Here is a 115343-nt window from a genome sequence, read left to right as displayed (position 1 = left end):
GTTATTTCGGCTGCCGTCATCACGATGGTACGTTTAACTATGAAGCATTTGCGGAAAGGTCGAAAACTGAACAGGTGAAAATGATTGAGATTAAACTTTCACAAGGTGCTAAACCTGGGCATGGAGGTATTTTACCAGCATCAAAGGTAACACCAGAAATATCACGCATACGTTTAGTTAAACAAGGCTTTGATGTGATTTCTCCCCCAGGACACTCGGCTTTTACTACACCTTTGGAAATGGTGGCTTTTGTTAAGAAACTGAGAGAACTTTCGGGTGGAAAACCAGTGGGTATAAAACTGTGTATCGGTCGTAAAAGCGAGTTTTTTGCCATCTGTAAAGCCATGGTTGAAACCAATACCTATGTAGATTTCATTACCGTTGATGGTGGTGAAGGCGGTACAGGTGCATCACCTCAGGAGTTCTCTAATGCTGTGGGTACACCTTTACGTGAGGGGGTAGCTTTTGTTTACGATGTATTGTCGGGATTCGATCTTAAAAAACATATTAAAATTATAGCGTCAGGTAAAATTACATCAGGGTTCGACCTGGTAAAAAACATTGCGCTGGGTGCTGATGTATGTAATACCGCACGTGGGATGATGTTCGCATTGGGATGTATCCAGGCATTGGAATGCAACAGTAATACCTGCCCGACTGGGGTGGCGACGCAAGACGCAAGTTTAATGAAGGGCCTGGTGGTTGACGATAAAAAAGTAAGGGTATTTAACTTCCACCGTTTAACGGTAGCCAGTGCCGTAGAACTATTAGGTGCTGCGGGTTTACGTCATCCCTACCAGCTTACCCGTGCTTATATTAACCGCAGGATTTCGCCTAACATGACGCAGTCGTACATTGAGTCTTTCCCATACGCGCCAGAAGGTTGTTTATTGCAAACACCTTACCCGATGCGTTTTGAGTTGGGAATGACGCTAAGCACTTCGGCTAGTTTTGCGCCAACAGACTATAAAGTGTCTTCTGTTGATTATGCACATGCCAACCCTTATTTAGGACAAGTAGCTGTAGGGCATCAGGATAATTAAACCGCTTTAGTTCATGATCTGTTCCTTAAGTATAGCTTATAAATAAGCCATTCTCCTTCCCACCTGCCGTGGACCTCCGTCGCACCTTGTTTCACAAATTCGAAGCGAGGTGCATTTAAGGTGCAATGCAGGTAGGCTGGCCAAAGCCAAATACAATAAGGTCTGGTTAAGCTATACTTAAGACTTGATTTTGCTTTTTAAGGTTTAATGATCAGGTCAAACCTGCCTAACAATCCCGCCAGGTTATCGGCAGCAAACTTTGCTTTTTTAACCAGGTTTTGTGTAGGGTCTATGTTGAAGTTTACATTCGTGCTAAAGTCTACACCACTGATATTAGTGGAAGAAAAAATCGCATTTAGCAGGTCGCAATCTTCCATTTTAGCTTTAGATAAGTCGGTCTGTGAAAAATTTGCACCATGAAGCCTGCAATCCTGGAACACGCTTTTATTCATTTTTTTATGTTCAAAACTGGCGTAGTCTAATTGACATCGCTCAAAAGTGAGGTTGAAGCCAAAGTCGCTGGTCGTAAAAAAATTAATTCCTATTAGTTTGCAGTCCCTGAACAGCACATCCTGCATTTTAGAACCACGCAATTCAGCGTTGCTTAAGTTGCAGGAAGAAAATAGGCAGTCGGAAAAATGGTATCCGGAGAGGTTGTTAAAAGTACATCCCCGAAATTCTACCGATTCAAAATCAAACTGGGGCAGGGGGCTTGCTGTGAAATCTGTTTTTTCTATTACCTGATGGTAGTGCTTTTCCAGGGGTTTATATGTCTTTTTTGTTTGCAAGGTGTTTTATTTAGTAGGATTGAAAATATAAAAGCCTGTATCACTTTCATGACGACAGGCTTCTTTTTTTATAAGGTTAGCTTGAATTTAGAATTCAGCATTTTTAGGGAATCTTGGGAAGGCAATAACATCTCTGATATTGGTCATGCCAGTCACAAATAAAACCAGTCTTTCGAAGCCCAGACCGAAACCAGCATGTGGTGCTGATCCAAAACGGCGGGTATCTAAGTACCAGTAAAGCTCCTCTTGTGGTATATTCATGGCTTCCATGCGCGCGGTAAGCTTGTCTAAGCGCTCTTCTCGTTGTGAACCACCCACTATCTCGCCGATGCCAGGAAAAAGAATGTCCATGGCGGCAACGGTTTGGCGACCCTGGGCATCTGGCTCATTCTGGCGCATGTAAAACGACTTGATGTCGGCAGGGTAGTTGGTCAGGATCACTGGTTTCTTAAAGTGTTTTTCTACTAGAAAACGTTCATGTTCTGATTGTAAGTCAGCACCCCATTCATCAATAAGGTATTTAAATTGTTTTTTCTGGTTTGGCTTAGACGATTTAAGGATGGCGATGGCTTCTGTATAGGTCAGGCGCTCAAAATCATTCGTTAAACAAAAGTTCAGTTTATCTAGCAGGGAAAGTTCACTGCGTTCCTGTTGAGGTTTAGATTTTTCTTCATCCAGCAAACGCGTGTTTAGAAATTCCAATTCCTCTTTACAGTTTTTAAGGGCGTATTCAATCAGGTACTTCAGCATGTCCTCGGCCAGCTGCATGTTATCCTCCAGGTCTGCAAAAGCAATTTCTGGCTCTACCATCCAGAATTCTGCCAGGTGGCGGGTGGTATTAGAGTTCTCCGCCCTGAAGGTAGGTCCGAAGGTATAAATCTGGCCGAAAGCCATGGCGGCTAATTCGCCTTCTAATTGTCCGGAAACTGTTAAGTTCGTTGCGCGGCCAAAAAAATCTTCTGTAAAATCAACCTTTCCGTCGTCGGTTCTCGGGGTATTATCGTAGTCTAATGTGGTTACTTTAAACATCTCACCAGCACCTTCAGCGTCTGAAGCGGTAATGATTGGCGTGTGCATGTAAACAAAACCTCTTTCGTTATAAAACTGATGTATGGCAAAGGCCATGGCATGACGTACTTTAAATACGGCATTAAAGGTATTGGTTCTGAAACGCAGGTGTGCAATTTCGCGAAGGAATTCAAGACTGTGTTTTTTTGGCTGTAGGGGGAATTTTTCTGGATCGCTATCGCCTAATATCTCTATTGATGTTGCTTTGATGTCTATTTTCTGACCTTTTCCCAGAGATTCAACAACCATACCTTGCACAGCGATCGCAGCACCGGTGGTAATGCGTTTTAACAGTTCATCGGGTGTATTATTAAAATCTACTACAATCTGGATGTTGCCCATGCAGGAACCATCGTTTAATGCAATAAACTGGTTGTTACGAAAGGTACGTACCCAACCCATCACCGTTACTTCTCTGTTAAGTTCGCTGCTTTCCAGCAGGCTTTTAATTTTTTCTCTTTTAATCATGATTGTGCTTTGGTAGACGGTCAAAAATAAGAATTTACTTCTATATATAACAGGGGAGGCTGGTTTTTTGAATATGCATTAAACTGCTATTAAATGTATTAGTTTTTCTATTTATTTTGATGAATTGTTGTTTTTAATATGTAATTATTGATTTTTATCAATAATATTCAGGTGATTATATGTAGTGTGAGTATTTATTTTGATTAAATACATTAAATAACTATAGATAAATTGATTTTGATAAAAATATGTAATATTATAGGCTATAACATTGCTATTTATCAATGTTTTAACAAAATATTGTGTTTTGTATTGTAAATAATAGTGAATTCTGTAAAATAATCTAGGATTTATCAATATTGTTCCTATATTTGTATTGCTCGTTTAATTTATATTTGGTTTAAAAGCCGCTGGTACACACGCCAGCGGTTTTTTATTTTAAACGCATTTTGCAGTACAGCCTAGAATGGTTTCCTGAAATAAATGACATAAAAAAAGCCGGCCTTCATGTTAAATGAAGGCCGGCTTTCGTATAATGGTAAATAGATTTACGCTAAAACTTTAGTTACTAAATCAGCTGCATCTTTCAACGCAATTGCTGAATATACTTTAAGTCCAGACTCATCTATTAATTTTTTAGCTTCTACAGCGTTGGTACCTTGCAGACGGCAAATAATTGGTACTGGAATATCTCCAATTTCATTATATGCATCAATAACACCTTGCGCTACACGGTCACATCTTACGATACCACCGAAAATATTGATTAAAATCGCTTTTACATTTGGATCTTTTAAGATGATGTTAAAAGCAGCTTTAACCGTTTGTGCGTTAGCTGTTCCACCAACATCTAAGAAGTTTGCAGGCTCACCACCGGCAATTTTAATGATGTCCATGGTAGCCATAGCTAAACCAGCACCGTTAACCATGCAACCAACGTTACCGTCTAATTTTACATAGTTTAAGTTAGATTCACTTGCTTCTACTTCTGTCGGATCTTCTTCTAATTTATCACGCATAGCTGCATAAGCAGGATGACGGAATAAAGCGTTCTCATCTAAATCAACTTTCGCATCAACCGCAATGATTTTATCATCAGAAGTTTTTAATACCGGGTTAATTTCAAACATAGCTGAATCCGTGCTGTCATAGGCTTTGTAAAGCGCTGTAACAAACTTCACCATCTCTTTATGAGCTGGACCAGTTAAACCTAAATTGAAGGCAATTTTACGTGCCTGGAAACCTTGTAAGCCAACTTTAGGATCGATGTCTTCCTTGAAGATTAAATGTGGCGTTTTTTCAGCTACTTCTTCAATATCCATTCCACCTTCGGTAGAGTACATAATGATATTGCTGCCGTTAGTTCTGTTTAACAAAACACTCACATAGAATTCTTTTGTTTCAGAAGCACCAGGATAATAAACATCCTGAGCAACTAATATTTTATTTACTTTCTTGCCTTCTGGGCCAGTTTGTGGGGTAACCAATTGCATTCCGAGAATGGCAGTAGCTCTTTCTTTAACTTCATCCAGGTTTTTGGCTAGTTTTACACCTCCACCTTTACCTCTACCACCGGCATGGATTTGTGCTTTAATCACAACCCAGTCAGAGTTAAAGTCGGTTTGTATTTTTTTTGCAGCCTCTACAGCTTGCTCTACCGTATCGGCAACAATGCCTTCTTGTACGGCTACTCCAAAACTTTTAAGTATTTCTTTACCTTGATATTCGTGGATATTCATTTGCTGAAAAAATTTGCTCAAATCTACCATTTAGGATTGGTTTACAAAACTTATTCTAATCTTTATTGTAAGTTTGCGTCTATGCTGAAAGCCACAGGTATAAAAAAATCTTATGGAAGCTTACCTATTCTAAAGGGAGTAGATTTTGAAGTAAATAAAGGGGAGATTGTCAGTATCATTGGCGCCTCAGGGGCAGGGAAGAGTACTTTATTGCATATTTTGGGTACCCTGGATCAGCCAGATGCCGGGAGTATTGAACTTAAAGGCATCCAGGTAAACAAGCTTTCTGGCGCTTTACTGAGTGTTTTCCGTAACCAGAATATCGGATTTGTTTTTCAGTTTCATCATTTGTTGCCTGAATTTACTGCACTTGAAAATATTTGTATTCCCGCTTTTATTGCCAAAAAGAGTAAAAAAGTTGCAGAAGCGAAGGCACATGAGTTATTAGACTTATTGGGGTTATCAGATCGGGCACACCATAAACCTAACGAACTTTCGGGTGGCGAGCAACAACGCATTGCAGTGGCCAGGGCTTTGGTGAACGATCCGGCCATTATTTTGGCAGATGAACCTTCAGGTAACCTTGATTCGGCAAATGCCACTGCTTTACACCAGTTCTTTATTACCCTGAGAGATAATTTTAAACAAACTTTTGTCATTGTTACCCATAATACCGGACTGGCGGAAATCAGTGACCGGGTGGTAACCATGAAAGACGGATTAATTATATAACACATTGAAAGTACTCATCACCGGAGGTAAATCCTCTGCCGTATATAAAATTCTTAAAGCATTTGAAGGCGAACAGATCCTGCTTGCCGATTATGGAGAAACGCCTGCATTTTCTGCGGGTAACTACCAATTCGTATCTCTTGGTGAAAAAAATGAAGATATCACTGCCCATCATTTGTTAAATACCTGTTTGGATCATGGCGCCGATGTTTTTTTACCTATACATGAGTTTGAAGTGACGGCCGTTTCCAAAGCTTTTGTCTTGTTTGAAGAGTTTAATATTCAGGTGTTATTGCCTTCACAGGTTGACCTTCCTCTGTATTTTCATAGTCAGGAAGATGTTAGAAAAGGCCATAACTGGGCGTTGTTTGCAAAAGGTGAACTCCTTTATTCGCCACAGCCCAGTGTTGAACTCACAGAAGTCGGCTTTTCAAAAAAACTCAATGGCCTGTTTTATATCCCTCAGGACCCTGAAGGACTCACTGCTATACTATTTACTTTGCCTTAATGAGATTTGACACTTACACCAAAGGGCACGATGCCTTTGTATTTGAGTTGGATAATGTGCTGTACCCGGAAAAGGATTTTCTGTTGCAGGTTTACTACTTATTCAGTCAGTTTATGGAATACAGTGAACAACTGGATTCCGCCGAACTGTTGAAGTTTATGCAGGAAACTTATTCGGAGTCTGGGCCTGAACAGCTATTTGAAAACACAGCTATTCAATTTAGTATCGACGAAAAGTACAAACTTAACTTCGATCTGCTTCAAAGAAATGTACGCCTCCCACTAAAATTATTATTATTTGAACCTTGCAGCCAATTTATAAAAGAGATTGTTGCAGCAGGAAAACCAGTGTTTTTGCTGATCTCTGGCCATCCCGAAGCCCAGCTTAATAAAATTAAACAGGTAGACTGGCAAGGATTGGAACAATACTTGACTGTTTATTTTACAGAAGAATTAAATGATGAAAAAGGAGACCAGGCTTTAGCCTATTTGCTTGAAAAACACCAGTTAGTGGAAAGTAATATATTGATGATCTGTGAAACAGAATCTGGTCATCATACCCCTGAAGTAAAGGTGAAATATCTGGCAGTCGACAAACTATTTTTACACTAATTACGTATATTAACCTATAATACTTCACTACTTCTTGATTTAACGTCTTTATCGTAAATATTGTAATATGATCCTCTCTTTGTTTAAACATAAAAGCTACCTGCTTATGCTCGTTATGGGCATTAGTGTGGCGGTCGCCTCCTGCAAAAAAAGTGAGGTTGAAGATCCTGAAGTTGAACCGCCAGTAACGGAGGATACTCGGGCTAACCTGACCAAAGATTCGATTTTTCTGTATGCTAAAGAAGTTTACTTATGGAATGATGCTTTGCCAACTTATGCGCAGTTCAACCCAAGAAAATATTCCGGAGAAGCCACGGATCTTTTAAACTATGAACAAGAACTTTTTGACATCAGTAAATTTGGGCTAAATCCGGAAAATAACAGGCCCTACGAGTATGTATCTGCAGCGGCAGATTACCCTAAATACTCTTACATTGATGACATTACCACTAGAAATGCTGCTCAGGCTTATGTAGGTAATGCTAAAGCTGATGTGGAACTAAATGGTTCTGGTTATGACCTGGGCTTTTTAAACTTCCAGGGTTATGGAACAAACGATAGTTATGAATTATATGCCACAGCTGTATTTCCAGGTTCACCAGCCGACAAAGCGGGCATTACCCGAGGGACAAAAATTACCAAAATCAATGGTACAACATTAGGTTCAAATTTTAATGGTGAAGGAGATCTGATTTATTCACTAGCTGAATCTGAAACCACTAAAGCTACTGTCTCTGGCGTTAAAGCTGACGGTACTGCCTTTGACAATGTGGAGTTGACTAAAGTAAAGTATACTAGCAGTCCCGTGTATAAATCTAAAACCCTTACTGCCGGAACAAAGAAAATTGGTTACCTGGCTTTTGCACGTTTTTCAGAATTAAATTCAAATGCTAAAAAAGACCTGGATGCTGCTTTCGCCAAGTTTACTACAGACGGAGTAACAGAACTGATCATTGACCTGCGTTATAACGGTGGTGGTTATGTAAGCACTGCTGAATACCTGGTCAACCTGATTGCGCCAGCCTCAGCCACAGGTGTCATGTTTAAAGAGCATTATAACAAAACTATGCAGGCTGGCAATGCGACCATTTTAGAAAATCAACCTTTATTGGATGAAAATGAAAAGGTACAATTTCATGCCAATGGAGACATGATCACTTATGCTGATGTGGACTACTCTTTAGCGGAAAACACCGTTAATTTTGCTAAAAAGGGCAGTCTGAACGGGATCACCAATGTGGTTTTTCTAGTTACGGGCAACACTGCATCTGCTAGTGAACTTGTAATTAACAGTTTGAAGCCAGTCATGACTGTGAAATTAGTAGGGCGTACTACATATGGTAAACCTGTTGGTTTTTTCCCAGTGCGGGTGGAGAATAAATACGATGTTTATTTATCCATGTTTGAAACCAGAAATAAGCTTGATCAAGGTGGTTATTATGCCGGCATGATAACAGATGTTGTTGATCAGGGTGGTACCAATGCAAGAGCGGTATTTGATGATGCAAGACATGACTTTGGAGATCCCGAAGAAAATTACACCAAGAATGCCATTAAGCTTCTTGCACCAGGTGCTGTAGTCACCACCGCCAAAGCGGTGATGAGTATCCGCGGAAAAACCGTAGCGGTATCTTCAGCTTTAGGTCTTCTAGACAAAGCCAGACCCATAAATCAATTCATAGGGATGGTAGAAACCCGTCACAAATTGAAGAAATAGATTACTGTTTCTTCATTTGTAATTTTTCCCTAAAAATAGCCTGAATATCTTTTTGCCGGTCAATGTTGTCCACTATTTCCAGGATGGCTTTGGCCGCGCTGATAAAAAAATCTGCGTTAATGTTCTCATAGGTATCGGTTGCTTTATGATAATCTTTGTGATCTTCAACGCCGAAATAAATCCATGGAATATTTACAGCTTCAAATGCGCCCTGATCACTTTGGTAGGTCCAGTCGTCAACCTTTTGTTTAGGATTATCATGTCCGAATAGAATTCGTAAAGCAGGATTACTTTGAACAAGGTACTTTCTTAATTCAGGATGTTTGTAGGTGCCACTGGCATAAATTTCACCCTTGTCGCTATGGCTAATCATATCCAGGTTTATGTTAAGCCTGATTTTATCAAGCTTTACTGGCGGCTGAGCAACAAAAGCAGCAGATCCTTTCCATCCTTGCTCTCCCGCATCAAACGCAACAAAAACTAGGGTGTGGTTAGGCCTGACATGACTATAATGTTGGGCGATTTTGAATAGCGCCGCAACCCCCGATGCATTGTCGTCAGCACCATTAAAAATCTCGCCATTAATCACGCCCAAGTGATCATAATGTGCGGAAATGACCACCATATCTTCACTTTTACCAGGGATAAAGCCCACAACGTTTTTTCCGGTTAATAATTTACCTTGTTCATCTTTAAAATCAAATGACTGCTCATATCCCGGCAAGGATGCATAAGCTTGAAGGCCAAGATCAGAAAATCTTTTACTGATGTACTTCCGGGCCATTTCTGCCCCTGCAGTACCAGTTTTCCGGCCCTGGTAAGCGTTAGACGACAACTCTTTCACGTCGCTGAGCATTTGGGCAGTATGTTGTGCCTGGTTATTAGAATTTCTAACAGATTTGCAACTGAATAATAATGCCAGAGGCAACAATAAGTAAATTCTCATGATGGTCTAAAAGTTAGTTTATGACATTAGTGTGATCTAATATATCATTTATTTGCGACTACTTCACGTGCTATGTGAAAATTGAACACATTAGGAAAATGATGGTGAGCTGGGGCAGGCGGCAACACTGGTGTGAATAGGTCTGTATCAGGCTGATCTTAAAAGGGATGAGCCCGGTTTGCATTCGGGCTCATCTGTTAATTATTATATAAAGGCTTATATCAGGGACTGCAGATAGCATTGCCTGGAATTAATAATAGGTCAGTCGCACTACCCCCGCAAATTTTTTCGCTAGTCTGATCACCTGCCTCGTGTAACCGTACTCGTTATCATACCAGGTATAGAGTACCACCGACTTACAATCTTTTGATATAATGGTTGCCGGACCGTCAATAATTGCCGCATGGCTATTGCCGATTAAATCAGAACTCACCAGTTCATTGCTGATGGAATATTCGATCTGTTCAGAGAGGTCGCCAAATAACGATGCTTGTTTGAGGACATCCTTTACTTCATCTAAGGAGGTCACCTTATTTAAGGAAAGGTTTAAAATGGCTAAGGAAACATTTGGTGTTGGAACACGAACAGAATTTCCGGTTAGTTTGCCGCCCAGGTGAGGAATCACTTTCGCTACTGCTTTATCGGCACCAGTTTCAGTAATCACCAGATTTAATGCGGCAGAACGTCCGCGTCTGTATTTTTTGTGATAGTTATCTAATAAGTTCTGGTCGTTCGTATAGGAGTGGATCGTTTCAATATGCCCTTTTTCAATACCAAATGTATCGTCCATAATTTTTAATACCGGTACAATTGCATTGGTCGTGCAGGAAGCATTAGAAAGGATATCTTCGTTCAGGAAGTCAATATGTTGGTCGTTAATTCCGGCCACCACATTAGGCACATCGCCTTTAGCCGGTGCTGTTAGCATCACCTTAGTAATTCCCTTAGCCACTAAGTGACGACTTAAACCCTCACGGTCGCGAAAAACTCCTGTGTTATCAATCAGTAAGGCATCCTCAATACCATAAGCTGTGTAATCAAGTTCTTCTGGTTCATCGGCCATCAGGAAATGCACCGTTTGCCCGTTTATGATTAATGACTTATTTTCAAAATCTTCAATAATGGTACCAGCAAAAGGGCCGTGAATAGAATCTGTGCGCAGCAACTCAGCCCGTTTAATCAGCTCCTCGTCACTGTAACTTCGGGTTACAATTGCGCGTAATCGAAGTTGCTCGCCTTTGCCAGCCTGCACAATAAGCTCCCGTGCCGCTAAACGACCAATACGGCCAAAGCCATATAAAACTACATCCTTCGGTTTAAGTATAATTTTGTCCCTTCCAATATGTTTACTTAGCTTGGTGATAATAAAGTCGTGCAGAGAAGGGTGATTGTGGTTATCATCAAGCCATTCACTGGTTAACCTGCCCAGGTCGATCCGGGAAGGAGCAAGGCTGCATTTAGACAATGCAGTAGCCAGTTCCAGGGTGTCGTAAATACCAATGTTTTTGCCGCTTACCTCTTTAGCATATTGGTGATGAGCTAGAATTTCACTACTTCCTACATCAAATAAGGGTTTCCGGAATAATACGAGTTCAATGGATTTGTCGAACCATAGGTGTCCAACGACGCTGATTAGTTCAATTGCCTTTTTTTCTTTTTCAATCCAGTTTTGAAACTCTGATTGGTATTTTTTAAGCATTACAAGAAGATTTGGTTAGAATGCCTCAAAAATAGAAAAGATTGGGCGAGTACCCAATCTTTTCCATTTTATATTTTGCGCCTTACGAAAAGCGTATATGTAGCATTATTACCCCAGGTAAGATTTAAGGATCTTACTTCTGGAAGTATGACGTAAACGTTGTAAAGCTTTATCTTTAATCTGACGTACACGTTCGCGGGTTAAATTAAACTTTTCGCCAATTTCCTCTAGAGATAGGGGATGGTTGGTACTTAAACCGAAAAACAAAACAATGATTTCACGTTCTCTTTCAGTCAATGTAGACAGGGAGCGTTTAATTTCCTCAGAAAGCGACTCGTTGATTAGGCTGCTGTCTGTATTTGGTTCGTGGTTTTCTAAAACATCAAGTAAAGTGTTTTCTTCACCCTGTACAAACGGAGCATCCATAGATACATGGCGACCAGAATTACTTAAGGTATCAGAGATCTTGTCAACCGTAGTTTCCAACATGTCTGCCAACTCTTCTGGTGAAGGTTCGCGTTCATATTCCTGCTCCAGTTTAGAAAAGGCTTTACTGATTTTACTTAACGAGCCCACCTGGTTTAAAGGCAAACGTACAATACGACTTTGTTCGGCAATAGCCTGTAAAATCGACTGACGAATCCACCATACGGCATAAGAGATGAACTTGAAACCTTTAGTTTCATCAAAACGCTTGGCGGCTTTAATCAAACCAAGGTTACCCTCGTTAATTAAATCACCCAAGGTTAAGCCTTGATTCTGGTATTGTTTAGCTACAGAAACTACGAAACGTAAGTTTGTTTTAGTCAAACGTTCCAACGCCGCCTGGTCACCCTCGCGTATCTTTCTGGCTAATATTACTTCTTCTTCAGCGGTTATTAAATCCACCTTACCGATCTCGTGCAGGTACTTGTCTAAGGACTGACTTTCCCGATTGGTAATGGATTGTGTGATTTTGAGTTGTCTCATTTATGTGCTTTGGTACTCGTTATGTGTTATGACGTGCAAAAGTAAGAATTTAAAAGGTATTTTAATACATAAAATCCTGAAAACGTTACACTTTACACGGCTTATTTGTGTTTAAAACTATAACAAAAATTATTCCAAGAATGTTTTGACTTTTCCACCTTTTTCCTATAATTATTAGGCATTCTTCCTTGATAATCAGGGTAATTAACCGCCAATAATCAGTTATAATGCGCTACATTCTTAATAGAAATTTATTTGTCTTTAGTATGTCATTTGCAAAAAAGATGAGACAAAGCTTCTTTATTCGCTTTAAAGATCGCTAAGTTTAAAAGTCTCTTTTAACCGCACTCCTTTTTCTGTTTGCTCAACAGTACAACATTCATTTTCTGGATCATGCTCCAGGTACAAAATGTAATTCTTATCCGCCGCTTCCTGCAGAAATGACTTTTTCTCAGTTAGGGTTTTAAGTGGAAACATGTCATATGCCATCACATAAGGAATAGGCAGGTGGCCTACAGAAGGCAATAAGTCAGCCACATACACAATGGTCTTTCCTTTATATTGGATTTGCGGAAGCATCATTGCATCGGTATGTCCATAGGCATATCGAATATGAACACCTTCATGAAAAGCAACGCCATCCTGGTCGGCAACAAATTTTAATTGTCCGCTTTCCTGGATTGGCAGGATGTTTTCTTTCAGAAAAGAAGCTTTTTCCCGGTCGTTAGGATTTACCGCCCAGTCCCAATGTTGTTCATTACTCCAGTAAGTAGCATTTTTAAAAGCAGGCACCAGTTTGTCAGCTTCCCTGACAATTGAGCCGCCACAATGGTCAAAATGCAAATGTGTCAGAAAAACATCGGTAATATCTGCCCGGTTAAAGCCTTTTGCCGCTAATGATTTATCCAGCGTATCGTCACCATGGAGGTGATAATGACTTAGAAACTTGGCATCCTGTTTATCACCAATGCCATTATCTATTAATATTAACCGGTCGCCATCTTCAATCAGCAAACAACGCATGGCCCAGGTGCAAAGGTTGAGGTTGTCAGCAGGATTAGTTTTCTGCCAGATTTGTTTAGGCACTACGCCAAACATGGCGCCGCCATCTAATTTAAATAACCCGGTTTCTATGGTATGTAAGTTCATGGAGCTGCTGAATTAATAAGGTCTACGTAAATGTAAAACAAAAAACCCGCTGAACAAGTCAGCAGGTTTTAATATAAGGTTAGAAAAAAGCTTACAAGTGGATCACTTCGCCATAGGCATCAGCCGTAGCTTCCATAATCGCCTCACTCATGGTAGGGTGAGGGTGTACTGCTTTTAACATTTCATGACCAGTAGTTTCCAGCTTACGGGCAACCACAATCTCTGCAATCATTTCCGTAACGTTAGCACCAATCATGTGTGCGCCTAACAATTCGCCATATTTAGCGTCGTATATCATTTTAATGAAACCGTCTTTAGCACCTGCCGCACTTGCTTTACCTGAAGCGGAGAAAGGAAACTTGCCTATTTTCAATTCATAACCTGCAGCTTTAGCCGCTTTTTCAGTATAACCAACCGAGGCAATTTCTGGTGTGCAATAAGTACAGCCTGGTATATTATTATAGTCTAGTGCTTCAGGAGAATGGCCTGCAATTTTCTCTACACATATAATACCTTCTGCAGAAGCTACGTGTGCAAGGGCTTGTCCTGAAACAATATCACCAATTGCATAATAACCTTTAACATTCGTATTGTAAAAAGCATCAACCACTACTTTACCTTTTTCTGTTTTAATACCAGTTTCTTCCAGACCGATATTTTCGATGTTAGCAACTACACCTGCCGCAGATAATACAATATCGCATTCTAGTGTCTGCATGCCTGAAGCAGTTTTAACCTGCACTTTACAACCTATTCCGCTGGTATCTACAGACTCAACGCTCGATGAAGTCATCACGTCGATACCTGCTTTTTTGAAACTGCGTAACAATTGTTTAGAAATGTCTTCGTCTTCTACTGGAACAATGTTTTCCATAAATTCCACCACGGTCACTTTAGTGCCCATCGTCGCATAGAAATAAGCAAACTCAACACCAATGGCACCTGAACCCACAATGACCATTGATTTAGGTTGTTCTGGTAACACCATCGCCTGGCGGTAGCCAATTACTTTTTTACCATCCTGTTTTAGGCTTGGCAATTCTTTCGAACGCCCACCAGTTGCCAGGATTATATTTTTAGCAGAAAGTTCTTTTTGAGAACCATCGGCTGCACTCACTGAAACTTTATTTCCTGGTTTTACCTTAGCGGTACCCATGATCACGTCAATTTTGTTCTTTTTCATCAAGAACTGAACACCTTTGCTCATGCCTTCGGCCACACCTCGGCTGCGTTTTACCACAGCAGCAAAGTCAGCTTCTGCACTAGCGGTTTTAATCCCGTAGTCGGCAGCATGGTTAATGTATTCAAATACCTGGGCGCTTTTTAATAAAGCTTTAGTAGGTATACAACCCCAGTTAAGGCAGATTCCGCCTAAAGATTCGCGTTCTACTATCGCGGTTTTTAAACCCAGTTGAGAAGCTCTTATCGCAGCTACATATCCACCGGGACCGCTGCCTATTACTATTAAATCGTAGTTCATATCTTTAAAAGGAATAACTTAATACGCATCAAAATTAAAAAAATTGTTGGTTATCTAAGCCTCATTCGTTTTATTCTCTTGTACAGCTTTTGTAATAATGTTAAACACCGTAAAATAATACACGAGTTAACAATTATTTAACTTTGAAAAATAAGAGTGTGATCTATAAATAATTATCTTTGCCCCAATTATTATTCACCATCATAAAAATTCACAAAAAGTTCATCAAAAAAGTATGAAAAAAAATCTACTATTAAAAGTTTTGGTTGTCTTTATCGCCTTTCTGGGGTCGTTTTCTGTTGCTCAGGCACAGGTGACCACTTCGTCGATGACGGGAACAATCAAAGACGCTCAAGCTGCGCTTCCTGGTGCAAGTGTGAAAGCTATTCACACACCAACCGGAACAGTTTACGGCATCACCACCAATAACGATGGTCGTTTTACCATCGGTAACATGCGTGTTGGTGGTCCTTATTCTGTGGAAGTTAGCTTTGTTGGTTTTAAACCTCAAAAATTTGATAATGTTTACCTTAAATTAGGTGAGCCTTATGTAATCAATGTTACCCTTGATGATAATGCATCTAATTTATCTGAAGTAACTATTGTGGGCTCACAACCGAATTCTATTTTGAATTCAAATAAAAGTGGTTCTTCTACCGTGGTTACACGTGCGCAGATCCAAAACCAGCCAACGATTACCCGCAGTGTTAACGACCTTACCCGTTTAACACCTCAGGCTAATGGAACTTCTATTGGTGGTGGTAACTACCGGTCTAACAACTTTAGTGTTGATGGTGCTAACTTTAACAACCAGTTTGGTATTGGACAAAACGTCCCTGCTGGTGGTTCTCCAATCTCTATCGACGCTTTAGAGCAGATTTCGGTAAATGTAACTCCTTATGATGTTCGTCAAACAGGTTTTACTGGTGGTTCTGTTAACGCAGTAACCCGTTCAGGTACCAACAAATTTTTCGGTAATGCTTTTTACACCATGCGTGGCGATGATCACCAGGGTAAGCGTATTGAAGGATACCGCATTCCAAGTTTGCAAAGATTAGATGAGAAAAACTACGGATTTAGTTTCGGTGGTCCGATTATCAAAGACAAATTGTTTTTCTTTGTAAACGCTGAATTCAAAAAAACCACAGAACCAGGTACCACTAAAATTGCTGCAACAGATGCATTGCCATTTGGTAGTGTAAGTACTGTTGCCCGCCCAACAGCAGAATTCTTAGATGGTGTTTCTGCATATTTGAAAAACACTTATGGATATGATCCAGGTGTTTACCAAGGTTATGATTTGAAAAGCAATAATGATAAATTATTTGCTCGTTTAGACTGGAATATCAATAAAAATCACCGTTTTAGTGTACGTTACAACCAAGTGGAAAGCCAAACGCCAAGTAGTGTAAGTTCTTCTACTTCTGGATCTAACTTTAGTCTTGGTAGTGCTGACAATAGGGTGTCTAATAACGCTTTACATTTCTCCAATTCAAATTATTATCAGGCAGCTAACTTATATTCAGGTGTTGCCGAGTTAAACTCAAATTTTGGTAGTAAAGTAACCAACACCCTTCGTGCTACTTATTCTAACCAGAATGACCCAAGAACTAGTGATGGAAGCATTTTCCCATTGGTAGACATTATGGATGGTACATCTGTATTAACTACTTTCGGTTATGAGCCTTTCACTTACGGTAACTTAAGAGACGTAGAAACGTATACTTACAGCAATGACCTTGGTTTAGCTTTAGGTAAACACAACCTTACTTTAGGTGTACAAGCGGAATTCAGTACAACTAAAAATGGTTTCCAAAGATTTGGTACAGGTTACTATGTTTATAATTCATGGGATGATTTCGTGAATAATGCAAAACCACGTAACTATGCCATTACTTATTCTTTAAACGAAGATGGTTCACAAGCTTTCCCTAGCTTTAAGTTCGCACAATACTCTGCTTATATCCAGGATGAGTTTTCGGTATCAGATCGTTTTAAATTGACTGCTGGTTTAAGGGTAGAGCAACCAAGTTATCCTGATGTTACAGAAATGAGAACTCATGATTTGGTATTAGCGCAGACTTTTGCTAACGGTGAAAAGATTAATACAGGTGCATTGCCTGAAACCAGATTAGCTTTCTCTCCGCGTTTCGGTTTCAACTGGGATGTGAAAGGCGACCGTTCTTTACAGCTACGTGGTGGTAGCGGTATTTTTACCGGCCGTATTCCTTTTGTATGGTTAGTTGCACAATCTGGCGATGCTGGTTTATTACAATACACCCAAGCTTACAGTGGTCAGGCAAACACACCTGGTGTGTTTAATCCAGACATTAATGCTTACGTTCCAAATCCAAAAGCACCAGCTGGAACTACTATTCCAAGTACGATCAGTGCTTTATCTAGCGACCTAAGATTCCCTCAAACCTGGAAATCTAACATTGGTATCGATGTTAAATTACCATGGGGTATGGTGGGTACTTTAGAAGGTATCTATGGTAGAGATTTATATGCTGCAGTTGCTAAAAACGTTAATTTGTTAGATCCAACAGCATTAAACATTGCTGGTTACCCAGATAACAGACCATTCTTTGCAAGTACAGTGAATGCTCGTCAGGCGGTTAATACCAATTCAAATGGTTCTCTTAATCCAAACGGTACTCAACAAGTAAACGTTGCTAAAATGTTTAACGCTAAAGGTGGTTACAACTGGAGTGCAACTGCACAATTGACAAAACAGTTTAACCAAGGTGTAAGTGTTATGGTGGCCTATACAAGATCAGACCAACGTAACTACGGTGATGGTTCTGGTGACCAGTTGTTGAATTTGTGGTCTATTCCACAAACTTCATCTAACCCGAACGATCCTACTTTAAGTTATTCAAGTAATTTAAACCCTGATCGCGTAATTGCAAACATTGCTTACCGTAAAGAATACTTGAAAAACTTAGCTACTTCCTTCTCTTTATTCTATGAAGGTTCACAACAAGGTCGTTTCTCTTATACTTACAGCAACGATTTCAACAGAGATGGTTATGCAAATGACTTAATCTATGTTCCAGCTAACCCATCAGAAATTGCATTCAGTGGTAACCTGGCAACTGGTACTAAAGATAATCCAAAGGTTTATACGCCAGAACAACAAAGTGAAATCTTCTTCGACTACATTGAGCAAGATAAATACTTAAGTTCACGTAAAGGTCAATATGCAGAACGTAATGGTGGAACTTCTCCATGGAGAAACCAATTTGATTTCCGTTTAACGCAAGAGATCTTTAAAAACTACGGTAATTCTAAAAACTCAATGCAGTTTACGGTGGATATCTTTAACGTTGGAAACTTGTTAAACAGAGATTGGGGAGTTAGAAATTTCGTTAATAATGCTTCAATTTTGGTTCCTCAAAATGTTAATGCTATCAACGCATCTACAAAACCAACATTTAAATTGAATACTTTCCAAAACGATGTGGTAACAGAAACTTTTGGTGTAAACCAAACGATACTTTCTACTTACTACATGCAGTTCGGTATCCGTTATAATTTTAACTAGTTATAACGATAAACAATTCCTGATTAAAGCGGTTGTTCCTTCTGGAGCAGCCGCTTTTTTGTTAGTTGCACTTCAGAGACCATAGTTATATGAATTGGAGATGTCTTTTTATACAAAGGGGACTATATCCATGTGGATGTAAAGCCACAAAAAAACCGCTACATGTTCTGTAGCGGTTTTTCACTGTTTAGCTTCAAGCCAATCAATAATTAGTTATATATAAATGTCCCTTTATCACTGGTAATGGTTACCTGCTTTTGAGCAGCACTTTCTACACGTCCAATGATCTGAGCATCGATATTAAAGCTCTTCGAAATCGCAATAATGTCTGCAGCAATTTCTGCAGGAACATACAGTTCCATGCGATGGCCCATGTTAAACACTTTATACATTTCTTTCCAGTCAGTACCCGATTGTTCCTGGATTAACTGAAACAAAGGTGGTACAGGGAACATATTATCTTTAATCACGTGTACGTTGTCGTTAACAAAATGTAACACTTTAGTTTGCGCACCACCACTGCAATGTACCAGTCCGTGGATCTGCTTGCGGTATGCAGCTAATACTTTTTTAATCACAGGGGCATAAGTACGCGTTGGCGATAAAACCAGCTTACCGGCTGTAACCTGTGTATCTGCATCAATTTGAACAGTATCTGTTAAGCCTTTTCCACCTGAAAATACAAGGTCAAAAGGCACAGCCGGATCATAACTTTCAGGGTATTGATGCGCCACCGCTTTATTAAATACATCGTGACGGGCAGAAGTTAATCCATTGGATCCCATACCGCCGTTGTATTCCTTTTCGTATGTTGCTTGTCCGGAAGATGATAAACCAACAATCACATCACCCGGCTGGATGTTATGGTTGCTGATTACGTCTTCACGTTTTAGTCTACAAGTAACAGTAGAGTCTACAATGATGGTCCTCACCAAGTCACCTACATCAGCCGTTTCGCCACCGGTAGAATAAATGGAGATGCCTTGTTCGCGCAGTTCCGCCAGAATTTCTTCAGTACCATTGATCACGGCTGCAATCACTTCGCCGGGAATCAGGTTTTTATTCCTGCCAATGGTGGAAGAAAGTAAGATGTTTTCTGTTGCACCTACGCATATTAAGTCGTCGATGTTCATGATGATTGCATCTTGTGCAATGCCTTTCCAAACGGAGATATCACCGGTTTCTTTCCAGTAGATATAAGCTAGGGAGGATTTTGTACCCGCGCCATCGGCATGCATGATGTTGCAATAGGCTTCATCATTTCCTAATATATCTGGAATGATTTTACAAAATGCTTGTGGGAAAATTCCTTTGTCAATGTTTTTGATGGCCTGGTGCACATCTTCTTTCGAAGCAGAGACGCCACGTTGGTTATACCTGTTATCACTCATGTTGTTGCAAAGATAGGAAAACAAAAAAAAACCTCTGCTTTTTAGGGCAGAAGTTTCTTAGTATAACCATATAATATATTATTTTAAGAACAATAGTTCTCTGAATTTCGGTAAAGGCCATACACTGTCGTCAACAATTTGCTCTAACTTATCAGTGTGATAACGGATGGTATCGAAATAGCTTTTCACATTCTCGTCGTAAGCTATGGCTTTCTCACGTGAATCTTCAATGGCATTGGTAATTTTACGTTCTTCCAACATGGCATCAATACTTGTTTTTACAATTCTCAAGTGTTCTGATACTTTGTTGATGATCGCCAATGGAGTTTCTAAAGCTTCTTTGCTTAAACCTAATTCTTTAAGTCCTTTTGCATTTTCTAACAAAGAGTTTTGGTAAGCTATAGTTGCCGGTATCACCATGCTATTGGCCACTTCGCCCATTACCCTGGCTTCGATTTGCAGTTTTTTGAAATAGCTTTCTAACAAGATCTCATGACGCGCATGTAGTTCACGTGCATTAAAGATATTGGTTTTAGCAAATAATTCGATAGACTTTTCGCTAACGTAAGCATCAAGCGCTTTAGGTGTGGTTTTGATGTTCGATAAACCGCGTTTAGCTGCTTCATCTTCCCATTCCTGGCTGTATCCATTTCCTTCGAAACGAATGTCTTTTGATTCTTTAAGGTATCTTTTGATAACTGTTAATAAAGCCACATCTTTTTTGTCGCCTTTTTTGATCAATTTATCAACTTCAATTTTAAATTTAGTTAATTGATCTGCAACGATGGCATTTAATACTGTCATTGGCGATGCCGAGTTCTCAGAAGAACCTACCGCTCTTAATTCAAACTTGTTGCCGGTAAAAGCAAAAGGAGAGGTACGGTTACGGTCAGTAGTATCAAAATTGATTTGTGGTATTTTAGGGATACCTAACCATAATGAATCTTCACTTTTCACTTTTTTGATGATGCTGCGCGAAGTTTCGATTTCGTCTAATACATCATTTAATTGTGAACCTAAAAAGATGGAAATGATTGCTGGTGGCGCTTCGTTAGCACCCAAACGGTGATCATTGCTTACTGAAGCAATACTTGCTCTTAACAGGTCTGCATGTTCGTGTACCGCTTTGATCGTGTTTACAAAAAACGCTAAGAACATCAGGTTGTTTTTTGGCGTTTTTCCTGGCGATAACAAGTTTTTACCGGTATCAGTAATTAACGACCAGTTGTTGTGTTTACCAGAACCATTAATGCCTGCATAAGGTTTCTCATGCAAAAGCACTTTAAAATTATGTCTTTTGGCCACTTTTTCCATCAAATCCATTAACAATTGGTTATGATCGATGGCCAGGTTGATTTCTTCGTAAATAGGAGCACATTCAAATTGTAATGGTGCAACCTCATTGTGACGGGTTTTCAAAGGAATACCCAATTTTAAAGCTTCGTTTTCGAAGTCGACCATGTAAGTAAATACACGCTCAGGAATCGATCCGAAATAATGATCTTCTAATTGTTGTCCTTTTGCAGACATGTGGCCAAATAAAGTACGGCCAGTTAATGCTAAATCCGGACGGGCATTATATAAAGCAAGATCTACTAAAAAGTACTCTTGTTCGATACCCAAAGAGGCATTTACCTTAGTGATGCTTTTGTCAAAAAATTGACAAACATCAACAGCAGCTTTATCTAAAGCATTTAATGCTTTTAATAAAGGAGCTTTATAATCTAAGGCTTCGCCAGTATAAGAAACAAATACAGTAGGAATACACAATGTTTTACCCGCTCTGCTTTCCATAATGAAGGCAGGAGAAGATGGATCCCACGCAGTATAACCACGCGCTTCGAAAGTATTACGGATACCACCATTAGGGAAACTTGAAGCATCTGGCTCTTGTTGAACCAAGGCGCTGCCTGCGAATTTTTCAATCGCACCATCACCGCTTGGCTCAAAAAATGAATCATGTTTCTCAGCAGTTGTTCCAGTTAATGGCTGAAACCAGTGCGTATAGTGAGTAACGCCTTTTGCCATTGCCCAGGTTTTCATTGCTGTTGCAATGTGGTTGGCATCATCTTGATTAATTAATTCGCCTTGGTTAATGGCTGAACCTAATTTTTCAAAAACTTCTGGCGATAAGAAATCTTTCATTTTTTTCTTATCAAACACATTACAGCCGAAAAACTCCGAAATTTTGGTAGATGGTGCGGAAACCTCGGGAGAAATTCTGGATTGTGCCTCTTTTAATGCAATTGTTCTTAAAGTTCTCATTTATTCGTTTAAAATTTGATCAAAAATAAAGTATATTATTAAGAAATCGTAATTTTTAAAGATAAAATCCGAAACTCAACGCTTGTTTTGTGTCTTTTTGCGGTTGTTAGTTTAAAATAGGCGGTTTATGTAGCTATTTTTTGTAAGAAGCATGTTTTCTTTTTTTCTAGTCGTCAAAGCAATATCCAGTGCTTAAGCAGGAATTTTTTACCTTAGTATATGTTTAGTAAAATACACCATATCGCTATCATTTGCAGTGATTATGCGCGAAGTAAAGAGTTTTATGTTAAGGTGCTGGAACTGAAGATTCTGCGGGAGGTTTACCGGGAGGAACGTCAATCTTTCAAATTAGACCTGGCCATTAACGATCATTATCAAATTGAATTATTCTCTTTTGACCAGGTACCCGCTCGTCCTTCGCAGCCCGAAGCCGCAGGTTTACGGCACTTGGCTTTTGAGGTAGAAGACTTGGATGTAGTAATTAACAACCTGGCTTCAAAAGGAGTGGTTACAGAGCCTGTTCGCATAGATGAATTTACTGGCAAACGATTTACCTTTTTTGCAGATCCCGATGGCTTACCCCTTGAATTATACGAACGATAGGGGATGGGAAGTTTATTCAGGTTTAAACAGTTCGAAGTGGAGCAGGCAGATTGTGCCATGCGCATCAATACTGACGGCGTGTTATTAGGTGCAATCGTAGCACAGCTGCAGCCTCATCATATATTAGATATTGGCACAGGTACTGGTGTTATTGCCATGATGCTTGCCCAGCGCTTTACACAGGCCATGGTTACCGCAGTAGAAATTGACGGTCCTGCAGCGTTGCGCGCAGCAAGTAATTTTGAACAGAGTCCTTTTGCAGCTCGACTACAAGTGCGTCATAGTGATATAACGACTTACCAAAGCGATGACCATTATGATTTGATTGTATCTAACCCGCCTTATTTCGTTAATGACCTTAAAAATCCGGAGCATAGAAAAGGCCTGGCCAGACATGCTGGCGATCATTTTTTTGATGCATTGCTTCGAAAAGTAGCTAATATATTATCCGAAAATGGCAAATTCTGGGTAATCCTTCCAGCTAAACAGGCCCAGGAGCTGGTTACCAATGCCGTGCTGTTTAAACTCTTTCCGCATAAAGTTATTCATGTGCATTCCGATGCATCCAAACCAATGTTTAGGCAGATCATTTGTTTTGGCTTTTCCACTGTGCCGTTGCTTCAAGAAAACTTTTACATCTATTCAGCAGAAGGTATTTACACCGATGCCTATAAAAACCTGTTGAAAAACTTCTTTCTGGCCTTTTAATTTAACGATTTTGAAAAAAATAGGATTACTTTCTGACACCCATAGTTTTTTAGACGAAGCTGTATTTAAACATTTTGATGCTTGTGATGAGATATGGCATGCCGGGGATTTTGGTGCTGATGTTGCCGAAAAACTGGTTGCATTTAAGCCTTTAAGAGGGGTATATGGGAATATTGATGATAAAGACATCAGGGTGGCCTACCCGGAACACCTCCGTTTCCAATGTGAGCAGGTAGATGTATGGATGACACATATTGGTGGTTATCCTGGTCGTTATGCACCACAGGTAAAACCAGAAATATACACTAAGCCGCCTCAGCTGTTCATCACGGGTCACTCACATATCTTAAAGGTAATGTTTGACGAAAAAATTAAATGTTTACATATAAATCCCGGTGCGGCAGGTAAATCAGGCTGGCATAAAGTGAGAACTTTAATTCGATTTAGTATTTCAGACGAAAAAATACATACCTTAGAAGCCATAGAGATAGGTAAAAGATAACGTAAAATATACACTAAGGTATGGCAGGAATAAAAACATTAGGACAGTTTATTATTGAAAAACAAGCAGACTTCCCTTACGCAAAAGGTGAGCTTTCCAGGTTGCTCAGAGACATTGGTATTGCCTCTAAAATTGTTAACCGGGAGGTGAACAAAGCTGGCTTAGTAGATATTCTAGGCGATGCCGGGACCATTAATATACAGGGGGAAGGACAGAAGAAATTAGATGTATTTGCAAACCTGCAATTTATCTCCGCATTGACCAGCGGTGGTGAGTGTTGTATTGTGGCTACTGAAGAAGAAGATGAGTTTGTGCCAATAGACTCGCCGGTATCTAAAAACGCGAAATATATTGTGTGTATTGATCCGCTCGATGGCTCATCAAATATTGATTGTAATGTTGCCGTAGGTACTATTTTTTCTATTTACAGACGGAAATCTGTCGACGGCATGGCAACGCTTGAAGATGTGCTGCAAAAAGGCACCCAGCAGGTGGCTGCAGGCTACGTGATTTATGGTTCCTCAACCATGTTGGTTTATACCACAGGCAAAGGAGTTAACGGATTTACACTGGACCCTTCCATCGGGGAGTTTTGTTTATCGCATCCTAATATGCGCATACCTGCCGAAGGCACTATTTACTCCATTAACGAAGGTAATTATGGTCACTTCCCCTTGGGGGTGAAAAAATACATCAAATATGCGCAGGTTGAAGATGCGGCAACCAACAGGCCTTATACTTCTCGGTATATTGGTTCTATGGTGGGCGATATCCACCGGAACCTGATTAAAGGTGGAATTTATTTATATCCAACAACGGCAAGCTCCCCCAATGGAAAGTTGCGTCTATTGTATGAGTGTAATCCCATGGCTTTTATCGTGGAACAGGCAGGTGGTGTTGCTTCTGATGGCTTTAACCGTATTCTAGATATTCAACCGACTGCGCTTCACCAGCGGGTAGCCATATTTATTGGTTCAGAGAAGATGGTGCGCACAGCGGAGCAGATGATGCTCGAAAACGAAGTGACTAAAGCAAGCTAGGTTTACTGCGTTCTGCTTCAAAAGGGGCATCAATTGCCAGGGTGCTGGATTGTTTACTGGCGGCTACGGCAAGCTGGTCGCAACGTTCATTCTCCGGGTGACTATTATGCCCCTTTATCCATATAAATTTCACCTGATGTTGTTTATAAACATCCAGGAAGCGAAGCCATAAGTCTTTGTTTTTCTTGCCTTTAAAGCCAGTTTTTAGCCAGCCGAATACCCATTTCTTTTCAACAGAATCCACCACATATTTAGAATCAGAATAGATAGTTACGTCTTTTCCTGGTGATTTAATGGCTTTCAGTCCTTCAATCACAGCCAGCAGCTCCATACGGTTATTGGTGGTTAAACGGAAACCGCCACTTAATTCTTTGTAGTGGTTGCCCGACCTTAAGATTACACCGTAACCTCCAGGACCTGGATTTCCACTTGCTGCACCGTCTGTATAAATATTGATCATATTGCTGTTTGAAGCACAAAAATAGGAAATTAATTAGTGGCTGGGAGGTTGTTTTGTTCAGGAGCTAGCGGAGTTGTTGTTAATCAGTGAATAAATAACATCATCCAGGAAAACACCGTTATAAAATGTTCTCTCTTTAAAATGGGCTTCTTTAACAAAGTTGTTTTTTAACAGCAATCGCTCGGAGGCCGTGTTTTCAGGATCAATCAGGGCTTCTAAGGAATGAAATTTTAAATCTTCAAAAGCAAATTTAACCACCATTTTCAAGGCCTCGTCCATAATGCCCTTATGCTGGTCATCCGGACTGAGTATATAACCTATTTCGGTTCTGTAATTCTCGGGTTGCATGCGTATTAAGCAGATCATTCCGATAAGTTTATCGTTCGGAGCAAGGGTAATGGCCCAGGTAATGAATGTATTTTCCTCAACACCTTTGTTAAGCAAATTGATATGGTCTAATGCATCTTGTGGCGTTATGGCCAATGGACGGGGAATGTAGCGCATCACCTCTGGGTTAGACCTAAGGGCAAAAACTTCGTTTACATCATTTTGACTAACCTGCCGTAATTGTAAACGACCAGCATGTAATATGGGGAAGGGGTTGAAATTAAGCTCCATCATGTATTGAAATTAAGCTTTATTTCTGATACTGTGCCAAAACAGCTGCCGCAATTTTTTTCTGTCCTTTCTCATTGATATGTAGTTGGTCACTGTAATCGTCGGGGGTAAGTAAGCGTAGGTCCTGGATCATTGGGATGTGATGGATGTTTGCAAAATCAATAATCTTCTGGCCCAGGCTGTTGTAGCGACCATCTTTAAGCTCAGGGATACTTGCATGCAAAAAGAGGGTTAAGGGAATGCGGCGTTTAGAGGTATAGTCGGTAAAGTCTTTAAATCCGGAATTGAATGGTGTTCCTTCTGGAATATGATCAACCACGGATGCCTGGATCTGTTTTTTTAAAGTTAATTTAGGAATAATATACCGGTCGAATAGTTCATAGATGGCTGAAGCATACTGTTTATTTGGATGAGATTTTGAAACACCAACAATTTTTTCAAAGGTCATGTTATCATATGCATCATGTGAGCTGACAAACAGGTAGATCTTTTTGGCCTGAAAAGTTCCATATTTTTTCAAATAAGCAAAACTGTTATCAGGGCCCCAACTGCCTGCTGAGATATTTAAAAATTGTACTTTTTGTTTGTACAATTCAGACAGTCTGGTGCTTAATATACTGGTGGCTAAAGCGTCATGGTCGCCCCGGTTAATAATCGAATCGCCAAAACCTAAAATGTGGATACAAGAGGAATCGAGTGGCGTACTTCTCATCGAATACTCATTATAATGGTAGGTTTTTCTAAATCGCTGGGTATGCTGGTTGGCCAGGTTAATGTATTCAAAATCAGGATCACTTTTCATTAAGACTTCATGGCAGAAGCCAAAGTAAGTTCTTAAACCAAGTTCTGCCGCAACCAGCAACAACACAAACAACACGAGTAGGTACCGAAGTTTATTCTTTCGTATATCCATGACAAATCAGGAGTAATTTTAGGGTAAGGCAGTTAGCTGAGTAAGCCTGTCAAAAATAAATGAATCCTGAAGTAATTGTTAGGGTTGGTTTAATATGTGAGCCAGATTGTAGCGTTTGTAAATGGCTTTGTTTACTTAGGTGACAACGTTAATGGATACAATTTTATACATTGTCATGTATTTAGCGCCTGTAATTGTTAAAGCAAATTGAAGTTAATGATTGGTGGCAGTCTGCTTTTGGGTAAGACTCGAGTTGAGAGTTGGATTGCTCCGGAGTAGCACCATATTTATGGGGAAAATTCCCAAATAGGGTAGAGCAAAGTCGGAGCCATGCCTGACGCTGCTTTGAGCTTACCAATAAGCTCAATGTAACTTGACTAAGCCGGCTACCTAAGGCATAACTGTAATGCGATCACTGAGAATTTTCATTCGAATGAGGAGAAAGGAAGCTGCAATAAAGTTTCCGAAACCGAGGGGCTTGGGTTCGAGCCCCATATTCCACCCCAACAATAAAGCGGCTTCAAAGAAGCCGCTTTATATAAATTTAAGTCAAACATAGCATTGTGGTTAACACGCTGATTAAGGGGCTTGATCGTGATCAGCTGCCTTGGAAAATCATCGCCAACCCAGTGCAGGGGCAACGTGCTCCAGGATAGCAGATAATACATGGATATTATAATCAACACCAAGGGTGTTCGGTATAGTCAGTAATAGCGTATCAGCTTCTTGTATGGCTTCATCCTGTGCTAGTTCCTTGATGAGCTGATCCGGTTCAGCAGCATAGCTTCGACCGAAGACCGCACGTTTATCCGCTTCAATATAGCCAAAGCTATCTGCTCCTTTTCCCTGCTGACCGAAATAATACCTGTCCTGCTCGTTAACGAGCGCGAAGATCGAACGGCTTATGGAAACCCTGGGTTCACGCTGATGTCCGGCTTTCTTCCAGGCTTCCTTATAAAGTCTAATCTGCTCCGCCTGCTGGATATGGAAAGGTTTGCCATTTTCGTCAAATTTCAGCGTTGAACTTTGGAGGTTCATGCCGTTCTCTGCAGCCCAAACTGCGGTGGCATTAGAGGCCGCTCCCCACCAGATACGTTCTCTCAGTCCATCGGAATATGGCTCCAGGCGTAATAGACCCGGCGGATTTGGAAACATAGGGTTAGGATTGGGTTGGGCAAATCCGTGGCCTTTTAAACGTTCTAAAAATTCCATTGCTTTTTTTCGCCCCATATCAGCATCGGTTTCTCCCGGTTCAGGTTGATAACCAAAGTGACGCCAGCCTTCGATGACTTGCTCAGGCGAACCCCGGCTAATCCCAAGTTGCAAGCGGCCACCAGAAATGAGGTCCGCGGCACCAGCATCTTCCACCATATATAGCGGGTTTTCATAGCGCATATCAATGACGCCTGTCCCAATCTCTATCTTGTTGGTTTTTGCCCCAATAGCAGAAAGTAGTGGAAATGGCGATGCTAACTGCCGCGCAAAATGATGCACCCTAAAATAGGCGCCATCCAAACCTAGTTCTTCTGCGGCAACAGCCAGGTCTATGGATTGTAGTAAGGTGTCGCCAGCATTACGAGTCTGATAAGAGGGATGGTCAGACCAATGTCCGAATGATAAAAATCCTATTTTCTTCATTTGATTACATGATTGATAACCAAATGTAAGTATACCTCAGGCGCGTAGCGGTCACAGCTCAGTCAAAACGATGATTAAGACTTATGCGATTGGGGATGCACAACGCGACCTTAGCGCAGTTCAAATTCTGGCAGTTTATTTTTTCAGCAGATCGAATAGTTCTGTATTGATATATATGATCTCCTTCCAGACTTTTTTAGATTGCAATATTCCAATTTTTTCTAATCCGTTGAGGTATTTTGAAGCGGTTAACCTGGATACCTTAAGCCTATCAGTTACAAATTCAATTTTACAGTAGGGTTGCTCAAATAGCAACTCTAATAATTCCTTATTATATAGCTTGGATGCCTCTTCTTTTATTTTATGCTGTAATTTTAAAAAGAGCTGATTGATAGATTCAATCTGGTCGGTGGTTTGTTTGGAAGTATCCTCGATTGCTTTTAGAATAAATAATATCCATTCCTCCCAATTGTCCTTTGTCTTCACTTCTCCAAGTAATCTATAGTAGTCAGGTTTATTTTTTATTACATAATCGCTTAAATAAAGTACAGGACTATCTAAAAGCCCATGCAAGCATAAATAAAGAACGTTGATAATTCTTCCGGTCCTGCCGTTACCATCATAAAATGGATGTATACTTTCAAACTGATAATGTTGAATGGCGAGTTTAATTAATGGAGAAAGTTGATCAGTTTCGTTTATATACTCCTCTAAGTTTTTCATTAACGTTAGGATTGTATTATAATCATCCGGTGGCGTATAAATAACGTCACCAGTAACAGCATTTTTTAATGAGGTGCCGGGCAATCTTCTAAGTCCGGCTTTATTCTCTTCCAATATTTCCTGTATAGCTATTATTCCATTAGTGGTCAAAAAGCCTTTTTCCATGATCATTTTATATCCTGCAAGCATAGCTTCTCTGTAGCGTAATACTTCCTTAGTAGCATGATCTATTTGTGTTCCAGTTGCAGATAATGCTTGGTATAGTTTGTCATGAGTAGTAATTACGTTCTCAATCTCAGAACTCATACGAGCTTCCTTAAGTATCACGGCGTTCAATAGTATGGAAGGATTAGGAAGTGTATAAGCTAACCCTTTTAATTTGGCAAGCGCTATTGATGATTGCACAACTTGTCTTAAGATAGGGATTGTCTCCACTTTATTTTGATGAGGAGGCAATAATGGCAATTCATTGAACGGAACGTCACTCTTCAGTTTAGCTAATTTTTTCATGCAAAGTTTTTATCCATGACACATCTATCATGTAAAGATAATTCATTTTTTTATACATGACAACTTAATTATGGAAAGATTATATACATGATGTTTTTTTAGAACTGGTATTTCGGTAACATCTTAAGTTATCTTTGAATTTATAAGACGTAAGAGCTCGTATTGGTTTTTTGTCATACAGTTACGCATGATCTCTTAAAATAGTGGAAAGGCATTTGAAGTTGATGACTAGATCTGAATCTAATTTTAAGAACGACCCAAAAAGTCAAGAAACAAAAAAAGCGGCTTCGAAGAAGCCGCTTTACTGATGGGGTGGAATATGGGGCTCGAACCCACGACCCTCGGTACCACAAACCGATGCTCTAACCAACTGAGCTAAAACCACCATTTATTTCAGTGTGACAAAAGTACAAAGTTTTGTCGATTATTCAAATTTATTTAAAAATTTTAAACCATAAATCAGTAATTAATTCACGCTCAGGGGGATTAATTTAAACTTTTTTGTTTTTTCTTCTAATATCCCCTAGGGAAAAAGAATGTTTAAACTTTTATTATTAAGAAAAGTTAATTACATTTGAAGGTACCCTTTAGGGGGTATGTTTTTCATAGGTAGATGTAGGGCCGGATATTCGTATCCGGCTCTTTTTTTTGCCTAAAGGTTGTATCTTTAACCCATCTATGGGTAAAAAGAAAATCATTGTAGCCATTACTGGTGCCAGCGGCTCCATTTATGCCAAACTATTATTAGATAATTTACAGTTACTTTCTGCTCAAATTGAAAAGGTAGGGGTGGTCATGTCTGATAATGCCAAGGAAGTGTGGCAGTTTGAGCTTGGCAACGACGACTATAAACAATATAGTTTTGATTTCTACCAGAAAATGGACTTCAACGCACCCTTTGCATCTGGTTCGGCCAAATACGATACCATGATCATCATCCCTTGCTCTATGGGCACCCTGGGTAGAATTGCACATGGAATTTCTAACGACTTAATATCCCGCGCAGCAGATGTGGTGTTAAAAGAACGCCGTAAATTAATTGCCGTAGTGCGCGATACCCCTTTCAGTTTAATTCACCTCAACAACATGAAAGTTGTGACAGAAGCCGGAGGCATCATTTGTCCGGCAAACCCTTCCTTTTACAACCTCCCGAAAACTATTGCTGATGTGGCACAAACCGTGGTGAGTAGGGTGATTGACCTGGCGGGTTTATCGCAGGACAGTTACCGCTGGAACGAGTAAAATTATCTAATTTTTACAAACCCCCGGGTGCTTTACAAGTGATAACACATTCAAATCTGTATCTTTGCGGTCTTTATTTAGTTGAAACTATAATCAGACTGGGGCTTTAAAAGCAATGGCTTATCGTAGTTTATGGCTTGGAAAGACAATATATACTGATCGCTAGATGATCAATGAAATCATATCTTACTAATGAACAAAGTTGCATTTTATACCTTAGGTTGTAAGTTAAACTTCTCTGAAACTTCAACCATCGGACGTCTATTTACCGATGCCGGTTATGCTGTAGTAGATTTTACTGCTGGTGCCGACGTTTATGTAATCAATACATGTTCTGTAACAGAACATGCCGATAAAAAATGTCGAAAGGTAGTTAAGGAGGCGTTGAAATACTCGCCAAATGCTTATATCACCATTGTAGGGTGTTACGCACAATTGAAACCTACCGAGATTGCAGAAATTGAAGGGGTAGATATGGTGCTTGGCGCAGCTGAAAAATTCAGGATTGTGGAATATATTACAGACCTGACTAAAAATCCTAAAGCAGTTGTTCATCAACAAAACATCGAAAAAGTAAACCATAACTTTATTGCAGCCTATTCCATTGGCGATCGTACCCGAACTTTCTTGAAAGTACAAGATGGTTGCGATTACCCATGTACCTATTGTACCATTCCCCTTGCCCGTGGTGGCAGTAGGAGCGATACTATAGAAAATGTGGTCAATCGTGCGCAACAAATTGCCGCCAGCGGTGTGAAAGAAATCGTATTAACAGGGGTAAACCTGGGTGATTTTGGCATCCGTAATGGCGAACGTGAAGATAAATTCTTTGACCTGGTTAAAGCACTGGACGAAGTAGAAGGCATCGAAAGAATCCGGATTTCTTCTATAGAACCTAATTTATTGAGCAACGAGATCATCAGTTTCGTGGCCAGCTCGAAAAGATTCGTTCCACACTTTCATATCCCATTACAATCAGGTTCCAATAAAATATTGGGCTTAATGCGCAGGCGTTACCAGCGCGAATTATACACTGAGCGTGTAGCTACCATTAAAGCATTGATTCCAAATTGCTGCATCGGCGTTGATGTGATTGTTGGTTTTCCAGGCGAGACACATGAAGATTTCCTGGATACCTACCAGTTTCTCAATGAACTCGACATTTCTTACCTGCATGTATTTACCTATTCGGAGCGCGAGCAAACTGCAGCGGCCGAAATGGATGGGCGTGTAGCAGGTAGCACACGTGCTGATCGCAATAAAATGCTTCACATTCTGTCTGACAAAAAGAGGCGTGCTTTTTACGAATCTCAATTGGGATCTGTGGGTGAGGTACTTTTTGAAGACGATCAAAAAAGTGGTTTTATGCATGGTTTTACTAAAAACTATGTGAAAGTAAGGGCAAAATATGATCCGGTTATGGTGAATGAAATTAAAGCCGTAAACCTGGTTGCCATCACCGCTGATGGGGAGGTAGAAGTTACCGAATGCGAGCAAGTTTTAGCGCATTAATACTATATTCGCATAAAACTTATATTTACGTATGTTTCCTACTGTATCGCATTTTATAGAATACCTTTTTGGTGTCCAGATTCCACTTCCTTTTAATACTTTCGGTGTTTTTGTAGCGCTGGCCTTTGTGGCTGGTTACTGGGCATTTACCAAAGAACTAAAACGTAAGGAAGCACAGGGTTTACTGCATCCGGTAAAAAAAACCATATTAATTGGTCAGCCGGCAACCACATCAGAAATGGTTTCCAACGCCATATTTGGGTTTTTAATCGGTTATAAACTCGTTTATGCCCTCATCAATTACCAGTTGTTTGTTAGCGATGCGCAAACCGTTCTCCTTTCTTTAAAAGGAAACTTGCTTGGAGGTTTGTTTTTTGCCGGTTTATTCGTTTACTGGGATTATAAGGAAAAAGGGAAACACCAGCTTGTACAACCTAAAAAAGTTGTGGTCACCGAACACCCATACCAGTTAATGGGGCATTTGATTGTTTGGGCTGCGGTTTGGGGTTTCCTGGGTGCAAAAATATTCGACAATTTAGAACACTGGGATACCTTTATACAGGATCCGATAGGTGGTTTATTATCTTTTAGTGGTTTAACTTTTTATGGCGGTCTCCTTTGTGGTGGTGCAGCAGTAATTATTATTGCCCGTAAAAACGGCATCAAACCTTTACACATGCTCGATGTGGGTAGTCCGGGTATGATGTTGGCCTATTGTGTAGGTAGAATTGGCTGCCAAATGTCTGGCGATGGTGATTGGGGTATCGTTAATACCAGCCCTAAACCGGTGAGCTGGATGCCAGATTGGCTATGGGCTTCTACCTATCCTAATAATGTGGCGAATGAAGGTGTGCCAATTCCAGGCTGTGTTGGCCGCTTTTGTAACGAATTACCCTTGCCGGTATTTCCTACTCCAGTGTATGAAGTCATTGCATGTTTTATACTTTTCCTTATTTTATGGCGCATCAGGCCATACATTAAAGTTCCAGGAATGATGTTTGGTATTTACCTGATGTTAAATGGTATGGAAAGATTCTTCATCGAATTAATTCGGGTTAACTCTAAATATAACGTTGCCGGCATACAATTTACGCAGGCGGAACTTATCTCATCTATTTTATTTATTACTGGTCTGGCGTTTGTTTTGTATACTCACAAAAACAGAGAGAAACTTGCTGCCTATTAAAATATAAGCCGTTGAATTACGAATTATTGTGTACCAAGGTGATCGCGATTACACGATTAACCGGTAATTTTATTAGAAAAGAGTCGATGAACTTCGATGCTGGAAAAATTGAATTCAAAGGATTGAATGACCTGGTATCTTATGTAGACAAAACTGCTGAAATGCATTTGGTCGACAACCTATCGGTATTAATTCCTGAGGCTGGTTTCACTACCGAAGAGGAAACGATTAACAGCAGGGGCGAGGTGTTTAACTGGATTATCGATCCTTTAGATGGGACCACCAACTTTATACATGGTGTGCCCACTTATTCCATCAGCATTGCCTTATATGAATATGACCTGCCGGTTTTAGGTGTGGTTTATGAAATAAACCGTGGTGAAATGTTTTACACCTATAAAGGTGGAAAGGCTTATCTTAATCATAAAGAAATCTCGGTGTCACCCTGTCATAAAATGGAGGGAAGTTTACTGGCCACTGGTTTTCCGTACTATGATTTTGAGAAACAGGAACAATACCTGAAGCTCTTTGCCGAAGTCATGCGCAAGTGTCATGGCATTAGAAGAATTGGTTCGGCAGCCGTTGATTTAGCTTATGTAGCTTGTGGACGGTTTGAAGCTTTTTTTGAATACAACTTAAATACTTGGGATGTTGCAGCAGGTGCTTACCTGGTTCAACAGGCAGGTGGCCGGATCATGAACTTTAGCGGCGGACCGGAGTTTACACAAACCAGAGAAATTTTAGCGACCAATGGGCTAATTGACCAGGAACTCCTGGAAATTATCGACCGGAATTTTAATCAATAATTGTAATTAATTTGGGCAAGCAAGGCTTTTCAATATCCTGAAAATAGCTTGACCACGGCAGATTTATTCAGGGATAGTATTTCCATCGTTCGTAACGACCAGAATAATCGGTATACCTGTTAACAAGATAAGAAATTTAACAAAAAAGGGCAGCTATTTACAAGAAATAGCTGCCCTTTCGATTACTTTAATTACAAAGCTTCAGATACCACTTCTTTGACTTCAGGTACCATTCTTTGTAATAGATTCTGGATACCCGATTTTAAGGTGATGGTAGAAGATGGGCAGCCACTGCAAGAACCTCTTAGTTCTACGGTAACCACACCTTCATCAAATGATTTAAAACTGATGGCACCGCCATCTTGCTCTACCGCAGGGCGTACATAATCATTTAAAATCTGTTGTATTTTAATTTCAAGGTCTGTTCCTTCAAAGCTAACCGGTTCAGAGGTTTCTTCCTTGATTTTATATTCTGATTCTACTGCGCCTTTGACGAACTCCTTTAAAATGGGTTCAACATCTGGCCATTCCACATCTTCGGTCTTGGTGATGGTGACGAAGTTACTGGCAAAGAATACACCATTAACGAAATTAAACTTAAACAATTCCTTAGCAAATGGAGAATGTTCAGCTGCTTCCTTTGTTGCAAAATCCTCGCTTCCATTGATCAATAACTTATTGACCATGAATTTCATTGTAGCAGGATTTGGAGTTTGTTCTGTATATACGTTGATCGTCATTGTCTTTTTTTTTAACAAAAATAAATAATCTATACATGTCAAGTGAAATTCACTTGTCTGTTTAAGGTCATTATATCTTAAAACACCCCTGTGTAGTTATAGGGGGTGATTTGCTTCAGTTCTTCCTTCAGTGCTGCGCTTATCTTTAAGCCATCAATAAACACGGCCATAGTGTCGGCAGTAATCTTCTGGTTGGTGCGGGTGAGGTCTTTTAAGGCTTCGTATGGATTTGGGTAGGCTTCTCTGCGTAAAATGGTTTGAATGGCTTCTGCAACCACCGCCCAGTTGTTTTCTAAATCTGCGGTAATGACTTCTTCATTCAATAGTATTTTATTCAACCCTTTAAGGGTCGAAGAGATCGAGATTACGGTATGAGCCATTGGTACACCAACATTTCTCAATACTGTAGAATCGGTTAGGTCCCGTTGTAAACGGGAGATCGGTAGTTTAGCAGCAAAAAATTCAAATAAGGCGTTGGCTAAACCAGCATTACCTTCAGCATTTTCGAAATCAATAGGGTTCACCTTATGTGGCATGGCCGATGAACCAACTTCACCTTCTTTAATTTTTTGTTTAAAATAATTTTTAGAGATGTAAGTCCAGATATCTCTGTCCAGATCAATAATGATGTTGTTGATTCTTTTTAAAGCATCGCATTGTGCAGCAAATTGATCATAATGCTCAATTTGTGTGGTGTGTTGTGCACGATTTAAGCCTAAGGTATTGTTAACAAAGTTGTTAGAAAAATCTACCCAGTTTGTAGCCGGATAAGCAATATGGTGTGCATTAAAGTTTCCGGTAGCTCCGCCAAATTTAGCGTTATTAGGAATAGTTTTGAGGCTGTTTAACTGGATCTCTAAACGTTCGGCAAAAACCAGGAACTCTTTACCCAATTTAGTAGGAGAGGCAGGTTGGCCATGGGTATGTGCCAATAAAGGAACATCTTTCCACGCAGTGGCCAATTCTTTTAATTTTTCTATTAACGAAGAGATCTTAGGATAGTACACTTCATTTAAAGCTAATTTAAAGGTGTAGGGTATGGCGGTATTGTTGATATCCTGAGAAGTAAGGCCAAAATGAATAAACTCTTTAAAATCAGGAAAGCCTAAATCATCAAACTTCTTTTTGATAAAGTATTCCACAGCTTTAACATCGTGGTTGGTCACTTTTTCTGTGTCCTTGATTTCCTGTGCGTCAGTTTCTCCGAAATTCAGATATACTTCGCGCAGCTTATTGTAATTGGCTTTATCAAATGCGGTTAAACCAGGTAAATTGATATCGCAAAGGGCGATAAAATATTCAATTTCTACAAAGACTCTATATTTAATTAAGCCATATTCAGAAAAATATTGTGCTAAATCCTGCGTTGTATTTCTATAACGTCCATCAACCGGAGATATAGCTTGAAGTGGAGATAAATTCATGAAAGGGAAATGTTTTACTTCGTAAAGGTAACATTTATTAAGGGAAATGGGTAAAGCCGGGGAAGCTAAATGGGAAGTAAAGGGCATAAAAAAGGCCTTGAGTAAACCCAAGGCCCTTTTTGAAAAGTTAATTTTGACTAGTGAGCTACTTCAGTAGTAGTAGTTTCAACTTTAACTGTAGTATCTTGAACTGTTGAATCATTGATGTTAGTATCAACTGCGTTAGTATCAGTAACGATCATTGAAGAATCAGTAAGTGTAGTATCTGCACCTGAATCAGTTGATTCTGAGTTACATGCTGCTACTGATAAAGATACTGCTAAAGCTAAAAAGCCAAATTTAAATAAGTTTTTCATTCTAATTTCCGTTTAAATAATTAATTAATTTTACAAGTTAATACCGGTAATTCTAAAAGGTAACCCTAGGTTTGTAAAAAAAAATAAAAATAATTTTTTCATCCCTTTTGGATAGCTCCTTTTAAACTGGATACCGATTTTAATTGGGGCAAAAGTAATTTTTTTATTTATAATTGGGTTACCATTCACATATAAAAGTATTAATTGGTGAGTAAAACGTTAAGCAATTTAATTCCATCAGATAGAGAAGTAGTTTTAGGAATTCTAAATAACTCGGAGGACGCGCTTAATAAATTGTATGTTGGGTATTTCCCGATGATCCTGCAATTTATTTTGAAAAACAACGGGGATGAAGATGATGCAAAAGATGTTTACCAGGAAGCGATTATTGTTTTATACAACAAGATTAAGAGCGGTGAATTTGAATTAAGCAGTAAACTAAAGACTTATATCTATTCCGTTTGTCGGCGGATATGGCTTAAAAAACTTTCAAAAGAAAGTAAAAAAGCGGTAAACGTGGCAGATTTTGAAGATATTGAAGCGGTGGAAACCGACCTGGAGTTACATGAGGAAAAGGACAGGCAGTTTGAAAAAATGCAGTCTGCCCTTGTACATCTGGGTGAGCCTTGTAAAACGATTATTCAGGACTTTTATATTAATAATTTATCCATGCAGGAGATATCGGAGAAATTCGGCTATACCAATACGGATAATGCGAAAACGCAGAAATATAAATGTCTACAACGGTTAAAGAAATTGTTTTTTCAAACATAAACACGAAATGAGAAACGAACTAGCGTTAGAAGTCATTATTGAAGATTACCTGGCCGGCAAGCTTTCAGCAGAAGAAGCTAAGGCTTTTGAACAATTGCGGGTCAATGATCCTTCGGTTGATCATAAGGTGGTTGCTCACCAGGTGTTCATCGCGTCGTTGAAAGATTATGGTAGGGTGTCATCATTGAAGGAACAGATGAATGCTATTCACGCTTCGATGGATGTGCCAGCTTTAACTGAAGCACTTCAACCAAAACCTTCTTTCCTCCTACAGTTGTGGAAAAACAATAAATCGGCCCTCGCGGTAGCGGCTTCATTTGCCTTGCTAGCCATGGTGTCCATCTATTCCATTCAACATAATACCAAACAAAATGGTAGTTATGAGGTGATGAGCCGTGAGTTGGTGAAAATCAAAAATTCACAAAATAACCTGATCAGGAACCTGAAAAATACCAAGACAACAAATGCTCCGGTAAATCCGGCTAAAGTTGGCGGTACTGGTTTTGCCTTGACCACCAATGGTTATATCTGTACAAACCTGCATGTGATTAATGGTGCTGATTCTGTGTATGTACAAAACAGTAAAGGCGATGCCTATAAAGCGAAAGTGGTTTACCAGGATCCGCAGTATGACCTAGCCATTATAAAAATAGTTGATCAGAACTTCTCAACCTTGTCTACCCTTCCTTACAAATTAAGAAGTAATAATATAGGCATGGGGGAAAATGTATATACACTGGGTTTCCCTAAAGACGATGCCGTATTAGGTGAAGGTTATGTGAGTTCGAAAACCGGCCATGGTGGTGATACAACTGCATATCAGGTGTCTATACCGGTTAATCCTGGAAACAGTGGGGGCCCGTTACTTGATAACCTGGGTAATGTGATTGGGGTAATCAGTGCGAGAGAATACCAGGTTGATGGAGCTGCGTTTGCAGTTAAATCAAAATATATTCTGGAAGCCTTAGCTGCCATACCACAGGATTCCTTAGGTAAAAAAGTAACCTCCATTAAGAAAAGTCCATTGTTAGGTTTGACAAGAACCAAGCAGATTGAGAAAATAGAGGATTATGTGTTTATGATTAAAGTGTATAACTAAATCACTACACATATTTAGCACAATCCCCGTAACCTGTTGGTTTCGGGGATTTTTTTTGTCTAGATTTATTTTGGCTGTTTATAGGGTGTTAGAATAGGGGCTTTAGGTGATCATAACATTTTTGTGTAAACCAGCTGTTTTATTCAAATAGTATACTAAATTTGTAGTAATTAATTAAATAGCTTTGACATTAATAAAATAGATTATGAGTTTAAGAATAGGAGATGTAGCGCCGAATTTTCAAGCAGAAACATCGATTGGTAAAATTGACTTTTATGAATTTTTAGGAGATAGCTGGGGAGTATTATTTTCTCACCCTGCAGATTATACACCGGTTTGTACTACTGAACTTGGTCGTACGGCTGCCCTTAAAGATGAATTTGCAAAAAGAGATGTGAAAGTATTGGCGCTTAGTGTAGATTCTGCGGAGTCTCATAAAGGCTGGATTAACGACATTAACGAAACGCAAAACACAAATGTAGAGTTCCCTATAATTGCAGATGAAGACCGTACCATAGCTGATCTTTATGACATGATCCATCCTAATGCTTCGGAAACATTAACCGTGCGATCGTTATTTATTATTTCTCCAGATAAAAAAGTAAAGTTGATGCTGACCTACCCTGCCTCTACGGGAAGAAACTTTAATGAAGTGATTCGTGTAATTGATTCTTTGCAATTGACAGCCAATCATAGTGTAGCTACTCCTGCTGACTGGCAAGATGGGGAAGATGTGATTGTAATGAATAGCATTAAAACAGAAGATATTCCTGCTCGCTTTCCGAAAGGCTATACCGAGGTTAAACCTTACTTGAGAACAACACCACAACCAAATAAATAATTATTTCATTTATTTTTGGTTTAGTTCAATTAAAATGATAATTTTAGTTACCAAGATAAAATTTATTATTTATTTAAGACTAAAATTATGAATACCGGGAAAGTAAAATGGTTTAATTCGGAAAAAGGGTATGGGTTTATTGTTTATGAAAACAACAAAGACATTTTTGTACACTTTAAAGATGTGCAGGGAGGCATTGATAGCCTAAAAGAAAACGATGCTGTTGAATTCGATATAGCAGAGGGACAAAAAGGTTATCAAGCGGTAAGGGTTAGGAAGTACAACTAACTCGGCAAGCCCTTAAAAAGAGACGCTCTTCCAATCAATGGAAGGGCGTTTTTTGTTAATAAAATTGTAGTAATTTGGCTTTTATAATTAGGGCACTTACTATTTTCGTTTTAGTAAAGATTAGGAAGTCGTCTTTTGCTGGTTTGATGTTGTATTTTTTTGCCAGCTGTGCTGGTTTGTCTGGGTAGCTCCGAACAATGATATTTGCCCTGATATTTTTTTCTTTTTTTAATGCTGCCGAACTCATCATTTCTTCCACATTGAATATCCTTCCCGGAAATTCTGGTTTAAATAAATCAGCTGTATAGAGTTGCGTCTGCTCATGTAGTTTCTCCAGACCATAAGCTTCCGCAATAACGTTAAAACCGCCGCTTTTAAGTAAAGCCACGTCAGGTTCATAGATGTAAGTGCGCAGGCGGTCAGCAAATGTTATTTCCGCACGCTGGTCCATCCTCATCTTAAACTTTTTGATGGTATCGTTAATGGTGACACAAATAAGGTTTACCTCGGTCGTAGGAGTGTTATCAAGGACAAATAGTAATTCTTTACATTCGTTCTTCGTGCTAACAATATGTACTTCTTTTACGTGTTTTAATTCTTTCAGTCCAGCGCTAAGGTCCAGCAGGGGCGAAGTTTTAATGATTACCTGTTTGCCTTTACTGAGCAACAAATCCATGTGTCCGACAACATTTGGCGTACAGTCTTTAAGCATAAATACTTTTCCAAGTTCACTTCTTCTCGCTGGGTCAATGTATATGGTATCGAAGGTTTCTTCAGTTTCCTGCAAAAAGGCAATACCGTCGGTTGCCAGAAAACTCATACGGTCTGCACCGAGTATTGACGCATTGTGCGCGGCAATACCAGACAGCTCTTCGTTAATTTCGCAATGTATAACTTTTGCCGCTTTTTGAGCAAAGTAGAAGCTATCTACCCCAAAGCCCCCGGTAATGTCAATTATATTCCCTGTACCAACGAGTTCTGCTTTGTAAGCTGCCGTTTTCTCTGAGGAGGTTTGCTCTATAGAAAGGGCTGTAGGGTAATAAATAAAATCTTTATGATACCAGCTGGGGAGCTTCTTCTCTGCTTTGTTTTTAGCCGTAATCTGACTGGCAAGTTCTTGTGCCGTAACGTCATTAAATGGGCTTTTAGCCATAGCAAGCTGATGTACATCAACCTGTAAATGGGTGTTGATATATTCCTGAACTTCTGGTTTTAATATTTCCTTATTCAACAGAACTGGGGTTATATATAATTTTATATTGATTTCAATGGCGATGAGCTATCAAAAGGCTATGATGATTTCATAAGGATTTGGCAGGTATTACGGCTCTTAACTTCCAATAAAATTTCTTTATTGGCTGCCACACGGGTAATGGTGTCCTTGTTGTAATACCTGATGGTAACCAGTTCTAAACCAGTGTTGTATTTTACATGGTATTTTTCCTTTAGGCCGTTTATTAAGTTCTTAATCTTCAGCTCATCATGGTCTACACTTACTGAAAAGCTTAGGGCTGAATTTAACATGGTATTAACCTTGACTTTGTGTTTATGGAAGATGTTGAAAATGTCGCTGAGGCTTTCCTCAATGATGAAGGAGTAGTCTTTAGGAAAGATGGAAATTAACACCTGGTTCATCTTAAAGATGAAAGAGGGCACCGGTTTTTCGGTATGCTGCGCATTGATCACCGTTCCCGGGCGTTGACAATCAATAAACGAGCGAACATAAAGGGGAATATTTTTGTTTTGTAGGGGTTTAATGGTTTTGGGATGTATAATGGTTGCCCCGTAATAAGCCAGTTCAATAGCATCATGATACGAAAGCTGAGGGATCATCTCCGTGTGTTCAAACCATTTCGGATCGGCATTAAGCACACCCGGCACATCTTTCCAAATAGTAAGCGCTGTGGCGTTAAGGCAGGCACTAAAGATGGCTGCTGAATAATCTGAGCCTTCACGGCCAAGGGTGGTGGTAAAATTTTCACTGGTGCCACCTATAAAACCCTGGGTAATGACCACAGCTTTTTCCAATAAAGGAAGTAAATGACGTTGAATTTCCTGGCCTGTCTTTTCCCAGTCCACAAGGGCTTCCCGGTAATTGTTATCGGTTTTAATATAATTACGTGCATCGGCCCAAGTGACGTTCTTTCCTGCTAACTGCAGGTATGCTGCTATAATTTTGGTGGAAGCAACTTCACCGATGGATACTATCTGGTCGTAAATATAGTCTGGTGGATCAATAGCCTCTTCTTCCAATAACCATTCTATTTCAACAAATACATTAGCAACATCGTTAAAAACTGGATGTTGGGCATCTGGGAACAGTTGGTGCATCACTTCGAAGTGGTAAGCCTTAATGTCATCCAGTATTCTGAAACTTTCGTCATTATTACTAATAAAGGCCTGCGTGAGGTATTCAAGGGCATCTGTCATTTTTCCCATGGCTGAAACCACCACCAACAGCTGATCGGCATCTGATTTCAGGATCAGATCGGTTGTGTTTTTAATGGATTTCGCATCACCAACAGATGCACCTCCAAATTTGTAAACTTCCATGTTATTGAATTGCGGGTAGAATTGGATTAGGTTGAAGGATATGTTTTATATCTTCATACGGAATAAACAGTTCGGTCCGGCCAGATGAATATGGCTTTATCTCATAGGAATTGTAAAGAAAAGTGATTCCTTTAGTATTCAGCTTAAAGTTTTCTGGTAATACAAAGATTCCCTTATCGAAAAAATAGTTATCCAAATTTTGTGTAACACTTAGTTTTTCATTTTTTCTAAATATCTGCTCGCCAATTTTAGTTAACTCGGTTTTAGCGCCTGGTTTAACCAAAGAATCGGTTGTCTGTAATTTCAGGGTTTTGGCATTATAATTTTTATAGGTTAATCCTGAATTCATATGGGCACCGCCCACATATTCGATAAAACTATACTGTAAGCCTAGATAGTTATTCCATTGGGGCAACACCTTGATGTTGATATCTCTAAACCAAGTTTGAATGCTGGTTTCGTTGTCTTTTTTGAAATTGTCAAATCCATCAATAAAAGTCCTGACTATTTCCTGGTAAGAATTCGGCTTTTTCTGATCAGGGTTATCCGAAAATAAAGCATTTTGCTCAACAAGCGAGTTGATGGCTACATTGCTAAATACAGGGTAGCTTACTACTGCTTTCGCCGTATCGGTGACCTGTTTATTGCTCGAAAGCGGGGTTTTGCTATATACTTTTACAGAATCGTAGGAATAAGTTAAGGTATCTGCTATTGCTTCTGTAGTTACCTTTCCAGCTGTGTTCGATGTTGTTGTTTTATCTGGTTGTTGCTGGCAGGCCATTAAAATGGAAACCAGGGATACTGCATATATTTTTTTCATAGGTATTATTTTTTTTGCTGAAGCGCTTCTGTCGAAAAAGAAGCATTTAACCATCCAGCTTCAAGGTAGGCGTTGTATTTGTTGTAGAAATTGATGGCCGGTTCATTCCAATCCAGCACTTGCCAGCTCATGCCATTAAAACCTTTATCGCGTGCTTCTTGCATAACGGTTTCAAACAATATTTTACCAATCCCTTTGCCACGATAGTCTTCCGTCACGATGAAATCTTCCAGGTACAAGCGGCAACCCTTCCAGGTAGAGTAACGCGTATAATATAGGGCAAAACCTACTATGCGGCCTTCTACTTCGGCTACAAAGGCTTTCCATACCGGCTGTTCGCCGAAACCTGCGGCTATAAACTCGTCAAGGGTTACTGTTACTTCTTCAGGTGCTTTTTCATAAAGCGCCAGTTCATGGATCAATTCAAGTAGTGCCGGACAATCCGATGCTACTGCGGTGCGTATGTTGATGTTCATTCTGCTTTGTAATGTTTGATTACACGTTTGCCAAATATGTTGCTTCCAATTCTTACCATAGTACTGCCTTCGTCGATAGCCAGTTTGTAATCGGCAGACATGCCCATGGAAAGTTCGGTAAAGTAATCATCCTTGCGGAAATAGGTGACTTTTATACCGTCAAAAAGGACTTTCAGTTCCTGAAACTCATCTCTGATCTGTTTTTCCGATTGTGTATTGGTCGCTATGCCCATTAAACCAACGATTCTGATGTTTTGTAAGGTGGCATATTCTTCAGAACGGAGAATTTCAATGAGCTCGTCATAACCAAGGCCGAACTTGGTATCCTCGTCTGCTATGTAAACCTGTAACAAACAGTCGATTACTCTTTTATTTTTCAGGGCTTGTTTATTGATTTCGATCAGTAGCTTCAGGCTGTCGACCGACTCAATTAAGTTGATGAAAGGGGCAATGTATTTAACTTTATTGGTTTGCAAGTGGCCAATGATATGCCATTCGATATCATCAGGTAATTGCGCCTGTTTTTCTACCAGCTCTTGTACCAGATTTTCGCCAAATACCCTTTGACCGGCCTGGTAAGCTTCCATTACTTCAGAGGCCTCATGAAACTTTGATACAGCGACCAGCTTCGCAGCGGTCCCTTCTAATTCCTTTTTATATTTCAATAAGTTGTCGGCTATGCTCATTTATCAGTATTTTTGGTAAAATTAACAACCTTCGCGCAAAATGCGCTAAGAATTAACAATGTTTAAAGATTAATGAAGAAGATTTTACTCCTGGGGTTTATTTTTGCAGTCATCTTTGGGTGTAAATCTCCAGTCCCTAAAGAGATCATTCAGCCAGATCAAATGCAGAAAATCTTATACGATATGCACCTGGTTGATGGTTATATCAATTCGATCCCCTCACAAGACTCTGCAAAAAGAGTTGCAGCGGCGTATTACAAAGGGGTATACAAAAAATTTGACATCGATTCTGTTAGTTATGCGAAGAGTATGGATTTTTATTACGCTAATCCAGAGCTTATGAATGAGATGTATGTAAAACTGGAAACAGAATTAAAGAAAAACAAAGTGAAAGTAGAAAAGCTACATAACCTAGCCATAGAGAAATTACAAAAGAAAAGACAGGATTCTATAAAAGCAGATTCTATTAAACAGGTGGCTAAACAAAAGAAAGACGCTCTTCAAAAAGACAGCCTCAAAAAGATGTTGAGAAGAAACCTGAAAAGTAAGCCTGGGAAACAAGTGAAAGACGCAAATAATCAATCAACGCTGTAGTCATGTTATATCCGGAGAATTGTTTGGAGCGACTGGGTTTCAACGAAGTGAGAGCACTTATTCATAAAAATTGCTTAAGTCCGATGGGACAGCAAATGGTGAGTAAAATGCAGGTCATGAACAAGTATGACCAGATTAATAAGTTTCTAAGACAGACAAAAGAATTTAAAAGCATCCTGGAAAACCAGGAGCCGCTACAAATCAATGCTTTTTTTGATATAAAGTATTTAGCCGATAAAATAAAGGTAGAAGGAAGTTACCTGGTAGAGGAGGAGTTGTACCAAATGTATACCTCCCTGCAAACGGTATTTTCTGTTATTCGTTTTTTCGACGAGCGCAAAGAAGTATACCCAAACCTGGAAGCCCTATTTGAGCATTTGCCAGTTGAAAAGAACATTCTAAAAAAAATAGAACAGGTTTTAGACCCTAAGGGAAAAATCAGACCGAATGCTTCGCCAACTTTACTACAGATCATAGCTGATATATCGAAAGCAGAACAGGAAGTGCGCCGCCGCATGGACAGCATCTATAAACAAGCGGTTGGAAACAACTGGGTGGCTGATGGCAGTTTAACGGTGCGCGATGGCAGAATCTGTATCCCCATTCTGGCAGAGAATAAGCGTAAACTGAAAGGCTTTATCCATGATGAATCGGCCAGCGGCCAAACTGTTTACATGGAACCTGAAGAGGTGTTTACCCTGAACAATAAATTACGCGACCTGGAGTTTGATAAACGCCGGGAAATAGTAAAAATATTGATTGCGCTGACCACAGAACTTCGTCCGTACACTCCTTTACTATTATCATACCATGGCTTTTTAACCAAATTAGATTTCGTAAGGGCCAAAGCTTTGTTTGCGATAGAAGTGGAAGCTGATATGCCGGTTCTGGTTAAAGAAGCGAAGACCAAGCTGGTAAATGCCCGCCACCCTTTGTTAATGCTTTCCTTTAAGGAAGATAAAAAGACTGTGGTGCCTTTAAATATGCAGATCCACGAGACCTTAAGGGTGTTATTGGTTTCAGGACCCAATGCAGGTGGGAAGTCGGTATGTATGAAAACCGTTGGTTTACTGCAGCTGATGATACAATCTGGGTTACTGATTCCGGTGCATGAGTCTAGTGAAGTTGGGATATTCGATCAGATCTTTGCCGATATTGGTGATGATCAATCTATTGAAAGTGATTTGAGTACCTATAGCGCACATTTAACAAAAATGCGTTATTTCGTTGCACATGCCACACCAAAATCATTGGTATTAATTGATGAATTTGGTACCGGTACGGACCCGCAATTTGGAGGTCCAATGGCCGAAGCGGTATTAGAAGTGTTGAATAATAAAAAGGTAAGAGGGGTGATTACCACCCACTATTCCAACCTTAAATTGTTTGCAGGTAATACGCCAGGACTGGAAAATGCTTCCATGTTATTCGATAACGATAAAATGAAACCCTTATATGTGTTGGAAATTGGAAAGCCGGGAAGTTCCTATGCTTTTGAAATTGCACAGAATATAGGCCTGCAACCGGAGGTTTTAAAACTTGCCCGTGAAAAAACGGGTACCAACCAAAATCGTATTGATAGTTTATTGGTGGATCTTGAACGGGAGAAAAAACAGATTTACGATACCAAGATTTTCTTGTCAACCCAACAGAATAAGGTGAAAAACCTGGTTGCAGAAAACGAGAAGTTAAGGATCTTTCTGGACGAGAACCGCAAAACCATCATGAAGGAAGCGAAGATGGAAGCGCAGGCGATTATTAAAAACGCCAATAAACTGGTGGAGAATACCATTGCTGAAATTAAGGAAAACCAGGCCGATAAAGTAGCAACCAAACAGCTGCGTCAGAAGCTGAACGAAGTGTTGGTGCAAAACCAGGTGAAAGAAGAGAAAAAAGTTGTAGTGACATCGCCAATAGCTTTAAATACACCGATTGCCGTTGGCGACTGGGTGAAACTAAATAACAGCGATACCACAGGCCAGGTGCTGGAAATTAACCGCGATAACCTGGTAGTGGCATTGGGCGACCTGCGATCTGTGCTAAAGAAAAACAGGGTTCAAAAAATAAGTAATACACAGGCAAAAAAGTCAATTCAATCGAGTTCTTACTCGGGTAGTATCTCAGAGGCCATCAGTTCTTTTTCTGCTGAATTGGATCTGCGTGGCCTCCGTGGCGAAGATGCCTTGCAGGAAGTGGAGAAATACCTGGACCGATCGGTTATGATGGGTTTCCCATTTATAAAGATCATTCACGGCAAAGGCGATGGCATCCTTAGGAAAATCATTCGGGAATACCTTAAAAAATATAGTCAGGTTACCCGTGTGGAAGATGAACACCCAGATCGTGGTGGCGATGGCATATCTTATGTCTATTTAAAATAATTGATTTACGGTTAGTTTTTATAATTTAGCCACAAACCAAATATAATGATCAACAAGGTAGTGTCGGGTGCTGCAGAGGCAATCCGTGATATAGAAGATGGTCAGACCCTCATGCTTGGCGGTTTTGGCTTATGTGGTATTCCAGAGAACTGTATTGCTGCACTGGTTAAAAAGCAGGTAAAGGACTTAACCTGTATCTCTAATAATGCCGGGGTAGATAACTTTGGCATCGGACTAATGCTGCAGCAGCGGCAGGTGAAGAAGATGATTTCTTCTTATGTTGGCGAAAATGCAGAATTTGAACGGCAATTATTAAGTGGTGAGCTTGAAGTAGAGCTTATCCCCCAGGGTACACTGGCTACCCGGTGTATGGCTGCTGGTTATGGTATGCCAGCCATTTTTACCCCCGCAGGTGTAGGAACAGAAGTAGCCGAGGGCAAAGAAACACGAAATTTTAATGGTAAGGACTATTTGATGGAATATGCTTTTGAAGCAGATTTTGCATTAGTGAAAGCGTGGAAGGGTGATACTGCTGGTAACCTGATATACAGGTCTACGAGTCGCAACTTTAATCCGGTGATGGCTATGGCAGGTAAAACCACCATAGCGGAGGTTGAAATCCTGGTGGAAGCTGGCGAATTAGATCCCGACCAGGTACATACCCCAGGGGTATTTGTACACCGTATTTTTCAGGGTGCCAATTATGAAAAGAGAATAGAACAACTTACCGTTAGAAAAAGCGATTAAAAGCCCTGTAACATGCTGGATAAAAATGGAATTGCGAAACGTATTGCAAAGGAAATAAAGGATGGTTATTATGTAAACTTAGGCATTGGCATTCCCACGCTGGTGGCTAATTATATTCCCACGCATATTAACATCGTGTTGCAAAGTGAAAATGGCCTTTTAGGCATGGGTCCTTTTCCTTTTGAAGGAGAGGAAGATGCTGACCTGATTAATGCCGGAAAACAAACCATTACCACCTTACCCGGATCATCGATATTTGATTCTGCAATGAGCTTCGGTATGATCCGTAGTCAGAAAATAGACCTGACTATTTTAGGTGCCATGGAAGTTTCAGAATTCGGCGATATTGCTAATTGGAAAATACCTGGTAAAATGGTAAAGGGGATGGGAGGCGCAATGGACCTGGTGGCATCTGCCAAAAACATTATTGTAGCCATGCAACACGTTAACAAAGCAGGCGAAAGTAAGCTGTTACCTGAATGTACCTTGCCTTTAACAGGAGTACGTTGCATTAAAAAAGTGGTTACGGAGCTTGCCGTGTTGGATATACTGCCTGAGGGTGGTTTCCAGTTATTGGAAAGGGCACCCGGTGTGAGTGTGGATTACATTAGAAACGCAACCTCAGGCAGGTTAATTGCCGATGATGATACACCGGAAATGCAAATAGACTAACTGCTAGTTTTACAGAATTTCTCTTTTAAATCGATAGCGATTTGCTCTGTAATGGAGATAATATGGTTAGGTGTATTGTCATTATTTAAGATCACCTGATTACATACGCCTTTATATGGTAACAGAAACTCCTTGTAAGATGGCATCACATGGGCATGCCATTTATATCGCACATCGTCTTCCGGATAACCTCTTTCCATGCCATCTCGTTTGATACGGCGGTCTAAGGCCACAGATTCTTCAGCTTCTATAAATATTTTATAATCTAATTGAGAAGCTATATCCTGGAAATGAAGAATAAATAAACCCTCAACTATGATAATAGGTGCAGGATTAATTTCTAATATTTTAACCACTGCCAAAGGGTTATTAAAATTGTATTCCTTTTTATAAACCGCCTCGCCTTTTAACAATTTCTTGATGTCTGTGCTAAACTGTTCATGGTCGATCGTTGATGGTAAGTCAAAGTTGTATAACTTATTCTCTTCCTGGGTCATTTCACCGGCAGGGATGTAATAGTCATCCTGTGAAACTAAGGTAACCTCGTCGTTTTTAAAATGGTGTAAAAAGGAGTTTAAAAAAAAAGTCTTACCAGAACCGCTACCACCTGCAATTCCGATAATTATTGGTTTATTGTTCATTATTCTCTTGTCCGCTGTATGTTATATTGCAATAAAATCTTTTATCTAAGGCACCTAAAGCTTCGGCTACAGCGTGTGTCATCACAACAACTACGTCTTTAGTAGACTCATTTTCGGTAAATTTACCAACAACTTTGGCAAATGTAGAGCGGTTGCTCATAGGATTAGTGAGTTTCATCACCGTACCAATAGGGGCAGTGCGGTGAAGCACCAACATTTTATTTGGATCAAGGTCTGCATCCTGAATGGATATTGCTGTACCTCGCTCGTCGATCTGGTTTAATCCATAACGACTTGCGGCACCCCTTAACGACGGGTCAGTAATAGAGGTTAAGGTGTCGGTTCCTCCAACCTGTGGTCTGCTACGCTGACCATACTGCCCTTTAATCAGCAGTTTCTGACCAATGCGCAGCGCATTACCGGTTAAATTGTTTTTTGCCTTTACCTGATCCATGGTCATGTTATACGACGTGGCAATGGAGTAGATTGTTTCATTGGAAGCCACGGTGTGCACAACCAAATCCTCGTAGGTGGTATCGGTAGTTTTAGCTGTTGGTGTGGTTACAGGTCTTGGTTGTTGTCTTACAGGCTGTGGTTGCCTAGCGGGTGGCTGATTTTGTTGAGCTGGTGGAATAATGGCCTCAACAGGCTTAGCTACTACCGGTGGCGTTTGCACGGTGGTCACAGGAGTTATTACTGCAGCTGTTGTAGGTGTGTTTTCTATTTGGGCATCCTGGCTGGGCATTTTTAATACCTGACCTATACTTAAATTAATGCTATTTAAATTATTGATTCTTTTAATCTCATTTACTGTAGTACCATATTTTCCGGCTAAGAAATTCAGGTTTTCTTTCCTTTGCACCACATGTTCTATATACGACGCACTTTCAGTACTTTCTGATATCACGGCAGCACCAATTCCTGGTGCGTTAGCAGTAAAAATATGGGCCGTTGGAACTTTAATGATCACACCTATTTGCAGGTATTTATTATCATTATAAGTCATGATTTCTTTAGGAGGAATGTTATAACGGCGGCTAATAGAATAATAGGTGTCATGCTGAGCAACCTTATGGATGATCAGCTTTTTTCCGTTTAAATTCTCAACACCAATTGAATCCAGAGGGAGTGAAGCGGCTGTAGCCGTTTGCGAGAAGTTGATTAAAACGGCTAAAAGTAAAACGATATAATATTTTTGCATCAATGATTTCTTGATTAAGTGTGGCAAATTTACGAATAAAATTTAAGAGGATAAATTCTGTATAGAAAACGGCATTATAGTGCACGTATTGTATGTATTTGGAATTTTTTAAAACCATCCATAACCAATAGGTGTTGTAACGTTATATAAACGAAAATTGAATTATTATGGATGCCAAAGAAATTAGTTTGAATGAGAAAGAAGTAAAACCTATTGTTGATTTACTTAACGATTATCTTGCAAACTATCATGTTCATTATCAGAAATTAAGAGGATGCCATTGGAATATTAAAGGACAGAATTTCTTTACCCTGCATGTGAAGTTTGAAGAGTTATATACGGAAGCCCAAACAACAATTGATGAGATTGCCGAACGTGTATTAACCCTTGGTAAACCACCACATAGCCGTTTCGAAGATTACGTAAGAGAATCAACTATCAAGGAGATTGATACCATTGGAATGAAAGATTTAGCCATGGTTGATGCCATTTTAGATGACATGGCTCAATTAATTGCCATGGAGCGTGAACTTTTATTAGCAACGGATGAAGCCGATGACGATGGTACAAATGACATGGTGAACCGTTTTATGCAGTTCAAAGAAAAAACTACCTGGATGCTTCGCTCGTTTGCAGGCAAAAAATAAGATATATCATTCTTTATAAAAGACCATGCCTAAGGGTGTGGTTTTTCTGTTTATGGGGTTTTCCTATATAACAAATTTGTTTAATACCTTTGGCATAGATGGGATATAAGAGTTTAGCAGCATGCGTTGCTGATTTAGAAAAACATGGGCACCTGCTAAGAATCAAAGAAGAAGTTGATCCTTACCTCGAAATGGCTGCCATACACTTAAAGGTTTATGAAGAACAAGGTCCTGCCATCTTTTTTGAAAAGGTGAAGGGTAGTAAATTTCCCGCAGTATCTAACTTGTTTGGCACCCTGAAGCGATCAAAGTTTATGTTTCGTGACAGTCTGGAAAATGTGCAGCAATTGGTGGCTTTACGTGGCGATCCAATGAAGGCCTTAAAAAACCCATTTAAATCTGCCAGTGTGGGGCTGGCTGCTTTGTCGGCACTGCCCATGAAACAAAGTCTCTTTAAATCTACTTTCGAAAAAACCACCATCAGCGCCTTGCCACAAATTGTGAATTGGCCCATGGATGGCGGACCTTTTATCACCATGCCACAGGTGTTTACCGAGGATGTAGATAAACCAGGTGTTTTAAACGGCAACCTGGGCATGTACCGCATACAAATGGCTGGTAACGACTATATTCAGGACCAGGAAATCGGATTACATTACCAGATTCACCGCGGGATCGGTGTACACCAAAGTAAGGCGAATGCAAAAGGCTTGCCTTTGAAAGTGAGCATCTTTGTTGGCGGTCCTCCGGCACACCCTTTAGCAGCGGTGATGCCTTTGCCCGAAGGGCTTTCAGAAATGACTTTCGCAGGTGCTTTAGGTAACCGTCGTTTCCGCTACTTTTATGATGAGGAAGGATTTTGTATTTCTGCCGATGCAGATTTTGTGATTACAGGTACGGTTTATCCTCAGGATAACAAAGAGGAGGGACCATTTGGTGATCACTTGGGTTATTATAGCCTTAAACATCCCTTCCCGGTCATGAAAGTACATCAGGTGTACCACCGTAAAGATGCCATCTGGTCCTTTACCGTAGTCGGTCGTCCGCCGCAGGAAGATACCAGCTTTGGTGCCCTGATCCACGAAATTACTGGCTCTGCAATTCCGCAGGAAATACACGGACTGAAAGAAGTAAATGCTGTTGATGCCGCAGGTGTACACCCTTTGCTTTTTGCGATTGGCAGCGAACGGTATACGCCTTTTTTAAAAGAAAGAAAACCACAGGAAATCCTGACGATATCGAACCATATTCTAGGTAAGAACCAACTAAGTCTTGCAAAATACCTTTTTATTGCCGCCAGGGAAGATAACGAACAATTGACTACCCACCATATTGCTGAATTCCTGGAGCATATTTTATCCCGAATGGACTTTAGCAGGGATTTACATTTTCACACCCAGACCACCATTGATACCCTGGATTATACGGGCGATGGCCTAAACAGTGGTTCTAAACTGGTGTTGGCAGCAGCGGGCCCAGTTAAAAGACAATTAAATTCATCGCTTCCAAACCACCTTAATCACAACTTTCACCTGGCAATGCCAGGGGTGCTTACGCTTCAGGGGGAGCCCTATCAAAATGCCGACAGCGCAGCACAGGAGCTTGCGGAGTTAAAGGAAAGCCTGTTGCCGCAAAGCCTGGAGGGTATTGCGCTGATTGTACTTTGTGATGATGCTGCATTTACCGCCGAAAACATAAATAACCTGGTTTGGGTAACTTTTACCCGCAGTAATCCAGCGACAGATGTTGATGGTGTAGGAAGTTTTACTAAGGACAAACACTGGGGATGTACGGGTCCATTAATTATTGATGCCCGGAAGAAACCACACCATGCACCTGAGCTGATCAAAGATCCGCAGGTAGAGCTGAACATTGCCCGTTTCAAAACATCATAAAATTTAAGAAGCATAAAAAAACCGGCTAAGTCATTAGCCGGTTTTTTTATAGATCTTATTTTTTTGCACTTTTGCTATGCAAATGCGCATTCTAATAGTAATAGATAACTTAACCCAATGGATTAGAACCTTACCCCAAAAGTTAAGAAAACATTGTTTTTGTTTTGTTTAACAGCTGCCACGGGCTCAGAGAAATCGTTTAATACATAAGGGCTATAAGTACTGTTTGTTTCAACCCTCTGGTAAGCCAGATCGAAGTAGTATTGGTTAATTTTGTAACCCAGACCACCACTATAAAAAGATGTTTCAAATTTCTTGGTAGGATCTACTGTCTCATTATATGGTGTTCCGTTCAATCCGTAACCAGCCCTTAAGGTTAACTGGTCGATCCTATACTCTGCACCTACACGGTAGTTAATCGCATCAGTATAATCATCTTTAACATCCATGTTGTTGTTAGCAATAGTCGTAGGTGCGTAGTTATTTTCTGCGTTGCTGAACTTAATGGACGCATAATCAATGTAATCCACGTCAGCGGTAATCAACCCATGTTCACCTAAGATCACACTGGCACCTAATGATCCTTTATAAGGAGTTCTTAAGTTATATTGGAACACACTATTTGAAGGGTCATTGGTAAATGTACTTCCACTGTTATAATTAGCATCCAATACTTCAGAGAATGTATCCTGAATATTCATCCAGGTTGGGGATTGGAAGGTAGCTCCAAGACGTAAAGCATGAATAGGTTTGTAAATTAAACCGATTTTACCGTTAATACCTGAACCATCTGTAGCCTGACTCTGGCGGTACGATAAGGTGTAATCCTGACCAGCCATATCATTATCTGGGTTTGTCGAGATGTTTCTTCCACTTTCTGTAAACTGCGAATCATAACCATAACGTATGTTGACTAAACCAATTGTCGCACCAATATATAACTGGTTTGAGATATTCATGGCACCAGAAAAGTTAACTTCCGATGTGGAGCCATAGCGCATCTGGCTATAAGCCTGAGTATTGTTCAATGCAGTTGATGGTTCATAAAAATTCTCATCGCCATATTCATCAATCAGGAAGGTGTCATAAGCCATCCTGGCTAATGAACCATTAGGTAACTGACTTGGCAAAGCATTATAATTTGACGCATCTTCTGAAAAGAAATCAGCGATAGAGCTGTTTGCATTTTGGCCACCAAAAGCCACATTATTATTAAAGTCGTTATTTCGGCTAAAGCCAATTCCCCATACAAAGCTCAGTACACCTTTGTTTAAATCAGATCCAGCGCGTCTAACGGTTGGATTATACCAGGCAATAGCGGCGTTATTCAAGTTAACTTTATCTTGGCTGGTGCTTGTGCGCTGCCCCAAAAATGTTGCATCAGCCATGCTGTTGTTGTATTCAGGGGTAAAGCTAAATTCAGAGCGGGTAAACATACCCAGACCAGCAGGATTACCACTTACTGAGCTAATATCACCGCCTAAACTGATTTGTGCATTTCCTAAGCCTTTAAAGCGCGCAGAGCTTCCGTAATTAGATTGTGAAAACCTTAAGGCATCAGCTGCGTATTGGGCATAAATTATTCCTGTATTAGCTACCATAGCTAATGCAAGGAGAGATAAGAATTTTTTCATGTAGCGTAAAAAGGTGTAAATAAATTAGTTTCTGCCTCCGCCTCTTTGGCTTCTGCTACCACCGCCACCGCCGGTATTTCCACTGCTCCTGGTTGCACCGCCATCGTTTCTTGTTGAAGAAGGAGGGGTATAAGTAGGTCTGGTTGGTGCGGTAGAACGTGTTGTCGGTCTGTAAGTATCCGAACTGCGGTTTGTTCTACTTCTGGTATTGGTGTTAATTGGTGTGCCACGGTTAGGGTTATACCTGTCTGCACGGCTGCCAGAATTAGAAATCACTCCATTAGTAGAACGAACAGCTCCAGTACGGCCCATGCCATTTTCACGACCACGGTCAGGTCTAGGACCATAAGTGGTATTGCCACGTAAATTATTTACGTAACCGCCACCCAGGTATCCACCGCCATAATAGCCTCCACCATAATAACCGCCACCATAGAAGCCACCTAAGTAACCTCCGCCATAATATGGGTTCCAGGCATAATAAGGAGAGAAAACACCCCATCCATAATTACCCCAGCCCCAGCCAAAACCCATAGAAAAACCGGGTCTGTAAAATGGAGAGAAGTAGTTCATGCCATAAATGCTGTTAAAGCCATAATAATCATAATAGAAAGGGTCAAAATAACCGCGGAAAGGGCTGCCGTAATAAAACCTGTTGATACGTGATGAATAATCCATATCATAATATGGGTCACTGGATCCATATTCATCATATTGGGCATCGTCCTGGTATTGTGAAGCTTCGCTAGGCGCTGGTTGCACATATTCTTGTGCCTGTGCTACTGAATTATAGACATCGTCATTGACCGTATTTTGTTGTGCCAATCTGGGTGCAGAACAGGATGCCATCATCACCGTAACTGCTGCCAGCATACTCGTAATTAATCGAATCGGTTTCATGGTGTTTATTTGTTTGTGTGTGTGTTACGTTAATATAGCTATAAATTTATAAATTTGCTACCTATATTACAACTTAATTAACACAAAAAACGTTCCAGAGAGTTATGAGCAAAGGTATTACAAGCAAAAACGAAGATTATTCCCAGTGGTATAACGACATTGTTATAAAGGCCGATCTTGCCGACCACTCCGACGTAAGGGGGTGTATGGTCATTAAGCCGTATGGATACTCTATTTGGGAAAAAATGCAAGGCATTTTAGATCAGAAATTCAAGGATACCGGACATAGTAATGCCTATTTTCCGCTTCTCATACCAAAGTCATATTTTTCAAAGGAAGCTTCACACGTAGAAGGTTTTGCCACCGAATGTGCCGTGGTGACACACTACCGATTAAAGAACGATGGAACCGGTAATATCATTGTCGATGAAACTGCCAAGTTGGAAGAAGAACTGATCATCAGACCAACTTCAGAAACCATCATTTGGAATACCTATAGAAAATGGATCGAATCTTACCGCGACCTGCCTTTGCTGATTAACCAATGGGCAAATGTGATGCGCTGGGAAATGCGTACCCGTTTGTTCCTGCGTACAGCAGAATTCTTATGGCAAGAGGGGCATACTGCACATGCAACTTCACAAGAAGCTGTGGAGGAGACAGAACGCATGCTTGATGTGTACGCAGATTTTGCGGAGACTTTCATGGCGATGCCGGTGGTTAAAGGTAAAAAAACAGCCAATGAACGTTTCGCAGGAGCTTTAGATACCTATTGCATCGAAGCGCTAATGCAGGATGGTAAAGCTTTACAAGCTGGTACTTCCCATTTCCTTGGTCAAAATTTTGCTAAAGCCTTTGATGTTAAATTTACCAGCAAAGAAGGAAAAGTAGAACATGTTTGGGCAACTTCATGGGGAGTGTCCACCCGTTTGATTGGTGCTTTGATTATGGCACATAGTGATGATGCCGGCCTGGTACTTCCACCGAAATTAGCGCCTATTCAGGTGGTTATCGTTCCTATTTACAGAAATGACGAGGATCTTGCCAAAATTACAGCTTTCGTTGATGAGTTGATGCCTAAGTTAAAGCGTATGGGTATCTCTGTGAAATATGATGACCGTGATTCACAACGTCCGGGCTTTAAATTCGCGGAATACGAATTGAAAGGTGTGCCTATCCGCCTGGCTATCGGTGGTCGCGACATGGAAAATAAAACAGTAGAACTCGCCAGAAGAGATACACGTGAGAAATTTACGGTTAACCAGGAGGGGCTGGAAATCTACATTCCGCAGTTACTGGAAGATATCCAAAATAGTATCTATAACAAGGCGCTTAACTACCGCGATGAACACATTACCGAGGCTAACTCTTATCAGGAATTAAAAGACCTTTTAGATAACAAAACCGGTTTTATCTCTGCACACTGGGATGGTACGGCAGAAACAGAACTAAAAATTAAAGAAGAGACCAAAGCCACCATCCGCTGTATTCCATTAAATAACAAACAAGAAGAAGGGGTCTGTGTTTATTCAGGTAAGCCTTCTACACAACGTGTATTGTTTGCCCGTGCTTATTAATTACACAGTTTAGAAGATGTTGATTATATAAAAAAATAATAATGATGAAATTTGCAACAAAAGCGATCCATGCTGGTCAGGAACCTGATCCAAGTACTGGAGCAGTAATGACTCCTATCTACCAGACGTCTACTTATTGGCAAAAGTCACCTGGCGACCACCAGGGTTTTGAATACTCCAGAGGAACCAATCCAACCAGACAAGCTCTAGAAAACTGCCTGGCTGCCCTGGAAAATGCCAAGTATGGTCTTGCTTTTTCAAGCGGTATGGGTGCTACAGATGCTGTATTAAGGTTGCTGCAACCTGGCGATGAAGTCATTACCGGAAATGATCTTTACGGTGGTTCTTACCGCATGTTCACTAAAATATATGCTAAGTATGGTATCTCTTTCAAGTTTTTAGATTTATCAAAACCAGAAAATATCAACCCCCATATCACAGAAAAAACCAAACTGATCTGGATCGAAACGCCTACCAATCCTACCATGCAAATTGTAGATATTGAAGGAGTAGCTAAAATTGCCAAACAGCACAAGATTATTCTGGCAGTCGACAATACCTTTGCTTCACCTTACCTGCAAAATCCAATGGATTTAGGCGCTGACATCGTGATGCATTCGGTAACCAAATATATTGGTGGTCACTCTGACGTCGTGATGGGTGCTTTATTGGTCAATGACGACCAGCTGTATAAAGACCTATGGTTTATCTACAATGCATGTGGTGCTACACCTGGTCCACAAGATGCTTTCTTAGTGTTAAGGGGGATCAAAACCTTACACTTACGTATGAAAGCGCATTGTGAAAACGGTGAGAAAGTAGCTCATTTCCTTAAAAACCACCCGAAGATTGATAAAATCTACTGGCCAGGTTTTGAAGATCATCCTAATCACGATATTGCTAAAAAACAAATGCGTGGTTTCGGTGGTATGGTATCCATTACCTTGAAAGATGCTAACCTGGCGGAGACTTTCCGTGTAGCTTCTTCTTTTAAAGTGTTTACCCTTGCCGAGTCTTTAGGTGGCGTAGAATCTTTAATCAATCACCCTACCAGTATGACACATGGTTCTATCCCTAAAGAAGAACGTGAAAAAGTTGGAGTAACCGATAACCTGCTTCGTTTAAGTGTTGGGGTAGAGGATATTGACGATTTAATTGCTGATTTAGAACAAGCCCTTAAATAACCTTGGAATTCCTTGAACTCAAAGATTTTTTAGATGCCAAGGTGGCTCAATATAATCAGCCAGCTTTTATTACCAATGATCCGGTGTGTATTCCACACCGGTTTCAGCTAAAACAGGATATCGAAATTGCCGCATTTTTTGCGGCAATTTTGGCATGGGGGCAGCGTAAAACCATTATCAACAAATGTACTGAGCTGTTTGAAAGGATGGATGGCTCTCCGCATCAGTTTATGCTACACCATAGTGACAATGACCTGAAGAACCTCCTGGGTTTTAAACACCGCACTTTTAATGATACCGACCTGCTGTACTTTGTTGCTTTCTTTAAAGCCCATTACCAGCAACACAATAGCCTGGAAGCTGCTTTTATTCCACCGCAGCTTCAATCTTCGTTTAATCCCGATTATCTCGGAGATTTCTCCGTACCTTCTACAGAAAGTTATTCCTCACCAGCCTGTTTTGCACAAGAACTACAGGCTTCTGATGTAGAAATTGAGCAGGCCCTCAATCATTTCCGCTCTTATTTCTTTAGCCTGGAAGACTTCCCAAGACGTACCATTAAACACGTATCCTCACCCAAACAAAAGTCTACCTGCAAACGACTAAACATGTTTCTCCGTTGGATGGTCCGCCGTGATCAACAGGGGGTAGACTTTGGCATCTGGACAACTTTAACACCTGCCCAGTTGATTTGTCCATGTGATGTGCATGTAGATCGTGTAGCCCGCCGTTTAGGCTTAATCTCCAGAAAACAAACCGATTGGCAAACTGCAGTTGAATTAACACAGCAATTAAGGCAATTCGATCCGACAGATCCTGTAAAATATGATTTTGCGTTGTTTGGACTAGGTGTGGAAGAAAAGTTTTAAATTTAGGGATGGTTACCTTTAAAGCGGAGATAGAAAGATTTGAACGTATGGGCGAAAAGACTGGCTGGACTTATGTGTTCATTCCAATGGAAATTGCCCATCAAATTAATCCCGACTGCAAAAAAAGTTTCAGGATAAAAGGCATGCTCGACAATATTGCCATACACGGACTGTCCCTGGTACCCATGGGAGAAGGGAATTTTATTCTGGCCTTAAAGTCCGCCTTACGTAAACAATTAAAAAAAGAGGAGGGAGCGGTGTTAAGTCTGGAGTTGACTGTTGATAGCGACTTCAAGATAGAAATGCCGCAGGAGCTTGATATGTGTCTTTCTGATGAACCTGGGTTGATGGATCAATTTCTCTCCATGCCTAAGTCACATCAAAACTATTATATCAATTGGTTTAATGCGGCTAAAACAGAAAAAACAAAAGTAAAAAGACTCACCATGATTGTGAATGCGATGGATCAGCGCTTAAACTTTGGTGAAATGATTCGCGCCGCAAAAGACTAAGCTTTGCGGTCGTAATTTCTGAACCAACTGTTCATCTTCATCTGGATGACACCAAAAAAGGCTTCCCTAAAAATCCGGGTACTCATTTTCGATACGCCCTCTGTGCGATCTGTAAAGATGATCGGTACTTCCACTACCTTAAAGCCATATTGTATAGCCGTAAACTTCATTTCAATCTGGAAAGCATAACCCACAAACTTAATCTTGTCTAGCGGAATGGTTTCCAATACTATTTTACGGTAGCATTTAAAGCCTGCAGTAGCATCCTGAATGTCAATGCGGGTAATGAACCGCACATACATCGATGCGAAATAAGACATCAGTACGCGGCTCATTGGCCAGTTGACCACATTTACACCCCTAACATACCTGGAGCCAATGGCTACATCAGCGCCGTTTACACAGGCATGGCGTAACTTAATCAGGTCGTCTGGATTATGTGAGAAATCAGCATCCATTTCAAAGATGAAATCGTATTGATGATTCAAAGCCCATTTAAAACCGTGAATATATGCGGTTCCTAAGCCAAGTTTACCTATTCGTTGTTCTAGGTGTAAGCGACCGGCAAAAAAGGGCTGTAAAGTCTTTACAATATCCGCTGTGCCATCAGGCGATCCATCGTCTATAATCAAGATCTCAAAAGAAAATTCAAGTGAAAAAACCTTTCTAATGATCTTTTCAATGTTTTCCTTTTCATTATAGGTTGGTATGATGATTAAGCTGTCTGACACGTATTATTTTAATAAGGTAATAAAAGTTACGAAAGTATTGAATAAATATGAAAAAACCCGCAGTGTGGCTACAGCTGCGGGTTATATTTTAAATAATGAAACTTATGTGGTCGAATTCATGGTCTTCTGTAACCATTTGGTCAGAAAGAACAAAATTACAGCAGCAGTACCTGCCATAAATACAAACAACATAAAGAAATCATTCAGGTTGTGCATTTCATAACCAGCAAAATTAGTCACCTTCGTTCCATCCGGATAAAGAGCACTTAATTTTCCTGCCAGTACATTGGATCCGGCATTTGCCAGGAACCATACCGCCATCAACAAGGATGCGAATTTTACAGGTGCCAGTTTATTCACTAAGGATAAACCGATTGGCGACAAGCATAACTCACCCCAGGTGTGAAACGCATACATACCAATCAACCAGATCATACTCACTTTAACACCCTGGCCAATTTCATCTACACCTTGTGCAATAACGAAATAACCAACTGCCAGTAACAAAAGACCTAAGGCCATTTTGGTTGGTGCCGAAGGCTCTCTTCTGCCTAATTTAATCCATAACCAGGCAAATAGTGGTGCGAAAGCCACAACGAATAGTGAGTTTAACGACTGGAACCAACTTGCTGGTACGGTGAAGAAACCTAAGTCACGTTGTGTTTGCTCTTCTGCAAAAAACGTTAACGATGCACCTGCCTGCTCAAAGGCACTCCAGAAGAAGACCACGAAAAAGGCTACGATAAAAATTACCGAGATTTTCTTTTTCTCTACCCTGGTCAGGTTTTTATCCGCAAAAATCATATAAGCGATGCCGACTACAGCAACGATCAATAAGTAACTTAAATAACTGTATACCCTGGCGTCAATGTATAACATGCCCACACAAATGGCTACAAAAGCTAATAAAGACACATAAACTAATGCTGGGTTAGGTTTAACCGCATCAGGACTTACTGGCGACATCCCTAGAGGGGCACCATCCGGGTGACGGATGTATTTATCTTTCAAATAAACAAAAACCACTACACCAATCGCCATCGCAATTGACGCACAAAGGAAAGCCCATTTGAAATCTGCCGGATTACCGGTATCACCGAAATAACCGCAAATAAATGGTCCTAAAGCACCACCTACATTAATACCCATATAGAAAATGGTGTATGCAGCATCAATCCTTTTGTCGTTTGGTGGGTACAACTGTCCAACCATCGACGAAATATTTGGTTTGAAAAATCCGTTACCGGCAATCATAAACCCTAAACCTGTAAAAAATAGGAAGGCCGAGAGTTGCAAGTTGCTTTGGTACATGGATGCACAGGCAAACATGAGTAAGTTACCAAATGACATCAATATACCACCGGTAATGATCGACCTGCGGTTACCCCAATACCTATCGGCAACAAAACCACCAATAAGTGGGGTTAAGTAAACCAGACCCGTGTAACTTCCGTAAAGGTTAGAAGCAAAAGCTTTATCAAACAATAAGGCTTTGGTCATAAAGAGTACCAAAATGGCACGCATGCCATAATAGTTGAAACGTTCCCACATTTCGGTGGCAAACAAAACGTACAATCCTTTAGGGTGGCCCTTAGGTGTAGCATCCAATTGTTCGGGCTTCAGGATTTCTGATTGATCCATATAAATTTTATATTATGTGTTGATGATTTGATTATGCGTGTTTATTAATTACTTCCCTCAGCCATTTGATCATAGCGAAAATAACCAGTCCTGCTAACATACAGGCAATACAGTTTACCCAAAAGAAATTAGCCTTCTGTTCGTAAGTATCCCATAAAGAAGCTAATACGCCTGATAATTTGTTGCCAATAGAGGTAGCCAGGAACCAGCCACCCATCATCAGGGAAGTTAATCGTGCTGGTGCTACTTTTGAAACCAGCGATAATCCGATTGGCGACAAAAACAACTCTCCAATGGTCACCACGGCATAAGAACCAATCAGCCACCAGGCTGATGATTTCTCCATGGTAATGTCTGTCGAATAAATAGCAAAGGCCATAATAGAGGTCGACAAGCCGGTTATCAATAAGCCATAGCCTATTTTTGCTGGTGTAGACGGTTCTTTGCCTCTTTTCCTGAGGAAGCTAAAGAAGGAGATGACCACAGGGGTAAGCAAAATGATAAAGAAAGGGTTAACCGATTGAAAGATTTCCGTAGAAATTAGCTTTACCGGTTCTTTTTCTGCTGGCCAGTCTGCCTTATCCAGGTTATGGAAGTAGGGGTTTGGCGTCATTTCCAAAATGTTCTCTCCATTAGCATCTTTTAGCGGTTTAAAGAAAGGGTCGTGTTTAGGGAAGGAATCCTGTTCGGTAGTCAATTCAACCACCATGCCGAAAGGCTGCACAAGGTTAGCCGTTTTATCGCCGATCTGGCGATCAGTATACGTTTCTGCGTAATTGGTCAGGGCAGAGGAGTTTTGTTTAAACACCGCCCAGAAAACAACCACCACTGCAAAAATAGCGAGTAGGGCGCCAATACGTGATTTATCTTCTTTATTTGATTTAACTAATAAGTTTACATAAAATGAAATCACCGGAATACAAGCAACAATAAATGCATCGGTAGAATCAGATCCAAAGATATTGCCAGGTATAAACCAACCAATAAGTCCGAAAACCAACATCGGTATCATCACAAAATACATAACTTTACTCACTGGCATATCCTCCGGATTGGCAGGTTTCATCACATCGGCATGTTTAATGTGTTTGTCGCCTAAAATAAACCAGATGACACCCAAAAACATCCCTACACCAGCTGCACCAAAGGCATATCCCCATCCGTATTCATTACGCATGTAAGCGGCAACAAAATTACAGATAAAGGCACCCAGGTTTATTCCCATGTAAAAGATGTTGTACCCAGAATCTTTTAAAGGTTTGTTCTCCGGACTTGAATACAAGTTACCTAACAACGTGGAAATGTTTGGTTTAAATAATCCGTTTCCGAGTACAATAAGCAAAACGGCCAGCCAGAATATTTCAATAGATGGAAAGGCGAGGCAGAAGTAACCTGCTGACATCAAAAAGCCACCGATGATAATGGATTTGCGGTAGCCTAAAATCCTGTCGGCCAGTAAGCCGCCTAAAAATGGAGTGAGGTAAACGAGTCCTAAATAGGTTCCTACAATGTCGGCCGCTTCTGCGTTGTCGAAGCCAAAGCCCCCTTTAGGGTCTTTTAGGTATAATAACAAAATACCCAGCATTAAGTAGTAGCCGAAACGCTCCCACATTTCGGTAAAAAATAAAACGGGCAGTCCTTTCGGATGCCTCGCTTTTACAGATTCAGTCATCAACTTTTAGTTTTTTTTGTGTGTTAACTAAGTGTAGTATCTCGCAAGGTAATGACCTAAACGCAAACTATCAAATTTTTAATTTCAGGGTTCGGCAGTTAGAAAGGGCTGATCGGACGAGATAGAGCGGATTATAAGCCTGTTCCCGGCACTCCTTTCGGTGGAGATTGCCGGAAGCAAGGCTATATGTTTTAAAGGTTTTCGAGTACCAGTGCACTGGCACCACCACCGCCATTACAAATACCGGCAACACCAATTTTACCTTGGTTTTGCTTAAGTACATGGAGCAGGGTAACTACAATTCTGGCCCCAGAGGCACCCAGTGGGTGACCTAAAGCAACAGCTCCGCCATTGATGTTAACTTTTTGAGTATCAATATTTAATAATTGGTTATTAGCCAGAGAAACTACCGAGAAAGCTTCATTGATTTCAAAATAATCAACATCTTTTAATTCAATATTTGCTTTAGTCAGTGCCAATGGGATGGCCTTCGCAGGAGCTGTGGTAAACCATTCCGGTGCCTGTTGTGCATCGGCATAACCAATAATTTTGGCTAGGGGTGTTACACCTAATTCAGCGGCTTTTTCAGCACTCATCAATACCAAGGCTGCGGCACCATCATTAAGGGTCGACGCATTGGCTGCAGTTACTGTACCTTCTTTTTTGAATACAGGTTTTAAGCCGGTAATTTTCTCAAACTTCACGGCTGCGGGTTCCTCATCTACGCTAATTAAGGTTATGGCACCTTTACGGTCCTTCACTTCAACTGGAACAATTTCGTCCATAAAACGACCGTCTGCCTGCGCAGCTTGCGCTTTGGTATAAGAGGCAATGGCATATTCATCTTGGGCCTCACGGCTGATGTTACATTCATCGGCACATAATTCAGCAGCCGACCCCATATGGTAATCGTTATAAACATCCCATAGCCCATCTTTTACAAGTCCGTCGGTCAGTTGTCCGTGACCTAAACGGTAACCGTTACGGGCCTTGTCTAAATAATAGGGAACATTGCTCATGCTTTCCATGCCACCAGCAACAATGATGTCATTGTCACCTAAAGCAATGCTTTGTGCAGCTAACATAATGGCCTTAGTTCCAGATGCACAAACTTTATTTATTGTTGTGGCAGGCAGGTCGGGAAGACCAGCACTTTTTGCGGCTTGCGTGGCAGGGGCCTGGCCAATGTTTGCTGATAACACGTTGCCCATATATACTTCCTGAACATCTTCTGCGCGGATACCCGCTCTTTCTATGGCTGCTTTAATGGCGATGCCACCCAGTTGGGTAGCTGAAAACCCAGCTAATGCACCACCGAAAATACCAATTGGCGTACGGCATGCGGAAACAATTACTACTTCTCTCATCAGTTTTTATATTTGTTTTTTTATGGTAATGAAGCTGTCATTGGATGATAGTTTCATCCGTTAGTTATTTATGATCAAATTCAAAGTTAATTAACATTGCGGTGTATAAGGTAAATTCACTGAAATTTTATGGTTACAAATGAAGTAGCGGTAAAATATTGTTTTGTATTCCACTTATATTTTAATTAATTTTAATGCAAACACTTGATTATGAAAACAGTTCAGCAGCTTCTGGCCACCAAATCGACTTTAGTTTATAGTGTTACGCCGGCAACATCCGTGTTGGAAGCCTTACAATTATTGATGGAGAAAAATATCAGCTCGTTACTGGTACAGGAAAATGGCGCCCTGCTGGGGATTTTTACGGAACGTGACTACGCCAGGAAAATAGTTTTGCAGGGTAAGTCATCTGCCAGCACCCCAATTGAGGAAGTTATGACAGCAGAGTTGACCACCATAAAACTCAGGGATTCTATTGAGGATTGTATGAAAATAATGACCGACAGGCGCATCAGGCACTTGCCTGTAATAGAAAATAATGAAGTTAAAGGACTTGTTTCTATTGGTGATGTGGTGAAATTCATAATTGAAGACCAAAAGCAAACCATTAACGCTTTAGAAAATTACATCAGCAGTTAAAATTGCTCAGATTTCGATTGGAGATTAGTCGGGTTTAACTTGTAAGCTGTGGTAGTCTCCTGTATCTCTCCTCTATATCTCTTGTATATCCGGTTCGGTAAAATCTATACGCGATATACAGGAGATATACAGGAGTTAACCTTAAATATGATGCATAGCTCCAGCACTGGGCAATGCATGCGCTTATGCAATACCTCCTGCCTTCGAATAATGATGTATGATAAAATTGCTTATAAATTGGATAATAATATACACTTTTAAGCTGCATTTTTACTTTTCTTTGGGTACCAAACATAAACTATGTCAAAGAACAAATACTTGCTGCCCATCATCATGATCACTTCCCTGTTTTTTTTATGGGGTTTTGCTTATGGTCTACTCGATGTATTAAACAAACATTTTCAGGAAACGCTGAATGTAACCAAAAGTCGCTCTACCTTATTGCAGGCGGCTTATTTCGGTGCATATTTTCTGATTGCCTTGCCGGCAGGTTACCTGATGAACCGTTATGGTTATAAAACCGGGATCATTTTAGGTTTATTGCTGTACGCTTTCGGTGCATTTTTATTTTATCCTGCTGCAGAAGCTGCCAGTTTCAATTTATTTCTCCTGGCACTGTTTATCCTGGCTTCTGGATTAACCTGTCTGGAAACAGCGGCTAACCCATATGTAACGGTATTGGGAAGCCCGGAAACGGCGGCCCATCGTTTAAATGTAAGCCAGTGTTTTAATGGCGTTGGTTCCTTTATGGGGCCCATCATTGCTTCTTTTCTGTTTTTTGGCGATAGCCAAAGCAATAACCCTGAAAGTCTGGAGTCCGTAAAAATGGTTTATGTCATCATCGGCATAGTAGTGCTGGTGGTTGCAGGTATCTTTGTGAAAACCACCTTGCCTGAGATTAAAGAAGATGAGTTGTTGCAGCAAGGCAGCCGGGTGGGTAAACCTATGTTACAGCATTCCCACTTCACCCTGGGGGTAGTTACACAGTTTTTCTATGTTGCTGCACAGGTAGGTGTTGCGGCCTTATTTATTAACTATTGTACAGACAATGGTGTAGGTATCAGCAATGCCAAAGCCGCCACTTTATTATCTGTTGCCCTCATCTTGTTTACTGCCGGTCGTTTTGTAGGTACCGTAGCCATGCGTTATGTAGCGGCACCAAAACTTCTGGCTGCCTATGCCTTCATCAATATCATTCTTTGTGTGGTGGTGGTATTAAATCAGGCTTGGATATCGGTTTATGCCTTGCTGGCCATATTTTTCTTTATGTCCATTATGTTCCCAACCATATTTGCCCTGAGTATTAAAAACCTGGGACATCACACTAAAAAAGCCTCTTCATTTTTAATCATGTCCATTGTAGGCGGGGCTCTGGTACCTTATTTTATGGGTTTACTGGCCGATCATTATGCCACATCCATTGCTTTCCTAATTCCTATGGCTTGTTTTGTGGTGGTATTTATGTATGGACTAAAAGGATATCAAGTAAAAAACGAAAACGAAATAACAAATGCCGATAAGAAGATTTTGTCTGACGCTTGATCTGGTTAACGATCAGAAACTGATCAGCGAATATGAAGCCATGCATCGCCAGGTTTGGCCTGAAATTATACAAAGCATTAAAAACAGTGGCATTGCCAACATGGAGATTTACAGGTTTGAACAACGCCTGATGATGATCATGGAGGTAGTGGACAGTTTTAGTTTTGAAAAGAAAAATGAAGCCGACCATCATGATGAAAAGGTGCAGGAATGGGAACGCCTGATGTGGAAGTATCAACAGGCGGTGCCCGGTGCTAAGCCCGGAGAAAAATGGGTTTTAATGAATAAAGTATTCGAATTATAAAAAATGGAAATTACAAAAAGCCTTTATATACAGATTAATGAGGTAGATAACTTATGGGTAGCTTTAACTGATTTGCCTGCGGGCTTTCCAATAGATACTGGGCATGACCAGTTTGAATTATTGACGCCGGTGCAAGCTAAGCACAAATTTACTGCTGTTGAACTTGAAGCGGGATCTCCGGTTTACATGTACGGTGTACTAGTGGGCAAGGCCTCTGCTTTTGTGGCTAAGGGGGCAGCGGTAACCATTGATAACCTGGTACACGCGGCAGCCGATTACCAGTTGGGCGACCGTAAAACCACTTGGAACAAACCTGATGTTTCCGCTTTTAGCGATAGGACCTTTATGGGTTATCATCGTCCTGATGGTTCGGTAGGAACCGCTAATTACTGGTTGGTGATTCCGCTGGTCTTTTGTGAAAACAGAAATCTGGAGGTGATGAAGGAAGCGCTGGTGGATAAGCTGGGTTTTAGAAAGGCAAAAAGCTATGAAAACGAAGTAGATCAATTAATTGATCTGTATCAAACGGGTAAAAGTGTGGAAGATATTTTGCAGGCCGACTTTCAGCAGTCGGCGGAAGCAACAGCGACACATCCCTTGTTTAAGAACATTGATGGCATTAAATTTTTAAGTCACGATATGGGATGCGGTGGTACCCGTTTAGATTCGGAGGCGCTTTGCGGACTGCTGGCAGGTTACATCACTCACCCTAATGTTGCCGGAGCAACGGTATTAAGTCTGGGTTGCCAGCATGCGCAGGCCAGTATATTGACTGCAGAGATTCAGAAAAGAGATCCGAATTTTAAAAAACCTCTTTTTGTGTTGGAGCAACAACAATTAGGCACTGAAAAAGTATTGCTGGAGACGGCCCTTAAACAAACATTTGCTGGTTTGATGCAAGCTAACCAACAGGAACGCCAGCCAGCACCTTTATCAAAATTGTGTATCGGTTTGGAATGTGGGGGTTCTGATGGTTTTTCCGGTATTTCAGCCAATCCCGCATTAGGGCATGTATCTGATTTGCTGATTGCCATGGGTGGAAGTGTTATTTTAGCCGAGTTTCCAGAGCTATGTGGTGTAGAGCAGGAACTTAGTGATCGCTGTGTGGATGAAGAAACTGCGGGACGTTTTATGCACCTGATGCGCCGCTATAATGAACTTGCAGAATCCACAGGATCAGGATTTTATGCTAATCCATCTCCTGGAAACATTAAGGATGGTTTAATCACAGATGCCATTAAATCTGCTGGTGCTGCAAAAAAGGCTGGTAATGCTCCGGTAGCAGCTGTGCTTGATTATCCGGAGAAGGTAGATACGGCAGGGTTGAACTTATTGTGTACGCCAGGAAGCGATGTGGAGAGTACCACAGCGGAAGTTGCGGCAGGCGCAAACATCGTTTTGTTTACGACTGGTTTGGGAACTCCGACAGGAAATCCCATAACACCGGTGATCAAATTAAGCACCAATACCAAGTTATTCGAAAAAATGCCTGATATTATCGATATTAACTGCGGGACCATCATTGAAGGGACGGAAACGATTGCCGAAATGGGTGAACGTATTTTGCAGTATGTGATTGCCGTAGCCAGCGGACAGGAGAAACCAGCGTCGGTAAGGCTTGGTCAGGATGATTTTATTCCATGGAAAAGAGGAGTTTCACTATAAATAGATCAAATGTTTAGTTTAAACGGAAAAGTTGCTGTCATCACTGGTGGCGGCAGTGGAATAGGAAGAGCCATTGCGCTACTATTTGCAAGCCGGGGTGCACAGGTGCATATCCTGGAATTAGATGCAGCATCAGCAACCGATACGGTTAACGATATTGCCCTAGCAGAAGGACATGCTAAAAGTCACAGTTGCGATGTGAGCAGTCAGCTTCGTGTGCAACAAACCTTAAATGAAATAGGGCTTATTGATATTTTGGTTAATAATGCGGGTATCGCCCATATTGGTAAAGCCGATACCACAACTGAAGAAGATTTTGTACGCGTTTTTAATGTGAACGTAAAGGGTGCTTACAATTGTTTGCATGCAGCAATCCCAATGATGAAGGAAAAAGGCGGTGGAGTGATCCTGAACATGGCTTCTATAGCCGCTGTTGTAGGCATTACAGACCGTTTTGCCTATTCAATGAGTAAAGGAGCTATAGCGGCCATGACCTTATCAGTGGCACGGGATTACATCGGCGACAATATCCGCTGTAACAGCATTTCGCCAGCGAGGGTGCACACGCCATTTGTAGACGGATTTATAGCTAAAAATTACGCAGGTAAGGAACAGGAAACTTTTGATAGGTTGTCTGCTAGTCAGCCTGTAGGCCGTATGGGCAAACCAGAAGAAGTAGCCAGCTTAGCTTTATACTTGTGTTCAGATGAGGCAGGATTTGTAACAGGAAATGATTATCCGATAGACGGAGGTTTTATTAAATTAAATAACTAAAAAACAAGAATGAAATTAATTAGATGGGGTGCCGAAGGTGAGGAGAAAACAGGTGTAATTATAAACAATGTTAAATATGATACCTCGGCTTTTGGAGAAGATTACGATGAGCGGTTTTTTGAAAACGATGGTTTAAACAGACTAGAAGCATTTTTGACTGCACAAGAAGGGCAGCTGACCGTAGTTGCGGATGATGTGCGTTTAGCATCGCCAATTGGCAGGCCTTCTAAGTTAATCTGTATCGGTTTAAACTATGCAGATCATGCGAAGGAAACCGGTGCGGCATTGCCACCAGAGCCAATCATCTTTATGAAATCGACCACAGCCATAGTTGGTCCGAATGATGAGATTGTGATCCCTAAAAACTCGGTAAAAACCGATTGGGAGGTAGAATTGGCTGTTGTAATTGGTAAAAAAGCATCCTATGTTGAAAAGGATGAAGCCTTAGATTATGTAGCGGGTTATGTCTTACACAACGATGTATCTGAAAGAGCCTTCCAACTGGAAAGAAATGGCACATGGGATAAAGGAAAAGGTTGTGATACCTTTGCACCTTTGGGTCCGTTTTTAGCAACACCTTCGGAAATTGGCGATGTGAACCAGCTGCGTTTATGGTTAAGCGTAAATGGTGAAATGATGCAGGATGGCAATACCAGCAACTTTATATTTGACATACCTTTTGTGATTGCTTATGTGAGTCAGTTTATGACCTTATTGCCTGGAGATGTAATCTCTACAGGAACCCCAGCAGGTGTTGGGCTTGGCTTTAACCCGCCAGTATACCTGAAACCAGGCGATGTGGTAGAACTGGGTATTGATGGGTTAGGGACTTCTAGGCAGGTGGTAAAAGCTTATGCTAAAAATTGATGGCCATCAGCATTTCTGGAAATATAATGCTGAACGCGACAACTGGATAACGGAAGAAATGGCGGTATTGCGTAGCGATTACCTACCCATACAGTTGGAGCCCTTGCTTAAGCAGCATGGATTTTCTGGAAGTGTAGTTATTCAATCTGCTCAACATAAGGAAGAAAACATATTTCAGTTAAAGAATGCAGTGAAGTATGATTTCATCAAAGGTGTAGTGGGGTGGGTTGACTTACAAGCTGAAAATTTGGAAGAAAAGCTAGAAGCCATGCTCCCATATGAGAAGTTAAAAGGCTTCCGTCATATCTTACAGGGGGAAGCGGATCGTGCCTTGATGTTAAATCCTCAGTTCCAGCGTGGCATGAAATCACTAAGCCGTTTCGGTTATACTTACGACTTGCTCATCTTACCTGATCAGCTGATTTATGCGCGGGAATTAGTTGCAGCGCATCCTGGTCAGGCTTTTGTGGTGGATCATTTGGGGAAACCTGACATTAAAAACCAACACCTGGACGATTGGGCGAAGGACATCAATGGACTTGCGGAATATGAAAACATATACTGCAAAGTGTCTGGTATGGTTACCGAGGCTGATTTACAGCATTGGAAAAAGGCAGATTTCCGGCCCTACCTGGATGTGCTGTTTGAATCTTTTGGCACCGAACGTTTAATATTTGGGTCAGATTGGCCGGTTTGTTTACTGGCTGCATCATATGATGAAGTTTTTGGGATTATGGAAGATTATATGGCTGGTTTTTCTAAAGACGAACAGGCGCGTTTCTGGGGTTTAAATGCCCTGGATTTTTATCAAATCAGTATATAAAATATGGATTTACAATTAAAGGATAAAGTGTTTATCGTCAGCGGTGGGGCAAAGGGTATCGGCGAAGCCATCGTAAACATGCTGGCACAGGAAGGTGCCATACCTGTAATTATTGGACGGAAAGAAGTGGATAACCTGCTGGTAGTTAAAGCACTACATCAGCTGGGCTTTCAGGCGGGTCAGGTAGAAGCAGAACTTTCGGATCCTGAGGCTTGTAAAAGCGCTGTTGCAGCGGTGCTAGCAACTTATGGCCGCATTGATGGATTGGTAAACAATGCTGGGGTAAACGACAGCGTGAGTTTAGCAAAAGGATCGTATGAAGCATTTATGAGCAGTCTTCATAAAAATGTGGTGCACTATTTTTTACTGGCACAGGAAAGTTTAACCGCCTTAAAAGCCTCGAAAGGGGTAATTTTAAATATCGGGTCTAAGGTAGCTGAAACCGGACAGGGAGGAACTTCAGGTTATGCCGCATCGAATGGCGCCAGAAATGCGCTGACGAGAGAATGGGCGGTAGAATTATTGCCTTTCGGAATCCGCGTGAATGCGATTATTGTAGCCGAATGTTATACTCCATTGTATCATACCTGGATCAATAGCCTGGAAAATCCTGAAGCGAAGTTACAGTCGATCACTGCAAAAATTCCTTTAGAAAGCCGCATGACAAAGGCAGAAGAGATTGCACAGACAGCTGTATTTCTATTATCTGAACGGTCGAGTCACACCACCGGGCAGTTGATACACGTTGATGGAGGGTATGTACATCTTGACAGGGCCATAAATAAAGACTAGTTTTAAGGCCCTAAGCAGGAGCGGCTATGAAACCACAATTGTTAAAAATATCTAAATACCCAAATGAGAGTTTTAGTGTTCGGCATGATTTAATGCCGAGCATGAACAATAAGCTTCACTACCATACGGAAGTGGAGCTTATTTATTTTAACCAGGGGGAGGGAACACAGTTTATTGGGGATAATATTTCGGCTTTTGCACCTGGCGATTTACTGTTGGTAGGGGCAAATTTGCCTCATTACTGGCGCTTTGACGGCCGTGTGATTTCGGAAACAAACCATCTCCAAGCTGATGTAAAGGTGGCACATTTTACAGAAAACTTTTTTGGTGAGTACTTTCTAAACCTTCCTGAAAATAAACGTTTAAAATCGGTACTGCAACAAGCTAACCGGGGTATCAGAATCCGTGGTGCAAGTGCAATTAAAGTGGCGGAATATTTAGAAGAAATGTTACTAGCCGAGGGTACCGACAGGCTTATTTTGCTGATGCAAAGTTTATTAGTCATTGCAAAATGTGCTGACTTGGAGCTGTTATCGTCTTTAGGATATGTTCAGGTGCAGGAGGAAGTTGCTGATGAGCGCATTAGGGATGTTTATGCCTATTCGTATGCAAATTATAAATCAAAGATATCACTGGAGGAAATAGCAGCAGTGGCGCGTATTAGTCCGACCTCTTTTTGCCGGTATTTTAAAAGCCTTACCCATAAAACTTATTCTCAGTTTTTAACAGAGATGAAGGTGGGTAAGGCTTGTAAGTTATTGATCGATAATGCTATGGATATTAAACAGGTGTGTTATGAGAGTGGTTTTCATAACTTTGCAAGTTTTCATAAATCCTTTAAGCAAATTACTGGAAAAAGTCCGCTGACCTACCAGAAGCATTTTATGGTGGTTCGCTAAAAATAGCACAGACTACTTTTTGGTCACCTTTACTTTCTTGGCATCCTTTGCGGAAGTATCTTCTTCAGGTTTTGCGCCTTTAGACTTTTTTGATTCAGTTTCTTTTTTTTCGGTTGGATTTTTTGAAGTCTTCATAGGTTGTTTTATTTAGTCATCTTTCTTTTTAGAAACTTTAGCACCCGCTTTACGCGCTTCGGAAAGTCCAATGGCAACGGCTTGTTTTTTAGAAGTAACCTTCTTTCCATTTCCTGTTTTTAAGGTGCCTTTTTTCTGTTCGTGCATGGATTCTTTTACTTTCTCTGCTGCTTTTTCTGAATATTTCGCCATAACCTTTCAGATTAGATCTTTTGGTAAGAACAACTGATGACTAAAAAGGTTTACAATTCCCTGATCCAGATATTTCTGAAGCTGATCGGCTCACTAGGGTCACCATGCGACTGCAATTTAATTGGTGAAGGCCCATGTGCTTTGCGGTATGCAGCCTGTCCAATATATTGGGTAGGTCCTTTCAACTCAAAATTGTTTTGTATTAAAACACCGTTAAAAAATGCGGTCACTCTTGCCGGGGTTTTTAAACTGCTGTCTGCGTTGAAAGTTGGTGCAGTCCAGATGATGTCGTAAGTTTGCCATTCACCTACTTTTCTGGCTGGATTGGCCAATGGGGTAGTTTGTTTATAAATACTGCCTGCCATACCATTGGTATAGGTAGGGTTGTTATCGGCATCAAGGATCTGTAACTCATAACCAAGGTCTCCTTCGCCAATAGAAGCAAGGAATAATCCGCTATTACCGCGACCTTGTCCTTTACCATTGATATTTGCAGGGATCTGCCATTCCAGGTGTAACTGGTAATTGTTAAAAGATTGTTTAGTTTCAATATTGCCTGTTTTCTTGTCTACTGTAAATACACCGTTGGCAACTTTCCAAGGTGCTTTTTTAGATCGGTCGTTGGTAGATACCCATTGGTCGAGGTTTTTACCATCAAAAAGGATCAGGGCATCGGAAGGTGCTTCAACCACGGCTTTTCCAGGAGTAACTACTTTAGGAACCGGGGTATAAAACTCGGTATCTTCTGGTTTCGCTTTATCCTGTGCAAAAGTGGCACCCAGGCTTGAACATAATAAGGTCGTGGTGATGATTGCTGCGTTTAATTTCATAATTTTTGATAATCGGTTTAATGCTTAATAAAGATAGATTGTTTCAGCGCATTTAAAGATAAGAATATTTACATCTTTTAGGAGGATCGGGCCTTACGCAACAAATTTTATTTTTTATTGCATTTGTTGTGTTGTTTAAGAAGATTAATGTAAATTTAAGCTGGGTGATCTATCACTCAACTATTTAAAAATTATTACAAGGACCACCAAGTACAATTTTTTTTAAACAAAACTAACCAAATTATGAACCTATTTCTACCACCTCAGGAATGGGCTGCTTTCGCAGTCCATCACAAATTCGCATTGTTGCAAAAAACAATGCTCAGCTTGATTCTCTTCTTTTTTATGACGCTACCTGCTTTTGCACAATCCGTGGTCAGTGGTGTGGTAAGAGATAATGAGAATAACACCTTAATTGGTGCAACGGTAACTCCTGCAGGGACCAGCGCCAGTGTATTAACCAATGCAGATGGTAAATTTGTTGTCAATGTACCAGCTGGCGTAACGCAACTTACATTTAGCTATGTAGGGATGCAATCACAAACAATTTCCATTAATAGCAGAACTGTGATCAATGTATCGCTGTCCTCTGCCAATGACCTGGAAATGGTAACGGTTGTGGGTTATGGATCTGTACGAAAAAGTGATTTAACAGGTGCAGCCACCACTGTGGGTGCTAAAGATTTCAACAAAGGTCCGCTCATTGCCCCTGATCAATTAATTCAGGGTAAAGTTGCAGGTGTCCAGATGATTAACAATAGTGGACAACCAGGAGGGTCGACTACGGTTAGAATCCGTGGTAATACTGCCATTACAGGCTCTGGACAACCTTTATATGTAGTTGATGGAGTAGCACTACCTAATGGATCTGCCCGCCCATCTCAAAGTGGTGGTGTTGGAACGGTTCCAGGGGGTAACCCGCTGAACTTCCTTAATCCGCAGGACATTGCTTCTATGGAAATCCTGAAGGATGCGTCAGCAACAGCCATTTATGGTTCCAGGGCTGCCTATGGGGTGGTTTTGATTACCACTAAACGTGGACAAAGTGGGGATACTAAAATTGACGTTTCTGCATCAACAGGGGTAAGTAACCTGGCACGCCGGGTCGATATCCTTGACGGAGACCAATACAGAGCTGCCTTACAAAAATACGGACAAACAACAGGTGATTTTGGTGGCAACGTTGACGCCATTGATGCCATTACCCGTACCGCTTACAACCAGAATTATTCTGTGGGTTTAAGTGGTGGTAATGAGAATAATACCTACCGCGCCTCCTTAGGGTACCAGGACCAGCAAGGTATTTTGAGAAAAACTGATTTCAAAAAATACAGTGGTTCATTTAATGGTAACTTCAGGTTTCTGGACAGTAAAAAATTGGGATTAGATGTGACTTTAAACACCAGCCAGTACCTGGAGAATATTGCGCCAATTACAACAGATGCCGGTTTTACAGGCAGTTTAATTAGTCAGGCTTTAGCATGGAACCCAACACGCCCGATGTATAATCAGGATGGCACATTATTCATCGAACGTGGATCTACGACCATCAACCCTATGGTGATGTCGGAAGCCACCAGTGATAAATCTAAAGTCAGTACAATTTTAGGTACAGTTTCGCCTTATTACAAAATAACACCCTGGTTAGAATACCGGATGTTAGTGAGTTTAAATTACAGCCAGGGGGTTAGGCGCTCCTCTACCCGTAGTTATTTGAATTTGCCAGGTATTGAAGCCAATGGCGACTTCCTAGGCGGTTATGCAAACATAGGAAACAGTGAGTTATTAACTCACCAGTTTACGAATACCTTAAACTTAAACAAGGAGATTGCCAGTAAATTAAACTTGAATGCCATTTTAGGTTATGAATACACCAATTATGTGAACAAAGGTTTAAATAGTAACTCCAAAGGTTTTGGCGAAATCGCTGTTGATTATACTGATGCGATGCAGGCTACTGCACCAGCTAACCGGGTGATTAACTCGTACAATGACCCTACGACAGAATTACAATCGTATTTCGCTCGTGCTATTTTAAATTATGATGATAAGTACTTGTTAACAGCCACTTTCAGGGCAGATGGATCTACCCGTTTTGGATCGGAAAATAAGTATGGTTATTTTCCATCTTTCGCTGCAGCATGGAACATTAAAAATGAAAGTTTCTTAACGGATGTGAACTGGTTAAATCAGTTAAAACTGAGGGTAGGTTATGGTAAGACAGGTAACCAGGAATTCCCATCGGGATCATCGCAACAAAGGTATAACATTACGTACTCCAGTGGTGAGCAATCATTGGTGGGGGTAAACAATGAAAACACCAAGTTGAAATGGCAGGCAGATGAGCAAACCAATATCGGTGCAGATTTTGCTTTGTTTGGTAACAAAATTAGTGGTTCCATTGATTACTTCAATAAAACAACCACAGACTTATTGTTCCCGCAAATTCCTTTGGTGCCTGCTAATGCAGGGGTAACAGTAACCTGGGTTAACTTACCCGGAAAGATTACCAATAAAGGGGTAGAGTTAAGTTTGAATGCCAACGTGATACAGAAAGAAAATATTTCTTGGTCCATTGGTGGTAATGCGACCTTCATCAAAAATGAAGTGCAGGATATTGTAGGTGTTATTAAAACCGGTTCCTTAAGCGGACAAGGTTTAAGTGGTGTAACTTTAGAGGTGATCCAGAATGGTCTTCCATTGTTTGCGATGGTTACCCGTGAATTCACTGGCTTAGACCAATCAGGTTTCTCTACTTACACCGATGACGGTTTCTCTTATTACTATGTGGGTAACCCTAATCCAAACGTTATCTTAGGCTTAAGTACTTCTTTCAGTTATAAAAAGTTTAGCGTAACCGCTAATTTCAATGGTTCATTGGGCCAGGATATTTATAACAATACAGCGAACTCTGTATTGCCGATTGCCAACCTTGGTACCGGAAGAAACGTTGCATCGGAATTGTTGGATAACCCAATTCAGGAATCTTTAGCGAATCCTATTGCCGCTTCATCCAGATATATTGAAAAAGGTGATTACTTAAAATTAGCGAATGCTACATTAAATTACAATATAGGTAACATTGGTAAATCAATAAAAGGCCTAAATGTGTTTTTAAATGGACAAAACTTATTTGTGATCACTAAATATAGCGGCTTTGACCCAGAGGTTAATGTGGATAAAAATATCAACGGCGTTCCATCTGCAGGTATCGAATATGTATCGTATCCGGCAGCCAGAACATTCAACTTTGGCGTAAACTTTTCTCTTTAATTATTAATACGAACGGACATGAAAAATAAATATATCATCGCTTTTGTTGCTTTTATGTTATCAGTAACGAGCTGTACAAAACTTGATGAAGATCTGCATGGGCAGATTGGAAATCAGGGTGTAACCGAGGAAAATGTGGCCGCCTTATTAAATGCCAGTTATACGGCCATGCGTAACCCTTTTCAGGGACCATGGGGATGGTGGGCCTTACAGGAATTTACCAGCGACGAGGCAATTGTACCTACTAGGGCGGGCGACTGGGATGATAATGGTGCCTGGAGGGCATTGTTTTTACACCGCTGGGCGGCAGATCACGCCAGGATGTCGGATACTTTCCGTGACTTAAACAGTGTAAGTTTTGTAAGTACAAACGTGTTAAATTTTAACCCTACGCCTTTGCAGGCTGCACAGGCTAGGTTTTTACGTGCTTTTGCGCAATTCGCTATTCTCGATGGCTGGGGACAGGTGCCTTACCGCGAGCCGGGTGAGGATGTTACCTTACCTTCGAAAGTACGTGGGGCAGATGAGCAGATAGCTTACCTGATCTCGGAGTTAAATGAAATATTGCCAACCTTACCAGATGGACCAGTACATAATGCCAATAAGGATGCGGCAAGGGTATTGCTAATGAAATGTTACCTGAACAAAGGTGCTTTCTTGAACCGTGCTACGCCTACATTCGATCCGGCAGATATGCAGCAAGTTGTTACCCTGGCTGATCAGATTATTAACAGTGGTAAGTACGCGCTAACTGCAAATTATTACGATAATTTTGCGCCACGTAACAACACCTTATCTCGTGAAAACATCTTTACTGCACAAAATATTGGTGGTTCTGATGCGGGTGGTTTGAAAGACATCTGGGTTCCTGGATTACACTACAACCAAAATCCAAGCGGTTATAACGGTTTTGCTACGCTATCTGATTTCTATGGTAAGTTTGAAGCAAACGATACTCGTTTAGGTGGGGTTTATCCTGGTGTAACCAATGTATCGGGAATTAGGGTTGGTTTCTTAATCGGACAGCAATTTGACCAGAATGGGGTTGCATTAAAGGATCGTAGGGGTAATCCGCTAATATTTACACCTGAAGTAAGCATCATCGAACGTGATCCAAATCACCTGGAAGTTGCTGGTATCCGCATTGTAAAATATCCTATCGATTATGCGAACTCGGCAACAAACCTTCCTGAAAATGATTGGGTTTATTACCGTTATGCTGATGTGTTAATGATGAAAGCAGAAGCTTTAATGAGAATAGGACAAAATGGTGCGGCTTTACCTATAGTGAACTCCATTAGAACAACGCGGGGTGCAACACCTTTTACTGCGCTTACTTTAGATAACCTATTGGATGAACGGGGTCGTGAGTTCTTTTGGGAAGGGGTACGTAGACAGGATTTAATTCGCTTTGGTAAATTCCTTACTCCTTGGCAAGAAAAACCAACAGACGATCCTAAGTATTTAGTGTTTGCCATCCCAGATAATCAATTGGGAAACACCAATTTTACTCAGAATCCAGGTTACTAGTCATCAGGTACCAAAAAAGGGTTAACAGCATCGTAAGCTGTTAACCCTTTTTTTATGAGTTGAAATGTTATGCTATTTTGCTGCTAAGGGATATCCTTTGTCTATCCAGTCGGCTTTTAAGCTTGTTGGTAAATTCAAGATCAAGGTGTTTTTATACCCCATCTCTTTTAATAAGTTATATGCCGGACGCACGTTGGGGCAATGTTCAAAAGGACAACAGCCACAATAAATGACTACCGTACTGGTTTTAGCATGACTTTTCACCGCATTTTTTAGTGATGCTAATCCTTTAGTAGTGTTTGCTGAACCTACGCTGATTGCTCCGGGTATATTGCTAACAAAACCAATGTTATAGATAGGCGGTTTGGCGGACTTTTTATTTTTTATTAAGGCCATCAGGGTACTCGGTTCGATGACCTGGTTTTTCTTCCATATTTCAAGCTTTCCCAATGATTGCGCATTCGCTGCGCCGCTCAGGGCAATTAGGCAAAAGAATGATAGGAGTATTAAGAGGTGTTTTTTCATGTTGCTAAGCTTGTTTCTGTCGCTAAGATAGCTTAAATATCATTAATGAAATATGCAGCCAGGTTAACACAATTTCTCTACTGTATTGTTTTGATGATAAAGCAGAGACGATGACACAGCACTGGCCATTATTGTCCTATGAAAAAGGAAAGGACACCTACGAAACGTTACAATTGTTTACTCAAATTGTGGGTAAGTTAAAATTAGCCACATTACCTTGGGTAAACCATTCATGGCATGTGGCCTTATACATCACCCCGAGGGGTTTAACTACGCAGGCTATGCCTTATCAGGGCAGAAGTTTTCAGGTAGACTTCGATTTTAGAAGTCACGAATTACAAGTGATAACCAGTGATGATGACACTAGAAGTTTTGCATTAGCCGGTTTGTCTGTGGCAGGGTTTTATAAGAAAATCTTCGAGTTATTAGCTGAGCTAGCGCTCCCTCTTCGGATTATGCCTGTACCAGTAGAAATTGTGGATCCTATTCCTTTTGAAGACGATGAGGTTCATGCTACCTACGACAAAGATCAGGTTTCTGCCCTTCATGTCGCATTATTGCAGATGCAGGAAGTTTTTATGGAGTTTCGCAGTGATTTTAAAGGTAAAAGCAGTCCTTTTCATTTCTTCTGGGGAAGTTTTGACATGGCCCTTTCTTTCTTCTCCGGAAAAGAAGCACCCAAACATCCTGGAGGTGTACCTGGGTTACCCAATTGGGTAGCTGAGGAAGCCTATTGCAGAGAAGTAAGTAGTTGTGGTTTCTGGCCTGGTAATGCCAGTTTTCCAGAAGCTGCTTTTTATTGCTATCATTATCCCGAGCCAGAAGGCTATAAAACTGGCACCGTTGAACCTGAAGAGGCTTACTATCACCAGACTTTAAGTGAGTATATTCTTCCTTATGCCGCAGTTCAATCCGCAAAGGATCCTGCAGAAAAACTCACGTCCTTTCTAAAAAGTACTTATCAGATAGGCGCAAATCTTGCGCAATGGGATCGTAATATATTAGATGAATTTGGTTCATCTAATTGATAATAAGTTTATTATGTTTGTGTAAAATGGTTATTTAGAATAATTCAAAATAGTTTGGAATTTCAAATTCTTTGTCATTCTTTTGTCTATCTAGAATTAATCTAAATATCATGAAATTATATTTACTCCCGGGAATAGTATTCTGCGTCCTGCTGTTCCAGTTGCCTGCGTTGGCTCAAGGTCTGATTAAAGGACAAGTGACCACTGCTGATGGCCAATCTGTCGATTACATCAATGTAGTTATTAAAGAAACTGATCAACAGGCTAGGACCAACGAAAAAGGAGCTTATCAAATGAACCGGGTAAAACCGGGTACTTACACTTTGCGTATTCAGTCTATGGGCTTGAGTGCCCAGGAAAAGAAAATCACGCTGCACGACCAGCAGGTGTTGGTCGTTGATTTTGTTTTGCAGGAAAACAACCAGAAATTACAGGAAGTTATTGTGAGTGGTAAGAAAAACAAATATAAATCCGGGCAGCCGTCGTCATCATTAAGGCTAAATGAACCTTTGCTGGAAGTACCACAAAATATTCAGATTGTAAATGCACAAACTTTAGCCGATCAGCAGGTGATTAGTATGGCTGATGGGCTGATCAAAAATGTAAGCGGATTAACCCGGTTGAGCCATTGGGCAGATATGTATACCCGTGTTAATGCCCGTGGAGCCAGGATGGCTGCCTTTAGAAACGGCGTTAACGTAACCTCCACCTGGGGGCCGCTAAGTGAAGACATGAGTTTTGTTGACCATGTGGAATTTGTAAAAGGTCCTGCAGGTTTTTTAATGAGTAATGGTGAACCCAGTGGGATCTACAATGTGGTAACAAAAAAACCAACAGGCAGCAGCCCGATGAAAGGGGAGGCCACTTTTACACTGGGCAGTTACGACCTGTACCGCAGTACGATTGACCTGGATGGCCGTGCAGATAAATCGGGAAAACTATTATACAGGCTAAACGTAATGGGGCAGAATAAGAAATCTTTCCGTAACTACGAGTATAACAACCGTTATTCGGTAGCGCCGGTTATCAGCTATCAAATTGATGATCAAACAACCTTAACTGCCGAGTACACTTATCAGAACGCGAAAATGTCTGACTTAGGATCCGTGTACGCCTTTTCACCTGTTGGTTATGCTACTTTAGGCAGGGATTTTACCACCACTGACCCAGGTTTAGAACCGACCAAAATTGACGACCACAGTTTGTTTTTAAACTTACAACATCATTTAGATGCCAATTGGAAAGTTACGGCGCAACTGGCTTATTTTAATTATGCACAACAAGGTGCAAATATCTGGCCCAGTGTAGTTAATGCAAATGGTACGATGGTACGTAATGTGAGTATATGGGATGCAAAGAATGAAAATAGGTTTGGGCAGTTTTTCGTTAACGGAGAAATGACTACCGGTAAGGTGAAACACCGCATTTTAGCTGGTTTAGACCTGGGTGATAAGGATTACATGGCCGATTGGGGCCAATACCATGATTTAGACCTGGCCGAAAATCCGTTTGACCCACAGCAGACCACCTACCAGGCGCCGGAAAATGGGTATCCCGTATGGGACCGAAGCACACCACTATCACAGCGTGCGGGCGTGGGTGGTTCAATCTCACAAGCTTACACAGGACTGTATTTACAGGATGAGCTGGGCTTCTGGGATAACACGCTCAGGTTAACCCTAGCTGGACGTTTCACCTATGTTAAGCAATCAAACTATGGTGTGGCCGATGAGGAAACCAGGCGTTTTACACCAAGGGTGGGCTTAAGTGTTTCTATTGATGATAACACGTCGGCTTATGCATTATACGATCAATCTTTCGTTCCCCAAGCCGGATTCTTGAGAAATGGTGGCACCATTAAGCCCATTACTGGAAATAACATGGAGTTAGGCTTGAAAAAAGAATGGTTTGAGCATAAATGGAGTACCACCTTGAGTGTGTATCGTATTCTTAAAAACAACGAACTGACTGCTGATCCAACGAATAACGGCTCAGAATCTTTTTCCGTTATTCTCGGACAATCGGAGGCTAAAGGGCTGGAATTCGACTTGCAGGGCGAGCTTTTTAAGGGCATGAATGTGATTGCCAATTACGCTTACACAGATTCTAAGGTAAAAAGCACTACAGCAGGTGTGGTTGGTATAACAGCTGGTGACCGTATTCCGGGTTTTGCCAAACACAATATCAATACCTGGTTAAATTATAGCATTACATCGGGCGTTTTAAAAGGCGCTGGACTTTCAGCAGGATTCAGCTACCAGGTTGACCGTGATAGCTGGACCTGGGGCGGGCAAAACGGCATACAAGACTTGCCAGATTATTTCCGCCTGGATGGAGGTGCTTTCTGGGAAATGGGTAAGGTTAAAATCAATGCTAACGTGTATAACATCCTGGATAAGTACCTTTACACTGGTAGTTACGAAGGCTGGGCCGCACCAGCGTATTACGCCTGGCAGGTCGAAGCACCTCGTAATTACCGCCTATCCCTGGCTTACAAATTTTAATTGTTTACCCGTTCAAAATCTAAGTCCTGAAAGTCAAAACTAAAGTCAGTTAAGGGTGAAATAGCCTCCATTTTATAAGCTACAGGTTTAGCATCATGATTTAAACTAAAGGTTACAAAAGCATCAGCTTCTAAACTTCTTTCGTTCCACTTCACGATATAGGTGTTTCCTTTATAAAAGTACATGTTGCCTTGTAGTTTAGGCGCATTTTTAGAAGTATAATATAAGCCACCATTTTTCTCAGTTATGGTAACCTCACCAAACCATTTATCGCGGTAAACGCCTACTACACCCGCCAATGCCGCTTTACCGGCATTGGCTTTTTGCTGACTTTCTACATCTGCCCAGATTTTTTTTGTGCTGGCTATCGCTTCTTTTTCGTTGGCAACACGTGCATCATTGTATTGTTTAATGCGGTCTTTGCCTTTAATACCGAAATAGCCATCTTTAATGCTATTGGTTATGGCCGTAAAAGCGGCGCCTGATTGTTGATTTGTCAAAACGATGATGCCTAGTTTCAACTCGGGTAAAATGGTCACCTGGGTTACAATACCAGCCAAACCACCGGTATGTGAAGCCTGGAAATAACCATTCACATCACTCAAGTTCCAGCCTAAGCCATAACTACTGAAATGGGTGTTATAAGGTGATCCTGATTTGGTGATGGTTTGTGGCGTCCACATCTCCTGATGTACCGCTTTACTGAATAAAGACTTATCCAGCTTGTCGCCATACTTACCCTCATTTAGCTGTGCAATTACCCATTTGCTCACATCGGTAATGTTGGAGTACATGCCCCCGGCAGGGTTGGCCAGCTCGGTGAAACTTAGCCCTACGGTGACCAGGCTACGGTCATCGATCGGCGCATGGCCGTCAATAATATTGGATTTATCTTTTAAGCGATACCAGGAGGCAGCAGTTTTTGTCATGCCAAGGGGTTTGATGATTCTGCTTTCGATAAAATCTTCATAAGGCATGCCCGATACACGGGTTACGATATCACCAGCAACAATATATAATAGGTTATCATAATCGTATTTAGAGCGGAAGGATGATACTGGCTTTAAATACCGCAGGTTATGGATCATTTGCGTTTTAGTCACTTTTGATGAATCAGGCCAGATCATTAAATCGCCGGCACCCAGACCCAAGCCACTGCGGTGAGTTAATAAATCGCGGATGGTAAATTCCTGGGTCACATAACTATCGTAAAGTTTAAATTCAGGAATTATATCGGTTACCCTGGTATCCCAGGTAATTTTATGCTCATCGATTAGCATACCCAGGGCTGCTGCGGTAAAAGCTTTGGTATTGGAGGCAATGCCAAACAACGTATGCTCATCTACCTTTTTGTTGCTTTTAATAGAGCGCAAGCCATACCCTTTGGCATGGATTAATTTACCTTCCTTCACGATGCCTACTGCAATACCAGGTACATTAAAGGTGGTTAAGGTTTTGTTTACTACACTATCTATTTGGGTAGCCGTTAATACTTGAGATTTTAAACTTATCGATGCACCGAATAGGAATAAGGCAGCAACTAAAAAAGGTTTTTTCATTGAGATGATTTCCATAATTTCTTTCGTGCTTAAAATTAAGGATTTTCATGAATAATTATCTTGTTAAGCCTGCCGAAGCTATGCCTATTAATGAATTTATGTATTAATATAAATTGTGGCGTATTATTTTTAGATTTATTTCTCTAAACCCTTAAAAACCAACAAACTTGAAAAGAAGAAATTTTATCTATTTAACTGGGGTAGGTGCCGCTGCGGCGATGTTGCCTGCCATACCAGTCTGGGGAAATGAGATTCCCCTGGAAAAGTCGCTCGAATACGTCGACCCGGTCGTGAAAAGAGTGATGGCTGATGTGGCACTCAACGCCGCCAAAAGTAAGGGAGCCACTTATACAGATGTCCGCATTGGTCGTTACCTCAACCAATATGTAGTGACCCGGGAAGACAAAGTAGAAAATCTGGTTAATACCGAATCTTATGGAATCGGCATCCGGGTGATCGCGAATGGCAGCTGGGGTTTTGCTGCAACTGATAAATTAGACAAAGATGGAATTGCGCAGGCTGCTGAACTGGCCGTTGCTATTGCTAAAGAAAACTCCCGCCTGCAGTTGGAACCGGTGCAGCTAGCACCCCAGCAAGGTTATGGTGAGGTGACCTGGAAAGCACCTATTGAAAAAAACTCCTTTGAAATTCCTATGAAAGAGAAGGTTGACCTGTTATTGTCGGTAAACGATGCCGCAATGAAAGGGGGTGCAGATTATGTCAACTCTATACTTTTTATGGTCAATGAGCAGAAGTATTTTGCCTCTACAGATAACTCCTATATCGACCAGGATATCCACCGCATATGGCCAACGTTTTTTATTACTAAAATCAACAAAGAAAGTGGTAAGTACGAAACAAGAAATGCCTTAAGTGCGCCAACAGGTATGGGGTATGAGTACCTTGATGCGAAACCTGAGCATAAAATACAGCATGCTACAGGCACTTTATACAAAGGGCGGTACGATATGCTGGAAGATGCTAAACAAGGGGCCAGGCAAGTTGGCGAAAAACTTATCGCTAAAACTGTAGTACCCGGCAAATACGACCTGGTGCTTGATCCGTCACATTTGTGGTTAACCATTCACGAATCTGCCGGTCACCCGACCGAACTGGACAGGGTATTGGGGTATGAAGCCAACTTTGCCGGAACGAGTTTCCTGACACTGGATAAATGGGAAAGCAAGAAATTTAAATATGGTAGTGATATTGTGAACATTACAGCTGATAAAAGCGAAAAAGGTTCCTTAGGTGCCGTGGGATATGACGACGAAGGAGTAAAATGCGGCGAGTGGGATGTGATTAAAGATGGCGTACTGGTAAATTACCAGGCGATCCGCGATCAGGCGCATATCATTGGTCTGAATCGATCGCAAGGTTGCAGTTATGCCGATAACTGGAGCAGCATTCAATTCCAGCGTATGGCTAATATTTCCCTGCAGCCAGGGAAAAAGCCTTTAAGCATTGCAGATCAGATCAAAAACGTGGAAAAAGGCATATATATCGTAGGCGACGGTTCCTTTTCCATTGATCAGCAGCGTTACAATTTCCAGTTTGGCGGACAACTGTATTACGAGATAAAAAATGGTAAAATCATTGGTATGTTAAAGGATGTGGCTTACCAGGCCAATACGCAGGAGTTTTGGAACTCTTGTTCGGCTATTTGCGATGCCAGCGATTACCGGTTAGGCGGTTCCTTTTTCGATGGAAAAGGACAGCCCTCGCAATCAAGTGCCGTATCTCACGGCTCAGCGACAACAAGATTTAATGGAATTAATGTGATCAATACGGCTAGAAAAATAGGATAGACTATGGCAATTTTAACTCAAGAACAAGCCAAAGCACTTTTAACCAAAGTGCTGAAATACTCCAAAGCAGAGGAATGTGAAGTCAACATCGATAGTACTGATGGTGGCAATATTCGTTATGCACGTAATTCTGTAAACACGAGCGGGGGTGTGAGCTCGACCAGTATTATGGTAAGCTCGGCTTTTGGCAAAAAATTAGGTGTTGCGACCATTAACGAGCTGGATGACGTGTCGCTGGAGAAAGTGGTGCGCAGGTCGGAAGAGCTGGCGCAGCTGGCCCCGGAAAACCCGGAATATATGTCTATCCTCGGCCCCCAAAAATATGGGACAGATTCCCCAACCTTTTCGCCGGTGTCGGCTAAAGTAGGGCCGAAAGAACGAGCTGATGCCGTGGAGCAAAGTTTAAATGTGGCTAAAGCCGCGAAACTTCAAGCCGCCGGTTTCCTGGAAAATAGCACTGGTTTTAGTGCGATGATGAACAGTAAAGGCCTTTTTGCTTACAACGCCAGTACCGATGTTGCTTTTAATATTACCATGCGTACGCCCGATGGCAAAGGCTCTGGGTATGCCACCCGGGGTTATAACGATTTCAGTAAGTTAGATACCAAAGCAGATACCGAGGTGGCTGCACAAAAAGCAAGGGCATCGGTAACCGCACGGGCCATTGAACCTGGTAAGTACACTGTGATTCTTGAACCTACTGCAGTGGCGGTGATGCTGGAGAACATCATGTACAGCCTGGATGACCGTCAGGCTGATGAAGGCAGAAGCTTTTTAAGCAAACCGGGAGGTAAAACGAGATTAGGGGAGCAGCTGGTAGATGAAAGGGTCAATATTTATTCTGATCCCTGGAATAAGGAACTCCCTGGCAGAACCTGGGCAGGAGATGGCCGCCCACAGGAAAGGGTAAACTGGATTGATAAAGGGGTAGTGAAAAACCTGTCGAGCTCCAGGTACTGGGCTTCCAAAAAAGGAGCCAAGTCCATTCCATCACCAGATGGGGTTATTATGGATGGCGGCACAAAGACCCTGGCCGAATTAATTAAAGGTACCGAAAAGGGTATTTTAGTGACACGTTTGTGGTACATCCGTACTGTAGATCCGCAAACCTTACTGTTAACCGGTTTAACCCGCGATGGAACATTTTACATTGAAAATGGGGAGATCAAGTTCCCGGTAAAGAATTTCAGATTTAATGAAAGTCCGGTGATTATGCTCAATAATTTAGAAGAAATGGGCATACCAGAGCGGACGGTCAGCGCAGAAAGTAACCAAAATTACTTGCTGCCACCTTTGAAGATCAGGGACTTTACTTTCACTTCCTTGTCGGACGCGGTTTAAAAAATGTCATTATAGGGGTTGTATCTGGTAAAATAGATCAATCCCTTTTTTATGTTGTTGCCATTTTAAGATATTTAATAGTGTTTTATTAAAAAAACTTTGGGGTTGCTCAAGTAACTTTTTGTTTGCGTAAGTCACTTATGGTAAATAAATTACTATTTTTAGTACGATTTAAACCAAAATAACACTGTATGAAACAAAGATTCAGGCTCGTATTGGCCTTCGCTGTGTTGCTTCAATTCACCGCTGCTGCACAAGACAATTCTGCTAAAGATTGGAAACCCTTATTTAATGGAAAAGACTTGTCGGGTTGGAAACAACTTAATGGAAAAGCAAAATATACCGTCAGCAATAACGAAATTATAGGAACAACTGTTCCCAATGAGCCTAATTCTTTTCTGGTAACCGATCAGGATTATGGAGATTTCATTCTAGAACTAGAGTTGATGGTGGACACCAGCATGAATTCAGGTATACAGATCAGAAGTTTAAGCAAGGCAGATTATAAAAATGGCCGTGTACATGGTTACCAGGTAGAAGTGGATCCATCAACACGACAGTGGAGTGGGGGAATATATGACGAGGCACGCAGAGGATGGTTATATCCAATGGAACTTAACTTAGCTGCAAAACCAGCTTTTAAAAACGGGCAATGGAATAAGTATCGCATCGAATGTATTGGTACGAGTTTACGTACTTGGGTAAATGGAATACCTGCAGCCAATGTGGTAGATGCCGAAACCGCTAAAGGTTTTATCGCTTTGCAGGTACACGAAATTTATAAACCCGAGCATACTGGTAAACAAATTCGCTGGCGGAACATCCGCATCCAGACTAACAACCTCAAACTTTCACCAGCTGATGAAGTATTTGTGGTTAATACTATCCCTAACAATATTTCTGCTCAGGAACAAAAACAAGGCTTTTCACTCTTATGGGATGGTAAAACAACCAAAGGGTGGCGCGGTGCCTACAAAACAAGCTTTCCAGCCAAAGGTTGGGTGGTTGATCATGGTGAATTTACCATTAAAGCTTCTGATGGTTCTGAAGGTGGTGTAGGTGGTGATATCGTGACCGAAAAAGAATATGGTGCTTTTATTTTGAAATTTGATTTTAAGCTAACCGAAGGCGCAAACAGTGGTGTTAAATATTTTGTGACAGAAAAAGAAAAAGGTGCCTCTGCCATTGGCCTAGAGTACCAGGTATTAGATGATGAGCGCCATCCCGATGCTAAACTTGGAAGAAACAATAACCGCACCTTAGCTTCTCTATATGATTTAATTGCTTCTGCAAGGACGCCTGCAGCCCGTAAGCCAATTGGCGACTGGAACCAGGGTGTAATCAAAGTATTCCCGGATAATAAAGTAGAATATTATTTGAATGGCTATAAGATGCTGGAATTTGTACGTGGATCACAAGCCTATCTAGACCTGGTTGCAGCAAGTAAGTATAAAGATTGGGAGAATTTTGGAATGGCTAAAACCGGACATATCCTATTACAGGATCACGGCAATACCGTATCCTACAGAAGTATCAAAATTCAGGAATTAAAATAAACACAGATGTTATCTACTTCAAGAAGAAACTTTATAAAACAAGCGGCTGTTGCTGCTGCCGGAACTTATGCCGGTACCATGGCCATGAGTGCTAAAAGTTACGGACGTATTATTGGTGCTAACGACCGTGTTCAGGTGGGTGTAGTTGGTTTTTCTGACCGCTTTCGTACATCACTGTTTCCTCCATTTTTTGGACACCACAAAGCGATGAACTTCGACCTTGTTGCGGTATCTGATCTCTGGAGTGTACGCCGTGAACAAGGGGTAGCATTCCTGCAGGATAAAATGGGACATGCCGTCAAAGGATGCCGTAATAATGATGAGCTCTACCAGATGAAAGACCTTGATGCTGTATTTGTGAGCACAGCAGATTTTCAACATGCTTTACATGCTATTGAAGCGGTAAAAGCCGGTTGTGATGCCTATGTGGAGAAACCCTTTGCCGAAACTATGGAAGATAACCGTGCTGCTTTGAAAGCTGTGCGCGAATCAGACCGGATTATACAAATAGGCTCACAGCGACGCAGTGGCACCAACTACATGGCGGCAAACGACTTTATCAGGTCGGGAAAATTCGGTGATATCTCCATGGTTGAACTGACGTGGAATGTTAACCAGCCTGGCCGCTGGCGTCGTCCTGCATTGGTGGCGCAATTAAAAGAAGCTGATACGGATTGGAAACGTTATTTAATGAACAGGCCATTTGAAGCCTGGGACCCGAGAAAATACCTGGAATACCGTTTGTTCTGGCCTTATTCATCCGGCATGCCGGGGCAGTGGATGAGCCACCAGATTGATACTGTACACTGGTTTACAGGCCTGAAGCACCCTCGCAGTGTAGTGGCTAATGGCGGAATATATGCCTGGAAGGATGGTCGTAAAAATTGGGATACCACGACAGCAGTATTTGATTACGGTCCTCAGGACGATATGAGCAAAGGCTTCCAGGTGACTTTTAGCTCCAGAATGAACAATGGAGAAGAACGCCCGGCAGAGATTTATTATGCTAACGGCGGTGAATTGAACCTGGTAAACAATACGGTTTCGCCAAAAGGCGGACTAGGTGCTGGCCATGCTAAAGAGATGGGCATGGAACCAAACCTCTTGCCAGAACTAGTTCTAGCAGACCCTAAGATGCGCGCGGTTGCCTCTGCCAATACCGGCGGTGATGCGCTGGTAACCAGTCATATCTTGAACTGGATGGAGTGTATCCGCAGTCGAAAGCAACCAAATGCACCTGTTGAAGCAGGCTATTACCACTCTATCGCTACCATTATGACCAATGCTGCTGCACGCACCGGATTTAAAGTCACCTTCGATGAAAAAACCCAGGAAGTGATGGCTGGCGGAAAAGTGTTTAAATACTAACCATGAGCAGAAGAAATTTCCTGAAACAAGCAGGTTTAACCACTGGAGGATTACTTTTCCAACATTCAGTATTAAAAGCTGTTACCCCGATATTTGCTGCCGATAAAATTAATATTGCGGTAATTGGCTGCGGCGATCGTGGTAATGGGCTGATCCATGTATTACACGAGCTTCCTGAATTATATCGTGTTAAAGCCATTTGCGATGTACTTGACTTCCGTTTAGAAAAAGCTAAGAAGTTAGCGCCTGAAGCAACACCATATAAGGATTACCGTAAACTGCTGGAGCAAAAAGGTGTCGATGCGGTGATCATTTCTGTGCCTTTAAATGGGCACTTCCAAATCAGTAAAGATGCCTTGCAGGCAGGTAAACATATATACCTGGAAAAAACCATGACCTATAACCGCCAGGAGGCAATAGAATTGGTCAACCTGATGCGCAACAAACCAAAGCAGATCTTACAGGTTGGTCACCAGTACCGCTACACACCACTTTATTACAAGGTAAAGGAGATGATTGGTAGTGGATATTTAGGGCAGGTGACAAACATCGATTGCCGCTGGGATAGAAATGGCACCTGGCGCCGTCCGGTACACGATCCTGCACTGGAAAGACAAATCAACTGGCGCATGTACACCGAATATTCCGGAGGTTTACCTGCAGAGCTCTTGTCACACCAGATTGACTTTGTTAACTGGGCTTTTGATACCCATGTTGATGAAGTACAAGGCACGGGTGGGGTAGATTTTTATAAAGACGGCCGCGAAACCTGTGATAATGTACAATCTATTTTGCGTTTTAACAAAGCGGGCATGATCGGTAGTTTTGGTGCTACCTGTGCTAATCGCCATGATGGCTACTTATTTAAGTTCCGTGGTTCAAAAGGTACAGTGTCTTTACTGATGGATGAAGGGATTTATTATCCGGAAGAGGAAACTCGTAAAGCGATGCAGGAAACTGTAGATGGCGTAACCGGAGCCACCAAAATTACCTGGAACAAAGATGGAGGTACTCCAATACTCACCGGCCCGTTGAAAGACGGGTCCTGGTATGCCATGAAGGACTTCCATCAATGTGTAAGTACTTTGCAGTTGCCGAGTTCAAATGTGTATACCGGAGCACGGACTGCCATTACAGTTGATATGATTAATACCGCGATTACCAATCAAACCTTGGAAAGCTGGAAACCAGCCTATGACTTAGTGGCGCCTTAATAAGGTGTTTGCCGCATGGGAGGCGACCACTAAACCACCAAAAAGCATGATCACATCTTTGATGACCAGTCGCCCCGCACCACTAAGGTAAGGGAAACCATAGTGCTCGCCACCCAGGGCGGGCACATAGACCTCAGGTGTGGTAATGAGGAAACTTAGTGTAACCAATGACATGATAAAAGTGAGTAATCCACCAATCACAGCGAGAATAGGGTTCCAAATGCCCAACAGGGTAATAATACCGATAAAGATAATTACGGCTCCTAATCCATAGGAGAAAAGGTAAGTATGGTTGGCTTCGTGCCAGCTTATATTCTTAGGCACCAATTCTCCTTCTTTATTTTTGTAGTCTTTGTATTCAGGTGATGGTTTACCGAGAAAAAAACTCATTACCGGGCTATTAGCAACAAAAGGAATGATGCCCTCGGCTTCATAAGGGAAAGCCTTTAAGCCACCAATCCAGGCCATGACAATGAATATAGCTATTTGTAAACCAGCGATAAACAGGCGTTGGCTCTGCGCCAGGCTTTGTATAAGAAGTTTCATCGTTTTTTCCATGATGCAAAACTACCGTATGCGCAGTGGAGTCAAATGGATAAAGCTGCTTAGGTGATGGATAAATCTGCCATGATGGATATACCCACCTGTTTACGAAATTCGGTAGGTGACACGTTAGTGTATTTTTTAAAATACCGACTAAAGTAATGCTGGTCGTCGAAATTCATGAGCGAGGCGATTTCCTTACTACTTTTATGAGAGAGGTGTAATAGCTTTTTGGCTTCCAGGATCACCCTTTCCTGGATGAGTTTAGAAGGCGATTTGCGGTAGTATTTAGTAACTTGTTTGGTGAAATGATTTGGTGTCATTGCCAAAGCCTGTGCGTAAAACATAGGGGTGCGTTGACTAATAAAGTTTTCTTCCAATAAGGTTCTGAATGTAGCGAGGGGAAGGGCATGCTCCGGTACCTCCGATTCTTGTGTTAACCTCTTAATTCTGCTGGCCATGGCTAGAATCAATTGCAGGTAAGTTTTTAACACAGGTTCCGTGTGAGGCAATTGACGGGCAGTTTCCATAGCTATCTTTTGAAAAATTGCTGGGATTTCATGGTCTGAAAGTTCAATAAATGGCTGCTGGTAAATATTATTAAACAATAGACCATTGCAGGCTACTTCTTGTTTATGGTATTCAATGCAATAGAAATCACCATGGAAAGCCAGTTTTTCAATGGGCGCAATAGTGGTTCCAGTAAGTCTAACTTGTTGGTATGGTGTTAAAAACAAGGCCAGGTGGCCATCAAAAGTATAATCTACCTCATCCACGTAAATTGTGCCGTTTCCGTTAAGCAGGAAGATGTGGTACAAGGGAGAAGCGTAATATTGACTATAGGCGGTGATATCCGTTTTTTGCAGGTGGAGGAAGTGGGCTAGGGTAGTCATGTTGGGTGTTTTAGAAGGTAAATCCCACGTTTAGGTTGATGGCACCAACCGGTTCTTTAAAATATAGTAATTCTTAATATATTGATTATGACCTTGTTCTAGTCAGCATCCAATAACAATAAATACTTGTCAATATATTCGTTTCTGGACTTCATTTTATATTGTTGTATGTACCGCGGGTGTTCCAGGGTAATTAGCTGATCGAATAGCTTTTCTGTTTTATTGATCTTTTTGATGAACATTTCATTTCTTTTACCCAGTATGAACACTTTTTTGGTGTCTAAGCCAAAGGCGATCTGCATGCTAAGCATTTTATCATAAATGGTTTCACTGCTTCAAATAATGCGTTATCGTCATAATAATTGGCATTGAGCCATTTATGTTGCGCACTAGCTTCAACAATGGCCAAAGGGAAAGGTGAATTGATATAAAACCTGCTGTAAAATTTGTCAACCCCACCATATTGTTCCATCATATCGTACATAAATACTGATGAAATCTCATGGGAAGAAACCGTGTGCATTTGGATACCGCAAACTTTATCCAGTCTTTTTGTATCGGTAAACGGAACACCTGTCAAGCCTGCCCCATGACGGCTCGGATTAATACCAACAATAAATTTTCGGATGTTATGATCACTGTAAAATTTCAAGTAGAATTGTTCCATGGCCACTATGGCTTCGGCATTTTCGCTAAAGGGATTAAGTACGCCAAAACCCGGAGGTAACGGGCCGCTAAAATTAAGTTTCTTGTTAAAGCATATTACCTGTTCTGCTATAGATGTCATATTTGATAGTTACCTTCTTAATTTTATTATACAGGATTTTCAATAGGTTTGAGGTCCATAAAAATAGCTATTAAATTATTACCTTGATCGATTATTTTATTTATCCAACATTAATAATCAAATGGAATACAAGTTTAGAAAAGCTACAATTACAGATCTTACCTCAATATGGGAAATATTGCAACAAGCTATCATTAGAAGAAGGGAAGACGGTAGCAACCAATGGCAGGATGGTTACCCCAATGTTAATGTGGTAGAAAACGATATTGTACAAGGTGTTGGTTTTGTATTAGATAACGAAGATACCATAGCAGGTTATTGTGCAGTGTTAACAAATGATGAACCTGCCTATGCAAACATTCAAGGCGAATGGTTAACACAGGGAGATTTTGTTGTCATACACCGTGTAGCCATTGCCGAACAATACCTAGGTAAAGGTTTAGCACAGAAAATAATGGCAAGCATAGAAGCATATGCCATCAGTAACCATATCTACAGCATCAAGGCAGATACAAATTTTGACAACTTTGCAATGATGATGATTTTTGAAAAACTGGGTTATACGTATTGTGGTGAGGTTTACTTTAGAAATAGTCCCAGAAGAGCGTATGAAAAAGTGTTGACGACCGCTTCGTAAAACAAGGGCATTTTTACTACCTTAAATATTACCTGTTATATGCATCAATAGCCTTTTCAAGATTTCCCATACCAGAATTATTACTGGAATACGCTCCATATGCCAAGCCAGCACCAACTCCAAAAAGCCCGATACTTAACGCCATATTGCCGGTATTCTTCTTAAAACCCGCATTTCCAGGAAAGGACCCACTACTCGCCTGGTGGAGATCGTTTTTTCCGCTAACAAGAAAAGTTGCCAGGGCAGCCACAACAGAAGCCCCTGCAGCGATGTATAATTTTTGGCCTGTTTTTACACGCTTCCTGTAATTCTCTAAGAAAGCCATGCTTTCCGCATGATCTGCCATATCTACCCTTAAATTATTATAATTGGTCTTTTTCAAGTCGCCATATCCTTTGTTGTAAAATGTATTAATTTCACGCGCATTGTTTAGCTCACTGTAGTGATCTGTAAGCGTACGATAAGGTCGTTCCTGGTATAAGTTTACTCTTCCCTCCATAATTCGTTCCGCAAGTCCATCGTGTTGCCATATGCCAATACCTTTCAAATTGGCAAAAAAGCCTTCGTCATTTTTGAAGAATTTAACCTGACGTAATGTTACAGGTTTCGAATCAACCCTCAGTTGCAAGGAATTAAAAAAGTCGTAGCGGAGCCTGATGTTTTTGCCATACACTACTGAATCTGAATAGAAGTAAACAAAGTTTCTAGATTCATCTATCTGGGCTTTTACATTTGAATACGCACAAGTGAGTAGGGTAAGGGCAAGGAGCAGTTTATTCATACTGATGATTTTATTAAATGTAGCGCTTGTGATCCTCATTTTCAATAACTGTAATAGAAATATGACACCTAAATGCTGAATAATAACTGATGAATCTTAAATAGTCAAATAAAATTGCAATCGGTTGCGTTATCAATAAAATGCTTATATTCAGCTTTTAGAAACCAATTAAATCTTTGTATGAGAAAACTATTATTTCTTGTGTTAGCGTTGTTAAGTATGCACGCTTCGGCTCAAATTACTTTTACTAATCCTGTATTATCAGGGTTTTATCCAGATCCAAGTGTTACCCGCGTAGGTACAGATTATTATCTCGTAAACTCCACATTCTCTTACTTTCCTGGGATTCCTGTATTTCACAGTAAGGACTTAAAAAACTGGAAACAAATTGGCAATGTTATTGACCGTCCTTCACAAATGAATTTCTTAGGCGACGGAACCTCCAGAGGCCTTTTTGCACCTTCCATTTATTTTAACAAGGGTACTTATTATGTAACCTGTACCAATATTGATCGCAAGGGAAATTTTGTGGTTACCGCTAAAAATCCTGCAGGTCCTTGGAGCGATCCGGTATACCTTACAGATGTGAAGGGCATTGACCCTTCTTTGTTTTTCGATACAGATAATAAGGCTTACATCATTTATAACAGCGATGCACCAGATCGTAAACCTTTATATGATGGACACCGCACCATCCGCATGTATGAATTTGATGCAGAAAACCTGAAAGTTAAGGGCGAAGAAATGCTTATGGTTAATGGGGGGGTAGACATTAGTACCAAACCGGTGTGGATCGAAGGACCGCATTTATTCAAAAGGGGCGACTGGTATTATATCTGCGCGGCAGAAGGAGGGACCTCGGTAAACCACTCCCAAGTGATTTTAAGAAGTAAATCGCCTACCGGACCTTTTATTCCTTATGATAAAAATCCAATTCTAACACAACGCCACCTTGATCCTAACCGTCCGAATCCTATCACATCGGCTGGCCATGCGGAATTGGTTGACGGACCTGATGGTAAAACTTACGCCATTTTTCTAGCCGTACGCCCTTACGAAGGAGATTACTACAACACCGGTCGGGAGACTTTTATAGCACCAGTAACCTGGACCGACGGCTGGCCAATCATCAATCCTGGTATTGAAGAGATACAATACAAGTACACTGCTGATTTTAAAGAGGTTAAACAACCGGGTACCCCACCGCAAAGTGGAGCTTTTAAATACAGACTCAGCTTTGATAAAAAGCTTGATCCGGCATTGTTATTTTTAAGAACCCATGACCCAAGTTGGTATACTTTAGGAAAAAAACAAGGGCTGACCATGAAATTATTGCCAGAAACGGTAATGGGATTAGCCCAGCCTGCTTTCATTGGTAAACGCCAGCAACACTTGTATTCATCGGCTTCCACCGTGGTAGATTTTAAAGCGACCATCGATAAGGAACAAGCAGGTTTATTGGCCTTCCAAAATGAGAAACATTTCTACTATTTATGTAAATCACTTGTCAACAACAAAACTGTGGTACAGTTATTTCGTGGGCCCGGCAAAGCTGAAAAACAAGAACTATTGGCTGAGCAAGAATTAGCCAGTACCACATCGCCTCTTTACTTGCGTATCGATGCCAAAGGTGGTAAGTATAACTTCCTGTTTGCAGAGAAAGTCGGCGACTGGAAAGTATTGAAGGATAATGTAGATGCTAAATTTATAAGCACCAAAGAAGCAGGTGGTTTCATTGGGGTGCTATTTGCCCTTTATGCCACATCAAATGGGGAAACTACAAATAACCAGGCATCGTTTAAATGGCTGGACTACGAAGGTAATTAACCTTTAGTTTCCCTGTTTTTTAAACCGTAGGCTATGCCTACCATAATTAACAATGCCGCACAAACGGTAAGTGCCATGGGTAAAGAAAAGTGGAAAGCTAAAAACCCAAGTAATGCGGGTCCTGCCAGCTGACCAGCATAGCCCATGGTACTTATTACCGGTATAGCTACCGTAGCAGGGATATTCCGGATTCGGCCACCCTCACTAAAAAATACCGGCACAATGTTGGCCGTTCCAATACCGACCAGCACAAATCCTATCAATGCAGCCGGCATCCAGGTGCTTAATACGGCAAACAATAAACCAGCAGCGGCAATCATAGAACCACCAAAAACAATGGTCACACTGCTCAACCTGGATACAATTCTATCACCGAGTAACCTCATGGTGGCCATGGCTACAGAAAAGGCCGCATAGCCAATACCAGCAAATTCAGCGTTAACGCCCCTGTTATCGCGTAGAAAAATAGCGCTCCAGTCGAGCATGGCGCCTTCAGAAAGGAATACAGCAAAACACATTAATCCAAGAAAAATAATGCTGCCTTTTAACCAGCTAATTTTATTGTGCTTTTCTTCAGTTACAGGCTCCGTAAATTCTAAAACCAATTCTTTTTCCCTTTTAGCAGAATATAGCGATCCATAATTTGCACTTACGATTAAAATTAACAGTGCGGCAATGCATACTGCAGCAGCAATTGGGTTTAGTCCTAATTTAATGAGCAAACCCAAACCAAGTGCACCAAACAAACCACCTACACTAAAAAGTCCGTGAAGCGATGACATAATGGGACGGCCAGAGCTGTTTTGCACCTGAACCCCATGGCTGTTCATGGCCACATCTACAGTGCCTACAGCGCAGCCAAAGATAAACAGTGCTAGCGCCATGAGAGGTATGGAGGTGAGAAGGACTAGGAAAGGCAGGCAGGTAGCCATTACAATAGCCGAGATGATCATGACAATACGGGTGCCAAAACGATGTGATAGTACCCCGCAAATGGGCATCATTACAATTGCACCGCCACCTAAAAGCAGCAAAAGTAGACCAAGATTGGCATCGTTTAGGCCTAAACGATCTTTTGTTAAAGGAACCATGGGTGCCCAGCTCGAAATGCCTAATCCACATACTAAAAATATTGCTTTTGTTGCCTTTCTGGCTTTTACCGTCTGATTATCCATAAACTAAAATCTTCATTGCCACTTTCTGCTGTTAAAATAAGCACTTTCTGTTGCTATTTGGTAAGAATTTTGAACCTAAGCTTCTTTTACCATATTTTACACAAGGCGGTTAAAAAAGAATGCTTTTTGATTTATATAAGTATACTTAGTATTCATTTGAATTTGTAGTGACCAAAAAAGGCCGCATCATTTTTAAATGATACAGCCTTAATAGCTTTAAAACGATATAATTTCTATTTTTTTAAGGGTTCAATCAACTTGATGCTGCCATCAGCCTGGTGTTCTAAAGGTGCCACTTTCACGTTTCTCAAATGTGTTTTGTTTGATAATTGGGTATCATGGTAAAATAAATACCATTTACCCTTTACTTCTGCAATCGAGTGGTGGGTAGTCCAACCCTGTACAGGGTTCATAAATTTATCCTGATAGGTAAATGGACCCATCGGACTATTGCCTATGGCATAGGCCAGGTAATGCGTATCACCAGTGGAGTAGGTAAAGTAGTATTTATCGTTGTATTTATGTACCCATGAAGCCTCAAAAAAGCGTCTGTCGTGGTCTTTCGTTAATATTTCCTTACCCTCTTTGGTGAGTATTTTGACTTCCTTCACCGGACCATCAAAGCTTAACATGTCCTTGCTCATTTTTGCTACCCTAGGTGCTAAAGCGGTTTCATCTTCTTTCTGGGAATCTGTTTTAGAACCATTCGGGTCATACTTGCCGTCGTTCCAGCGCTGCAATTGACCACCCCATATGCCACCAAAGTACATATAGCTGTTTCCGTCGGTATCGGTAAATACTGCCGGATCCATGCTGTAACTTCCTTCAATTGGTTTAGGCTCTGCTTTAAAAGGACCTGTTGGTGTTTTTGCCGTGGCCACACCAATTCTGAACACATCATTTTTATCTTTTGCGGGGAAATAAAGGTAGTAGGTTCCATTTTTATAGGCGGCATCAGGTGCCCACATTTGGCGGCCAGCCCATGGAACATCTTTCACCGATAGCGCCACACCATGGTCCGTCGCTTTTCCGGTGACACTGTCCATAGACAACACACGGTAGTCGTTCATATCGAAATGGTCGCCCATATCGTTCTCAGGTGTTCCCGCATCAATATCATGCGATGGGTAGATGTAAATCTTGCCGTCAAAAACATGTGCAGAGGGGTCAGCGGTGTAAATTTCTTCAATGACAGGATCAGACAGGTATTTGCTGGTCGCGGTAGAATCCGTTGATTCCTGTCCTGCAGTTTGCTTGTCGCTTTGCTGACAAGCCGTGGTGGCCATGGCAACCAAAAGTAGCATGGCGGGCGTTTTTAGTTTTTTCATTAGTATTTAAATTTTAATTTAGGTATGGAAACGATCATCATTATTGCATGTTAGCGCTTAAAGCTTATGAAGGTTTCATTCATGGTTATTTTTGGTTTACAAATGTTTCTTGTGGACCTAAAAAGCTTGGTTTTAAGCCACCCATGTCCAATGCCAATTTCTGCAGCACAACACCAGGATTAACCATCCAGTATTTAATGGTGTGTTTTCCAGGTTTATCTATTTTAAGGGTGGTTTTAAATATTTTAATGTTATCGGCCACCGATCTGCGCCACGCTTCTTCGGTTTTATAATCACTGCTGATATTCACAATCACCGGTTCCTGGTCATCAATTGATACGGCAAACTTCAGTCCGTCGCTATTGGTGAAATCAATGGTTGGTGAAATGTAACTGTGAAGGTTAAAATCGCCATTATCATGCGTGTAAATCGTGTATTCCAGGTGTGGTGTAGTTGCCGATAAGGTCTGTGGACTACTTGTTACGGGAACAGTCATCACGCCATCTTTAGTTTTTCCATAACCAGGTATCACTTTCCAAAATATAGGCCTGTTGTCTACCTTTTTGCTGAAATGTGCTGCTTCCATAGCGATATAACCATCTTTCTGGACAAAACCAGTCACCTTGTTATCGCTAAACCTACGGTTGTCTATCGTTACTGGCATAGTAGTTTTTGTACCATCGTTTCCCGTTACCACAATTGATGTATTGGTTTTACCTTTTGGCGCTTTTGCCCAGTTTACGCTAAACTCAATACGTTCCTGCGTGCTAATTTCACCGCTTTTTGTGCTTGGAATTAAATAGCCTGGGCTTTTGACTGTGTATTTGATGTTACCGGTTCCTTTATTAAACACCTCCAGGTATGAGGTAGCTTGGTGGTAATAATCAAATACAGGTAAGGCCTTCTCATTACCTTCTACATAAACACCCATGGCAGGTTTTGTAGCCACCGTAATGGTTTCCGTTTTAGGGATGGAGTTTTGCTCAGGTTGTTGCCAATAGGTATATCCAATATGGGTCTGATCCATCATATGGTCCCATTTTCCATTAGCCATTACCTTGTTATAATAGTTGGTAATGTCTTCATCCTTTTGGTAAAGCGCTTTCACCTGTTCTGCCAGTTCGTTGGTTGTATTGCGCTGTTGTTTAGCGTACATTCTGTTTTTGGCCACGGCGAAATACAGTTCATTTAAATTTCCTGCCGCCTGAATAGGGTGGAGCACCAATTGGTAATAGGCGTCCTTTTGGTTAGCCGGGAGTTTGCTGTTAATAAATTCTGCCTGTACCAGCAAACTTTTGAAGTCTGCAACCACCGTCTCAAATTCCTTATAGTGGTTTAAGCTATACGTATCAGCATCCAGTAACTCTGGTTTAATCCGTCCGTTATACTTTAAGGTCAGGTCAATTAAACGTGCGATATCACTGGCATAAGTGCTTCCAAACTGTTTTTTTGCCCAGTTAATGGTGTATTGCTGTAGTTTTTCCGCTGGCAGCGCATCGGGTGCCCAGGCATAGTCAAGAAAGAATTCAATTGGGAATTCCATCGGCTTCAAATCACCAACGTTCACAATCCACACCTGGTTAGCATCATATTCATAGGCCAGGTTCATTTGCTCCCAAGTTTTCTGGATTGGGTTGGTGTTTATCCACTTGTAATTTCTAGGGTCACCTACATAATCAAAATGGTAGTAAATACCATAACCGCCGCTTCTTGGTGCTTCGCCCAATTTCGGTAACTTTCTGATGTTACCCCAGTTGTCATCCGCCAACAATAATGTTACATCATCGGGTACACGCATGCCCTTGTCGTAATATTCCTGTACCTCCTTATATAAAGCCCAGATCTGAGGTGTTTGGTCAGCAGGCTTTTTAGTTACTTTCTCAATGATGCTACGTTGGTCTTTCACTATCCTTTCCAGTAAGCTGGTGGCAGTTCCTTCGGTCATGGGCTCATCGCCATCGCCACGCATGCCCACAGAAAGAATCACTTCTTTATCGGCTACCCGTTGTAAGCCAGTTTCCCAGAATTCCCTCAGTTGCTTTTCGTTTTGCTCATAATTCCATTTCCCACCTTTATACCGGCGCCATTCATCATGTGCACGTGTTAGAGGCTCATGGTGTGAAGTTCCTACCACCACACCATACTCGTCAGCAAGTACCGGATTCATCGGGTCATCTGCAATGAATGCATTGCCCCACATGGCTGGCCAGAGGTAATTTCCTTTTAAACGAAGGATCAGTTCAAATATATGCGTGTAAAACTTGTGGTTGAAACCACCGAATGTTTTATTGGCCCAACCTGATAGGGCAGGCGCCTCATCGTTAAGGAATATACCCCGGTATTTTACTGCTGGCGAAGCAATCACATGGCGACCAGCGGTTATAAACAGTGATTCACTCTTTTTAACGGGTACATCTGCCCAATAATGCCAGGGCGAAACGCCGATCTGGTACGATAATTCATAAATACCGAAAATGGTTCCGCGTTTATCGCTTCCAGCAATTACCAATGCACTGTCTACACCTGGGAAGGGGTTGGCTACCACTTGTAGGAGTGTGCTTTCCCACTTTCCCGCTATGCCGGCAACCTGTATTTTCTTCTCGCTGATCAACTGGTCAATCACCTCGCTATGACCAATGGTGCCTATAATAACCATGCGTTGTTTTGAATTTGCTTTAAGCAGCGCTGATTTTAAACCGGTAACCAGTTCCAGGTCTTTCAAAAGGTTTTTTGCAGCGTGCATGACGCCTATAAAATCGTTGTCACTAACCAATAAACCGCTAACCTTACCGTTCTTAGCTAAGGTAAAACTGCCAGGACTATAGGTTTTTGCGACAAAAGGATCTGCACCGGCCGCATAGCTGCCAAGTGTGCCCGTGACAAGCAGGAGGAGGATCAGTAATTTCTTCATACGTTAATAATTTGGTTTAATAATATTTGGTGGTCGTGTTCTATTTTGGGCTCACGCTTGCGAATGCGCTTTTAAAAGTTGACAACAGCCCAAAAGGCTTTTTTCGGCTGAAGTTTAGTATCAAAGAGCAGAGGATAGTTTTTTCTGCCACTCACTGGATACTCATCCAACCAGGAATAACGGTCAGAAATATTCCAGAACGTCACATTGGTAATGACATCTTTGTACTCCCTGAAGATCTTAAAGACAAGCCCATAACGATCTGCCTGCTGTTGTTCCAGTTCTGGTGTTAATATGGCGGATTCACCTGGTTTACGTGCTCTTTTGTTTTTCTCCCAGGGGTAAATAGAAAGATCGAGTTCCGTAAACTGTATTTTTAGTCCGAGAGAAGCATAACGTTCTATGGCTGCACGCAGGTTTTCAGCAGAGGGTTCCTGTAAAGACCAATGTGCTTGAAGGCCTACACCATGAATTGGCACTCCCTTATCAATCATTCTTTTTAATAAAGTATAAATCCTATCTCTTTTTTCTGGAAACTCAGTATTGTAATCGTTGTAAAATAACTGTGCATCAGGGTCAGCAGCATGTGCGTATTCAAAAGCTTTAATGATAAAGTCGTCGCCGAGGATCTGGTACCATGGCGACTGCCGCAAAGATTTAGTTGGATCGTCGTCGATGGCTTCGTTTATCACATCCCAGGCGTAAATTTTACCTTTATAGCGGCTTACCACGGTGGTGATGTGGTCTTTTAAACGTTGAAGCAACACTGTTTTACTTACCGTTTTTCCATCTTTACCAATAAACATCCATTTAGGTGTTTGTTCGTGCCAACTTAAGTTATGTCCCCGCATTTTAAATCCATTTTGCATGGCGAAATCGACGATTGCATCAGCATCTTTCCAGTAAAATTTACCTTCTACCGGTTGGATAGGCCCCATTTTCATCGCGTTTTCTGCAGTGATGCTGTTAAACTGTTTTTTAATCAGCTTGGCTTCATCGCCAGTTAAATTTCTGGCACCTACGGCAACACCAATGGGAAAATAGTCTTGGTACACCTCTTTTAACGCTGGCTGTGAAAAAGCGAGGTAGGGCAGGCCCACCGATATGCAGAGGGTTAACAAAAAAGAGCTTTTTTTGGTCAGGTTTAGGAACATATTTGGTTAGGTTACGGTTACAGGTTTAAAATCCGATGGAATTCCCTCCATCGACTGGCATCACGATACCAGTTACATATTTTGAGGCTTTGCTACATAAGTAATAGACCGCTTCTGCCACATCTTCAGGTTCACCCATTTTGCCCATCGGGGTTCTGGAGAACACTTTGTTTTTACGCTCTGGATCTGCATCCAATGCTTTTGCAGACATAGCTGTTTTAATAAATCCTGGTGCCACACAATTGATGCGGATTCCCATTGGCGATAACTCTGTTGCCATAGCCCGGGTCATGCCTTCAATTCCAGATTTAGCTGCAGAATAGGCAATTACTTTAGGTATGCCATATTGTGAGGCCATGGAACTAATATTTACAACTGCACCGCTTTCAACTTTAACCATGTGTTTAATGGTTTCGCGGCTAATGGCAAAAACAGCATAAAGGTTAGTTTCTATTATACGTGCAAAATCTTCATCTGTAACTTCCAAAAATGGTTTTTTCATGTTGATGCCGGCATTGTTAACCAGAATATCTACCTGTTGATGTTCGGCCACAATGCCGTCTACTAAGGCAGGTATACCTGCCAGTTGCTGTAGGTCGTAAACACGGTAGCTGCATAATTCGCCAAGTTCTGTCGCTGCCGATTTGAGGTTAGCTTCATTGCGGCCAATCATAACCACATGGATGCCTTCCTGCACTAATTTCCTGGTAATGGCTAACCCTAATCCTGCGGCACCGCCTGTAACGATGGCTATTTGCTTATTCATATATCTTATTTATCTTTTTTTCTTAAAGAGGAGGCCCTGATCACCAGGTCAGAATTTAAGGTCACCGTACTGGTAAAACTGGAATCGCCATCGTCATCTAAACGATTAAGTATTATCCTGGCAATGGTTTCGCCCATTTCGTTACCAGGGTAATTGATGGTCGTGATGGCTGGTTCGGTAACCTGAGAGATCAAATCATTATTAAAACCTACAATAGCAATGTCTTTTGGTACTTTGAGTCCCGCTTGTTTTAATATGGTCAGGGCATAGGCTGCGGCCGAATCGTTGGTAATGAAAAGTCCGTCAGGCAGTTTTTTTCGCTTTAATACCTCGTTGATGGTGTCTTGAACGGCTTGTTCAGAAAGGTCGTTTGAGAAGAACAAACTTGGATCAAAGTCCAGCTGCCGTTCTTCTAATGCTTTTTTGTACCCTTCAAAACGGTCTTTATATACATTGCGGGTAATGTTACCTGTAATATGCATGATTTCCTTACATCCCTGGTCTAGCAAATGACTCGTCGCCTGATAGCCGGCTTTAAAATTGTCGATCAATACCTTGGTGGCATCGATTTCTTTAGCAATACGATCGAAAAATACAATGGGGATATTCTTTTTAATGAAGGTGTCAAAGTGACTAAAATCCTTTGTATCGGAAGAAAGGGAAACAATTAAACCATCAACACGACTGTTAAACATGGTGGTGGTATTGGTGCGTTCTTTTGCTTCCTGTTCAAAAGACTGTGCGATAATAAGGTTATACCCTGCGTTGTTAACAATTTTTTCAATCCCAGAGAGGACGGAGGACATAAAAAGACTGTTAAGGCGGGGCACAATGACACCTATGGTATGTGTGTGTTGTTTTCGTAAATTACTGGCAAATTTATTAGAACGGTAACCCAGTTCTGTTGCCAGGTCGAATATTTTCTTTTTCGTTTCTTTGTTAATGGCCGGGTGATCAGAAAGCCCCCTGCTAACGGTAGCTGCCGAAATGTTTAATTTCTGAGCAAGATCGTATATGGTGATTTCTTTATTTCTCATTTGATGTGTTGTACTTGTTGCAGCAAGTTAAGGTAAATATTATTAAAATGCAATCGGTTGCATTAAAATTATATTTATAGAGATTGTGCACACATCAGACTAAAGTGCCAGCAGATTCGTTTGATAGGTATTGAAAGATTAAAAATTTTAAAAAAGATATTTAGTTCCTATACGAGTAGTTTATTAACTATTATCTGTGGCTCTTGATTGATTTTTGATGATTTAATAAGGTCGGACGGTATTTTGGTAAGTATTGCGGATGAATTACAAGCCTTTTTTGAAATTAAGTGTTAAATTTTTGTTAAATATTCTACGTGTATTTTGTACACTAAGAAATAATTACCATATTTGTACTATCAAACATCAGGGGAGCCTGATTAACAGTTAATGTTTATGTCTGCTTTGAGTTGCGGTATAAAGGTTGAAACCTTTCCAAGCTTAAAGAGAATTAAGAAAAACCCGTTCATACAGGTTTATATTTGGTTAGAATAGGGATGTGCGTGGATGCGGCACCCCTTTCTTTTTTTAGGGCCATTTGTATATTCGAAACTACCCGCTTCTCCTTTTTCAAAACCTCCTGTCCGTTTTACGTGTTAAGTAAGATCATTACACGATCTTTAACTCCTCGCGATATGAATCCCGTACACATATTTGGCAAAGAAATAATTGACGATAAAACCATTAAGCAGCTTCAAAATTGTTTATTAGAAGATTCTATCGGCGTTTTAACTGCCGATGGTCATTATGGTTATAACCATCCCATTGGTGGTGCCATTGCCTATAAGAACCATGTATCAGTATCAGGTGTTGGTTTTGATATTGGTTGTGGCAACAAAGCTGTGCGCACTAATCTAACCCTCCGGGATATCAACATCACCAAAGTCATGGATGATATTCAGCGCAGGATCTCCTTCGGCGTTGGCCGGAAAAACAATGAACGTGTCGATCATGAAGTTCTGGCTAAGATAAGCGAACATCCTTTAAAGCACCTATCGGCCATGGCAAAATTAGCGAGTGATCAATTGGGTACTGTTGGATCAGGTAATCATTTTGTCGACCTAATGCGCGATGAAGAAGGTTATATCTGGGTGGCCAATCATTTTGGCTCCAGAGGTTTCGGTCACAAAATAGCCTCGGGATACATGGCCATGGCGGCTGGAAAGAAGTGGGGCGAAAGACACCAGGAGGGAAGTATGGATGGAAAACCAATACTACTTCCTCTAAATCAGTCATTAGGTCAAGAATATTGGGAGGCCATGACATTGGCAGGTGCTTATGCCTATGCCGGACGTGATCTTGTGATCGATAAGGTCCTGGAAATTTTAGGGAACCCTGAAGTTTCCTTAGTCATTCATAACCATCACAACTTCGCCTGGAAAGAAACCCACTTTGATGAAGATTATTATGTGGCCAGAAAAGGGTGTACGCCAGCGTTTCCTGGACAACTTGGTTTTATTGGTGCCAATATGCGCGATCAATCTGTTGTGGTGCGTGGCCTGGAGTCGCCAGTTTCTGCAAAGGGATTATATTCTACCGTTCATGGTGCTGGCCGGGTAATGTCAAGAACGCAGGCTGCAGGGAAGAAAAAGTGGGTTTTCGATAAAAAAGCTGGCCGAAAAGTACCAACTATGGTTGGTGGGGGTTGTGTTAATTTTGCTGATACACAACAAGAAATGCGTGACCTTAATATCCAGCTTCGCGGGGCAGGTGCCGATGAATCGCCTCAATGTTATAAAAAGCTAACCGAAGTGTTGGAATACCAGGGAATCGGGCAAACTATTGAAGTCATTACTAAACTTACTCCAATTGGAGTGGCCATGGCTGGCGATGAATTTGATCCTTATAAAGACTAGCCTCAAGAACAGAAGCACCACTAAATAATTGGTGCATTTAAATGGCATTCTTAATGCCGTTCAAATGTTAAATTATTGCCACATAGTTATCATATTGCCGGGTAAGGAAATTGTTACAGTATCCATTACAGAGGTTAATATTTATTTGACTTATATTCCGTGAATTAAATAATTAACCTCTATGAAAAAAATAATACTTCAAGCATTAGTAGTCACCATCATGATAAGTTCTTTAAGTTCTTGTGCTACTGTTTTTGGTGGAAAAGTAACGCAGGCGCAACGCACACCTCCTAAGGCAGGCGAGCCAACCAGACCCATTCGCGCTGTAGCATTAATTGCTGATATTGTACTTTTCTGGCCTGGATTGATTGTAGATTTTGCTACAGGTGCAATTTACAAACCTGAAGGTAATGGAACCGTAACTACTGAGGAAGTGGGTACGAAAACTGTTACTACAACCGTTACAACAGTGACCACAGCTCAATAAACGACTATTTTTTGATGGCAACAAGCCCGGCTGGAAAGCCGGGCCTGTTGTTTTAACTAAGTAATCATTAAACTCACAGCCGCAAATGCTGTATCACAAAGCCCAAATTCTCCACGCCAGACATCCGCTCCGCATCTGGATCAATGTCAATTTCCTCCAGTACCAGTTTGGTACTTCTTTCATCGGTATAACTATCAATAGCTTCAGGCATGGTCATACCCGTTAATGTTTCAATCAGCGACACATTCACCTGATAGGTAGCCGCATCATCAAATTGCATAAACAAGTCTTTTTCTGCAAACTTTCTGGCAAGACCCTTTACAATGCCACTGTCAATCAACAGCCTGTTTTGGCTCATCATAAATCCTACCCGGTGCAGTTTCCCATCCGCTTTCGGGTAAACCACTACCTTCCAGAATAAAATGGGTAGCTGAATGGTGTCGCCCAGGATGGGCGTTACAAAAAAAGGATTATTGCTCGATAATACTGGACCGCTGAATACACACACCCGTATAGCATTATTTACAGTTTCGGTGTGAAGGATATAATCCTCCAAACTCAGCCAGATATCTTGATTCAAGTCTGCATGTTGTGGTACTGCGTTAGTATAATAAAATGTAGTATCGGCTGCGCTGCGTGCAAGGGCAATCGTTTCTCCCCATTGCACATCCTCCCTTTTGGTGAGGTGCCCCTTGTCGAAATCGCTTTTTGCAGCCAGGTAGAGTTCTTTTCCCCATTGCTCATCAGCATTAATTCTCGGGTCTTTACGCCAATTATCAGTTCGTGGGACTTTTTTGAATAATTTACCGTCAATGTTCGTGGCTGTAAAAAATGGAAATTTATGTATTGCAGATAACTGAATACTATAGTTTATATAATGAAGGAGTGGCTCCTTAAGGTCGATGGTGTTTACCACATCTTCCAGTTGTTCGCTATTTAATTGCGGAACATCTACTGTTGCCATTCCAGACCCAGCGTTTAAAAAATTACGGTTATACCCATTATACAGCTTTTCCCTAATCATACCCTAAGCTAATCAATAATTTAGCTGTAACACAGCTTAAAACAATATGTTCCATCTAACTGTCTTCAGTGCTTTTCATTTTTCTGGCCACCCCTTAACCTGAACAATAATTAATGTAATTAGGAAATTAACCCACCTTAAATCTGAACCTTTTTAGAAATAATCACTGAGGTCTTCTTAGCGTGATTAAGTTCAGGTTTGATCCCTGATGGGTTGCTGATATTGTATTTCCGATTGTCAACTATAAGGTAATTAAGCCGGGTGTGAATGGCTTGTCGAAAATTGCAAGGGGCTGTTCAATGCTGACCGCTAAGAAAAAACAGCTGCACACTGTTTCCTAGGTATAAGGGCTTTCGAAGGGCCTTAGAAGGGGGTTAGAAGGGCCTTTGAAGGGCCTTAAAACGGCTATGGCCGTCTAAACACCCTTATAACCCCGTCTTAACGGGCAGTTAACGACCGTTTAACTGGCGTTCCCACTATGGATATACATTAGAAAATTTATGTTCAAGGCACAAAAAAACCTGCAACCATGGATATGGTGCAGGTTTATCGAACCAAACATTTAGATCTAACCAAATATCTAAAATAGTAGGCTTACGCCTTGACGTCAAGGATGGATTCGAACCATCGTAACGGGTTTTGCAGACCCATACCTAACCACTCGGCCACATGACTATAAATGTTTATTAGACAAATATAGTAATAAAAATAAAGACTACTAATTTTATAGACTTTATTTTTTAACTATTTTTAAGTCGCAGCTGGAGTATTCTTTACGGTTTACCACGTTGATGTTGATGATCTTGCTACCTATTGTCCAGCTGTAAGCTGTATTGGACTGGTCTTTTTTCAGGTTCTGGTAGGCTGGAGCACCAGACCCTTGGTGTGGTTCACCGTATTTTTTTGCCACCAGGTCTTTTAAAATTTCCACCTGAGGAAGTAACTCCGCTTCATAGCGGTCCTGATGGATAAAATCCCCGGTCATGTTCAGTTCATTGAGTTTATCAAGATCAAACTTGCCGCTTAAATCAGAAAACAAGTAACCCCCGATGGCATAGGTAGTTTGGTGCTCATTATGATCTAAAGTTGCCATAAATGCCTGTTCTTCTTTGTCAAATTCCTTTTTGCTGATTCCAAAATTGATGTTACCAATCACTTTAATTTCATCTTCTTCAGAAAAATTCGCAGTAGAAGTAGTGTCTTTAATGTTCACGCTATCGGCTGCAGCTGTAGTGTCCGAAGATTTAGGATCGTTTGTACAAGCCATAAATAGCGCAACGACTAAGCAGATGGGTAATAATAGGCTGTGTTTTTTCATGAGTAGTAAATTTATTTTTACAGGTATAAGCGATCGTGCGCCATAAACCATTGCTGCTGTTTACTAGAAGCTCATGAACTTCTCATGGCTTCCATTATTTTATTTTTGGGCTAATATCAGCATAATAGTTCTATAAAATTAATTCAACTTTAACGCCTTTATGTGTTAAACATTGTTTTTTTAATCCTCCAGATCACTTTGATCTGCCTATTTTTTCGAAATAAAAATTACCTATATATACCAGTATAAATTTATAGTTATAAGTATTCTGCAATCGGTTGCCGCTAAATTTGACTTTATGCATCGAATTTGATAGAGAAAGATGTCCATGCAAGCGTTAAAATCCTGAAAACATCTGGATATGAGTTAATTCATATCTATCGTAAAATAGATAAAAGTAATTTCCATCAATGAAAACTGGAATGTCTTATCAGCCATTCATAAGTGAGTATGTTAATGTTGGTAATCAATTGTTAATGTGAGTCTTAATTGCTAATGTATTAAATATTCTAGTCTAGCTTATACTTATCCTCATAATTTACATGGTGTTGCTATCACCTGCATGAGCAAACTATTGAACCAAAGGGGAGGTGTTGATCTTAAATATCTTTCATGATATAGGTGGTGCCAGGGGATATACTGTCGATTAAGACTCTCCTGACAAACAGGATTTTATAAGCTTGAGCAGCTTAAATAAAAAATAAATAAAAAGTTTTATGCAATCGGTTGCAAATAACATTTTTAATTTCTACTTTTATTTTAACCAAATATCGATAAGTTCTGAACTGCCCTGCCAGGGGTGGTGCATAACTGGAAGATTTATTTAAAACTGCCGCATGAAGCAGCAAGCTAAATTGAATTTTTTATGAGAAAACCTGAACGAAAAAAAACCTTTGCCTGCGCGGTTTTGCAGTGGCTACCACCTTAATGAAGCTTGCCTGAATGATCAACATTTAAAATTCAGTTACGACTTTAATTTATAATCAAACAAACCAATATAAACCTTTACTAACCTACTTAAATGTAAGCTTATGCAAATGACAGTTTACTCGAAAAAAAAGGTAACGAGATTTAGCGGGTTCGCCTTCAATAGTGCTTTCACTCTTGCGCTGGTAACCCTGCTAACATTTTTTTCCCTGTCGCTTTATGCGCAAAACATTAACATTTCCGGTAAAATTATAGACGCTACCGGTCTAGCTGTACCAGGTGCTACCATTAGGGTAAAAGGTACCACAAATGGAGTGACTACGGACGTTAACGGAAATTTTCAGATTTCTGCTGCCGGAAACGCCACTTTACAGGTGTCCTCCATCGGTTTTATCAGTCAGGAATTACCAGTGAATAACCGCACACGTTTTGCTATTACGCTTTCGGGCGATACCCAAAACTTGCAGGATGTAGTGGTTGTAGGTTACGGTAACCAACGCAGAGAAGCTGTAACAGGCTCCGTAGCTTCGGTTAGTGGAGCTACTTTAAATGAAATACCAGCGGCAAACATAGGTCAGGCCTTACAAGGCCGGGTTGCGGGTGTACAATTAGCGCAAACTTCAACAAAGCCAGGTGCAACCATGCAGATCCGTATCCGCGGTACGCGTTCCATTAATGCAGAAAATGATCCATTAATTGTTCTGGACGGAATTCCTTTCGGTGGTACCATTGCCGACATCAGTCCTGATGACATTAAAAGTTTAGACATCCTTAAAGATGCCTCTGCAACCGCTATTTACGGTTCACGTGGTGCCAATGGAGTTATATTAATCACCACCAGAAAAGGTAACAAAGGTCAGGAACCACAAGTTGCTTACAGTGGTTACTTTGGTATTAAAGACGTGATGAAATACCCAATGATGCAGGCAGATTCCTACATTAAATTGAGGGCCAGAGCAGGATTAAACATGAATCCAGGAGCTGATGAAGACGCAACAGGGGCTACCAACACTGACTGGCAAGATTTGTTTTACAGAGAAGCGATGGTTCAAAACCATGATTTAAGTGTAACCGGTGGATCTGCTAAAGGAAGCTACAAATTTGGTGCAGGTTATTATAAAGACGAAGCACCCATTCCTTTGTCTCAATATAACCGTATTTCGGTGCGAGGATCACTTGATCAGGAAATAGGCAAGCTTTTACGCATTGGTTTCACCACCAACAACAATTATAGCATTACTGATGGTTCTAGCATTGGTATGTATGGAGTGCTTAGTATGTCGCCTTTGGCTAAACCTTACAATGAAGACGGTACCATAAAACGTACTTTGGCTATGCCACAGGATAACCAGTGGGTTTATACAAAAGAAACGCTAGAGGCGCTTGGTGATCGTTATATTAACAGAACAAAAGACTTCGGGTCTTATAACTCTGCCTATGCAGAATTGAAAATTCCGGGTATAGATGGCTTAAAATACCGCTTAAATCTTGGTGGTAACTTTCGAAATAGTAATTCCGGAAGTTATACAGGAGTTGGTGTGTTCAGCCCGGATGCATCTAATCCGAATACAGCATCTATTGCTAATGCATATACTACCCAATGGACCATAGAAAATTTGCTTACTTACGACAAAACTATCGAGAAGCATAACTTCAATGTGGTTGCTCTTTATTCATCTGAACAAACTAGCTATAACCGTTCATCAATAGGCAGAAGAAACCTTGCTGGCGATAGTTTTCAGTACTTTAATTTAGGACAAACTTCATCGGGAAGTAATGACGATATTTCTATCGACCCGGGACAGCAAGGCTATTACGAAAGTGGTTTGAATTCTGTAATGGGTCGTTTGATGTATTCTTACGATGACCGTTATATGATCAGTGCTACCTTCCGTAGTGATGGTTCTTCAAGATTAGCTGAAGGTTATAAATGGAACAGCTATCCTGCGGTATCCGTAGGATGGAACATTGCAAAAGAATCGTTTATGCAAAACGTTGGCTGGATTAACTCTTTAAAACTTCGTGCAGGTTACGGAGAAACTTCTAACCAGTCTGTTTCACCATATGCCACACTTGGACAATTAAGTGTTAGGCCTTACAACTTCGGTTCTACCAATGCTAATGGGTACTATGTAACCCAATTGCCTAACCCTAACCTGGGCTGGGAATATTCAAAAACGCAAAACATTGGTTTAGACTTCTCCTTGTTTAATAACCGCTTAACGGGTACTGCCGAGGCATATATTACTAAAACAAGCGACCTTTTACTTAGCGTAGGTTTACCTTCCACTTCAGGAGTAAGCAGTTATACCGGAAACGTAGGTTCTACGCAGAATAAAGGATTCGAGGTTTCCCTGAACGGTGTAATCATTGACAATAAAAATGGTTGGACTTGGGAAGCAGGTGTTAATTTATACCGTAATTTAAATGAAGTAACTAGTCTTGCTTCAGGACAGATGCGTGATGAAAGTAACTGGCTATTTGTTGGTCAGCCACTAAATGTGATCTATGATTTTCAAAATATCGGAATCTGGCAGGCAGATGAAGCTGCTGCGGTTACGCAATATGAAGGTAGTGGTGGTCAGGTGGGTATGATCAAGGTGCTTTATACGGGTGAATTCAATGCTGATGGATCACCTACACGTGTTATTGGCGCTGCTGATAGACAAGTAATCAATGCTGACCCAAAATTTCAAGGCGGTGTTAACACCCGTGTTGGTTATAAAGGGCTGGACTTAACCATAATTGGTGCTTTCCAAAATGGAGGTGTTTTAAATAGTACGCTTTATGGTTCAAATGGTTACCTGAACTTGTTAGACGGACGTCGCGGACAGATTGATGTAGATTTCTGGACACCAGAAAATACAGGTGCAAGATTCCCTGATCCTAAAGGACCTAAAAACAGTAACAACCCTAAATATGGTTCTACCTTAGGTTATTTTGATGCCTCTTATCTAAAAATCCGTACCATTTCTCTAGGTTATAATATAACCGGCAATTGGGTGGAAAAAGCTGGAATGAGCAGATTACGTGTATATGCTACTGCACAAAATCCATTCGTACTCTTCTCTCCATATTACAAACAATCGAAAATGGATCCTGAACCTAACACCTATGCAAATGATGGTGCAAACATGGCGGTTTCATATGATTATGGACAGAGAAGAATGTTGACCGTAGGTTACAATACACCTTCAACACGCAATTATCTATTAGGAATTAAC

The 115343-nt window shown here is 41.0% G+C and carries 100 protein-coding genes and 2 tRNA genes (2 of these 102 cut by a window edge); 51 read left to right on the top strand and 51 right to left on the bottom strand.

Annotated features, from left to right (window positions below):
* Positions 1-1043: the 3' portion of an FMN-binding glutamate synthase family protein gene (locus IWX76_RS12445; protein WP_196860259.1), read on the top strand. Its footprint begins 625 nt before the window's first position; 1043 of the gene's 1668 nt are visible here — the last part of the coding sequence; its start codon lies off the left edge, out of view; it ends in the stop codon at positions 1041-1043.
* Between the two features lie 197 nt (positions 1044-1240).
* Here IWX76_RS12445 and IWX76_RS12440 read toward each other — a convergent pair whose 3' ends face one another.
* From IWX76_RS12440 to sucC, 3 genes are all read right to left on the bottom strand, one after another.
* Complete coding sequence (locus tag IWX76_RS12440; protein WP_196860258.1) at positions 1241-1831, bottom strand: pentapeptide repeat-containing protein; 591 nt, start codon at positions 1829-1831, stop codon at positions 1241-1243.
* Positions 1832-1918: 87 nt separating this feature from the next.
* Positions 1919-3367 carry an asparagine--tRNA ligase gene (gene asnS, locus IWX76_RS12435; RefSeq protein ID WP_196860257.1) on the bottom strand — a complete coding sequence of 483 codons (1449 nt, stop codon included), beginning with the start codon at positions 3365-3367 and terminating at the stop codon, positions 1919-1921.
* Positions 3368-3915: 548 nt separating this feature from the next.
* Complete coding sequence (gene sucC / locus IWX76_RS12430; protein ID WP_196860256.1) at positions 3916-5106, bottom strand: ADP-forming succinate--CoA ligase subunit beta; 1191 nt, start codon at positions 5104-5106, stop codon at positions 3916-3918.
* Positions 5107-5187: 81 nt separating this feature from the next.
* Between sucC and IWX76_RS12425 the strand changes: the two genes are divergently transcribed.
* From IWX76_RS12425 to IWX76_RS12410, 4 genes are all read left to right on the top strand, one after another.
* The gene (locus IWX76_RS12425) at positions 5188-5838 is read left to right on the top strand and encodes an ABC transporter ATP-binding protein (protein ID WP_196860255.1); all 651 of its coding nucleotides are present in this window, start codon (positions 5188-5190) and stop codon (positions 5836-5838) included.
* A 4-nt stretch (positions 5839-5842) separates the two neighbouring features.
* Entirely contained in the window at positions 5843-6346 is a 504-nt protein-coding gene (locus tag IWX76_RS12420) for a hypothetical protein (RefSeq protein ID WP_196860254.1), read from the top strand.
* Positions 6346-6957 carry a haloacid dehalogenase gene (locus IWX76_RS12415; protein ID WP_196860253.1) on the top strand — a complete coding sequence of 204 codons (612 nt, stop codon included), beginning with the start codon at positions 6346-6348 and terminating at the stop codon, positions 6955-6957. Before IWX76_RS12420 ends, IWX76_RS12415 begins: the two co-directional genes overlap by 1 nt.
* Positions 6958-7024: 67 nt before the next feature.
* Positions 7025-8674 (top strand): S41 family peptidase, encoded by a 1650-nt coding sequence (locus IWX76_RS12410; RefSeq protein WP_196860252.1) that lies wholly within the window; start codon positions 7025-7027, stop codon positions 8672-8674.
* Position 8675: 1 nt separating this feature from the next.
* Here IWX76_RS12410 and IWX76_RS12405 read toward each other — a convergent pair whose 3' ends face one another.
* The 5 genes from IWX76_RS12405 to lpdA all read right to left on the bottom strand — a co-directional run bounded on the left by IWX76_RS12405 (position 8676) and on the right by lpdA (position 14917).
* Positions 8676-9620, bottom strand: coding sequence for a DUF4910 domain-containing protein (locus tag IWX76_RS12405; RefSeq protein WP_196860251.1), 945 nt, complete (start codon positions 9618-9620; stop codon positions 8676-8678).
* Between the two features lie 250 nt (positions 9621-9870).
* On the bottom strand, positions 9871-11319 hold the full coding sequence (locus IWX76_RS12400; RefSeq protein WP_196860250.1) for a glyceraldehyde-3-phosphate dehydrogenase: 1449 nt from the start codon (positions 11317-11319) through the stop codon (positions 9871-9873).
* Positions 11320-11427: 108 nt separating this feature from the next.
* Positions 11428-12288: a sigma-70 family RNA polymerase sigma factor gene (locus tag IWX76_RS12395; RefSeq protein ID WP_196860249.1), complete on the bottom strand. Its 861-nt coding sequence runs from the start codon at positions 12286-12288 to the stop codon at positions 11428-11430.
* Between the two features lie 309 nt (positions 12289-12597).
* Positions 12598-13437 (bottom strand): MBL fold metallo-hydrolase, encoded by an 840-nt coding sequence (locus IWX76_RS12390; protein WP_196860248.1) that lies wholly within the window; start codon positions 13435-13437, stop codon positions 12598-12600.
* A 91-nt stretch (positions 13438-13528) separates the two neighbouring features.
* A complete protein-coding gene (gene lpdA, locus IWX76_RS12385; protein ID WP_196860247.1) occupies positions 13529-14917 on the bottom strand; it encodes a dihydrolipoyl dehydrogenase in 1389 nt (462 codons plus the stop codon).
* 235 nt (positions 14918-15152) lie between these two features.
* Between lpdA and IWX76_RS12380 the strand changes: the two genes are divergently transcribed.
* A complete protein-coding gene (locus IWX76_RS12380; RefSeq protein ID WP_196860246.1) occupies positions 15153-18464 on the top strand; it encodes a TonB-dependent receptor in 3312 nt (1103 codons plus the stop codon).
* Positions 18465-18673: 209 nt separating this feature from the next.
* Here IWX76_RS12380 and IWX76_RS12375 read toward each other — a convergent pair whose 3' ends face one another.
* Together IWX76_RS12375 and IWX76_RS12370 are read right to left on the bottom strand one after the other, a co-directional pair.
* Positions 18674-19855 carry an AIR synthase related protein gene (locus IWX76_RS12375; protein ID WP_196860245.1) on the bottom strand — a complete coding sequence of 394 codons (1182 nt, stop codon included), beginning with the start codon at positions 19853-19855 and terminating at the stop codon, positions 18674-18676.
* A 78-nt stretch (positions 19856-19933) separates the two neighbouring features.
* Positions 19934-22120 carry a glutamine synthetase III family protein gene (locus IWX76_RS12370; RefSeq protein WP_196860244.1) on the bottom strand — a complete coding sequence of 729 codons (2187 nt, stop codon included), beginning with the start codon at positions 22118-22120 and terminating at the stop codon, positions 19934-19936.
* A 219-nt stretch (positions 22121-22339) separates the two neighbouring features.
* Between IWX76_RS12370 and gloA2 the strand changes: the two genes are divergently transcribed.
* Genes gloA2 through fbp form a run of 4 tightly spaced genes read left to right on the top strand, consistent with a single transcriptional unit; the run spans position 22340 to position 24973 of the window.
* Positions 22340-22723, top strand: a complete 384-nt coding sequence (gloA2, locus tag IWX76_RS12365) for an SMU1112c/YaeR family gloxylase I-like metalloprotein (RefSeq protein ID WP_196860243.1) — start codon at positions 22340-22342, stop codon at positions 22721-22723.
* Positions 22724-22726: 3 nt separating this feature from the next.
* The gene (locus IWX76_RS12360; protein ID WP_196860242.1) at positions 22727-23431 is read left to right on the top strand and encodes a tRNA1(Val) (adenine(37)-N6)-methyltransferase; all 705 of its coding nucleotides are present in this window, start codon (positions 22727-22729) and stop codon (positions 23429-23431) included.
* 10 nt (positions 23432-23441) lie between these two features.
* Entirely contained in the window at positions 23442-23933 is a 492-nt protein-coding gene (locus tag IWX76_RS12355; protein WP_196860241.1) for a metallophosphoesterase family protein, read from the top strand.
* 20 nt (positions 23934-23953) lie between these two features.
* Positions 23954-24973 (top strand): class 1 fructose-bisphosphatase, encoded by a 1020-nt coding sequence (gene fbp / locus IWX76_RS12350; RefSeq protein ID WP_196860240.1) that lies wholly within the window; start codon positions 23954-23956, stop codon positions 24971-24973.
* Here the strand turns inward: fbp and rnhA are convergent.
* The 6 genes from rnhA to IWX76_RS12320 all read right to left on the bottom strand — a co-directional run bounded on the left by rnhA (position 24960) and on the right by IWX76_RS12320 (position 30220).
* On the bottom strand, positions 24960-25433 hold the full coding sequence (gene rnhA / locus IWX76_RS12345; protein WP_196860239.1) for a ribonuclease HI: 474 nt from the start codon (positions 25431-25433) through the stop codon (positions 24960-24962). The genes fbp and rnhA overlap by 14 nt on opposite strands.
* Before the next feature lie 57 nt (positions 25434-25490).
* The gene (locus IWX76_RS12340; protein WP_196860238.1) at positions 25491-26054 is read right to left on the bottom strand and encodes a GNAT family N-acetyltransferase; all 564 of its coding nucleotides are present in this window, start codon (positions 26052-26054) and stop codon (positions 25491-25493) included.
* A gap of 16 nt (positions 26055-26070) precedes the next feature.
* The gene (locus tag IWX76_RS12335) at positions 26071-26964 is read right to left on the bottom strand and encodes a hypothetical protein (RefSeq protein WP_196860237.1); all 894 of its coding nucleotides are present in this window, start codon (positions 26962-26964) and stop codon (positions 26071-26073) included.
* A gap of 615 nt (positions 26965-27579) precedes the next feature.
* The gene (locus IWX76_RS12330) at positions 27580-28602 is read right to left on the bottom strand and encodes an LLM class flavin-dependent oxidoreductase (RefSeq protein WP_196860236.1); all 1023 of its coding nucleotides are present in this window, start codon (positions 28600-28602) and stop codon (positions 27580-27582) included.
* A 135-nt stretch (positions 28603-28737) separates the two neighbouring features.
* Positions 28738-29835, bottom strand: coding sequence for a Fic family protein (locus tag IWX76_RS12325; RefSeq protein ID WP_196860235.1), 1098 nt, complete (start codon positions 29833-29835; stop codon positions 28738-28740).
* Positions 29836-30143: 308 nt separating this feature from the next.
* Positions 30144-30220 (bottom strand) — tRNA-His (locus tag IWX76_RS12320).
* A gap of 293 nt (positions 30221-30513) precedes the next feature.
* On the opposite strand from IWX76_RS12320, the gene IWX76_RS12315 reads away from it, so the two are divergent.
* The 4 genes from IWX76_RS12315 (at position 30514) to IWX76_RS12300 (ending at position 34581) form a co-directional block, all read left to right on the top strand.
* On the top strand, positions 30514-31077 hold the full coding sequence (locus IWX76_RS12315) for a UbiX family flavin prenyltransferase (RefSeq protein WP_196860234.1): 564 nt from the start codon (positions 30514-30516) through the stop codon (positions 31075-31077).
* Between the two features lie 192 nt (positions 31078-31269).
* On the top strand, positions 31270-32589 hold the full coding sequence (gene mtaB, locus IWX76_RS12310) for a tRNA (N(6)-L-threonylcarbamoyladenosine(37)-C(2))-methylthiotransferase MtaB (protein ID WP_196860233.1): 1320 nt from the start codon (positions 31270-31272) through the stop codon (positions 32587-32589).
* A gap of 31 nt (positions 32590-32620) precedes the next feature.
* Positions 32621-33775, top strand: coding sequence for a prolipoprotein diacylglyceryl transferase (locus IWX76_RS12305; RefSeq protein ID WP_196860232.1), 1155 nt, complete (start codon positions 32621-32623; stop codon positions 33773-33775).
* 11 nt (positions 33776-33786) lie between these two features.
* Positions 33787-34581: an inositol monophosphatase family protein gene (locus IWX76_RS12300; RefSeq protein ID WP_196860231.1), complete on the top strand. Its 795-nt coding sequence runs from the start codon at positions 33787-33789 to the stop codon at positions 34579-34581.
* A gap of 191 nt (positions 34582-34772) precedes the next feature.
* Here IWX76_RS12300 and IWX76_RS12295 read toward each other — a convergent pair whose 3' ends face one another.
* The 3 genes from IWX76_RS12295 to IWX76_RS12285 all read right to left on the bottom strand — a co-directional run bounded on the left by IWX76_RS12295 (position 34773) and on the right by IWX76_RS12285 (position 37101).
* The gene (locus IWX76_RS12295) at positions 34773-35321 is read right to left on the bottom strand and encodes a NifU family protein (protein ID WP_196860230.1); all 549 of its coding nucleotides are present in this window, start codon (positions 35319-35321) and stop codon (positions 34773-34775) included.
* Between the two features lie 77 nt (positions 35322-35398).
* A complete protein-coding gene (gene purB, locus IWX76_RS12290) occupies positions 35399-36745 on the bottom strand; it encodes an adenylosuccinate lyase (protein ID WP_196860229.1) in 1347 nt (448 codons plus the stop codon).
* A 137-nt stretch (positions 36746-36882) separates the two neighbouring features.
* Complete coding sequence (locus IWX76_RS12285) at positions 36883-37101, bottom strand: hypothetical protein (RefSeq protein ID WP_196860228.1); 219 nt, start codon at positions 37099-37101, stop codon at positions 36883-36885.
* A 207-nt stretch (positions 37102-37308) separates the two neighbouring features.
* Between IWX76_RS12285 and IWX76_RS12280 the strand changes: the two genes are divergently transcribed.
* The 4 genes from IWX76_RS12280 (at position 37309) to IWX76_RS12265 (ending at position 40103) form a co-directional block, all read left to right on the top strand.
* Positions 37309-37875 carry an RNA polymerase sigma factor gene (locus IWX76_RS12280; RefSeq protein WP_196860227.1) on the top strand — a complete coding sequence of 189 codons (567 nt, stop codon included), beginning with the start codon at positions 37309-37311 and terminating at the stop codon, positions 37873-37875.
* 7 nt (positions 37876-37882) lie between these two features.
* On the top strand, positions 37883-38974 hold the full coding sequence (locus IWX76_RS12275) for a S1C family serine protease (protein WP_196860226.1): 1092 nt from the start codon (positions 37883-37885) through the stop codon (positions 38972-38974).
* 205 nt (positions 38975-39179) lie between these two features.
* A complete protein-coding gene (locus IWX76_RS12270) occupies positions 39180-39815 on the top strand; it encodes a peroxiredoxin (protein ID WP_196860225.1) in 636 nt (211 codons plus the stop codon).
* A gap of 87 nt (positions 39816-39902) precedes the next feature.
* Positions 39903-40103, top strand: coding sequence for a cold-shock protein (locus IWX76_RS12265; RefSeq protein WP_196860224.1), 201 nt, complete (start codon positions 39903-39905; stop codon positions 40101-40103).
* Positions 40104-40158: 55 nt separating this feature from the next.
* On the opposite strand, the gene IWX76_RS12260 is transcribed toward IWX76_RS12265, so the two are convergent.
* Genes IWX76_RS12260 through IWX76_RS12240 form a run of 5 tightly spaced genes read right to left on the bottom strand, consistent with a single transcriptional unit; the run spans position 40159 to position 44638 of the window.
* Positions 40159-41334, bottom strand: coding sequence for a THUMP-like domain-containing protein (locus tag IWX76_RS12260; RefSeq protein WP_196860223.1), 1176 nt, complete (start codon positions 41332-41334; stop codon positions 40159-40161).
* Positions 41335-41393: 59 nt separating this feature from the next.
* Positions 41394-42656: an aspartate kinase gene (locus IWX76_RS12255; protein WP_196860222.1), complete on the bottom strand. Its 1263-nt coding sequence runs from the start codon at positions 42654-42656 to the stop codon at positions 41394-41396.
* A 1-nt stretch (position 42657) separates the two neighbouring features.
* Entirely contained in the window at positions 42658-43476 is an 819-nt protein-coding gene (locus tag IWX76_RS12250) for a DUF3298 domain-containing protein (RefSeq protein WP_196860221.1), read from the bottom strand.
* Positions 43477-43481: 5 nt separating this feature from the next.
* Positions 43482-43952, bottom strand: coding sequence for a GNAT family N-acetyltransferase (locus tag IWX76_RS12245; RefSeq protein WP_196860220.1), 471 nt, complete (start codon positions 43950-43952; stop codon positions 43482-43484).
* Positions 43949-44638 carry a YggS family pyridoxal phosphate-dependent enzyme gene (locus IWX76_RS12240; RefSeq protein WP_196860219.1) on the bottom strand — a complete coding sequence of 230 codons (690 nt, stop codon included), beginning with the start codon at positions 44636-44638 and terminating at the stop codon, positions 43949-43951. Before IWX76_RS12240 ends, IWX76_RS12245 begins: the two co-directional genes overlap by 4 nt.
* Positions 44639-44710: 72 nt before the next feature.
* On the opposite strand from IWX76_RS12240, the gene IWX76_RS12235 reads away from it, so the two are divergent.
* The 4 genes from IWX76_RS12235 to IWX76_RS12220 are packed head-to-tail and all read left to right on the top strand — an operon-like array spanning position 44711 to position 49032.
* Complete coding sequence (locus tag IWX76_RS12235; RefSeq protein ID WP_196860218.1) at positions 44711-45232, top strand: DUF4296 domain-containing protein; 522 nt, start codon at positions 44711-44713, stop codon at positions 45230-45232.
* A gap of 2 nt (positions 45233-45234) precedes the next feature.
* Positions 45235-47613, top strand: coding sequence for an endonuclease MutS2 (locus tag IWX76_RS12230; RefSeq protein WP_196860217.1), 2379 nt, complete (start codon positions 45235-45237; stop codon positions 47611-47613).
* 45 nt (positions 47614-47658) lie between these two features.
* Positions 47659-48360, top strand: a complete 702-nt coding sequence (locus IWX76_RS12225) for a CoA transferase subunit A (protein WP_196860216.1) — start codon at positions 47659-47661, stop codon at positions 48358-48360.
* Between the two features lie 12 nt (positions 48361-48372).
* A complete protein-coding gene (locus IWX76_RS12220; RefSeq protein WP_196860215.1) occupies positions 48373-49032 on the top strand; it encodes a 3-oxoacid CoA-transferase subunit B in 660 nt (219 codons plus the stop codon).
* On the opposite strand, the gene IWX76_RS12215 is transcribed toward IWX76_RS12220, so the two are convergent.
* Both IWX76_RS12215 and IWX76_RS12210 read right to left on the bottom strand, forming a co-directional pair.
* Positions 49029-49673 carry a uridine kinase family protein gene (locus tag IWX76_RS12215; RefSeq protein WP_196860214.1) on the bottom strand — a complete coding sequence of 215 codons (645 nt, stop codon included), beginning with the start codon at positions 49671-49673 and terminating at the stop codon, positions 49029-49031. The two genes, IWX76_RS12220 and IWX76_RS12215, sit on opposite strands and share 4 nt — an antisense overlap.
* Complete coding sequence (locus IWX76_RS12210; RefSeq protein WP_196860213.1) at positions 49663-50874, bottom strand: septal ring lytic transglycosylase RlpA family protein; 1212 nt, start codon at positions 50872-50874, stop codon at positions 49663-49665. The genes IWX76_RS12215 and IWX76_RS12210 overlap by 11 nt, the downstream gene beginning before the upstream one ends.
* 167 nt (positions 50875-51041) lie before the next feature.
* Between IWX76_RS12210 and IWX76_RS12205 the strand changes: the two genes are divergently transcribed.
* Positions 51042-51521, top strand: a complete 480-nt coding sequence (locus tag IWX76_RS12205) for a Dps family protein (RefSeq protein ID WP_196860212.1) — start codon at positions 51042-51044, stop codon at positions 51519-51521.
* A 98-nt stretch (positions 51522-51619) separates the two neighbouring features.
* Positions 51620-53416, top strand: coding sequence for a UbiD family decarboxylase (locus IWX76_RS12200; protein WP_196860211.1), 1797 nt, complete (start codon positions 51620-51622; stop codon positions 53414-53416).
* Between the two features lie 122 nt (positions 53417-53538).
* On the opposite strand, the gene IWX76_RS12195 is transcribed toward IWX76_RS12200, so the two are convergent.
* Positions 53539-55050: an OmpP1/FadL family transporter gene (locus IWX76_RS12195; protein WP_196860210.1), complete on the bottom strand. Its 1512-nt coding sequence runs from the start codon at positions 55048-55050 to the stop codon at positions 53539-53541.
* 24 nt (positions 55051-55074) lie between these two features.
* Positions 55075-55950, bottom strand: coding sequence for a hypothetical protein (locus IWX76_RS12190; protein WP_196860209.1), 876 nt, complete (start codon positions 55948-55950; stop codon positions 55075-55077).
* Between the two features lie 104 nt (positions 55951-56054).
* On the opposite strand from IWX76_RS12190, the gene proS reads away from it, so the two are divergent.
* The 4 genes from proS to IWX76_RS12170 are packed head-to-tail and all read left to right on the top strand — an operon-like array spanning position 56055 to position 60092.
* The gene (gene proS / locus IWX76_RS12185; RefSeq protein ID WP_196860208.1) at positions 56055-57527 is read left to right on the top strand and encodes a proline--tRNA ligase; all 1473 of its coding nucleotides are present in this window, start codon (positions 56055-56057) and stop codon (positions 57525-57527) included.
* 44 nt (positions 57528-57571) lie between these two features.
* Positions 57572-58711, top strand: a complete 1140-nt coding sequence (locus IWX76_RS12180; protein ID WP_196860794.1) for a cystathionine gamma-synthase — start codon at positions 57572-57574, stop codon at positions 58709-58711.
* 2 nt (positions 58712-58713) lie between these two features.
* Complete coding sequence (locus IWX76_RS12175) at positions 58714-59580, top strand: TIGR02757 family protein (RefSeq protein ID WP_196860207.1); 867 nt, start codon at positions 58714-58716, stop codon at positions 59578-59580.
* 8 nt (positions 59581-59588) lie between these two features.
* The gene (locus IWX76_RS12170) at positions 59589-60092 is read left to right on the top strand and encodes a YdeI/OmpD-associated family protein (protein WP_196860206.1); all 504 of its coding nucleotides are present in this window, start codon (positions 59589-59591) and stop codon (positions 60090-60092) included.
* On the opposite strand, the gene IWX76_RS12165 is transcribed toward IWX76_RS12170, so the two are convergent.
* The 4 genes from IWX76_RS12165 to IWX76_RS12150 form a co-directional block, all read right to left on the bottom strand.
* Positions 60089-60823 (bottom strand): polyprenol monophosphomannose synthase, encoded by a 735-nt coding sequence (locus tag IWX76_RS12165; RefSeq protein WP_196860205.1) that lies wholly within the window; start codon positions 60821-60823, stop codon positions 60089-60091. The two genes, IWX76_RS12170 and IWX76_RS12165, sit on opposite strands and share 4 nt — an antisense overlap.
* Positions 60824-60925: 102 nt before the next feature.
* On the bottom strand, positions 60926-62464 hold the full coding sequence (locus IWX76_RS12160; RefSeq protein ID WP_196860204.1) for a peptide MFS transporter: 1539 nt from the start codon (positions 62462-62464) through the stop codon (positions 60926-60928).
* 31 nt (positions 62465-62495) lie between these two features.
* Positions 62496-64136 carry a peptide MFS transporter gene (locus tag IWX76_RS12155; RefSeq protein ID WP_196860203.1) on the bottom strand — a complete coding sequence of 547 codons (1641 nt, stop codon included), beginning with the start codon at positions 64134-64136 and terminating at the stop codon, positions 62496-62498.
* A gap of 191 nt (positions 64137-64327) precedes the next feature.
* A complete protein-coding gene (locus IWX76_RS12150) occupies positions 64328-65503 on the bottom strand; it encodes an acetyl-CoA C-acyltransferase (RefSeq protein WP_196860202.1) in 1176 nt (391 codons plus the stop codon).
* A gap of 210 nt (positions 65504-65713) precedes the next feature.
* Between IWX76_RS12150 and IWX76_RS12145 the strand changes: the two genes are divergently transcribed.
* The 9 genes from IWX76_RS12145 (at position 65714) to IWX76_RS12105 (ending at position 73808) form a co-directional block, all read left to right on the top strand.
* Entirely contained in the window at positions 65714-66142 is a 429-nt protein-coding gene (locus IWX76_RS12145) for a CBS domain-containing protein (RefSeq protein WP_196860201.1), read from the top strand.
* Between the two features lie 300 nt (positions 66143-66442).
* Positions 66443-67684, top strand: a complete 1242-nt coding sequence (fucP, locus tag IWX76_RS12140; RefSeq protein WP_196860200.1) for an L-fucose:H+ symporter permease — start codon at positions 66443-66445, stop codon at positions 67682-67684.
* Positions 67653-67988 carry an L-rhamnose mutarotase gene (locus IWX76_RS12135; protein WP_196860199.1) on the top strand — a complete coding sequence of 112 codons (336 nt, stop codon included), beginning with the start codon at positions 67653-67655 and terminating at the stop codon, positions 67986-67988. Before fucP ends, IWX76_RS12135 begins: the two co-directional genes overlap by 32 nt.
* A 3-nt stretch (positions 67989-67991) precedes the next feature.
* Positions 67992-69653 carry a UxaA family hydrolase gene (locus IWX76_RS12130; RefSeq protein ID WP_196860198.1) on the top strand — a complete coding sequence of 554 codons (1662 nt, stop codon included), beginning with the start codon at positions 67992-67994 and terminating at the stop codon, positions 69651-69653.
* A 9-nt stretch (positions 69654-69662) separates the two neighbouring features.
* Entirely contained in the window at positions 69663-70427 is a 765-nt protein-coding gene (locus IWX76_RS12125) for an SDR family NAD(P)-dependent oxidoreductase (RefSeq protein ID WP_196860197.1), read from the top strand.
* A 9-nt stretch (positions 70428-70436) separates the two neighbouring features.
* On the top strand, positions 70437-71294 hold the full coding sequence (locus IWX76_RS12120; protein WP_196860196.1) for a fumarylacetoacetate hydrolase family protein: 858 nt from the start codon (positions 70437-70439) through the stop codon (positions 71292-71294).
* Positions 71281-72117 carry an amidohydrolase family protein gene (locus IWX76_RS12115; protein WP_196860195.1) on the top strand — a complete coding sequence of 279 codons (837 nt, stop codon included), beginning with the start codon at positions 71281-71283 and terminating at the stop codon, positions 72115-72117. The genes IWX76_RS12120 and IWX76_RS12115 overlap by 14 nt, the downstream gene beginning before the upstream one ends.
* A 3-nt stretch (positions 72118-72120) precedes the next feature.
* Positions 72121-72909: an SDR family oxidoreductase gene (locus IWX76_RS12110; RefSeq protein WP_196860194.1), complete on the top strand. Its 789-nt coding sequence runs from the start codon at positions 72121-72123 to the stop codon at positions 72907-72909.
* Positions 72910-73010: 101 nt separating this feature from the next.
* Positions 73011-73808, top strand: a complete 798-nt coding sequence (locus tag IWX76_RS12105; protein ID WP_334641857.1) for an AraC family transcriptional regulator — start codon at positions 73011-73013, stop codon at positions 73806-73808.
* Positions 73809-73820: 12 nt separating this feature from the next.
* Here IWX76_RS12105 and IWX76_RS18090 read toward each other — a convergent pair whose 3' ends face one another.
* The 3 genes from IWX76_RS18090 to IWX76_RS12095 are packed head-to-tail and all read right to left on the bottom strand — an operon-like array spanning position 73821 to position 74965.
* Positions 73821-73943, bottom strand: a complete 123-nt coding sequence (locus tag IWX76_RS18090) for a hypothetical protein (protein WP_334641856.1) — start codon at positions 73941-73943, stop codon at positions 73821-73823.
* A 12-nt stretch (positions 73944-73955) separates the two neighbouring features.
* The gene (locus tag IWX76_RS12100; protein WP_196860192.1) at positions 73956-74135 is read right to left on the bottom strand and encodes a DUF6496 domain-containing protein; all 180 of its coding nucleotides are present in this window, start codon (positions 74133-74135) and stop codon (positions 73956-73958) included.
* 50 nt (positions 74136-74185) lie between these two features.
* Positions 74186-74965: a 3-keto-disaccharide hydrolase gene (locus IWX76_RS12095; RefSeq protein ID WP_196860191.1), complete on the bottom strand. Its 780-nt coding sequence runs from the start codon at positions 74963-74965 to the stop codon at positions 74186-74188.
* A gap of 243 nt (positions 74966-75208) precedes the next feature.
* Between IWX76_RS12095 and IWX76_RS12090 the strand changes: the two genes are divergently transcribed.
* Together IWX76_RS12090 and IWX76_RS12085 are read left to right on the top strand one after the other, a co-directional pair.
* A complete protein-coding gene (locus IWX76_RS12090; RefSeq protein ID WP_334641855.1) occupies positions 75209-78238 on the top strand; it encodes a SusC/RagA family TonB-linked outer membrane protein in 3030 nt (1009 codons plus the stop codon).
* 18 nt (positions 78239-78256) lie between these two features.
* Positions 78257-79768, top strand: coding sequence for a RagB/SusD family nutrient uptake outer membrane protein (locus IWX76_RS12085; protein ID WP_196860190.1), 1512 nt, complete (start codon positions 78257-78259; stop codon positions 79766-79768).
* A gap of 72 nt (positions 79769-79840) precedes the next feature.
* Here the strand turns inward: IWX76_RS12085 and IWX76_RS12080 are convergent, their stop codons facing one another.
* The gene (locus IWX76_RS12080; RefSeq protein WP_196860189.1) at positions 79841-80293 is read right to left on the bottom strand and encodes a rhodanese-like domain-containing protein; all 453 of its coding nucleotides are present in this window, start codon (positions 80291-80293) and stop codon (positions 79841-79843) included.
* A 110-nt stretch (positions 80294-80403) separates the two neighbouring features.
* Here IWX76_RS12080 and IWX76_RS12075 point away from each other — a divergent pair, with 110 nt between their 5' ends.
* Complete coding sequence (locus IWX76_RS12075) at positions 80404-81321, top strand: DUF5996 family protein (protein WP_196860188.1); 918 nt, start codon at positions 80404-80406, stop codon at positions 81319-81321.
* Positions 81322-81431: 110 nt separating this feature from the next.
* Complete coding sequence (locus IWX76_RS12070; protein WP_196860187.1) at positions 81432-83825, top strand: TonB-dependent siderophore receptor; 2394 nt, start codon at positions 81432-81434, stop codon at positions 83823-83825.
* Here IWX76_RS12070 and IWX76_RS12065 read toward each other — a convergent pair.
* Positions 83822-85399, bottom strand: a complete 1578-nt coding sequence (locus tag IWX76_RS12065) for a serine hydrolase (RefSeq protein ID WP_334641852.1) — start codon at positions 85397-85399, stop codon at positions 83822-83824. The genes IWX76_RS12070 and IWX76_RS12065 overlap by 4 nt on opposite strands.
* 152 nt (positions 85400-85551) lie before the next feature.
* Here IWX76_RS12065 and IWX76_RS12060 point away from each other — a divergent pair, with 152 nt between their 5' ends.
* From IWX76_RS12060 to IWX76_RS12040, 5 genes are all read left to right on the top strand, one after another.
* Entirely contained in the window at positions 85552-87192 is a 1641-nt protein-coding gene (locus IWX76_RS12060) for a TldD/PmbA family protein (protein ID WP_196860186.1), read from the top strand.
* Between the two features lie 3 nt (positions 87193-87195).
* The gene (locus tag IWX76_RS12055) at positions 87196-88533 is read left to right on the top strand and encodes a TldD/PmbA family protein (RefSeq protein ID WP_196860185.1); all 1338 of its coding nucleotides are present in this window, start codon (positions 87196-87198) and stop codon (positions 88531-88533) included.
* Between the two features lie 191 nt (positions 88534-88724).
* Positions 88725-90089, top strand: coding sequence for a 3-keto-disaccharide hydrolase (locus IWX76_RS12050; protein WP_196860184.1), 1365 nt, complete (start codon positions 88725-88727; stop codon positions 90087-90089).
* 6 nt (positions 90090-90095) lie between these two features.
* The gene (locus IWX76_RS12045; protein WP_196860183.1) at positions 90096-91457 is read left to right on the top strand and encodes a Gfo/Idh/MocA family protein; all 1362 of its coding nucleotides are present in this window, start codon (positions 90096-90098) and stop codon (positions 91455-91457) included.
* A 2-nt stretch (positions 91458-91459) separates the two neighbouring features.
* Positions 91460-92671 (top strand): Gfo/Idh/MocA family protein, encoded by a 1212-nt coding sequence (locus tag IWX76_RS12040; RefSeq protein ID WP_196860182.1) that lies wholly within the window; start codon positions 91460-91462, stop codon positions 92669-92671.
* On the opposite strand, the gene IWX76_RS12035 is transcribed toward IWX76_RS12040, so the two are convergent.
* The 4 genes from IWX76_RS12035 to IWX76_RS12025 form a co-directional block, all read right to left on the bottom strand.
* Positions 92657-93217, bottom strand: coding sequence for a DUF417 family protein (locus IWX76_RS12035; RefSeq protein ID WP_334641849.1), 561 nt, complete (start codon positions 93215-93217; stop codon positions 92657-92659). The genes IWX76_RS12040 and IWX76_RS12035 overlap by 15 nt on opposite strands.
* Positions 93218-93276: 59 nt before the next feature.
* Positions 93277-94107, bottom strand: a complete 831-nt coding sequence (locus IWX76_RS12030; RefSeq protein WP_196860180.1) for a helix-turn-helix domain-containing protein — start codon at positions 94105-94107, stop codon at positions 93277-93279.
* A 98-nt stretch (positions 94108-94205) separates the two neighbouring features.
* Complete coding sequence (locus tag IWX76_RS18085) at positions 94206-94409, bottom strand: hypothetical protein (protein ID WP_334641848.1); 204 nt, start codon at positions 94407-94409, stop codon at positions 94206-94208.
* Complete coding sequence (locus IWX76_RS12025) at positions 94388-94894, bottom strand: uracil-DNA glycosylase family protein (RefSeq protein WP_334641846.1); 507 nt, start codon at positions 94892-94894, stop codon at positions 94388-94390. The genes IWX76_RS18085 and IWX76_RS12025 overlap by 22 nt, the downstream gene beginning before the upstream one ends.
* Positions 94895-95015: 121 nt before the next feature.
* Here IWX76_RS12025 and IWX76_RS12020 point away from each other — a divergent pair, with 121 nt between their 5' ends.
* The gene (locus IWX76_RS12020) at positions 95016-95531 is read left to right on the top strand and encodes a GNAT family N-acetyltransferase (RefSeq protein WP_196860179.1); all 516 of its coding nucleotides are present in this window, start codon (positions 95016-95018) and stop codon (positions 95529-95531) included.
* Positions 95532-95559: 28 nt separating this feature from the next.
* On the opposite strand, the gene IWX76_RS12015 is transcribed toward IWX76_RS12020, so the two are convergent.
* Positions 95560-96312, bottom strand: a complete 753-nt coding sequence (locus IWX76_RS12015) for a hypothetical protein (RefSeq protein ID WP_196860178.1) — start codon at positions 96310-96312, stop codon at positions 95560-95562.
* A 180-nt stretch (positions 96313-96492) separates the two neighbouring features.
* Here IWX76_RS12015 and IWX76_RS12010 point away from each other — a divergent pair, with 180 nt between their 5' ends.
* The gene (locus tag IWX76_RS12010) at positions 96493-98139 is read left to right on the top strand and encodes a glycoside hydrolase family 43 protein (protein ID WP_196860177.1); all 1647 of its coding nucleotides are present in this window, start codon (positions 96493-96495) and stop codon (positions 98137-98139) included.
* Here IWX76_RS12010 and IWX76_RS12005 read toward each other — a convergent pair.
* The 6 genes from IWX76_RS12005 to IWX76_RS11980 form a co-directional block, all read right to left on the bottom strand.
* Entirely contained in the window at positions 98136-99314 is a 1179-nt protein-coding gene (locus IWX76_RS12005; protein WP_196860176.1) for an MFS transporter, read from the bottom strand. The two genes, IWX76_RS12010 and IWX76_RS12005, sit on opposite strands and share 4 nt — an antisense overlap.
* Positions 99315-99547: 233 nt before the next feature.
* On the bottom strand, positions 99548-100642 hold the full coding sequence (locus tag IWX76_RS12000; protein ID WP_334641843.1) for a glycoside hydrolase family 43 protein: 1095 nt from the start codon (positions 100640-100642) through the stop codon (positions 99548-99550).
* 85 nt (positions 100643-100727) lie between these two features.
* Complete coding sequence (locus IWX76_RS11995; protein ID WP_196860175.1) at positions 100728-103553, bottom strand: glycosyl hydrolase 115 family protein; 2826 nt, start codon at positions 103551-103553, stop codon at positions 100728-100730.
* A 71-nt stretch (positions 103554-103624) separates the two neighbouring features.
* Entirely contained in the window at positions 103625-104707 is a 1083-nt protein-coding gene (locus IWX76_RS11990) for an endo-1,4-beta-xylanase (protein WP_196860174.1), read from the bottom strand.
* Between the two features lie 25 nt (positions 104708-104732).
* Entirely contained in the window at positions 104733-105473 is a 741-nt protein-coding gene (locus IWX76_RS11985) for an SDR family NAD(P)-dependent oxidoreductase (RefSeq protein ID WP_196860173.1), read from the bottom strand.
* A gap of 5 nt (positions 105474-105478) precedes the next feature.
* On the bottom strand, positions 105479-106510 hold the full coding sequence (locus tag IWX76_RS11980) for a LacI family DNA-binding transcriptional regulator (RefSeq protein ID WP_196860172.1): 1032 nt from the start codon (positions 106508-106510) through the stop codon (positions 105479-105481).
* A 632-nt stretch (positions 106511-107142) separates the two neighbouring features.
* Between IWX76_RS11980 and IWX76_RS11975 the strand changes: the two genes are divergently transcribed.
* Positions 107143-108363 (top strand): RtcB family protein, encoded by a 1221-nt coding sequence (locus IWX76_RS11975; protein WP_196860171.1) that lies wholly within the window; start codon positions 107143-107145, stop codon positions 108361-108363.
* A 181-nt stretch (positions 108364-108544) separates the two neighbouring features.
* On the top strand, positions 108545-108850 hold the full coding sequence (locus tag IWX76_RS11970) for a hypothetical protein (protein ID WP_196860170.1): 306 nt from the start codon (positions 108545-108547) through the stop codon (positions 108848-108850).
* A gap of 73 nt (positions 108851-108923) precedes the next feature.
* Here IWX76_RS11970 and IWX76_RS11965 read toward each other — a convergent pair whose 3' ends face one another.
* From IWX76_RS11965 to IWX76_RS11955, 3 genes are all read right to left on the bottom strand, one after another.
* On the bottom strand, positions 108924-109814 hold the full coding sequence (locus IWX76_RS11965; protein ID WP_196860169.1) for a DNA/RNA non-specific endonuclease: 891 nt from the start codon (positions 109812-109814) through the stop codon (positions 108924-108926).
* Between the two features lie 664 nt (positions 109815-110478).
* Positions 110479-110549: transfer RNA gene (locus IWX76_RS11960), tRNA-Cys, on the bottom strand.
* 58 nt (positions 110550-110607) lie between these two features.
* Positions 110608-111192 carry a hypothetical protein gene (locus tag IWX76_RS11955; protein ID WP_196860168.1) on the bottom strand — a complete coding sequence of 195 codons (585 nt, stop codon included), beginning with the start codon at positions 111190-111192 and terminating at the stop codon, positions 110608-110610.
* A gap of 1031 nt (positions 111193-112223) precedes the next feature.
* On the opposite strand from IWX76_RS11955, the gene IWX76_RS11950 reads away from it, so the two are divergent.
* On the top strand, positions 112224-115343 hold the 5' portion of the coding sequence (locus IWX76_RS11950; RefSeq protein ID WP_196860167.1) for a SusC/RagA family TonB-linked outer membrane protein. 12 nt of this gene lie beyond the right edge of the window; the window shows 3120 of its 3132 coding nt (coding positions 1-3120); the start codon lies at positions 112224-112226; its stop codon lies off the right edge, out of view.

The organism is Pedobacter sp. CAN_A7 (assembly GCF_015752175.1).
Taxonomy (GTDB): Bacteria; Bacteroidota; Bacteroidia; order Sphingobacteriales; family Sphingobacteriaceae; genus Pedobacter.
This window is presented reverse-complemented; position numbering and strand designations above follow the sequence as displayed.

What these genes read in the sequence shown, in the direction of transcription:
- asnS (WP_196860257.1), bottom strand. Translation starts at nt 3,367, where the DNA reads ATGATTAAAAGAGAAAAAATTAAAAGCCTGCTGGAAAGCAGCGAACTT.
- sucC (WP_196860256.1), bottom strand. Translation starts at nt 5,106, where the DNA reads ATGAATATCCACGAATATCAAGGTAAAGAAATACTTAAAAGTTTTGGA.
- IWX76_RS12425 (WP_196860255.1), top strand. Translation starts at nt 5,188, where the DNA reads ATGCTGAAAGCCACAGGTATAAAAAAATCTTATGGAAGCTTACCTATT.
- IWX76_RS12415 (WP_196860253.1), top strand. Translation starts at nt 6,346, where the DNA reads ATGAGATTTGACACTTACACCAAAGGGCACGATGCCTTTGTATTTGAG.
- IWX76_RS12410 (WP_196860252.1), top strand. Translation starts at nt 7,025, where the DNA reads ATGATCCTCTCTTTGTTTAAACATAAAAGCTACCTGCTTATGCTCGTT.
- IWX76_RS12405 (WP_196860251.1), bottom strand. Translation starts at nt 9,620, where the DNA reads ATGAGAATTTACTTATTGTTGCCTCTGGCATTATTATTCAGTTGCAAA.
- IWX76_RS12400 (WP_196860250.1), bottom strand. Translation starts at nt 11,319, where the DNA reads ATGCTTAAAAAATACCAATCAGAGTTTCAAAACTGGATTGAAAAAGAA.
- IWX76_RS12395 (WP_196860249.1), bottom strand. Translation starts at nt 12,288, where the DNA reads ATGAGACAACTCAAAATCACACAATCCATTACCAATCGGGAAAGTCAG.
- IWX76_RS12390 (WP_196860248.1), bottom strand. Translation starts at nt 13,437, where the DNA reads ATGAACTTACATACCATAGAAACCGGGTTATTTAAATTAGATGGCGGC.
- lpdA (WP_196860247.1), bottom strand. Translation starts at nt 14,917, where the DNA reads ATGAACTACGATTTAATAGTAATAGGCAGCGGTCCCGGTGGATATGTA.
- IWX76_RS12380 (WP_196860246.1), top strand. Translation starts at nt 15,153, where the DNA reads ATGAAAAAAAATCTACTATTAAAAGTTTTGGTTGTCTTTATCGCCTTT.
- IWX76_RS12375 (WP_196860245.1), bottom strand. Translation starts at nt 19,855, where the DNA reads ATGAGTGATAACAGGTATAACCAACGTGGCGTCTCTGCTTCGAAAGAA.
- IWX76_RS12370 (WP_196860244.1), bottom strand. Translation starts at nt 22,120, where the DNA reads ATGAGAACTTTAAGAACAATTGCATTAAAAGAGGCACAATCCAGAATT.
- gloA2 (WP_196860243.1), top strand. Translation starts at nt 22,340, where the DNA reads ATGTTTAGTAAAATACACCATATCGCTATCATTTGCAGTGATTATGCG.
- IWX76_RS12360 (WP_196860242.1), top strand. Translation starts at nt 22,727, where the DNA reads ATGGGAAGTTTATTCAGGTTTAAACAGTTCGAAGTGGAGCAGGCAGAT.
- fbp (WP_196860240.1), top strand. Translation starts at nt 23,954, where the DNA reads ATGGCAGGAATAAAAACATTAGGACAGTTTATTATTGAAAAACAAGCA.
- rnhA (WP_196860239.1), bottom strand. Translation starts at nt 25,433, where the DNA reads ATGATCAATATTTATACAGACGGTGCAGCAAGTGGAAATCCAGGTCCT.
- IWX76_RS12340 (WP_196860238.1), bottom strand. Translation starts at nt 26,054, where the DNA reads ATGATGGAGCTTAATTTCAACCCCTTCCCCATATTACATGCTGGTCGT.
- IWX76_RS12335 (WP_196860237.1), bottom strand. Translation starts at nt 26,964, where the DNA reads ATGGATATACGAAAGAATAAACTTCGGTACCTACTCGTGTTGTTTGTG.
- IWX76_RS12330 (WP_196860236.1), bottom strand. Translation starts at nt 28,602, where the DNA reads ATGAAGAAAATAGGATTTTTATCATTCGGACATTGGTCTGACCATCCC.
- IWX76_RS12325 (WP_196860235.1), bottom strand. Translation starts at nt 29,835, where the DNA reads ATGAAAAAATTAGCTAAACTGAAGAGTGACGTTCCGTTCAATGAATTG.
- IWX76_RS12315 (WP_196860234.1), top strand. Translation starts at nt 30,514, where the DNA reads ATGGGTAAAAAGAAAATCATTGTAGCCATTACTGGTGCCAGCGGCTCC.
- mtaB (WP_196860233.1), top strand. Translation starts at nt 31,270, where the DNA reads ATGAACAAAGTTGCATTTTATACCTTAGGTTGTAAGTTAAACTTCTCT.
- IWX76_RS12305 (WP_196860232.1), top strand. Translation starts at nt 32,621, where the DNA reads ATGTTTCCTACTGTATCGCATTTTATAGAATACCTTTTTGGTGTCCAG.
- IWX76_RS12295 (WP_196860230.1), bottom strand. Translation starts at nt 35,321, where the DNA reads ATGACGATCAACGTATATACAGAACAAACTCCAAATCCTGCTACAATG.
- purB (WP_196860229.1), bottom strand. Translation starts at nt 36,745, where the DNA reads ATGAATTTATCTCCACTTCAAGCTATATCTCCGGTTGATGGACGTTAT.
- IWX76_RS12285 (WP_196860228.1), bottom strand. Translation starts at nt 37,101, where the DNA reads ATGAAAAACTTATTTAAATTTGGCTTTTTAGCTTTAGCAGTATCTTTA.
- IWX76_RS12275 (WP_196860226.1), top strand. Translation starts at nt 37,883, where the DNA reads ATGAGAAACGAACTAGCGTTAGAAGTCATTATTGAAGATTACCTGGCC.
- IWX76_RS12270 (WP_196860225.1), top strand. Translation starts at nt 39,180, where the DNA reads ATGAGTTTAAGAATAGGAGATGTAGCGCCGAATTTTCAAGCAGAAACA.
- IWX76_RS12265 (WP_196860224.1), top strand. Translation starts at nt 39,903, where the DNA reads ATGAATACCGGGAAAGTAAAATGGTTTAATTCGGAAAAAGGGTATGGG.
- IWX76_RS12255 (WP_196860222.1), bottom strand. Translation starts at nt 42,656, where the DNA reads ATGGAAGTTTACAAATTTGGAGGTGCATCTGTTGGTGATGCGAAATCC.
- IWX76_RS12250 (WP_196860221.1), bottom strand. Translation starts at nt 43,476, where the DNA reads ATGAAAAAAATATATGCAGTATCCCTGGTTTCCATTTTAATGGCCTGC.
- IWX76_RS12245 (WP_196860220.1), bottom strand. Translation starts at nt 43,952, where the DNA reads ATGAACATCAACATACGCACCGCAGTAGCATCGGATTGTCCGGCACTA.
- IWX76_RS12240 (WP_196860219.1), bottom strand. Translation starts at nt 44,638, where the DNA reads ATGAGCATAGCCGACAACTTATTGAAATATAAAAAGGAATTAGAAGGG.
- IWX76_RS12235 (WP_196860218.1), top strand. Translation starts at nt 44,711, where the DNA reads ATGAAGAAGATTTTACTCCTGGGGTTTATTTTTGCAGTCATCTTTGGG.
- IWX76_RS12230 (WP_196860217.1), top strand. Translation starts at nt 45,235, where the DNA reads ATGTTATATCCGGAGAATTGTTTGGAGCGACTGGGTTTCAACGAAGTG.
- IWX76_RS12225 (WP_196860216.1), top strand. Translation starts at nt 47,659, where the DNA reads ATGATCAACAAGGTAGTGTCGGGTGCTGCAGAGGCAATCCGTGATATA.
- IWX76_RS12220 (WP_196860215.1), top strand. Translation starts at nt 48,373, where the DNA reads ATGCTGGATAAAAATGGAATTGCGAAACGTATTGCAAAGGAAATAAAG.
- IWX76_RS12215 (WP_196860214.1), bottom strand. Translation starts at nt 49,673, where the DNA reads ATGAACAATAAACCAATAATTATCGGAATTGCAGGTGGTAGCGGTTCT.
- IWX76_RS12210 (WP_196860213.1), bottom strand. Translation starts at nt 50,874, where the DNA reads ATGCAAAAATATTATATCGTTTTACTTTTAGCCGTTTTAATCAACTTC.
- IWX76_RS12205 (WP_196860212.1), top strand. Translation starts at nt 51,042, where the DNA reads ATGGATGCCAAAGAAATTAGTTTGAATGAGAAAGAAGTAAAACCTATT.
- IWX76_RS12200 (WP_196860211.1), top strand. Translation starts at nt 51,620, where the DNA reads ATGGGATATAAGAGTTTAGCAGCATGCGTTGCTGATTTAGAAAAACAT.
- IWX76_RS12195 (WP_196860210.1), bottom strand. Translation starts at nt 55,050, where the DNA reads ATGAAAAAATTCTTATCTCTCCTTGCATTAGCTATGGTAGCTAATACA.
- IWX76_RS12190 (WP_196860209.1), bottom strand. Translation starts at nt 55,950, where the DNA reads ATGAAACCGATTCGATTAATTACGAGTATGCTGGCAGCAGTTACGGTG.
- proS (WP_196860208.1), top strand. Translation starts at nt 56,055, where the DNA reads ATGAGCAAAGGTATTACAAGCAAAAACGAAGATTATTCCCAGTGGTAT.
- IWX76_RS12180 (WP_196860794.1), top strand. Translation starts at nt 57,572, where the DNA reads ATGAAATTTGCAACAAAAGCGATCCATGCTGGTCAGGAACCTGATCCA.
- IWX76_RS12170 (WP_196860206.1), top strand. Translation starts at nt 59,589, where the DNA reads ATGGTTACCTTTAAAGCGGAGATAGAAAGATTTGAACGTATGGGCGAA.
- IWX76_RS12160 (WP_196860204.1), bottom strand. Translation starts at nt 62,464, where the DNA reads ATGGATCAATCAGAAATCCTGAAGCCCGAACAATTGGATGCTACACCT.
- IWX76_RS12155 (WP_196860203.1), bottom strand. Translation starts at nt 64,136, where the DNA reads ATGACTGAATCTGTAAAAGCGAGGCATCCGAAAGGACTGCCCGTTTTA.
- IWX76_RS12150 (WP_196860202.1), bottom strand. Translation starts at nt 65,503, where the DNA reads ATGAGAGAAGTAGTAATTGTTTCCGCATGCCGTACGCCAATTGGTATT.
- IWX76_RS12145 (WP_196860201.1), top strand. Translation starts at nt 65,714, where the DNA reads ATGAAAACAGTTCAGCAGCTTCTGGCCACCAAATCGACTTTAGTTTAT.
- fucP (WP_196860200.1), top strand. Translation starts at nt 66,443, where the DNA reads ATGTCAAAGAACAAATACTTGCTGCCCATCATCATGATCACTTCCCTG.
- IWX76_RS12135 (WP_196860199.1), top strand. Translation starts at nt 67,653, where the DNA reads ATGCCGATAAGAAGATTTTGTCTGACGCTTGATCTGGTTAACGATCAG.
- IWX76_RS12130 (WP_196860198.1), top strand. Translation starts at nt 67,992, where the DNA reads ATGGAAATTACAAAAAGCCTTTATATACAGATTAATGAGGTAGATAAC.
- IWX76_RS12125 (WP_196860197.1), top strand. Translation starts at nt 69,663, where the DNA reads ATGTTTAGTTTAAACGGAAAAGTTGCTGTCATCACTGGTGGCGGCAGT.
- IWX76_RS12120 (WP_196860196.1), top strand. Translation starts at nt 70,437, where the DNA reads ATGAAATTAATTAGATGGGGTGCCGAAGGTGAGGAGAAAACAGGTGTA.
- IWX76_RS12115 (WP_196860195.1), top strand. Translation starts at nt 71,281, where the DNA reads ATGCTAAAAATTGATGGCCATCAGCATTTCTGGAAATATAATGCTGAA.
- IWX76_RS12110 (WP_196860194.1), top strand. Translation starts at nt 72,121, where the DNA reads ATGGATTTACAATTAAAGGATAAAGTGTTTATCGTCAGCGGTGGGGCA.
- IWX76_RS12105 (WP_334641857.1), top strand. Translation starts at nt 73,011, where the DNA reads ATGAACAATAAGCTTCACTACCATACGGAAGTGGAGCTTATTTATTTT.
- IWX76_RS18090 (WP_334641856.1), bottom strand. Translation starts at nt 73,943, where the DNA reads ATGAAGACTTCAAAAAATCCAACCGAAAAAAAAGAAACTGAATCAAAA.
- IWX76_RS12100 (WP_196860192.1), bottom strand. Translation starts at nt 74,135, where the DNA reads ATGGCGAAATATTCAGAAAAAGCAGCAGAGAAAGTAAAAGAATCCATG.
- IWX76_RS12095 (WP_196860191.1), bottom strand. Translation starts at nt 74,965, where the DNA reads ATGAAATTAAACGCAGCAATCATCACCACGACCTTATTATGTTCAAGC.
- IWX76_RS12090 (WP_334641855.1), top strand. Translation starts at nt 75,209, where the DNA reads ATGAACCTATTTCTACCACCTCAGGAATGGGCTGCTTTCGCAGTCCAT.
- IWX76_RS12085 (WP_196860190.1), top strand. Translation starts at nt 78,257, where the DNA reads ATGAAAAATAAATATATCATCGCTTTTGTTGCTTTTATGTTATCAGTA.
- IWX76_RS12080 (WP_196860189.1), bottom strand. Translation starts at nt 80,293, where the DNA reads ATGAAAAAACACCTCTTAATACTCCTATCATTCTTTTGCCTAATTGCC.
- IWX76_RS12075 (WP_196860188.1), top strand. Translation starts at nt 80,404, where the DNA reads ATGACACAGCACTGGCCATTATTGTCCTATGAAAAAGGAAAGGACACC.
- IWX76_RS12070 (WP_196860187.1), top strand. Translation starts at nt 81,432, where the DNA reads ATGAAATTATATTTACTCCCGGGAATAGTATTCTGCGTCCTGCTGTTC.
- IWX76_RS12065 (WP_334641852.1), bottom strand. Translation starts at nt 85,399, where the DNA reads ATGGAAATCATCTCAATGAAAAAACCTTTTTTAGTTGCTGCCTTATTC.
- IWX76_RS12055 (WP_196860185.1), top strand. Translation starts at nt 87,196, where the DNA reads ATGGCAATTTTAACTCAAGAACAAGCCAAAGCACTTTTAACCAAAGTG.
- IWX76_RS12050 (WP_196860184.1), top strand. Translation starts at nt 88,725, where the DNA reads ATGAAACAAAGATTCAGGCTCGTATTGGCCTTCGCTGTGTTGCTTCAA.
- IWX76_RS12045 (WP_196860183.1), top strand. Translation starts at nt 90,096, where the DNA reads ATGTTATCTACTTCAAGAAGAAACTTTATAAAACAAGCGGCTGTTGCT.
- IWX76_RS12040 (WP_196860182.1), top strand. Translation starts at nt 91,460, where the DNA reads ATGAGCAGAAGAAATTTCCTGAAACAAGCAGGTTTAACCACTGGAGGA.
- IWX76_RS12035 (WP_334641849.1), bottom strand. Translation starts at nt 93,217, where the DNA reads ATGAAACTTCTTATACAAAGCCTGGCGCAGAGCCAACGCCTGTTTATC.
- IWX76_RS12030 (WP_196860180.1), bottom strand. Translation starts at nt 94,107, where the DNA reads ATGACTACCCTAGCCCACTTCCTCCACCTGCAAAAAACGGATATCACC.
- IWX76_RS18085 (WP_334641848.1), bottom strand. Translation starts at nt 94,409, where the DNA reads ATGCAGATCGCCTTTGGCTTAGACACCAAAAAAGTGTTCATACTGGGT.
- IWX76_RS12025 (WP_334641846.1), bottom strand. Translation starts at nt 94,894, where the DNA reads ATGACATCTATAGCAGAACAGGTAATATGCTTTAACAAGAAACTTAAT.
- IWX76_RS12020 (WP_196860179.1), top strand. Translation starts at nt 95,016, where the DNA reads ATGGAATACAAGTTTAGAAAAGCTACAATTACAGATCTTACCTCAATA.
- IWX76_RS12015 (WP_196860178.1), bottom strand. Translation starts at nt 96,312, where the DNA reads ATGAATAAACTGCTCCTTGCCCTTACCCTACTCACTTGTGCGTATTCA.
- IWX76_RS12010 (WP_196860177.1), top strand. Translation starts at nt 96,493, where the DNA reads ATGAGAAAACTATTATTTCTTGTGTTAGCGTTGTTAAGTATGCACGCT.
- IWX76_RS12005 (WP_196860176.1), bottom strand. Translation starts at nt 99,314, where the DNA reads ATGGATAATCAGACGGTAAAAGCCAGAAAGGCAACAAAAGCAATATTT.
- IWX76_RS12000 (WP_334641843.1), bottom strand. Translation starts at nt 100,642, where the DNA reads ATGAAAAAACTAAAAACGCCCGCCATGCTACTTTTGGTTGCCATGGCC.
- IWX76_RS11995 (WP_196860175.1), bottom strand. Translation starts at nt 103,553, where the DNA reads ATGAAGAAATTACTGATCCTCCTCCTGCTTGTCACGGGCACACTTGGC.
- IWX76_RS11990 (WP_196860174.1), bottom strand. Translation starts at nt 104,707, where the DNA reads ATGTTCCTAAACCTGACCAAAAAAAGCTCTTTTTTGTTAACCCTCTGC.
- IWX76_RS11985 (WP_196860173.1), bottom strand. Translation starts at nt 105,473, where the DNA reads ATGAATAAGCAAATAGCCATCGTTACAGGCGGTGCCGCAGGATTAGGG.
- IWX76_RS11980 (WP_196860172.1), bottom strand. Translation starts at nt 106,510, where the DNA reads ATGAGAAATAAAGAAATCACCATATACGATCTTGCTCAGAAATTAAAC.
- IWX76_RS11975 (WP_196860171.1), top strand. Translation starts at nt 107,143, where the DNA reads ATGAATCCCGTACACATATTTGGCAAAGAAATAATTGACGATAAAACC.
- IWX76_RS11970 (WP_196860170.1), top strand. Translation starts at nt 108,545, where the DNA reads ATGAAAAAAATAATACTTCAAGCATTAGTAGTCACCATCATGATAAGT.
- IWX76_RS11965 (WP_196860169.1), bottom strand. Translation starts at nt 109,814, where the DNA reads ATGGCAACAGTAGATGTTCCGCAATTAAATAGCGAACAACTGGAAGAT.
- IWX76_RS11955 (WP_196860168.1), bottom strand. Translation starts at nt 111,192, where the DNA reads ATGAAAAAACACAGCCTATTATTACCCATCTGCTTAGTCGTTGCGCTA.